General features: G+C 44.3%; 74 protein-coding genes. 50 read left to right on the forward strand and 24 right to left on the reverse strand.

Going from position 1 to position 102554, the window contains the following annotated elements; genetic code table 11:
• The 5 genes from HDC92_RS21590 to HDC92_RS21610 form a co-directional block, all read left to right on the forward strand.
• The coding region (locus tag HDC92_RS21590; protein WP_183877066.1) for a hypothetical protein at window positions 1-306 on the forward strand (306 nt) is incomplete at its 5' end.
• 17 nt (window positions 307-323) lie between these two features.
• Complete coding sequence (locus HDC92_RS21595; protein ID WP_183877067.1) at window positions 324-2078, forward strand: RagB/SusD family nutrient uptake outer membrane protein; 1755 nt, start codon at window positions 324-326, stop codon at window positions 2076-2078.
• 17 nt (window positions 2079-2095) lie between these two features.
• On the forward strand, window positions 2096-3328 hold the full coding sequence (locus HDC92_RS21600) for a DUF2264 domain-containing protein (protein ID WP_255484628.1): 1233 nt from the start codon (window positions 2096-2098) through the stop codon (window positions 3326-3328).
• A 38-nt stretch (window positions 3329-3366) separates the two neighbouring features.
• The gene (locus HDC92_RS21605) at window positions 3367-4578 is read left to right on the forward strand and encodes a glycoside hydrolase family 88 protein (RefSeq protein ID WP_183877069.1); all 1212 of its coding nucleotides are present in this window, start codon (window positions 3367-3369) and stop codon (window positions 4576-4578) included.
• Complete coding sequence (locus tag HDC92_RS21610; protein WP_255484629.1) at window positions 4578-5675, forward strand: family 43 glycosylhydrolase; 1098 nt, start codon at window positions 4578-4580, stop codon at window positions 5673-5675. Before HDC92_RS21605 ends, HDC92_RS21610 begins: the two co-directional genes overlap by 1 nt.
• Before the next feature lie 169 nt (window positions 5676-5844).
• On the opposite strand, the gene HDC92_RS21615 is transcribed toward HDC92_RS21610, so the two are convergent.
• On the reverse strand, window positions 5845-6156 hold the full coding sequence (locus tag HDC92_RS21615) for a hypothetical protein (RefSeq protein WP_015808053.1): 312 nt from the start codon (window positions 6154-6156) through the stop codon (window positions 5845-5847).
• 245 nt (window positions 6157-6401) lie between these two features.
• Entirely contained in the window at window positions 6402-6983 is a 582-nt protein-coding gene (locus HDC92_RS21620) for a hypothetical protein (protein WP_036674026.1), read from the reverse strand.
• Window positions 6984-7173: 190 nt separating this feature from the next.
• Here HDC92_RS21620 and HDC92_RS21625 point away from each other — a divergent pair, with 190 nt between their 5' ends.
• The 5 genes from HDC92_RS21625 to HDC92_RS21645 all read left to right on the forward strand — a co-directional run bounded on the left by HDC92_RS21625 (window position 7174) and on the right by HDC92_RS21645 (window position 15201).
• Window positions 7174-8238: a Gfo/Idh/MocA family protein gene (locus tag HDC92_RS21625; RefSeq protein ID WP_183877070.1), complete on the forward strand. Its 1065-nt coding sequence runs from the start codon at window positions 7174-7176 to the stop codon at window positions 8236-8238.
• Window positions 8222-9961: an ABC transporter ATP-binding protein gene (locus tag HDC92_RS21630; protein WP_183877071.1), complete on the forward strand. Its 1740-nt coding sequence runs from the start codon at window positions 8222-8224 to the stop codon at window positions 9959-9961. The genes HDC92_RS21625 and HDC92_RS21630 overlap by 17 nt, the downstream gene beginning before the upstream one ends.
• Window positions 9945-11705, forward strand: a complete 1761-nt coding sequence (locus tag HDC92_RS21635; RefSeq protein WP_183877072.1) for an ABC transporter ATP-binding protein — start codon at window positions 9945-9947, stop codon at window positions 11703-11705. Before HDC92_RS21630 ends, HDC92_RS21635 begins: the two co-directional genes overlap by 17 nt.
• A gap of 458 nt (window positions 11706-12163) precedes the next feature.
• Entirely contained in the window at window positions 12164-13318 is a 1155-nt protein-coding gene (locus HDC92_RS21640; RefSeq protein ID WP_183877073.1) for a serine hydrolase domain-containing protein, read from the forward strand.
• 98 nt (window positions 13319-13416) lie between these two features.
• Window positions 13417-15201 (forward strand): glycoside hydrolase family 15 protein, encoded by a 1785-nt coding sequence (locus HDC92_RS21645; RefSeq protein WP_183877074.1) that lies wholly within the window; start codon window positions 13417-13419, stop codon window positions 15199-15201.
• Here HDC92_RS21645 and HDC92_RS21650 read toward each other — a convergent pair.
• The gene (locus HDC92_RS21650; RefSeq protein ID WP_183877075.1) at window positions 15198-17375 is read right to left on the reverse strand and encodes a bifunctional alpha,alpha-trehalose-phosphate synthase (UDP-forming)/trehalose-phosphatase; all 2178 of its coding nucleotides are present in this window, start codon (window positions 17373-17375) and stop codon (window positions 15198-15200) included. The genes HDC92_RS21645 and HDC92_RS21650 overlap by 4 nt on opposite strands.
• Before the next feature lie 167 nt (window positions 17376-17542).
• Here HDC92_RS21650 and HDC92_RS21655 point away from each other — a divergent pair, with 167 nt between their 5' ends.
• The 20 genes from HDC92_RS21655 (at window position 17543) to HDC92_RS21750 (ending at window position 49570) form a co-directional block, all read left to right on the forward strand.
• Window positions 17543-18229, forward strand: a complete 687-nt coding sequence (locus tag HDC92_RS21655; protein ID WP_015808045.1) for a FadR/GntR family transcriptional regulator — start codon at window positions 17543-17545, stop codon at window positions 18227-18229.
• Window positions 18230-18478: 249 nt separating this feature from the next.
• Entirely contained in the window at window positions 18479-19669 is a 1191-nt protein-coding gene (locus tag HDC92_RS21660) for a sialidase family protein (RefSeq protein WP_255484630.1), read from the forward strand.
• Between the two features lie 59 nt (window positions 19670-19728).
• The gene (locus tag HDC92_RS21665; protein WP_183877077.1) at window positions 19729-23082 is read left to right on the forward strand and encodes a SusC/RagA family TonB-linked outer membrane protein; all 3354 of its coding nucleotides are present in this window, start codon (window positions 19729-19731) and stop codon (window positions 23080-23082) included.
• Window positions 23083-23119: 37 nt separating this feature from the next.
• Complete coding sequence (locus HDC92_RS21670) at window positions 23120-24595, forward strand: RagB/SusD family nutrient uptake outer membrane protein (protein ID WP_183877078.1); 1476 nt, start codon at window positions 23120-23122, stop codon at window positions 24593-24595.
• Between the two features lies 1 nt (window position 24596).
• Window positions 24597-25526, forward strand: a complete 930-nt coding sequence (locus tag HDC92_RS21675) for a dihydrodipicolinate synthase family protein (protein WP_183877079.1) — start codon at window positions 24597-24599, stop codon at window positions 25524-25526.
• Between the two features lie 104 nt (window positions 25527-25630).
• Window positions 25631-26752, forward strand: coding sequence for a sialidase family protein (locus tag HDC92_RS21680; protein WP_255484631.1), 1122 nt, complete (start codon window positions 25631-25633; stop codon window positions 26750-26752).
• A 212-nt stretch (window positions 26753-26964) separates the two neighbouring features.
• Entirely contained in the window at window positions 26965-28896 is a 1932-nt protein-coding gene (locus tag HDC92_RS21685) for a fasciclin domain-containing protein (RefSeq protein WP_015808039.1), read from the forward strand.
• A 17-nt stretch (window positions 28897-28913) separates the two neighbouring features.
• A complete protein-coding gene (locus HDC92_RS21690) occupies window positions 28914-32153 on the forward strand; it encodes a SusC/RagA family TonB-linked outer membrane protein (protein WP_183877081.1) in 3240 nt (1079 codons plus the stop codon).
• Between the two features lie 15 nt (window positions 32154-32168).
• Entirely contained in the window at window positions 32169-33701 is a 1533-nt protein-coding gene (locus HDC92_RS21695; RefSeq protein WP_015808037.1) for a RagB/SusD family nutrient uptake outer membrane protein, read from the forward strand.
• Window positions 33702-33729: 28 nt separating this feature from the next.
• Window positions 33730-35166, forward strand: coding sequence for a fasciclin domain-containing protein (locus HDC92_RS21700; protein WP_255484632.1), 1437 nt, complete (start codon window positions 33730-33732; stop codon window positions 35164-35166).
• Between the two features lie 9 nt (window positions 35167-35175).
• Complete coding sequence (locus HDC92_RS21705; protein WP_183877083.1) at window positions 35176-37941, forward strand: SusC/RagA family TonB-linked outer membrane protein; 2766 nt, start codon at window positions 35176-35178, stop codon at window positions 37939-37941.
• Between the two features lie 11 nt (window positions 37942-37952).
• Window positions 37953-39506, forward strand: a complete 1554-nt coding sequence (locus HDC92_RS21710) for a RagB/SusD family nutrient uptake outer membrane protein (protein ID WP_255484634.1) — start codon at window positions 37953-37955, stop codon at window positions 39504-39506.
• 41 nt (window positions 39507-39547) lie between these two features.
• A complete protein-coding gene (locus HDC92_RS21715) occupies window positions 39548-41461 on the forward strand; it encodes a sialidase family protein (RefSeq protein WP_255484635.1) in 1914 nt (637 codons plus the stop codon).
• A 48-nt stretch (window positions 41462-41509) separates the two neighbouring features.
• Window positions 41510-42196 (forward strand): FadR/GntR family transcriptional regulator, encoded by a 687-nt coding sequence (locus tag HDC92_RS21720; protein ID WP_015808032.1) that lies wholly within the window; start codon window positions 41510-41512, stop codon window positions 42194-42196.
• Window positions 42197-42314: 118 nt separating this feature from the next.
• On the forward strand, window positions 42315-43964 hold the full coding sequence (locus HDC92_RS21725; RefSeq protein ID WP_015808031.1) for a sialidase family protein: 1650 nt from the start codon (window positions 42315-42317) through the stop codon (window positions 43962-43964).
• A gap of 42 nt (window positions 43965-44006) precedes the next feature.
• Window positions 44007-44933, forward strand: a complete 927-nt coding sequence (locus HDC92_RS21730) for a dihydrodipicolinate synthase family protein (RefSeq protein WP_183877086.1) — start codon at window positions 44007-44009, stop codon at window positions 44931-44933.
• A complete protein-coding gene (locus HDC92_RS21735) occupies window positions 44926-45987 on the forward strand; it encodes a galactose oxidase (RefSeq protein ID WP_183877087.1) in 1062 nt (353 codons plus the stop codon). The genes HDC92_RS21730 and HDC92_RS21735 overlap by 8 nt, the downstream gene beginning before the upstream one ends.
• Before the next feature lie 18 nt (window positions 45988-46005).
• Complete coding sequence (locus HDC92_RS21740) at window positions 46006-47238, forward strand: MFS transporter (protein ID WP_183877088.1); 1233 nt, start codon at window positions 46006-46008, stop codon at window positions 47236-47238.
• Window positions 47239-47349: 111 nt separating this feature from the next.
• A complete protein-coding gene (locus tag HDC92_RS21745; protein ID WP_183877089.1) occupies window positions 47350-48750 on the forward strand; it encodes a sialate O-acetylesterase in 1401 nt (466 codons plus the stop codon).
• A gap of 76 nt (window positions 48751-48826) precedes the next feature.
• Window positions 48827-49570, forward strand: a complete 744-nt coding sequence (locus HDC92_RS21750; RefSeq protein WP_183877090.1) for a hypothetical protein — start codon at window positions 48827-48829, stop codon at window positions 49568-49570.
• Window positions 49571-49978: 408 nt separating this feature from the next.
• Here HDC92_RS21750 and HDC92_RS21755 read toward each other — a convergent pair whose 3' ends face one another.
• The gene (locus tag HDC92_RS21755; RefSeq protein ID WP_183877091.1) at window positions 49979-52705 is read right to left on the reverse strand and encodes a PQQ-dependent sugar dehydrogenase; all 2727 of its coding nucleotides are present in this window, start codon (window positions 52703-52705) and stop codon (window positions 49979-49981) included.
• 105 nt (window positions 52706-52810) lie between these two features.
• On the opposite strand from HDC92_RS21755, the gene HDC92_RS21760 reads away from it, so the two are divergent.
• From HDC92_RS21760 to HDC92_RS21775, 4 genes are all read left to right on the forward strand, one after another.
• Window positions 52811-54001: an MFS transporter gene (locus tag HDC92_RS21760; RefSeq protein ID WP_183877092.1), complete on the forward strand. Its 1191-nt coding sequence runs from the start codon at window positions 52811-52813 to the stop codon at window positions 53999-54001.
• A 175-nt stretch (window positions 54002-54176) separates the two neighbouring features.
• The gene (locus tag HDC92_RS21765) at window positions 54177-55613 is read left to right on the forward strand and encodes a DUF1080 domain-containing protein (RefSeq protein ID WP_183877093.1); all 1437 of its coding nucleotides are present in this window, start codon (window positions 54177-54179) and stop codon (window positions 55611-55613) included.
• Window positions 55614-55629: 16 nt separating this feature from the next.
• Complete coding sequence (locus HDC92_RS21770) at window positions 55630-57600, forward strand: hypothetical protein (RefSeq protein ID WP_183877094.1); 1971 nt, start codon at window positions 55630-55632, stop codon at window positions 57598-57600.
• A gap of 106 nt (window positions 57601-57706) precedes the next feature.
• Complete coding sequence (locus tag HDC92_RS21775) at window positions 57707-59392, forward strand: sodium/sugar symporter (RefSeq protein ID WP_015808021.1); 1686 nt, start codon at window positions 57707-57709, stop codon at window positions 59390-59392.
• A 184-nt stretch (window positions 59393-59576) separates the two neighbouring features.
• Here the strand turns inward: HDC92_RS21775 and HDC92_RS21780 are convergent, their stop codons facing one another.
• From HDC92_RS21780 to HDC92_RS21790, 3 genes are read right to left on the reverse strand one after another with little or no spacing between them, the layout of a single operon-like run.
• On the reverse strand, window positions 59577-60935 hold the full coding sequence (locus HDC92_RS21780) for a Gfo/Idh/MocA family protein (RefSeq protein ID WP_015808020.1): 1359 nt from the start codon (window positions 60933-60935) through the stop codon (window positions 59577-59579).
• A 13-nt stretch (window positions 60936-60948) separates the two neighbouring features.
• Complete coding sequence (locus HDC92_RS21785) at window positions 60949-62310, reverse strand: DUF1080 domain-containing protein (protein ID WP_183877095.1); 1362 nt, start codon at window positions 62308-62310, stop codon at window positions 60949-60951.
• Window positions 62311-62345: 35 nt separating this feature from the next.
• Window positions 62346-63392 carry a PmoA family protein gene (locus tag HDC92_RS21790; protein ID WP_183877096.1) on the reverse strand — a complete coding sequence of 349 codons (1047 nt, stop codon included), beginning with the start codon at window positions 63390-63392 and terminating at the stop codon, window positions 62346-62348.
• 201 nt (window positions 63393-63593) lie between these two features.
• Between HDC92_RS21790 and HDC92_RS21795 the strand changes: the two genes are divergently transcribed.
• From HDC92_RS21795 to xseB, 3 genes are read left to right on the forward strand one after another with little or no spacing between them, the layout of a single operon-like run.
• The gene (locus HDC92_RS21795; protein WP_183877097.1) at window positions 63594-64613 is read left to right on the forward strand and encodes an LD-carboxypeptidase; all 1020 of its coding nucleotides are present in this window, start codon (window positions 63594-63596) and stop codon (window positions 64611-64613) included.
• Window positions 64588-65982 (forward strand): exodeoxyribonuclease VII large subunit, encoded by a 1395-nt coding sequence (xseA, locus tag HDC92_RS21800; RefSeq protein WP_183877098.1) that lies wholly within the window; start codon window positions 64588-64590, stop codon window positions 65980-65982. Before HDC92_RS21795 ends, xseA begins: the two co-directional genes overlap by 26 nt.
• Window positions 65957-66166 (forward strand): exodeoxyribonuclease VII small subunit, encoded by a 210-nt coding sequence (xseB, locus tag HDC92_RS21805; protein WP_015808015.1) that lies wholly within the window; start codon window positions 65957-65959, stop codon window positions 66164-66166. The genes xseA and xseB overlap by 26 nt, the downstream gene beginning before the upstream one ends.
• A gap of 9 nt (window positions 66167-66175) precedes the next feature.
• Here xseB and HDC92_RS21810 read toward each other — a convergent pair whose 3' ends face one another.
• The 3 genes from HDC92_RS21810 to spt form a co-directional block, all read right to left on the reverse strand.
• Entirely contained in the window at window positions 66176-67168 is a 993-nt protein-coding gene (locus HDC92_RS21810; protein WP_183877099.1) for an NAD-dependent epimerase/dehydratase family protein, read from the reverse strand.
• Window positions 67165-68283 (reverse strand): hypothetical protein, encoded by a 1119-nt coding sequence (locus HDC92_RS21815; protein ID WP_015808013.1) that lies wholly within the window; start codon window positions 68281-68283, stop codon window positions 67165-67167. The genes HDC92_RS21810 and HDC92_RS21815 overlap by 4 nt, the downstream gene beginning before the upstream one ends.
• Window positions 68284-68360: 77 nt before the next feature.
• Window positions 68361-69566, reverse strand: coding sequence for a serine palmitoyltransferase (gene spt, locus HDC92_RS21820; RefSeq protein WP_015808012.1), 1206 nt, complete (start codon window positions 69564-69566; stop codon window positions 68361-68363).
• A 490-nt stretch (window positions 69567-70056) separates the two neighbouring features.
• On the opposite strand from spt, the gene HDC92_RS21825 reads away from it, so the two are divergent.
• Window positions 70057-70362, forward strand: coding sequence for an RNA recognition motif domain-containing protein (locus HDC92_RS21825; protein ID WP_015808011.1), 306 nt, complete (start codon window positions 70057-70059; stop codon window positions 70360-70362).
• A gap of 125 nt (window positions 70363-70487) precedes the next feature.
• On the forward strand, window positions 70488-71192 hold the full coding sequence (locus HDC92_RS21830; RefSeq protein ID WP_183877100.1) for a lysoplasmalogenase: 705 nt from the start codon (window positions 70488-70490) through the stop codon (window positions 71190-71192).
• On the opposite strand, the gene pbpC is transcribed toward HDC92_RS21830, so the two are convergent.
• The 4 genes from pbpC to topA form a co-directional block, all read right to left on the reverse strand.
• Window positions 71189-73573, reverse strand: a complete 2385-nt coding sequence (gene pbpC, locus HDC92_RS21835; RefSeq protein ID WP_183877101.1) for a penicillin-binding protein 1C — start codon at window positions 73571-73573, stop codon at window positions 71189-71191. The two genes, HDC92_RS21830 and pbpC, sit on opposite strands and share 4 nt — an antisense overlap.
• A gap of 150 nt (window positions 73574-73723) precedes the next feature.
• Entirely contained in the window at window positions 73724-79288 is a 5565-nt protein-coding gene (locus HDC92_RS21840) for an alpha-2-macroglobulin family protein (RefSeq protein ID WP_183877102.1), read from the reverse strand.
• A gap of 81 nt (window positions 79289-79369) precedes the next feature.
• Window positions 79370-79774, reverse strand: a complete 405-nt coding sequence (locus tag HDC92_RS21845; protein WP_183877103.1) for a hypothetical protein — start codon at window positions 79772-79774, stop codon at window positions 79370-79372.
• A 26-nt stretch (window positions 79775-79800) separates the two neighbouring features.
• Window positions 79801-82374 (reverse strand): type I DNA topoisomerase, encoded by a 2574-nt coding sequence (gene topA / locus HDC92_RS21850; RefSeq protein WP_183877104.1) that lies wholly within the window; start codon window positions 82372-82374, stop codon window positions 79801-79803.
• A gap of 446 nt (window positions 82375-82820) precedes the next feature.
• Between topA and HDC92_RS21855 the strand changes: the two genes are divergently transcribed.
• The 4 genes from HDC92_RS21855 to HDC92_RS21870 are packed head-to-tail and all read left to right on the forward strand — an operon-like array spanning window position 82821 to window position 85867.
• A complete protein-coding gene (locus tag HDC92_RS21855; RefSeq protein WP_183877105.1) occupies window positions 82821-83630 on the forward strand; it encodes a hypothetical protein in 810 nt (269 codons plus the stop codon).
• A 42-nt stretch (window positions 83631-83672) separates the two neighbouring features.
• Window positions 83673-84185, forward strand: a complete 513-nt coding sequence (locus HDC92_RS21860; protein WP_015808004.1) for a glutathione peroxidase — start codon at window positions 83673-83675, stop codon at window positions 84183-84185.
• Window positions 84160-84942 (forward strand): 5'-nucleotidase C-terminal domain-containing protein, encoded by a 783-nt coding sequence (locus HDC92_RS21865; RefSeq protein ID WP_183877106.1) that lies wholly within the window; start codon window positions 84160-84162, stop codon window positions 84940-84942. Before HDC92_RS21860 ends, HDC92_RS21865 begins: the two co-directional genes overlap by 26 nt.
• Window positions 84920-85867, forward strand: coding sequence for a bifunctional metallophosphatase/5'-nucleotidase (locus tag HDC92_RS21870; RefSeq protein ID WP_183877107.1), 948 nt, complete (start codon window positions 84920-84922; stop codon window positions 85865-85867). Before HDC92_RS21865 ends, HDC92_RS21870 begins: the two co-directional genes overlap by 23 nt.
• Before the next feature lie 6 nt (window positions 85868-85873).
• On the opposite strand, the gene mnmA is transcribed toward HDC92_RS21870, so the two are convergent.
• Window positions 85874-86965 (reverse strand): tRNA 2-thiouridine(34) synthase MnmA, encoded by a 1092-nt coding sequence (gene mnmA, locus HDC92_RS21875; protein ID WP_015808001.1) that lies wholly within the window; start codon window positions 86963-86965, stop codon window positions 85874-85876.
• Window positions 86966-87285: 320 nt separating this feature from the next.
• Between mnmA and HDC92_RS21880 the strand changes: the two genes are divergently transcribed.
• The gene (locus HDC92_RS21880) at window positions 87286-89613 is read left to right on the forward strand and encodes a GH92 family glycosyl hydrolase (protein ID WP_221270999.1); all 2328 of its coding nucleotides are present in this window, start codon (window positions 87286-87288) and stop codon (window positions 89611-89613) included.
• A 114-nt stretch (window positions 89614-89727) separates the two neighbouring features.
• Here the strand turns inward: HDC92_RS21880 and HDC92_RS21885 are convergent, their stop codons facing one another.
• The 5 genes from HDC92_RS21885 to ribD all read right to left on the reverse strand — a co-directional run bounded on the left by HDC92_RS21885 (window position 89728) and on the right by ribD (window position 93590).
• Window positions 89728-90045, reverse strand: coding sequence for a hypothetical protein (locus HDC92_RS21885; protein WP_015807998.1), 318 nt, complete (start codon window positions 90043-90045; stop codon window positions 89728-89730).
• A gap of 75 nt (window positions 90046-90120) precedes the next feature.
• Window positions 90121-90987, reverse strand: a complete 867-nt coding sequence (locus HDC92_RS21890) for a nucleoside phosphorylase (protein ID WP_183877108.1) — start codon at window positions 90985-90987, stop codon at window positions 90121-90123.
• A gap of 21 nt (window positions 90988-91008) precedes the next feature.
• Entirely contained in the window at window positions 91009-91623 is a 615-nt protein-coding gene (locus tag HDC92_RS21895; RefSeq protein WP_183877109.1) for an IMPACT family protein, read from the reverse strand.
• 18 nt (window positions 91624-91641) lie between these two features.
• Window positions 91642-92532 carry an EamA/RhaT family transporter gene (locus HDC92_RS21900; RefSeq protein ID WP_183877110.1) on the reverse strand — a complete coding sequence of 297 codons (891 nt, stop codon included), beginning with the start codon at window positions 92530-92532 and terminating at the stop codon, window positions 91642-91644.
• Window positions 92529-93590: a bifunctional diaminohydroxyphosphoribosylaminopyrimidine deaminase/5-amino-6-(5-phosphoribosylamino)uracil reductase RibD gene (ribD, locus tag HDC92_RS21905; protein WP_183877111.1), complete on the reverse strand. Its 1062-nt coding sequence runs from the start codon at window positions 93588-93590 to the stop codon at window positions 92529-92531. Before ribD ends, HDC92_RS21900 begins: the two co-directional genes overlap by 4 nt.
• Before the next feature lie 59 nt (window positions 93591-93649).
• Here ribD and prmC point away from each other — a divergent pair, with 59 nt between their 5' ends.
• Complete coding sequence (gene prmC / locus HDC92_RS21910) at window positions 93650-94516, forward strand: peptide chain release factor N(5)-glutamine methyltransferase (protein ID WP_183877112.1); 867 nt, start codon at window positions 93650-93652, stop codon at window positions 94514-94516.
• A 3-nt stretch (window positions 94517-94519) separates the two neighbouring features.
• On the opposite strand, the gene xerD is transcribed toward prmC, so the two are convergent.
• The gene (gene xerD / locus HDC92_RS21915; protein WP_015807992.1) at window positions 94520-95419 is read right to left on the reverse strand and encodes a site-specific tyrosine recombinase XerD; all 900 of its coding nucleotides are present in this window, start codon (window positions 95417-95419) and stop codon (window positions 94520-94522) included.
• A gap of 45 nt (window positions 95420-95464) precedes the next feature.
• Between xerD and aroQ the strand changes: the two genes are divergently transcribed.
• Entirely contained in the window at window positions 95465-95884 is a 420-nt protein-coding gene (aroQ, locus tag HDC92_RS21920; RefSeq protein ID WP_221271000.1) for a type II 3-dehydroquinate dehydratase, read from the forward strand.
• A gap of 11 nt (window positions 95885-95895) precedes the next feature.
• Here the strand turns inward: aroQ and HDC92_RS21925 are convergent, their stop codons facing one another.
• Both HDC92_RS21925 and HDC92_RS21930 read right to left on the reverse strand, forming a co-directional pair.
• Window positions 95896-96909: a glycosyltransferase family 2 protein gene (locus HDC92_RS21925; RefSeq protein ID WP_183877114.1), complete on the reverse strand. Its 1014-nt coding sequence runs from the start codon at window positions 96907-96909 to the stop codon at window positions 95896-95898.
• A complete protein-coding gene (locus HDC92_RS21930; protein ID WP_238326467.1) occupies window positions 96909-97751 on the reverse strand; it encodes a lysophospholipid acyltransferase family protein in 843 nt (280 codons plus the stop codon). Before HDC92_RS21930 ends, HDC92_RS21925 begins: the two co-directional genes overlap by 1 nt.
• 77 nt (window positions 97752-97828) lie before the next feature.
• On the opposite strand from HDC92_RS21930, the gene HDC92_RS21935 reads away from it, so the two are divergent.
• The 4 genes from HDC92_RS21935 to bioB are packed head-to-tail and all read left to right on the forward strand — an operon-like array spanning window position 97829 to window position 101972.
• Window positions 97829-98440, forward strand: coding sequence for a WbqC family protein (locus tag HDC92_RS21935; protein WP_183877115.1), 612 nt, complete (start codon window positions 97829-97831; stop codon window positions 98438-98440).
• A gap of 7 nt (window positions 98441-98447) precedes the next feature.
• Window positions 98448-99566 carry a magnesium/cobalt transporter CorA gene (corA, locus tag HDC92_RS21940; protein WP_015807987.1) on the forward strand — a complete coding sequence of 373 codons (1119 nt, stop codon included), beginning with the start codon at window positions 98448-98450 and terminating at the stop codon, window positions 99564-99566.
• A 28-nt stretch (window positions 99567-99594) separates the two neighbouring features.
• Window positions 99595-100944, forward strand: coding sequence for a magnesium transporter (gene mgtE / locus HDC92_RS21945; protein WP_015807986.1), 1350 nt, complete (start codon window positions 99595-99597; stop codon window positions 100942-100944).
• Window positions 100945-100964: 20 nt separating this feature from the next.
• Window positions 100965-101972, forward strand: coding sequence for a biotin synthase BioB (bioB, locus tag HDC92_RS21950; protein WP_183877116.1), 1008 nt, complete (start codon window positions 100965-100967; stop codon window positions 101970-101972).
• On the opposite strand, the gene HDC92_RS21955 is transcribed toward bioB, so the two are convergent.
• The gene (locus tag HDC92_RS21955) at window positions 101969-102379 is read right to left on the reverse strand and encodes an organic hydroperoxide resistance protein (protein WP_015807984.1); all 411 of its coding nucleotides are present in this window, start codon (window positions 102377-102379) and stop codon (window positions 101969-101971) included. The genes bioB and HDC92_RS21955 overlap by 4 nt on opposite strands.
• Between the last annotated feature and the right edge of the window lie 175 nt (window positions 102380-102554).

Consider the following 102554-nt stretch of genomic DNA (forward strand, 5'->3'; position numbering starts at 1 on the left):
TACCCGAGGTTGTCCTCCATCATTGGCGGCCTGAACAGCTCTACCGATTATCCTTCTACCTACTGGCTGGTACCGGGTGATTACCTCAGGTTAAGATCGGCCGAACTCAGTTACAGTTTGCCCCAGGGTATGGTCAAAAGGTTAAGGATGCAGTCGGCCAGGATCTATACCAATGGCTACAACCTGATCACCTGGTCGAAGATCGATAAACGCTACCAGCTAGACCCCGAAGCCTCTTCCGGTGGAGACAAATACCCTTATCCGCCGCAAAGAATATACAATATTGGATTAATGCTCTCCTTTTAAATTATAAAATCAGAATCATGAAAAAGATATGCTATTTACTGACCCTTCTTCTGGCCATATCGGCCTGTAAAAAATCGGGTGATTTTCTGGATAACAAAGATGATTCGGCATTTACAGAAGAAAGTGTATTTGCCGATAGTGCGCGTACCATGGATTTTCTGGCAAGGATTTATTCAGATATCCATGCCAGTTATTCCAAAAGCCGCTGGGACAGCAAGGGAAACCTGGAACAGACCTGCGATGAGGCGGAATACCGCAATATTGGTGGCACGGAAAAAACCATTGTTGTAGTTTATGCCACCTTTAATGCCAATAATGTTCCTTTTGCAGATGTATGGACTACCGGTTATGCCAACATCAGGCGGGCCAACATTTACCTGCAAAAAGCAGAGGGATCACCTTTGTCGGCCGCCCTTAAGGCAAGGACCAAGGCCGAAGCCCGCTTTTTAAGGGCCTGGTATTACTTTATGATGGTGAAAACTTTTGGTGGTGTGCCCATTATAGGTGATAAAATATTTGAAGCCAACGACGAAGTAAATGTACCTAGAAATACCTACGCAGAATCGGTAGACTACCTGGTTAAGGAGCTAGACCAGATTGCAGCTGCCTTGCCACTGGTTGATGATTACCCGGAAAGGGATTATGGCAGGGTAACACGAGGTGCGGCATTGTCCTTAAAATCGAGGATACTGTTATATGCCGCCAGTCCGCTTTTTAATGGTGGGGCCATCACTTCAGACCCGGTAAAAGCAGCCCTGGTAAGTTATCCTGCGGCCAGCCTGAGTCGCTGGGCGGATGCTGCAAAAGCTGCAGAAGATGTGATCAACCTGAACCAATATGCGCTGATGAAAGACAACAGTACACCAGGTTTAGGTTTCAGCAAGGTATTTTTAACACGTGCCCCCAATCCCGAGTTCATCTTTGCCCAGCTAAAGCCGAACAATAAAGACCTTGAAAATTTCTACAATCCACCATCAAGAGGTGGCAACTGGTATTCATCGCCTACTCAGAACCTGGTGAACGATTTTGGGACGATCAATGGGAAACCGATTGCGACCGACCTGAAATCGCCATCCAACCCACAGGGTTATGATGCAGCAAACCCATACAGCAACCGTGACCCCCGCATGGGTTATACCGTTATTTACAATGGGGCCCTTTGGTTTAACAAGACTACCAACCGGAAAGACCCGGTATATACTTTTATAGGTGCGGGCGGTACCATGGACAGCATCTCTATCAAAACGCCGTATTCCGGTTCATCCACAGGATATTATTGCCGTAAAATGTGTGATGAAAATGTAAGCGCAAATGGTACAGCTACTACACAGAGAGGCTATGCCATGATCCGTTATGCAGAGATACTGCTGAATTATGCAGAGGCCATTAATGAAAGCGGGCAAACCAGTAAGGCTTATCCTAAACTTATTGAGATCCGAGACAGGGCAGGGATAAAAGCGGGTACTGATGGCTTGTACGGCTTAAAAGCGAACATGAGCCAGGAAGAGATGCGCGCGGTGATACAGAATGAGAGAAGGGTAGAGCTGGCTTTTGAAGAACACCGTTTCTGGGATGTGCGCCGCTGGAAGATTGCGGAGCAAACTGATAATGTGACCACCCAGGGCATAAAGATCACCAAATCGGGCAGTACTTATACCTATGCGCTTACACCTGTACGCAAGCACAATTTCAGGCCTGCCATGTATGTATTGCCTATCCCCCAGACAGAAATTTCGAAAATGCCCGCACTGATCCAAAATCCGGGATGGTAAAATTAAAAGATACACAGATGAAGAAAAATTGGAGCCTGACCGTAGCACTGTTCCTGATGATGGGCGTAGCAAAGCCCGATGCTTTTGCCGCCCGGCTAGCTGCTCCGGACGCGGGGCAGCAACAAAGAAAATACCTGGTAAATACCTTAAGTAAAATTGCAGATCCGGTATTGAAGGCATTGAGCCAGAATAAATTAAAAGAGCTAATGCCTGTTGAGGCAAAAACAGAGGGCAGAAAAAATTATACTTACCTGGAGGCTTTTGGGCGTTTACTGGCGGGCATGGCCCCCTGGCTGGAACTGGGACCCGATAAAACAGAAGAGGGCCTGCTGCGAAAAAAATACATAGAACTGGCCAGAAAAGGAATCCACAATGCGACAGATCCCGAAGGGCCGGATTTTATGAATTTCAATAAAGGCGGGCAGCCGCTGGTTGATGCTGCTTTTTTTGCCCAGGCATTGCTGAGAGCACCCGGGCAGTTGTGGGAACCGCTGGACGAAAAAACCAGGGCCAATGTAATTGCTGCCTTAAAATCGTCTAGAGCCATTATCCCATCCTACAGCAACTGGCTGATGTTTAGTGCAACAATTGAAGCAGCCTTGTTAAAATTTGACAACTCGGGTGACAGGATGCGCATTGATTATGCACTGAAATCGCATATGCTGTGGTATAAGGGTGATGGTGCTTATGGTGACGGGCCTAATTTCCATTGGGATTATTACAACAGCTTTGTGATCCAGCCTATGCTGGTTGATGTATGCGCTGTTTTGGCCGGGCGAAAAAGTATAGATAAAAGAACATTTGACCTGGTAAACAACAGGGCAAACCGCTACGCAGAAGTGCAGGAAAGGTTGATTTCTCCGGAAGGGACTTATCCGCCCATCGGGCGTTCCCTGGCCTACAGGTTTGGCGCTTTCCAGAGCCTGGCACAGGCCGTATTGCGGAAAAACCTGCCAAAAGAGCTGTTGCCCCAGCAGATAAGAGCTGCCTTGTATACCCTGATCAGGAGGCAGGTAGAAGCACCAGGCACCTTTGACGAGGCCGGATGGCTACGTATAGGGCTATATGGATATCAGCCCGGCGTTGGTGAAGAATATATTTCGACAGGAAGCTTATATTTATGCTCGCAAGCCTTTTTGATGTTGGGCTTACCGGCTGATGACCCTTTCTGGAAGGGGCCTGATGCCGACTGGACGGCAAAAAAGATCTGGAAAGGTTTGGATGTAACAACAGACCATGCCCGAGAGTAGTATTTTAGTAAATAATAAACACACAAATAAAAATTTCAATGAAAAGAAACCTGATTTTAAAAAGCCTGCTTGTACTGACCACAGTTTCCTTTGCGATAGGGGGATGTGGTGTCCGTAAAGCGAACCAAAACAGCAATGACCTTGCGCAAATTGTTGATAAAGACATTAAAGCTGCAGAAGAACAGTATAAATACTTTATGAAGCAGATCCCTGCAGATAAACTGCCACGTAGCCTGGATAAAAACGGGAAACTGGTGACCAGCAATTCTGACTGGTGGTGCAGCGGATTTTATCCGGGTACGCTCTTGTACCTGTATGAACTGGGCAAAGACCCGGTACTGTATACCGAGGCCCTAAACCGATTAAAGCTTTTGGAAAAAGAACAGTTTAACAAAAGCACGCATGACCTGGGCTTTATGATGTACTGCAGTTTTGGAAATGCCAACCGTTTGAAACCATCAGCGGCCTATAAGCAGATCCTGATTAACAGTGCCCGTTCCCTGGCCAGTCGTTTTAACCCCAAAGTGGGCTGTATCCGTTCCTGGAACTCTAAAGACCCATCCGAATTTAAGGTGATCATTGACAATATGATGAACCTGGAACTGTTGTTCTGGGCAGCTAAAGAAACAGGTGACAAATCTTTTTACGACATAGCAGTTACGCATGCCAATACTACGATGAAAAATCATTTCAGGCCCGACTTCAGTTCCTATCACCTGGTGATATACGACGGCAATACCGGTGCCGTACGTAAAAAACAAACGGTGCAGGGCTATGCAGATGATTCTGCCTGGGCAAGGGGACAGGGCTGGGGCCTATATGGTTATACAGTGATGTACCGGGAAACTAAAGACACCAGGTACCTGGAACTGGCCAAAAAGATAGCTGGCTTTATACTTGACAACCCTAAGCTGCCTGCAGATAAAATTCCATACTGGGATTTCAATGCACCGAATATTCCGGATGCTTCGAGAGATGCCTCTGCCGGTTCGCTGATTGCATCGGCTTTGCTGGAACTGGCCGGCTATACTGATAAGGTACTGGCTGATCAATACGTTTCGGCCGCTGAACTCATGATCCGTTCACTGTCAAAACCTCCTTATCAGTCTTTATACGGAGAAAACAGCGGTTTCCTGCTAACCAAAAGTGTAGGTCACCTGCCTGGGAAATCTGAAGTGGATGTGCCACTTACCTATGCAGATTATTATTATGCGGAGGCCTTACTGCGTTATAAAAAAATACAGAAGTAATGAAAAGAAGAATAGGAAGCTGGTTGTTTATGGCTACATCCTGCTGCATGCTGGCCACCTTAAGCGGATATACCGCTGCAGATGAGGGTAAAAATGAATTACCGGATACCTTAAAAGGGATGTTTAAAAACCCGATAGCAGCGGGGGCAGATCCCTGGGTAATTAAATCGGGAAAATATTATTATACCTGCCTGAGCAACGGGAACGTGGACAGTAAAGGGATTTCGGTTTGCAGATCACTGAAACTTACGGAGCCCGGCAGCAAAATAACAGTATGGACAGCCCCGGATACCGGCTGGAATTCGACCCAGATCTGGGCTCCTGAATTGCATCACATGAACAACAGGTGGTATATTTATTATGCCGCGGGCAGAAAAAAGGGAGCGCCGTATATCCATCAGCGCTCTGGTGTACTGGAATCGGTTTCTGATGATCCGCAGGGACAATATATAGACCGGGGATTATTACAGACAGGTGTAGATAAGAATGATCCGAGTGGTACGATATGGGCAATTGATGTAAATGTAGCCAGTATAAAGGGCAAACTCTATGCAGTATGGTCAGGATGGGAAAAAAATATGGATACAGATAAAACATCGCAGCAGCTTTATATTGCAGAGATGAGCAATCCCTGGACGATCAGTTCAAAACGGGTTAAACTATCGGGCCCCGAACAGCCATGGGAACAGGGAGGCCCTTTGAACCTGAACGAAGGCCCCGAGTTTTTACTGCATAAGGGACAGGTTTTTATCATTTACTCTACCCGTGAATCCTGGACACCTGAATACAGACTTGGACAGCTCCGTTTAAAGGATCCGGCCAGATCACTCCTGGATGCTGCCAACTGGCTGAAATCCGGTCCTGTATTTCAGGGTACCCATACAGTTCATGGCACGGGGCATGCGAGTTTTACCACTTCGCCAGACGGGAAGGAATGGTGGATGATTTACCATACCAAGCGTAGCACAAAGCCGGGCTGGGAACGTGATATCATGATGCAAAAGTTTAAATGGAACAAAGATGGCAACCCGGATTTTGGAAAACCGGAGCCAGCAGGTAAACTGTTGAAAAAGCCTTCGGGAGAAGAGGGGGGATAAAAAGAAACGGGGATAGGTCCTAAGACTTACCCCCGTTAAATTAACGCTCTCAGGACAAATGTACGTATTAATTTGAATAATGCAAATAAATATGAATTTTTATGCAAAAAGCCGGATTGCTCCGGCTTTTTGTACTGATTGTATTCATAGGGATCTAACATCCTTCAGGTTATTGAACAACCTTACCGTCTTTATCTATTTTAAGAGAACCGGTTTCGGCTTCTTTTTTAACGTTGATCAGATAGTATGAGGTTTTATCGGCATTGGTTACTAAAAATGCTTCCGTTGGTGTCCATGCTTTAACCGGCTCAGACTGCAGTGTTTTTTGAACTGCTTCCGGAAGGTCTTTCAGCTCAACCGGGGTTTTGGTAGTACTGTCCTGATAAGCCACAACCGGTACGTTGTTTTTTACTTCAGTTGCTTTTACTGTGGTTAATCCTGCTAATGCTAAAAAGGCTGCTGATAAAATGATCTTTTTCATAACTTATTTTTTCAATTAATAATTCTTGTTAATTATATCTGGTATAGGTTTCATAATGATGCCAGAAATGAGAAAAAACATTTAACTATCTAATTAATAATATATTATGAATTTCATATAGATTTTTAATTGTAGACTTCTTCTACACTTTGCTGCCTATAACCGCTAATTCAGAAGGGATATAACTTGCCAAAAAAAAACGGGGACCAACCGGACCCCGTTTTTTTATTTTACACTAAACCTGTTTATTGGTTCATGTCACGCTGCACTTTTCTTGCAGTGCTTTTTCCGGGTAAATAAATCTGGAAACCAACACCAACACCCAGGTTATGGGCATAAACACTTGAACCAAAACCAACAACACCATTGTATTTGAGCAAAGCTTCCAACCCGATAGTAGGAGTTACGAAATAAGTAAAACCGGGGCCAAAACTAAAGCCCAATCCATTAGTACTGCCACCGCCGGAAGGATTATATCCTTGTATCCCTACAGTAGCTTCGCCAAAAAACCTTGAGCTTTTAACCAATTCGTTGGCACCTGTTTCACCATAATATCTACCCAGGGCACTTACTCCATAGCTAAAATCTGTTCCCGATCCTTTTTGTGTGGCCAGTCCGAGGTTTACCTCACCACCAAATGCAAGTCCGTCCTGCACAAACCAGGCTGCTTTGGGGCTAACATTAAAGGTGAAGGCATTCGGTTTATCTAAACCAAAACTGATGTTGGAGAGATTGGCCCCCATCATTACATTTCCTTTTTGTATCTGTGCATTTGCTCCAAATGCTACAGTACCTCCAAGAATAAGTGTAAAAAATAACTTTTTCATAAGATGTTGATTTAACATTTTTTATAGATGATGAAACTACGATCAGTTTCTGATACATAAATTAACAATTTTCTTTCCTTTTTTGTTTATAAGAATTTATTTCGAGACATTTACGATCGTAAATTACATTGTTTATCAAAGTCTTAAATAGACGGTTGTACGCCTTTAAATTGGAAAAGCAGTAGTTGGAATGGAGATATCATTAAGTGATCAAATGAACGATAAGCCTAACTACTTCATAGAAAAAATATGGAATATGTTGGGAATAAATGCAACTGACGAGATTAAATGGGGGATCATTGGCTGTGGTGACGTTACTGAAGTCAAAAGCGGGCCTGCATTTAACAAGGTGGTCCATTCCTCACTGGTAGCAGTGATGCGCAGAGATGGCACAAAAGCCATGGATTATGCAAAAAGGCATGGAGTGCCCAGGTGGTACAACGATGCAGCTGCACTCATTAACGATCCTGAAGTAAATGCTGTTTATATAGCTACACCCCCTTTGCAACATGAAGAATATACTTTAATGGCATTGGCAGCAGGAAAACCGGTTTATGTAGAAAAGCCGATGACCATGAATGCTGAAGCTGCACTGAGAATGAAAGCTGCTGCCGAGCAGCATCAGGTTAAACTGAGCGTAGCACATTACCGGCGCGAGCAATCCATGTTTTTAAAGATCAAATCGCTGATAGATGAAAAAGTTATCGGCGACGTGAGTATTGTTCAGCTCCAGTTGTTCCAGCCGCATCAATCAGACCTGATTGCAAGTTCTGCTACCAACTGGCGGCTTGATCCTGCCGTTTCGGGAGGTGGCCTGTTCCATGACCTGGCCCCGCACCAGCTGGACCTGATGGTTTATTTTTTTGGTGAAGTATTGAAATCTTCAGGGATTTCTTTAAACCAGGCCGGCTTATATGCTGCTGACGATGTTGTTAGCGGACAGATCCTGTTTAAAAATGGGGTATTGTTTAACGGTACATGGTGTTTCACAGCCGCTGAAAAACTGGATGTATGCGAAATTATTGGCAGCAAAGGAAAAATAAGTTTCCCGATGTTTGGCCATAAGGTAACTTTAAGCAAACAGGGTGAGGAAGAGGATTTTATATTTGATCCTTTGGCCCATGTACAGCAACCCATGATAGAACAGGTAGTGAAATACTTCCTGGGCAGAACCGATAATCCCTGTTCGGCCGATGAGGCATTGTTATCGATGCAATTAATTGATAGCTTTACCAGTCATGAAAAAATCTCCTAGCGGACAAAAAAAACCAGGTATTTTCAGTTTGCTAAAACCCTATAAAGGGCTGATCGTTTTATTGCTTCTTTTTGCATTACTGAGCAATGGGGTAAACCTTTTGCTGCCTAAAATTGTGGCCAATGGAATAGATGCTTATACGAATGGAACTTTTGATCTCAATTCCATTCTGATTAAATTTTCTGTAGCGATCCTGTTTGTTTTTCTTTTTACCTTCCTGCAGAGCATTATTCAAACTTATGCTTCAGAAAAAGTAGCCAGAGACCTCCGGACAAAGCTTGCCGATCAGATTTCCAGACAAAGCAATATTTATATAGAACAGGCCAATCCTTCAAAACTGCTTACCAACCTAACTGCTGATGTGGATTCTATCAAAATGTTTATATCACAGGCCATTGTTTCCATCACTTCATCCATTTTTATCATAATAGGGGCAACGATCTTATTGCTGACCATTAACTGGAAGCTTGCCCTGGCCATTATCGCTATCATACCCATCATTGGGGTCACTTTTTTTCTTGTCATCAAAAAAGTAAGTGTACTTTTTAAACAAAGCAGGGAAGTGATAGACTGGCTGAATAAGGTGATTAATGAGAGTATACTGGGGGCTGCCCTGATCCGTGTGATCAACTCACAGCAGCTGGAGTATGTTAAATTTCTATCTGCAAATACCAGGGCCCGGGATTTGGGCCTTTCTATATTAAACCTTTTTGCTGGTTTGATACCCCTGATCATATTTGTTGCCAATTTAGCAGGATTAACCATTTTGTTATTGGGTGGCCATTATGTTATCAACAACAGCATGACATTGGGCGATTTTGCTGCATTTAACAGTTATCTGGCCCTGCTTATTTTCCCGATTATTGTAATTGGCTTTATGAGTAATGTAATTGCACAGGCTACTGCGTCATACGGTCGCATTGCCCATGTGCTGAACCAGGCTAATACAGCGGATACCGGTAAACTTACCCATACTTTAAAGGGTAATGTGGAAATGAAGGGAATCCATGTATTTTACGGGCAAAAGCCTGTATTGAAGGACATTTCCTTTCAGTTGCAGGCAGGATCAAAAACTGCAATTATTGGACCTACCGCTGCCGGAAAAACACAATTACTTTATTTGCTTACAGGGCTGATTAAACCGGATAGTGGTGAAATTTTATTTGACGGCCATGCGGTTAACCAATATATTAGGGAATCTTTTCACAACCAGATCGGGTTTGTTTTTCAGGACAGCATTATTTTTAACATGAGCATTCGTGAAAACATAGCATTTAACGATATGGTTACTGACGCAGCGCTGGAAAAAGCTATAGAAACTGCTGAACTGAAGGATTTTATAGATGCCCTGCCGGAAAAACTAAGTACAGTAATAGCCGAAAGGGGCAGCAACCTTTCAGGTGGCCAGAAACAAAGGATCATGCTGGCCAGGGCACTTGCCTTAAACCCCAAAGTATTGCTGCTGGACGATTTTACAGCCAGGGTAGATACCCATACAGAGCAGCGTATTTTAGCAAATGTACAGCGCAATTATCCCGGATTGACCTTACTCTCAGTTACACAAAAAATAGCAGCTGTAGAAAATTATGATCAGGTTATATTGTTGATGCAGGGTGAAATTATTGCTCAGGGTAGCCATGCCGCACTTATGAAAAGCAGTCCCGAATACGTTCAGATTTATAACTCACAACAAAGCACCAGCAATTATGAACTACAATCTTAACCAGATTAGCGGTAAGGAAGAAAAGAAATCTACATTTGCAGTGCTCAAAAAGTTGTTACAGCTGATTTCGGATGAGCGCCGCAATCTTTTGTTTGCTTTTGTAGCGATAGTGATCAATTCGACACTGTTGTTGTTGTCTCCACTGATTATTGGCCATACCATAGATACATATATCAGTACCAAACAATATGAGGGGGTGCTGCTGTACTCGGGTTTGCTGTTTGTTATGTTCCTGGTTACCCTGGCAACGGGCTATCTGCAAACCAAATTGATGGGGGGAGTGGGACAGCGGACGCTTTATGCGCTTAGAAATGCAATTTTCAGTAAGCTACAGGAGTTACCGGTATCTTTCTTCAGTCAGAATAAAGCAGGAGATCTGATCTCGAGGGTGAATAACGATACAGATAAACTTAACCAGTTCTTTTCACAGTCCCTGATGCAGTTTCTGAGCAGCATCTTTACCATGCTGGGCTCGGGCATTTTTTTGTTGCTGATTAATTTTAAGCTGGGGGCGGCTACACTTACACCAGCTATGTTTATATTGCTATTTACCGCATTGGTATCTGCCTGGGTAAAAAGTAAAAATGCGCTGAACCTGAAAAGTGTAGGTAATTTAAGTGCAGGCATACAGGAAAGTTTAAACAATTTTAAAGTGATCATTGCATTTAACCGCCGGGATTACTTCAGAAAACGTTTTGATGAGACCAATCAGCAAAATTACAGGACAGCCATTGGGGCGGGGATAGCAAATACCATTTTTATACCCGTATTTGGGTTGTTTTCCAGCCTTGCGCAATTGGTGGTATTGATATATGGCATCCATCTGATTGCAATAGGTGAATTTACTATCGGTCTGCTGATCAGCTATCTGTCTTATGCCGTTAATTTCTATAACCCGCTACGTCAGCTGGCCGCATTATGGAGCAGTTTCCAGGTGGCTTTGGCGGCCTGGGACAGGATTTCCCAGATCTTATCGCTTGAAAATGACCTGCAGGTAATTACGGACAGCACTGAAAAAACTTCGGATGCACTGTTGAGCTTCAGAAATGTTCATTTTTCGTATGCCGGTAGTCAGGAAATACTGCACAATATCAGTTTCGAGCTTCAAAAAGGTAAGACCTATGCTTTTATCGGGCCAACCGGTGGTGGTAAAACCACTACAGCGTCATTGATGGCCCGTTTGTACGATACCACTAAAGGGACAGTGCTGTTAAACGGAAAGGACATCCGATCATATACTGCCGCAGAACGCAGCAATAAGATCGGCTTCATTTTACAGGAACCATTTCTTTTTACGGGCACGGTAAAAGATAATATCTTATATAGCAACAAAGCTTATGCGGATTATAGCAATGCGCAGCTTGAACAGGTGATCAAGGAAGCTCATCTGGAGGGTATCCTTGCTTTATTTGACAAAGGGCTGGAAACAGAAATTGCTTCCAATTCTGACAGCATTAGTCTGGGCCAAAAACAGCTGATTGCTTTTATGAGAGCAGTATTGCGAAACCCGGAATTACTTATTCTTGATGAAGCCACTGCAAACATAGATACGGTTACGGAGCAATTGCTAAGTGATATTCTGAAGAAACTACCAAAAGAAACCACCCTGGTGATCATTGCACACCGCTTAAACACTATAGAAAATGCAGATGAAATCTATTTTGTGAATTCAGGTGAGGTGATTAAAGCAGGTACGCTTGCCCATGCCATAGACATGCTGTTGAAAGGCAAACGAAGTAGTTAACAGCGGGGGTATTAATGTCCGCTGGTTTCTTTCTTTTTCCTGAATGTAAGATAAAATGCGGTTACAATGATGATTGCCGATAAAGTGACTAAGCTGATTAAAGTTGCCATATAATTAGGTTTTAATGATTACCTCGCTACAAATATAACTTATATCAGATAAATTTTATAGAAGGGCCTGTTTTATTAAATTATTCATTATGAAACAGATATATAAAAAAGACAGCGAATTGTTAATTTGTTAATAAAATTATCACAAATCCAAACTACATATTTGCTAAATTGTTATAGGTAATAGTTGCAAGACATCCTGACAAAAAAGTCCTGTGAGTGGGTGATCCGCGTAGGGCAGGCACAGCATACAACAACCCAAAAAAAGCCCTATGTTAAGCATAGGGCTTTTGTATGCATAAGCATTTGTTCAAAATATGTATCTTCATGGCTTAACACCATTAAGCCATGACTACAATAACCTCTTTAAAATATTACCTGATAGTTGTTCTGACGATATGCACTACTTTTTCTGGCCTTGCCCAGGTAAAAACTGCTGAAGCAGAAGCTGAATTAAAAAGCATCATGAAAAAGCTGGAAGTTGTAGGACTTTCTGTAGCAGTGGTAAAAAAAGGGGAACTGATATACAGCAACTCCTTTGGGCTAAAAGATATAGAGAAAAATACACTGCTTGAAAACAGGGATATCTTCAGGATCGCTTCGATCTCAAAATCATTTTCTGCAACTTCTATTCTACAGTTTGTGGATGCCGGAAAGGTATCATTAGATGATGACTTTAGTGACCTTGTAGGTTTTAAAGTCAGAAACCCAAAATATCCGAATACGGTAATTACCCTGAAAATGGTCATGTCCCATACCTCGAGCATCAACGACAGCGAAGGTTATTTTAACCTGGATGCGATTAACCCAGAAAAAAATGTGAACTGGGCAAAATGTTATAACAACTATGAACCCGGAAAAGGATACAGATATTGTAACCTGAACTACAACATGGTTGGGGCTGTAATAGAAAAACTTTCTGGTGAGCGTTTCGATCAGTATGTGAAACACCATATTTTAGACCGCCTGGGTTTATATGGCGGGTATTGTGTAGACTCGCTGGATGCCAGCCGTTTTGCCACCTTGTATGAATATGATGCTGCAGCCCGGAAATTCAATGCAGCACCTTTGGCTTATGCCCCGAGGAGTGAGGACATCAGGAATTATATAATGGGGTACAGTACCCCCATATTTTCTCCGACAGGAGGAATGAAAATTTCGGCGACGGACCTGGCAAAATACATGACCATGCACATGAACCTTGGAAAATATAAAGGAGGCAGGATCATCTCAAAAAAGAGTGCTAAAATTATGCAGACCAAAGTATCTGATGAGGAAGGTTATGGTTTGGCCATATTGACTACAGCAGATATGATACCCGGCAAAGTCATGAAGGGGCATACAGGTTCTGCTTATGGCCTGTATAGTGCTATGTTTTTTCAGCCTGATGAAAAATTTGGAATTGTGGTGATTACCAATGGCTGTAATCCTACCTATACCAGGGGTTTTAACGATGTATTAAGGGCAACAGTGAACAGCTTGTATAACAGTTTTATCAAATAATTTTATTTTCAAAATAAATTACCCAGCCTGGTAAAATTGCATTTTGCTCAACAAATCATTATAAATGCTGTTGATATAAGAAACAATAGCTATAATGTATGACTGAGAGACACACCTACCAAACGGGAATTATTGGAAATTGCGCTTATCTTGCCCACATCAATAAAAATACAAATGTAGACTGGCTTTGCTGGCCAAGGTTTGACAGCAGCTTTGTATTTGGGGGCTTGCTGGATAAAGAAAAAGGCGGGGAATTTTCCGTATTACCAGCTGGTGAGTATATATCGCGGCAGTATTATCTGGAAAATACCAATGTCATTTGTACCGAAATAAGCAATCCGGAAGGAAAATACAGGGTGATGGACTTTGCCCCCCGTTTTTATCAGTTTGAACGGTATTATAAACCCCTGATGCTGATCAGAAAAATAGAGCCCCTGGAAGGTAACCCCAGGATAAGGGTGAGATGTAAGCCGGTATATGAATATGGGCGTAAAAAACAAAAGGGCAGCAGAGGCAGCAACCACATTGAATTTAATGGGGATGATGAGGATATGCAACTGAGCACCAATATCTCATTAAGCTATATTGAAGATGAGAAATATTTTGCTTTGAATGAGCCCAAATACCTGATACTGACTTACGGGCATGAACTGGATGCACCCATTATCAGCACTGCAGAGCGCTTTTTAAGGGAAACCATTAAATACTGGCGGACCTGGATCAAACATTCTACGATTGCCGGTTTTTACCAGTCGTATGTCATCCGTTCAGCTTTGACCTTAAAAATTCATCAGTATGAGGATACAGGGGCCATCATTGCAGCAAGTACAACCAGCTTACCGGAATCGGATGGGAGCGGCAGGAACTGGGACTACCGCTATTGCTGGATGCGCGACACTTATTATGTGATCACTTCATTAAATCACATTGGCCACTTTGAAGAGATGGAACGGTATTTCAATTACATTACAGATATTTCTTTCAGGGACGATGAACGATACCAGCCTTTGTTTGGCATTGCCGGAGAAAGGGAACTTACCGAACGAAAACTGGGGCATCTGAAGGGCTATATGGGCAACAAGCCAATCCGCGTAGGTAACCAGGCTTATGAACATATACAAAATGATATTTATGGACAGGTTCTGGTTTCTATGCTGCCTTTGTACACAGATCACCGTTTTATTTATTCTGAAAGAAAGGATTCTGAAAAATGGCTGGATTACCTGCTGAAAAAGATAGAACGTACAATTGATGAGAAAGATGCAGGGATATGGGAATTCAGAAACATTGCCAATACCCATTGTTATACCAATCTGTTTCAATGGGCTGGTGCCAATGCAGCCTTAAAAATGGCCAGAACAATAGGGAATAAATTGTATGAAGAACGTGCACAGATATTAATTGATAAAGCCGCCAGGCACATAGAGGACTGTTATGATCCGGTACGTAAGGTTTACAACCATGCTGTAGGCAGTCCGTATCTGGATGCCAGTACCCTGCAACTCATATTAATGAATTATTTAGATCCTTCATCACAAAAAGCCAAAGATCATCTGATTGCCCTGGAGCAGGAACTAAAGGCCGAAAACGGGCTGTTCTACAGGTATTTACATAAGGATGATTTTGGCCGGCCTAAAACCACCTTTCTAATCTGTGCGTTCTGGTATGTGGAGGCCCTGGCCTGTGTTGGGCGCCTGGATGATGCCATCAGGGAGTTTGAATCTATCATTAAATATGCCAACCACCTGTTGTTGTTTAGTGAGGATGTTGATGAAAATGACGGCAGTCAGTGGGGCAATTTTCCGCAGGCTTACAGTCATGTTGGCCTGATGAATGCCGCGCACAGGATTGCGATAAAACTGGACAGACCTGTGTTTCTTTAACACAGGTCTTTAAGCAGTTCTCTTACTTCTTTATAATCTTTGAGGTAATACCGGGCCGCTGAAATGTTACTGCCCACTTTAATGGTATATGCTTCGGGTGTTAAAGCTTTAAAGATATCTTCGTCCGTATGGTCATCACCAAGTGCCAGTATAAAATCGGGATCGTTATCATAAAGCCAGTTTTGTGCTGCTTTACCTTTGTTTACTTCAATATTTTTAAATTCTATAACCTTGTTTCCGGGCATCATCTGCAGTCCTTTATCGGCAATAACCATCCGCAAATGATTGATGATCTCATTGGCCCTTAATTCGCCCAAACCTTCCTCGGCCTTACGGTAATGCCAAACCAGCGAATAACTTTTTTCTTCGATAAAAGAACCAGGGGTGCGGTCGGTATAGATATCCAGTACAGTTCTGATCTCCTGTTTCCATTTATCGGTAAGCAGGGGCAGGGCCTTCCATTCTGCATCCCTGTATTTCTGCCATGCGCCGTGTTCGGCAATCATATCCAGATTTAAATGTCCGAACCATTGCTGTAAGGTCTGATAACGGCGTCCACTGATCAGTATTACGCGGTTTGCAGGGTCAAGGATCAGTTTGTTTAAAATTGAATACAATTCCTCATCAGGTGAGGCCTGGTCAATATCACCTTTAAAACCCACCAGGGTACCATCATAATCCAGAAAAATATACCGATCTTTTGCCTTTTTATAGTCTGCCGCAATTTGTGCCCTTACTGCTGCCACTGCATGTTTGGTATGTAAAGATTCCTGCATCGATTTTACTTCATTAAGTTTATCCATAAAGTTTTTGACCCAAAGATGGATGTTAAACTTGTTTACAATGGCACGCATACTTTTTATTCTTTTATGCTGCTCTTCAGGCGACATGTTTATGGCCTGCACAATAGCCTCCATAATGTTGCCAATGTCATTTGGGTTTACAATTAGGGCCTCATTTAGTTCTTTTGAGGCCCCGGCCATTTCACTTAATATCAGTACGCCATCTCCGTTGCTTCTTGAAGCCACATATTCTTTACTAACCAGGTTCATCCCGTCGCGCATGGGTGTTACGAGGCAGATATCAGCCGTACTGTAAATGGCCGAAAGAAATTCGACAGAGAATGACCTGTAAAAATAATGTACGGGTACCCAGTTGATGGTCCGGAAACGGGCATTTATATTTCCTACAAGCTGATCTATCTGATCTTTTAGTTCCTTATACCTGGGTACTGTATCCCTTGAAGGCACAACAATCATGTAAAGTGCAAGTTTACCGATATATTCAGGATGTAGTTGTAACAGCAGTTCAAAAGCCTGTAAACGTTGCAATATACCCTTACTGTAATCCAGTCTGTCAATAGTAAGTATGGTCTTTACATTTTTCAGACTGGCTTTAAATGAGCTGGTATACCGGGCTACTTTTTCCGTTCTGGTCAGCTTATCAAATTTTTCTGCATCTATACCCATTGGAAAAGCCTCTACTACTACCTGTCGGTTCTTATAGATAAGTATATTGTCCGACAGGTTACTGGAAGAAAGTCTGGATGCCGCACTTAAAAAGTGTCTGGCATCATCAAAAGTATGAAAGCCCAGCAGATCAGCGCCCAGCATTCCCGCAATCAATTGTTCCCTCCAGGGGATGAGCCGGAAAATTTCAAACGAAGGAAAAGGAATGTGCTGAAAAAAGCCTATGGTAACTTCCTGCTGCTCCGACCTTATGAGACAAGGCAGCAGGAGCAGCTGGTAATCGTGAATCCATATGATATCGTCGCTGTTAAGGTGATTTAAAGTAACCGCCTTAAATTTCTCATTTACAGTTTTGTAGGAATCCCAATAAGCCTGTTCAAAATTTGCGTAAGTAACCAGATAATGGAATACCGGCCAGAGTACTTCATTTGAAAAGCCTTCGTAATAGAGACTGATCTCTTCATTACTTAAGAAAACAGGTATAAGATTTAAACCGGCTAGTTTCTCGGTGACTTCAGCCTGCCGGTGCTCAGGGATTTCTATGCCCGGCCAACCAATCCAGATGTTGTTATTTCTTTTATACACAGAACCTAAACCAGTGGCCAGGCCGCCTTCACTCGGGCTAAGTATATATTCCCCGTTTTCTTCTGTAATTTTAACCGGTAAGCGATTGGATACAATTATTGTTTTACTATTTGTTATCATTATTACTTAAAACAACGATCAAATGCGTAATTTGTTTGAATTTATCGGTTTTTGAGTTAAAACCAGTGAGTCTTAGGGGCTTTCAATCCTCAAAGGGTTTTTAGTTTTTTTTAATATTGTAGTACATGTTAACAAAAAATATCTCATTTTTGAATTACAATTAAACTATGGCAATAAATAACTTAAGTAAAGACCTGGCTCCAATTACCTCAAATACGATGGCTGATATTGTTGAGGTCAGGCTAAGAGAATACCTGAAAAAGAAATCTTTTCGTCCCGGTGATGCCTTACCCAAAGAACTGGAATTAGCTGAGGCCCTGGATGTAAGCAGAAATGTGCTTCGTGAAGCATTGAGCAGATTGAGGATGCTGGGCATGATAGAGACCAAGAAAAAGCGGGGGATGATACTGGCAAGGCCAGATATACTGGGTACCTTTGAACGTGTACTGGATCCGCTGATTATTGATACAGAGACCTTACAGGATATTTTTGAACTGAGACTGGTTTTGGAAATCGGGCTGGCAGATCTGATCTATATCAGAAAAACAGATAAAGATATTGCAGAATTGGAAAGCATTGCAAAGAAAGAGGTAAACCATGATAATTCTTTCCGGATTAAGAATGAGATTGCTTTTCATGGAAAGCTTTACGAAATGTCGGGCAATGACACGCTTAAAAGGTTCCAGATCATGCTGCTTCCGATTTTTGATTATGTAGTTACACTTGAAAAGAAACCTACGATGGGAAAAGTAAACCATCTTGACCTGGTACAGATTTTAAAAACAGGAACAAAAGATGATTTCAAAAAAGGGATGGAAGCACATCTTAAACCTCACTTTGACAGGCTGAAATAAATTTATAATATTTAATAGCTTTAAAAAAAGCCTGTAGTTGTTAGCTACGGGCTTTTTTATTGCCTTCTTTTTTTAAACGTTTTTTACAAGATAAAAATATTTGGATATATAGAAAATACTTCCCACATTTGATATGTACTACATAACTACTATTTAGTAACCAAATATAATCCTATGTATCACTTCAAGAAATTAAGTGTTAGCAGAAACAAGGTTTCAATTCTTTGCTATCTGAGTTTTATTTTATGTATGGTAACTGGCTGTGCTAAAAGTCCGGAAGCCTTGTCTTCTTTTGAAAATCAAAATATCAGAAAAGAAGAACAGGTAACTGTTGCCGCCCTGGCAGCCCCGGTATATTCCAGCATAGTACTATTTAACGGCGGCAATGAAAGTATCTACCATTCTTTCCGCATTCCATCTATTATCAAGACCAATAACGGTACGCTCGTAGCCTTTGCAGAGGGTAGAAGATGGAGCCCCAGCGACTACGGTGACATTAATATTGTCTTTAAAAGGTCTACAAATAATGGCAGCAGCTGGTCGGCACTGGGTGAAGTTGTGGGAAGTGGGGCTGGTACCTGGGGTAATCCTACAGCTGTTTACGATGCGGGGCAGGGCACAAATGGCCGGATATGGTTGTTTATGGAATGGAATGACCAATATAAAATGCAATGGTCGGATTTCCAGGCCTGGGGAGACCGCAGGATACATACTTCATATAGTGACGACCATGGGGCTACCTGGTCTGTACCGGTAGACCGGACAGCAACACTTACGCCTCCCGGCTATAAATGGGACTGTGTGGGTCCTGGTATTGGCATACAAACCAACTACAATACCCCGGGCCGGCTGGTAGTTCCGGCATTGGGCAGAAACATTTACAGCGATAACCATGGTGCTACCTGGCAATATCAGCTCATTCCCGGAGGCACCGATGAAAGTACAATAGTAGAACTGATGGACGGGACTTTGATGCGCAACGACAGGCCGGGTACTACAGAATGGAATGCATCCAAAACAAGAAGAAAATCTGTAGGCTCAATCGGTGCTGGATTTCCGGCATTTACAACAGTTGCAGCCTTGCCCGACCCCAAGTGTGAAGGTTCTGTTTTACGCTATAATACCGATTTGCCGAATAGAAGAATCATATTTCTTAATCCCAATGGTACAGGTCAACGCTGCAACATGACAGCCAGGATCAGCTATGATGACGGACTTACCTGGCCAAAGAGCAGGGCGCTTTACAGTGCCGCCAATTGTAATTACCAAACTACAACAGTGGTACATGGTGGATATTCCAGCATGGTAAAAACCGCAGATTATTGCGTGGGTGCTTTAATTGAATACAATGAGAATGTAAGTGACAGCGAAAGTAATAAATCCATAGAATTCAACAAGTTCAATCTGGCCTGGATATTAAACGGCAGTACAGAACCATAAGCTGTTTGTACATATTACAGCAATATAACCATAAACCAAATATTAAAATTAAACCTGTTATGAAGAAAAAGACCTTTATTTTTCTGTCCATGCTGTGCTGTCTTTTTGTTGCGACAAAGGTTACAGGCCAAAACGCTGGCCTGCTGATCTCGGGAAAGGTAAGCTCCGGAACGGACAAAGAAACACTACCGGGTGTGAGTATAAAGCTGAAGGGAACTACCACGGGTACTTCTACTGATGTAAATGGCAAATATTCCATCAAACTGCCATCCGGTGATGGCGTACTGATATTTTCTTATATCGGCCACAGAACAAAAGAAATAGCTGTAAATGGCCAGGCCAGGCTTGACGTGGTACTGGAACCGGATGTGAGTACAATGGATGAGGTTTTGATTGTGGGTTATACACAACAGTCGAGGAGCAAGACCACTGCAGCCATTTCCAAACTCTCGCCGGATGAACTTAAAAATACGGCAAATCCTAATCCTGTCCAGGCTTTACAGGGCAAAATTGCAGGTGTTTCAGTACCGGTTACCACCGGGCAGCCGGGTGTTGGGGCTACGAACATCATCATCAGGGGTGGAACCAAACCCAATGCTTACGGATCCGGACTGGGCAACAATAACGGCAGCTCTACAGGTGCTTCTGACGCCAATAGTCCGTTAGTAGTAGTAGACGGGGTATTCAGATCAATGAATGATGTGAACCCCGATAATATAGAATCCATGCAGGTAATGAAAGATGCCGCATCTACGGCTATTTATGGGGCCAGGGGTGCAAACGGTGTCATCGTTATTAAAACAAAAAGTGGAAATGCCAATGGTAAGATGAGCATTTCGCTTAACCACCGTACCACCTGGGAAACACAGGCCCGTGATTATGACTACCTGAACGCAGAAGAATACCTTCGGCTGGCACGTACCACGGTCAAAAATACAGCCGATGCACTGGACAAAAATAATCTGCTCAACAATGGTGGTTTTTCGGCCGGAACAAAGGTTTACACCGCCAAAGGACAGTATGGAAAGAACATCAACCTGACTGCCTTATATGACAACATTGTCTCGGTTGAAGGACAGGCGTATGTAGACAACCTATTGTCTAAAGGCTGGAAAGTAATGGACGATCCCATCAATCCGGGTACAAGGTTATTGTATGCCGATAACAACTACCAGGACATGCTATGGAATACCGGTTTGAGCAACAATGAAAATCTGGGTATTAGTGGGGGGAGTGAAAAATCTGACTATAATTTATCGATGGGCTATACCAATCAGGCAGGGGTATTTGTAGGCACCAAATATAAACGCTATGATGCCCTTGGAAATTTCGGTTTTAAAGCAGCAGATAATTTCAGGCTGGATGTGATGCTCAATTATCAGAACGTGATGCCTAATTATGTTGATGCCTATCAGAATGACCTGGTAAGGGCAGTAAGGATAACTCCATTGATCCGTACTTTTAAAGATGACGGCAACCCGATGCCCGGTGAATTGTATACCGTTCGTAACCGCTTTCACACTTTAAAATATGACGATACGCGAACCTCAACCGAACGGCTGGTATCGAGGGTTGCGGGCGACCTGACCATTATAAAAGGGTTGCATTTTAAACCGTCATTTTCTTATCTGATAGATGATTACAAGGAACTGTTTATGAGAAAAGGTACTCCTGCCGATGAGATACAGCCTGCTACCCAACGTCAGAAAACGGATTATACAAGAAACTCCAGACAACTGATGATCGATCAGGTATTACAGTATGATTTCAGTTTGCAAAATGCGCATAATTTTATGGTACTGGCGGGTGTTAACTATACCAGAAATACCAATCATATTGCCAGTCTTGGTTCTCAAAGAGGTTCCAATGATTATATCTATACCATAGACGAACCCTCTACAACCATTGTTAATGGCGTAGTAGTTACCAATGTGACCAATTTTGGTACTTCGATAGGCGAAACAAGGTCTGCCAGTGCATTCGGACAATTCAATTACGATTATAAAGCCAAATATTTACTGACCGGCTCTTTAAGGTATGACGGCTTTTCTAACTTCACGCCCGAAAATAAATATGCCTTTTTTCCTTCTGTTTCTGTAGGATGGAACATTCATAAAGAAGAGTTCTGGAATTTAAAAGCAGTAAATGCCTTAAAACTAAGGGCCAGCTGGGGTACAGCAGGACTTAGCGACCTGAGTATCACGGATACTTATGGCGGATATACTACATCAAGCTATGCCTTAGGTTCTGGTATTTTAAGAGCCAATCTGGCCAATCCCAACCTGAAATGGGAATCCACTGCAACAACAGACCTGGCTTTTGACGCTTCTTTCTTTAACAGCCGCATTAACCTGACAGTAGATTATTATAATAAACTGACCAAAGACAGGCTAGACTCTAAACCATTACCTTCTGAATCTCCTTTTGCCTCTATTACATTTAACAATGGTGAACTACGGAACCGTGGTGTTGAGATAGAACTGGGCGCTGCAATTGTTAAAACCAGGGATTTTAACTGGAATACCAATTTATCCTTTTCTTACAACCAGCAGTTGATCACCAAACTACCCGCAAACGGCCGTTTGAAGAACAGACAGGGAGGAGACCTGGTGTTCGATCCGGCATCAAATGCATTGGTAGAGAGGGGTGGTTTTGCAGAGGGGGAAAGACCCTTTCCGATTTATGCTTACCGGGTGACAGGGGTTTTTGCCACTGATGCTGAGGCTGCAGCCTGGAATGCCAAAGTGAAAGACAACCTGGCTTCACCGCAAGGTATAGCTGTAGGAAAACGTGGTGGAGATTTCATTTTTGATGATGTAAACGGCGATGGTGTAATCGACACCAAAGACCAGGTGTTTATGGGCTACAGAAACCCCAATAAAATGGGTGGGATGCAAAATACATTTACGTACAAAAACCTGAGTCTCAGATTTACCATGGATTATGCATTGGGACATCTGATCAGTAATGGTGCCCTGGCACGCTCACTGGGACAGGGAAGGGCTTTTAATGAAGGAGCTCCTGCTATTGCAATCGGCCCCGATATCTGGCAGAACCAGGGCGACACAGATAAAAAATACGCACGTTTTTCTTTTGCAGACTTCGATTTTGGACAACGCAATTATCTGCGCAACGGAACACTTGGAAATAACAACGGTTACAATTCCGATGTATCGGCCATGTTTTCAAAGGGCAACTTTCTCGCTTTCAGGGAAATTTCAATTGCTTATGATATCCCTAAAAAAATACTCAATAAAATACGCGCATCCGGCTTAAATATTTTTGCAACGATATATAATGTGGGTTATTTAACCGCTTATGAAGGCTTAAACCCTGAAGTATATACAGGTTTTGATCCGGGTGGGTATCCAAGACCAAGACAATTTTTATTGGGTGCCACATTAAAGTTCTGATCAAACTTGCAAATCAGTTTTTAAACAAATTTCAATTATGAAAAAGACAGCAATAACCATCATATCAGCTATTTTTTTATCTGCTTTAAGTCCGGCTTGTAAAAAAATACTGGAAGTAACCCCTCAATCCAGCATTACTGATGCCGTTTTCTTTAAAAATGAAAACGATTTTGAGCCTTATGTTACCGGTATATATACCTCTATGCGTACATTTTCCAACGATATTGTATATGGTACAGAAAGGAGTGAAGAGCTTGTAGCCGCCTTAAATTCCAGGTTCGGGGTAGCCTGGACACAGATCATTACACCCACCTCTGGGGCAATTAATTACAACAACTGGTACAAGGCCATTGGAAACTGCAATTTATTGCTGGCCAAAATTGAGGCCTTTCCTTTTGCAGCTAATCCTGACCTTAAAAAAAGGATACTGGCAGAAACCTATTGCCTTCGGGCCTATTTCTACTTCCATTTAACCAGAATCATTGGCGATGCCCCCATTATGCTGGATGCGGTAGTAGACGAAAATGTGCCCTTGCTATCCAGGGCAAAAGCCAGCGATGTAATGAAGCAGATCCAGTCAGACCTTGACCTGGCCATCCAGAATTTTACCAGTATCGGGGGTTTTTCTAAAGGTGTTTATCCATCAAAGTACCGCTTTGCTTACGGATCGGCTATGGCCCTGAAAGCTGATGCCTATCTTTGGAGCGCAAAAGTACTGGGTGGTGCCGATCCGGATTTTAACAGTGCCATAGCAGCCATAACTGAAGTAGAAGCTTCCGGTTTAATCCTGAACCAGGACTATAAAAACGTAACTGGCATCAGAGCAGCAGGCAACACAGAAGTAGCCCTGGCCGCTTATTTTCAGAGGGATGAGATTTCCAATAATTACGGGCTTAACGCATTGCCTTATTTAGCTGGTGTACAGGGCGCATTAAACCTAAGCCAGATACCTTATGCACAAACTACCGTAAACGGCCAAGGCGCTTACCAGATCAGCCCCAAATCCAGGGCCTTATTTACCAATGTTGCCGACAAACGGATCCCTTATACCTGGATCACTGAAATTCAGGCCTCTGGACCAAAGATCTCCTGGATCACAAAATATCCTGGTAACGTGTATCCGGACAGCCGTGTTTCAGATAATGACATCATCATTTACAGGTTATCTGATATTTTTCTGATGAAAGCAGAAGCTTATGCAGCGTTGAACAATATTCCGAAAGCATTGGAATACCTGAATAAGGTAAGGTTCAGGGCGGGTACTGGCGACTATACCGCTTCTGTTTTGAAGACTGATGTAGAAAAGGAAATTCTTGATGAACGCGGCAGGGAGCTGTTTTTTGAAAATAAACGCTGGTATGATTTGGTCCGGTTCCATAAAGGCGGTACCATCAATGTATATACCTATGTGCCCAATCTGGCTGGAAAAACCACACCACTGTTCTGGCCATTAAATACCACAGTATTCGCAAATAACCCAAACATCAAACAAACAGAAGGCTACATTCAATAAAATGACCCCACTTAAGGCAACAGAAATATACGGCAACTGGGCGACATTATTATTGCCCCTTAATACTGATGACAGCATCAATTACAGCCAGCTGGAAGAAGAAATAGATACGCTGATCGGTTTTAAGGTAGATGGTATTTACTCCAACGGAACAGCCGGTGAATTTTATAACCAGACTGAAGAGGAGTTTGATCTGATCAATGCGCTCCTTGCAAAAAAGTGCAATGCGGCAGGTATGCCTTTCCAGATCGGGGCTTCCCACATGAGCCCCGAAATATCCCTGCAACGGGTACAGCGTGCCAGATCATTGAAACCCTCGGCCATCCAGGTGATCCTGCCTGACTGGTTTGTACCTACCATTGAAGAAATCATCGTATTTCTGAAGGTGATGGCCAAAGCAGCTGATCCAATAGGCTTAATCCTGTACAATCCCCCACATGCAAAAAAGAAGCTTTCACCTGCAGATTTTTTAGATATTCTGCAAGCAGGAGTTCCCCTTGCAGGATGCAAAGTTGCAGGAGGTGATGTGCAATGGTACCAGGACATGCAAGAGCTACCAGTACCATTTTCGGTTTTTATTCCCGGACACCATTTGGCAACAGGCATTTCAAGGGGCGCACATGGAGCCTATTCCAATGTAGCCTGTTTAAACCCCGCCTTTGCGCAAAAATGGTATAACGATATACACATTGGGGATAAAACAGCATTTGAACTCGAGACCAGAATTCAACGGTTTATGAACGAATGTATAGTCCCCTACATTACAGATCAGGGTTATGCCAACCAGGCGGTCGATAAATTTATGGCAGCAGTGGGCGGCTGGACACCTATAAGTCCGCGGCTGCGCTGGCCTTACCGCTGGATACCGGAGGAAGATGTGCCCGCTATCAGAAAAAAATGCAAAGAGATCCTGCCCGAAGTTTTCAATTAAAAATTTTCAATACTTAAACCAAACCCATGCTAATTTTTACCAGAGCACACCACAAACTGTTTGCACTCGAAACCGCTCTATTTTTCATCACTATTTGTTTTTTTTTGACATTTATAACAACAGGATGCAAAACAACAAAACAGAACATTTCAAGGTCAGGATTAGACAGTACCTTGGTTTTTACACCCGATAAAACTTATGCTTCTATGCGGATACCGGCTTTGGTGATTACCCAAAAAGGCACTTTACTGGCATTTTGTGAAGGCAGGATAGGAACGGCAAGCGACTGGGCAGATATGGATCTGCTGATGCGCAGGAGTACAAATGGTGGAAAAACCTGGGAACCCCATGTCATTATTGCCGCAAAAAAAACCGGAGAACCTACAAGTAATGCCACTCCAATAGTAGATAAAGATGGAACCATCCATTTGCTATACCAGCGGGATTATGCGAGGGCCTACTATACCTTTTCAAAAGATGACGGAAAAACATGGAGCAAGGCTGCAGACATTACCTATGCCTTTGATGCTTTTAAACCGGAGTATGACTGGAAAGTACTTGCACCAGGACCAGGACATAGTATCCAGTTAAAAAATGGCCGTTTGCTGGTTCCTGTATGGTTAAGTAATCCGGCTAAAATGCTGCCCAGAAGAAGTCACGCGCCATCTTGTATTGCTACCATTTATAGTGACGACCTGGGCCACACCTGGAAAAGGGGGGCAATTATAGCAGACAACAATCCCGATTTTAAGAACCCCAGCGAAACTATGGCCATCCAACTTAAAGATGGACGTGTGATGGTCAATATCAGAAACGTAACAGAAAAGCACCGCAGGGGCCTTAGCTATAGTAAAGACGGGATCAGCGGGTGGAGCAAACCTGTTTTCGACGAAGAATTGTTTGAACCTGTATGCATGGCTACCATTACCCGCCTGCCGGAAAAGCTGGGAGGAGGGATGCTGTTTATCAATCCCGACAGCAGGGACATTCCTAAATATCCGCGCAAAAACCTCACTGCCAGGATCAGCAATGATGAAGGGCAAAGCTGGCCGGTTAAAAAAGTAATCGATACAGGAACCTCAGGCTATTCTGATGTAGCTGTTGGAGCAGACGGAACCATATATTGTTTATACGAGACCAACTCAAACCCCGGCAGAAATTTTAATTACAGCCTGGTTTTGAAACGTTTCAGTTTAAACTGGCTAACCGGCACATCTAAGAAATAAATTCAATTATTTGGAATACCCGATTTAATATTTCATATTTGATATTGTAAATATGTTCTACATAACAACTAATAAGTGTAGTTCATTACAAACCAAACCAAAATAAACTGTATAACCTTTTAATCAATGCTTTTTGATTTAATTATAAACGGGCTTTACCCTTGCAGGTAGCGTTTATTATTAAAACAATCAGCAAAATTAATGAGCCTGCAATGAAACAAACTAAAAAATATTTCATACTGCTGTATGTCATATTAACTGTATTTGGACTATCCTGTTCTAAAGAGTTCCAAGAGCATTATAACCCCGAAAGAAGAATCGACAAAAACATTATCCAGGTATTAAGTGAAGATCCTGACCTGACTGATTTTGTAAAGATCATAGACAAGCTGGACCTTAGAAAAACCCTGGGGGAAGCAGCCATTTATACCTGTTTTGCACCTACAAACGAACAGGTAAATGCGTACTTTAAATCTAAGGGGTTTACATCCATAGCCGATGTCCCGGTACTGGCGCTCCGTCAATATGTAAACAACCATTTCATCAATGGAATGTATTATAAATATGACATTGAAAAAAGGTATAAAGACGCTATAAATGGATTAAACCCCACAAAGGCCACCTTTTATAAAACGCGAAGCGAAACTGCACTGCCTTCCAAATCAATCAGGATTTTCACACCTTCTTTTTTTACCGCCCAGCAGGACGATTACAAAACGCTGTACAACATCGCGGGTAGTGGTTTTATGATCGGCACGGCAAAGATCTCCGATACCAAATTTGATATTGATGCCAGCAATGGCGTTATCCACGTGCTGCAATCGCCTTTGGAGGTGATGCCCAGAACGGATGCCGCAATAGCAGCCGATCCGGAGGTATCTATGTACAATAAATGGCTTGAAACTACAGTGACCTATTCTCTGGGTGAAAAAGATGAATTCGGCTGGGTGGATACCACACTGATCAAATCTTATTCTATAGGCAGGAACCTTGCAGATGAAAATGTGCTGACTACTGTATTTGTACCTACCAATGAAGCTTTAATGAATTATTTTAAGCCTTATCTGGCCGACCTTTACAACAATATAGACTCGGTTCCAAAACTCATCATATCCGAAGTGCTCAGGAGCAGTATCCTGGCCGATACCTGGTTCAAAAGTGACATTATAAGAAATAACCCTGAACTGAGAACAAACAATTATCCGCAGATCATTCAAAAAATAGCACCAACAATTGTCGGCTCCATCGTATCCAGTAACAGCATCATTTATAAGGTAAATAAAATGCTGGAACCACCTAAGCTCAATAGTGTTGAAGGTGGGGTATATATGAAAAAGAGAATTTACGGTCAGTGGGACTGGATGTTCCAGCATACCAACCTGGAATCTGGCTTAACGGACGGACTATATTTTCAACACGGATCCAGGACCATATTGTTGCAACCGGATGAAAAATGGGGCTTTCCACTGGCTGAAGATATGGATGCGGCAACCCTGCTGATCAGACAGAATGCCTGCCGGACCGGGATACTCAATATTGATGTAAGGGCTGACGGTGGTTTCAGAAAACGCTTTTATCCAACAGAATTTGGATACATATTATACGACAACAGCAAATTTATAGATTATACAGGCAATACCGTTTCTTTGATCAAATCTAATCCCACCTGGGAACGCGGCAATGGTGCCATCTATGAAATTGATGGTTTCCTGACACCAATGGACAAGGCCGACCTGACCAGAACGGTTTACGCTTTGGTACAGAAAGATCCTGAACTCTCCTTATTTACAACAGCCTGCACAAAATCAGGCCTGGTCACAGAGCTGAACCTGACCGGATTTTTTAGTTATACCGTACTGGCCCCAACCAACGCAGCCATACAGGCTGCCGGCCTGCAGGTCAACACCATGACGGTTGATGCGCTCAAAAATTTTGTAAATGCGCACATCATTCCCAACCGCTATGTATTCAGTGATGGGGTATCGCAGGGAAGTATGCCCAATAAGGCGGGGAATTATTTGACAGTTAACGGTCAATGGGAAAGTTTCTCCATAACCAACAGTACAGGTAAATCTATAAAACCGGTTGCAGCCAATCTTCAGGGCTGTAATGGGGTTGTACACAAAATTAATCAGGTTTTTTAAGCGGTAACGATTTTAAAATGAATAGAATATTACAAAAGATTTGCATTCTTATAGGTTTACTATACTTAAATATCGATGCTTTCGCGCAAACCGATATCATTACCGGAGTGGTTTACGATGAATCTAAAAATGTAACCTTTCCGGGGGTAACCGTAATGCTTGTTAACCGCAATAACCTGGTATTAACAGGTATAACGACAGATAACGATGGTAAATTCCGGTTAAAAAAGACAGACAATGCCGAAAAGATCATCTTCTCTTATGTGGGCTATAAAAAACAGGAATTTGTGATCGGTACGCGAAAAAGTTTTGAGGTGGTTCTGATCAACGGCTACAATACCATGGATGAACTAAAGATTGTTGGACAGAAGAACCCTAAGGCCGATATGGGCTTTCTTTCTATCGATAAAAAGGAACTCAGCAGTGCCGTCGCATCCGTAAACCTGGAAGATCTGAAAAACCTTCCTGTAACATCTGTAGAACAGCTGATACAAGGTGCTGCGCCAGGTCTGCAGGTTGTTGCCGCCAGTGGCGATCCGGGTGCCGCAGCTACCATAAGGATCAGGGGTATTTCCAGTATCTCCGGCATAAACGATCCGCTTTGGGTAGTGGATGGAACTGAGGTTATCGGCAACGATTATAAAGTACAGAGTATAACCGACTTCGGGTTTAGCCCTATAGGCGACATAGACCCGTCCGACATTGAATCTATTGATATTTTAAAGGACGCTTCTGCTACTGCACTTTACGGATCCAAGGGTGCAAACGGAGTAATCGTCATCAAAACCAAAAGGGGTAAACAGGGCAAGCCCGAATTCAGTTTTACCTCTAAATTTACCTTTACAGAGGTACCCAGAACAATTCCCATGATGTCTGGTGATGAACACCGTATTTTCTCCATAGAAAGTTATGGCAACGGAACAGATGATGGAAGTTTCCTCAAAGAGCTGCGTGGAGACCTGACCAGGGCTGATGCCTGGAAATACAATAACAATACCGACTGGATAGCTGCCATTACCCGTAAGGGTTATTACCAGCAATACAACACTTCCTTAAGCGGTGGTGGAGAGCGGGTTACCTATTATTGGGGAGTGGGTTATACCAACCAGTATGGCACTACCAAAGGTACCGGATATGACCGTTTCAACAACCGCTTTAACCTAAATTATAAGGTTTCTGATAGGTTAAAAATTTCGGCCGATCTGTCCTTCATCAATTCCATAACTGATAAAAGAGGGCAAACGCATCCGATCAATGAAAAAGGACTTACAGATTTTACAGCCGATGAGATTTCCCCCATGGCTTATGCCAGGGAGATCAGCGCCTATTATCCAATCTATTCCAGGAACGGACTGGATTATTTTGTAGACCGCGCAGACCCGGTTTCGGTCACTTCAAGGTATAATCCTCTGGCCATTATTGATTATTCAACTTATCTGACCAAGTCGAACCGCTTTATGGCCTCTACGGTAATAGAATATAAAATTCTTAAAAACCTGGAGTTCCGGTCACAGATCGGCGTCGATTTCCGCGAGTCTGCCGATGAATATTTCCTTCCGGGATATGCTACTGCAGCCATTGCCGGAGAGGCACTTTTCAATGCAGGTATGCAAACAGAAGGTCATCAGCTGATGATCAACAACAGCAACCGCCTTACCTGGTCGGCCTTTAGTAAAAAGAACCACCGGCTTACAGTTACAGGAGTATTGAACCTGACCATGGACAAGGACAACTCTACTTCCGTAAGCTATAGCAACGGCGCATCGCCGCAATTAAGGGCATCCGATGCATCTGCGGTAGTTGCCTCAGCAGGTGGGTCATTTGGTGAGCGGAGAAACATAGGCACCTTTCTGCAGGGACATTATGTATTTAAAGACAGGTATTTCTTAACGGCCACTGCAAAAATGGAAGGCGATTCCAGATATGGAAAAGACAATCTTTATACTGTTTATCCCGCAATTGGTGCAGGCTGGGAAATGTCTAAAGAGAAATTTCTTTCTGATGTAAAATGGATTACAAATATCAAACCGCGCTTTGCTTTTGGAATTACAGGCAACCTGCCAAATGTGCTCAATTTATATGATGTTGCCTATGCTACCGGTACAGGTTACCTGGGCCAGACCTATACCTACCCTTCAAAATTTGCGTACGACAACATTAAACAGGAAAGCACTACTGAATACAATACTGGGGTAGACTGGAGCTTATTCGACAATGCAGTATCCGGACAAATTGATTATTACACCCGTACCACCACCAATTTATTGCTGCAGGAAACACTTTCCTCAACTTTAGGTTATGCCAGTCAGTATATCAATTTCGGTTCTGTACGCAACAGCGGACTTGAGCTTGGCATTTCGGCACTTATTTTAAAGGGTGACAAAAAATCACTACGCTGGAGAACGTTCTTCAATATCTCCAGAAACCGGAATAAATTATTGAGTCTGCCTGAAAAATTTGATGCTGCTGCCTTTACCCAGACCAAAGATGGTTTCACCTCCAAACTTCAGGCAGGTGATGTGATCGGAGGGTTTTATGGTTACCGGGCTTTGGGCGTATACCCAACAGATCAGGATGCCATATTGAAGGATAAAGATGGGGCCATCATTTACGAAGCAGATGGTCTTACACCTAAACGTATGCGCTTTGGATCGAACACCGGACATCAGTTTAGCGGGGGAGAAATGCAATACGACGACATTAACGGAGATGGGATCATCAATGAGCTCGACAGGGTACAGATAGGTGATGCAAACCCGATGTTTTACGGTGGCTGGAACAATTCCTTTAACCTGGCCAACTGGTCCTTACAGGTAAATTTCCAATATCAGTATGGCAACGATGTGATCAACCTGACCAGAAAATCTTTAGAAAAAATGGCCGATTCGAAGAACCAGGCAAAATCAGTAACCGACCGATGGAGAAAACAGGGCGATATCAGCAATATCCCGCGGGCCGACAGACTGGCAGAATGGAATTATGCAGCGTCAACACGGTGGGTAGAAGATGCTTCCTATCTGCGTTTGAAAACCGTATCGCTCTCCTACGATTTTGATAAGAAAACCGTAGGCAGGTTAAAAATAGGCATCAGAAGCATGAGTGCCTTCTTAACTGCCTATAACCTTTATACCTGGACCAGGTATTTGGGTATCGACCCGGAAGTACCTATTACTGGCAGTGTAAATATGTTTGGAATAGACAACAATACAACTGCACCTGCAAAGCAGTATACACTCGGGCTAAGGGTCTCACTTTAATTTAGAAACAAAGAAATGAAAGCATTAAATAACATAAAATACGGATTGCTGCTCCTGATCTTCCTGGGCACTGGCTGTACTAAATTTTTAGATGTGGAAAGACCGGATAACCTGATCAAAGATAATTTCTGGCAAAACAGGGACCAGGTATATTCTTCTTTAATCGGGCTGTATACAGCCATGAACAGCTGTGTAAGTTCATTCCAGGTATGGGGGGATAGCCGGTCTAGTCTATATGCGCCCGGAATAGGTACCGAATTTACCAGTAACCATGCGCAATTCCTTTCGCACGATATTTATACCACAAATAGTCTTACCTCATGGGCCTCTGTATATAAAGCAATTGGCTGGACCAATGCTTTTATCAAAAATGCCCCTGAAGGCCCTAAAAATGACCCCACTTTTAAAGTAGAAGAGTTACAACAAATGATGGGCGAAGCTTATGCCCTTCGTGGTTTATTCTACTTTTACCTGGTCCGTACTTTTAAAGAAGTACCTGTGATCAAAGAACCTTATGAATCAGATGCACAAACCTTCAATACAGCCGCTTCATCTGAAAACGAGGTGCTTGATTTTATAGAGGAAGACCTTGGCAATGCCCTGAAAATTGCGCCTGAAACATTTACCGATGCAAAGGAACGCCATGGCAGGATCACTAAAAATGCCATCAGGGCAATACTGGCCGATGTCAAACTCTGGAGAAATCAATATGCAGCCTGTATCGATCTGTGCAAAACCATTGATGTAGCATACGCAAATTCTTTGGTAAGGCCGCTCGACTGGTATACCATTTTTTATCCCGGCAATTCTACTGAATCCATCTTCGAATTCCAGTATGGCCTTCAGGGGCCATCCTCACCATTGTACAACTGGTTCTCTTTTCATGATCAGGGCAAGGAGATCTACCTGGCCAATTCAAAGAACATCACTGCAAATTCTGGTGAATTTCTGTATCCAAGTACAGTACCCGAACATATCACTTCTGATACCATACGGTTAAAACCCTATAGTGCCTTTAGCATGACATCCGCAGCAAATGGCTATGCCTCAGCAACTGAGGTATATAAATTTTTAGGGCAGGCACCTTACCAGGTGGCTTACAGGAGACAAAACGACCGTACCTCCAATTACATTTTTTACCGCTACCGCGAAATCCTGCTGATGAAGGCCGAAGCTTATGCCATGCTCGGCCAGTACGGCGAGGCCGAAAAGAACATCAATATCATCCGTAAGCATTGCGATATACCGGAACTTACGCCTGGTGAAGGCGGTGAGGGGGCTGAATTTTTTACCAGGCTTTTGCTGGAAAGGGAATTTGAGCTCGGGTTTGAAGGGAAAGAATGGTTTGCCGCTGTAAGGGTAGCCAGAAGAACAGGATATGCTGATGTATTGCTGGAAAAAGCAGCAAACAACCATTCTATGAAACTGGCTTACCAGGTAGTAAGGGCCAGGTTACTGAACCCGGAAAGCTGGTTTTTGCCCTATTACAGAACAGAAGTTGAAAACAACCCCTTACTGGTACAAAAAGAATTTTACAGGAACAAATAATATGAATGGCCAAATTAAACCAAAGCAAATGAAACAGTATTTAAATTACCTGCTTACCGCAACCTTGCTGCTATTTGTACTTCAGGGTTGTAAAAGAGATTTCTCGGGAGCCAGATATGACAGTAACGATGAACTTCAGATCATTGATTATATAGACAACAGGCCCGACCTGAGCACTTACCGCGAACTGGTAGACTATGTAAAAAAACGGAATCTGTTAAAAACAGCCGGGGCATATACCGTATTCGCACCAACAAATGCAGCTTTCACCAATTTATTTGCCCGCTTATCTTCAAACGGAGAAAAGGTAAGTGCCATAAAGGACAAAACACCGGAATTCTGGTTGAACTATTTCAGCTATCACCTGTTAGACAAAAAAATAAATACCAATGCCCTGGAGCAGGGACCACTATCGGCCCCAACGGCACTAAACAAGAAGTTTTTAATTGCGGATATCCGGGATTCTTACAGCGCTATCAAACTGAATAATTTTGCCACCATCCAGGAGTCTAATATCGAAATGAGCAATGGCTATGTTAATATTCTTGATGAAGTCCTCTCACCACCTGTAGAAAGTATACTGACTACCCTTCAAAAAACAGGAAAGTATAATATTATGCTGGGCATTTTTGAAGAAACTGGCCTAACCAGATACCTTAAAGACAGTACCATCACCCTGATTATTGAACGTGACGAGGTATTGCAAAAAAACAATTTCAATAAAGCTTCCATCAGTAACCTGCCCCAATGGGCAGCTTATCATATTGTCCCCGATTCGGGCTACTTCCTCAACCAGCTAACCAAACAGCGGATCTATCCTGTATATAAAAAGGAAGCCCTCAGTTTTAGTGTAAACGACCGTGGCCAGTATTTTATGAATGAGAAATATAAGTTCGACCAGTCTATCGAGTTCGGTATAGACCGCATCTGTTCCAATGGGGTATACCATTCCATGGACAATGTAGTAGCCATCGAAACCGCGCTGCCTGCAACCATACGGTTAAACCTGTTTCCGCCGGGCAGCCCTTATGGCGAACAGAATGTATTTACAGTGGCACCGGCACAGATCGTTTTAAATACCGGAACACAAAGTTATCACCAGAACAAAGAATTGAAAATTGTCGCATTCGATGCACAACAGGTTGGCGATTACTTTTATTTCACCGTTCCCGACGTTCCGGTGGGAAAATACAATATCCGCGTGGTACACCGTGCCGGAACACGTGGTAAATTCCTCACCATCTATAATGATGTAATTGTTAAAAATGATATCGACCTGTCTAAAACCGACGGCACCTGGGCCGAATACAACTATTACATCTATAACAACTGCGGGATAATTAATGTCGAAAACCGTTCTGATGTGAAATTAACTTTTGCACTCACCGCTTTTGCGGCAGGAAAGAATGGAAGCTATTGCTGCGATGTACTGATGGACATCATTGAACTGATCCCTGTACCCTAATCAACGCAGATGAAAAAGGAATTAAAAATTATGATAAGAAAAGTTTTACTGTTTGCCTTAAACATAGCATGCCTCTCTGCCTTGGGGCAGGAAAATAAAAAAGTGTCCGACTCTCTGCTGAAAAGTGTAAACATCAAAGCCGGGGCCCTTACTTTTACTGAACTGATGGCAGACAAGCCAGGCATCCAGGTTATCCAGTCGGGTACCATTGGCGCCGCCTCGCAACTGATGATCCGCGGATTGGGCTCCATCAACCTCAACAGTTCACCGTATATATATGTAGATGGGATCCCGGTAAGGTACTCCCGTGCATTACCTTCATTTCTATCTGTTTACCAGCCTTCACGTTTCAGCTTCATAAATCCAAATGATATCAAAAGTGTAAAACTGGCAAAAGAGGGCATAGATGTATCCGCCAACGGCGGTCGTGGCGCAAACGGGGCCATCTATATAGAAACAGACCGGGGCGAATTGGGTGGCACAAAAATAGATTTTTCAGCTAAGTTTGGTCTTTTAACAGCAAATTATAATGTAAACCGTATGGGTGCCGGCCAGTTTAAAAACTACCTGCGCAATTACTTTCTAGAAAATGGCAGCACAGCTACCGAAGTAAACCAGCACCCTGTTTTTGACCCGGCCAATCCAATGTATAATGGCAATACCAACTGGATGCGTTTAATTGCTAAAAATGGTATGTTAAGTGATTATCACTTAAAACTAAAAGGTGGGGATGGCGATGCCTATTACATGTTTAGTGTAGGCTATGCGGATAAGAACGGTACCCTGAAAGGATCTGACCAGAACCAGGTGAACCTTCGTTTTAACCTCGATTATAAACTTTCACCTAAAATAGAGATCTCCAATAACCTGGCTTATACCCACGCAGCCACAAATTATGCAGAGCAGGGGGCAGATTACAGCATCCACCCCGTATTTGTTGCGGCCACTAAAGCTCCCTTTTTAAGTCCCTACTTGTTTTCCCCGTCGGGCCAGCTTACCAAACAGCTTGCTGACGCAGATACTTTAGGGAAAAGCAATCCCCTGGCACTGGTAGACAATATGTACAACAGCAACGAAGACAACCGTGTAGATGGCAGCATCAGCATCCATTGGCTGTTGGCACCACAAACTTTTCTGCACTCTTCATTTGTATTTAATTATATGAGCCTTACAGAAAAACAATACCGTCCAAAACTGGGTATTGTCCAGGACCTGAACAGGATCAGGCAAAACTTAAAAAGAAACTCCAGTGAATCTATGCTCCTATGGAGCAGTTGGCTGGATAAAACAGGAAAATTTGGTGCCAACAACCGCTATTCGGCCAAGGCAGGTTTATCTATAGAGTCTTATGAAGAGAAATCTATATTTGTCCGAAAAATCAATGCCGGTTCTGACGACTATGAAACACTTGCACAAGGTACTGTAGATTCCTCTTCGAATTTAAAATATAGATCAAAGCTGCTTAGCCTGTACATGAGGGGCGATGTTGACTTCTTGAACAGGATCAACCTGGCCGCCAACCTGAATATTGAAGGTTCCAGTAATTTCGGCAGTAAGGGCAGATGGGGCATTTATCCAGGTGTAAAAGCAGTGGCAGATCTTTTTGAAAGGAAAAATGATACACAACTGGCCTTCCGTGCGGGCTGGGGCAGAAGTGGTAATAACGACTTGCGTGGCTATTATCAGTACAATCTTTATTATGCGGCCAATTATTTTGGCTATGGCGGAACTTATCTCGGTAATGTGGCCAATAAGTCGGTCAAACCAGAGGTCACTGATACTTATGACGGAGGTTTAACACTCAACTTATTTAAAAACAGGCTGACTGTAGATGCGGGATACTATTATAAAGCCACATCAGACCTGATTACCCGACGTGCTGTACCGATTGAACTTGGCCTTGACCAGCAATTTGAAAATAGCGGAAAAATGACTTCACAAGGGGTCGAAATCAGTTTGGATGCTAAACTGATCGATAAAAAAGAGCTTTCATGGTTAATATATGGCAACATCTCTACTTTAAAAAACAAAGTAAAGGCACTCCATAACGGAAGCATCATCAGATCCATAGGTGGTATCCATACGGTAGCCAAAGTAAATGAGCCCCTGGGTGCATTTTATGGCTATAAAGTACTGGGTGTTTTTGCTAACCAAGCCGATGTAAACCTGCAAAAAGCCGATGGTACCAGTTTTAAGGCTGGCGATTACATCATTGATGATGTCAACAAAGATTCAAGGATCAACGAACAGGACCGTCAGGTAATCGGGTCTGCACTTCCAAAGGCTTTCGGAAATTTCGGTACTGCCCTGAGCTATAAAAAACTGTCTTTCAACGCCTTGTTTACTTATACTCTTGGCAATGATATTTACAATAGTTTTAATCAGCAAATGCATGTAATGAAAGATTATTCCAACCAGTCGCCCGATGTAGAGGGCCGCTGGATGTCGGCTTCAAACCCCGGAAACGGACTAAGCCGCGCAGCCTTTGATGATCCTTCTATGAATGGCGCCCCCTCTGATCTTTGGCTGGAAAAAGGAACTTTTCTTAGGTTAAAAAATATTACTGTCAGCTATGAAATTCCATTGCCGGCAAAAATGAGGTTTTTCCGTGCCCTTAATGTATACGTCACAGGCGAAAACCTGGCCACTTTTACAAAGTACAGCGGATTTGATCCTGAAGTAGTCAGCACACCCGATCCCATGTTAAGGGGAATTGATTTTGGGGCATCTCCGCTTCCCAGAACATACATTATGGGTTTTAAGGTATCATTTTAGTCAATATGAAAATGAAGACAATCAAAATAATAAAATCAATAAGCACAACTTCAGTAATGTTACTACTGGGCATGTGTATCCTTTCCTGTAAAGACTTTTTTAATGAAGCCCCAACGGACACCATTAAAGAAGAAAACTTTTACAAGAACAGGGAAGATTTAAATGCCGCTGCAATTGGTATGTATGAATCACTGGCACAGGAAACGCACAAATTCCTGCTATGGGGTGATGCCAGGGCCGACATGATTACTACCGGTCAGCCCGAACCTGATCCTTACATCAATGAGTTTGTGGTAAATAATGTTACCTCAAATAATCCTTATACCAATTATGCAGGCATCTACCGCACCATTGCACGCTGTAACCGTCAGATGGAAAAAGTGTATAACGTGCAGAAACTGGATTCCAAAATTGATGCCCGGGATGCAGGTGCATTTTATGGCGAAGCATTGTTACTGCGTGCCATCTGTTATTATGAGCTGGTACGTACTTATGAAAAATTTCCCATTATCCTTTCCGATTACGCGGAAACCATAACCTACGTAAATACAGAAGGGGAAACTGTAACCAAGCCAACGCTCAGCCTGACTTCCGAACAGATCAGCGCCATTTACAGGATGCCTAAAGATCAGCAGGAAGTATGGAAACTGATTTACAATGATGTACTTACCGCATTGGGCATGTTGCCCGTAAACTACAAATGGAATGCGCAAAGCCTGAGTGCCAAGGAAAGATATGGAAGGGTCTCACAACCTTTGGCTGCTACGCTGGCGGCCGAAATAGCCTTATGGCTGGGCGAATACCAGACCGCATCTTCTCTTTGCGATCTGTCCATCAAAAATTCAAACCAAAGTCTGGGAACAGCAGGTACCTGGTTCAATCAGTTTTCAAGTGCCTATGCAACTGGCCACTCCATGTTCTTACTGGGCTATCAGTACGACAATAGCTTTGAAACCAATAGGCTGCAGGAGTTTACTTCCCCGGTACGTAAGGATGGCGGAAAGTATTACCTGAAACCGGTTTCAGCCCTCATGAACCGCCTGTTTAAAGACGATGTTTCTTTAACTGATGCCGACATCAGGGCCCAGGCCAGCTTTAAAGTGCTTAATGGCGATACCGTAATCTGGAAATACATCGGACTCGACAATGTATTGTCCATGCGTCCCGCTTATCAGAGCAATGCCAGCTGGTCAGTTATGCGCAGTGCGGATGCCTGGCTGCTCAAAGCTACAGCAGATCTGATGCTAAACAATTACGCATCTGCCTTTAATTTTATCAATATGGTAAGAACGGCAAGGGGCCTGGTCATTTTGGATAAGGCTACATTTAATTATACCGACAAGGTGGTCATGGATAAACTGATTTTTGACGAAAGGGCAAGGGAGTTCGCTTTTGAGGGAAGGCGCTGGTACGATTTAATGCTGCAGTCAAAACTCAACGGCAAAAACATGCTGGCCGATGCAGTTACCGCAAAATACCCTGCAAAAGACAAAGCCGCAATTAAGGCCCGTCTGATGGATGAGAAAAACTGGTATATCCCTGTCAATCCAAAGTTATGGGAGTAATGATCAAATTAAATAAGGACATCATATTAAAATATATACGCATGAAAACATACAGACCAACAGCATATTTCTGCTTTGTGCTATGCATCAGTCTGCTGATCACCAGCTGCTATAAGGAAGAACATTTTGATTTCCCCGGACCTTATGAAGAAGCAAATACCGTTAACCCCGATTCTCTTCCCTTTCCATTTGATGTAAACAAGCAGGCAGGGGTATGGCTGGTAAAAAATGGAGTGCCCGATTACGGAAAAGTACTGTTTAAAGGCTATACAGATTATTACCCAAAAGGGGATACCCTTTCCTGGGTGAAGGAAAACGACGGGTTACACATGCTTCCGCATTTTAGCTTTTATCCTTTGTCCAATGCAGATCATTTTGCGGGTGATCCCAACAGCTATAAGTTCAATTGGGTATATTCCAAATACTTTGTTCCTGTAGGCTCCGGAAAAAGTTTCTATATGTACGCTAAAGTTACATTTGGCACATTTAACAGTACGGCTGCAGGTTTGTCTTTAGGAAAAAACTGGGATACAGGTGGTCCTTTTACTTTTGGCCTTGATGGAAATACCTCAACCGGCGAACCTGGCTTTTTCCTCGACCTTTATGGTAAAAACGGAATAACAGTTAACCCTGCCCTGGGCTGGCCAACCGTAACCCAGGTAATGACACCCGGTGTCCCTGCCAATATGGAAGTGGTCATCACCAATGGGATTTTTTATGTAAAGGTAAATGGCACGCTTGTATTCACCTTTAAAATGGCAGCCGAACGGGCCTATTTTTATACTCCGCAAATCCGCCCATGGCGCAACTTTGTTGCTGTACACGACATGTACATAGAAAGCCGCGAAATGTATACGCTTGATTATGCCATGCATGAATACGAAGGAAGCTATAACAAGATCCAGGCGCCCGCCCTGGCCAAAGCCCCTAACGGAGAATTGCTGCTCTTTGCAGAAGGACGCTCTACACCCACATCCGCCAAAGAAAGGGTAGCGCAAAATACCATGCCGGTAGGCAATACCGATATCATCATGAAAAGATCTGCTGATGGGGGCAATACCTGGAGCAACCAGCTCACTGTACTTGCAGGTAATGGCAGCAATTTAACATATTGCTTTCCACAGGTGGTTACAACAGATAATGGCAAGATCATTTTACAATACAGTACCATAGGCGGTGCTTTCCCGGCCAATAGCAATGCCTTCACTTATGATGTCAACTCACAGCGGATCTACCAGATTGAATCGAATGATAACGGCCTAAGCTGGACAACACCGGTAGAAATCACAGCTTTTAAAAATACTGCAGCAGGATATATTCAGGGTGGTGCCGTACATGGTATTGCACTTAAATCTGCCACCTACAATAAACGCCTGGTTATGCCCCTTACTTACAGTACCAATGTGGTCAGAATGGCCCTTTCTGATGACGGCGGGATTACCTGGCGTCTCGGCAAGGCAATCAGTGGCAGCCGTTTAACGAAGGCCACTGTAGTCGAATTGTCGGATGGCAGGTTAATGATGGTAGCGGGACATACCAATACCAGCCCTAAAAACAAACTGGTTTCCTATAGCAGTGATGGTGGCGACAACTGGACTGCAGCAGCCAATATTTCCGCTGATGTAAAAACAGGAGATTATGGACATCTGTTCGGAGGAATCATCCTGAAAGGTAAAGACGGAGAAATACTTTTGGTAAACCCGATCAACAGAGAAACAGATACAGAAGTTAAAAACAGTCCTACTTATGCCGTGGCACCTGTTGTTTTTAAAAGCACCAACAATGGGCAGGCCTATACTACAGTAGGGCCGCTTTTCTCAAGAGAGGCTTATTTTGGTTACAACGCCCCGATTGGAAACATGGATGGCATCATATTGGACGATGGCAGGATTGTGATCGCCGGAGAAGGAGGGGTAGAAAGTCCCGCCGAAGGGATTGTGATCTATAAGAAGTAGCATAAACATTCTTTATATTGTAAATAAAAGCAGTTCAATCTGATAAGTATGGCCACAAATGATTTAAGTAAAGACCTGGCACCAATAGCTTCAAATACGATTGTAGATGTGGTAGAGGTCAGGCTCAGGGAATTTTTGAAGAAGAAATCATTCCGTCCGGGTGATGCTCTCCCAAAAGAACTGGAACTGGCAGAAGCACTGGACGTGAGCAGAAATGTACTGCGCGAAGCCCTGAGCCGGTTACGCATGCTGGGCATGGTGGAAACAAAGAAAAAGCGGGGAATGATACTCAGCAGGCCAGATATCCTGGGCACGTTTGAACGTGTACTCGACCCGCTCATTATCGATAAAGAAACACTCCAGGATATTTTTGAACTCCGGCTGGTACTGGAAATGGGACTGGCCGATCTGCTCTATATCAGAAAAACAGATAAAGACATTGATGAACTTGAAAATATCGCCAAAAAGGAAGTAAATCACGACAACTCATTCCGCATTAAAAATGAAATTGCCTTTCATGGAAAGCTCTATGAAATGTCAGGAAATGCTACGCTCAAACGGTTTCAGATCATGTTACTGCCCATTTTTGATTATGTGCTGACCCTCGAAAAAAAACCAACAAGAGGTAAGGTTACCCACAAAGACCTGATCGAATTGCTCAGAACAGGATCTAAAGATGATTTTAAAAAAGGAATGGAAGCACACTTAAAACCACATTTCGACAGATTGAAATGAATATTTTATATCATAAATTATTTGGATATGCCGAAAATACTTAACACTTTTGATATGTACTACATAAGTACTATAAACTACCCAATGACCAGATATTTCAAGCACTGATGTTTACCTTATGAAAGCGATAAAGAGAATTTTAAACATTAGTATTTTATGTTGTTTGCTGCCGGTAATCACTGTGGCGCAGGCCAGTCAGGCCACACAAAAAAAATATAAGATCCCTGTATTGAAGGGAAGAGCTAACAATCCGGTATTGCGCATTAAAATTGAACTTAACGAAGCAGCTGAATTGCAGCAAATTGATATCCTTACAAAAGGAACGCTCCGTCTAAATGATATCCAGGATGTCAAATTACTGGCCAGTGGAACGGACTCAGCGCTTTTTAAAGCTGAAAAGGCAGGAATGCTGAGGCTTTTTGCAGCAGCAAATGCTCCGCTAAAAGAAAAAACCTCATTAACTGGTAACCTGCCCTTACAAAAAGGGATCAATTACCTCTGGTTAACCCTCAGCTTAAAAGCCACAGCAAATGCGGCCTCATTCTTAAACATCAATGCCACCCTTGTCAGGCTCAACAAGGACAGTTTAAAAATAACACCCGACAATTATGCAAACCGCCTGGGCATCGCACTGCGACAACACAATCAGGATCAGGTACATACTTACCGCATCCCCGGGCTTGCTACGGCCAATGACGGTACTTTACTGGGCATTTATGATGTACGCCGCGATAGCGGAAGGGATTTACAGGGCAATATCGACATTGGCCTGTCCCGCAGTCTGGATAAAGGTAAGACCTGGCAGCCCATGCAAATTGTAATGGATATGGGTACCTGGGGCAATCTCCCTGAAAAATTTAATGGGGTATCGGATGCCAATATCCTGGTCGATAAAAAAACAGGCCATATTTTCATCGCAGGGTTATGGATGTATGGCGTGATCAATGAACAGGGAAAATGGCTGGAAGGACTTACCGAACAGAGTAAGGACTGGAACCACCAGTGGAAAACCAAAGGTTCACAGCCTGGTTTTGAGCCGAAACAGACCGCCCAGTTCCTGATCGTAAAAAGCACTGATCATGGCAAAACCTGGAGTAAACCGGTCAATCTTACAAAAATGTGTAAACAGGAAGACTGGTGGCTTTGGGCACCGGCACCCGGTCAGGGCATTACCATGAAGAATGGGACACTCGTATTTCCAACCCAGGGTAGAAATGCAAGCGGTAAAGCTTTTTCTAACCTCACCTACAGCAGCGATGGTGGCCATACCTGGAAAACAAGCAGGGCAGCAACCCAGGAGTCCACTACAGAAAATATGGTTGTAGAACTTACAGATGGCACATTGATGCTAAACATGCGGTCCAATGCCAACAGTAAAGATACCAGCAGTACCAATGGAAGGGCCATTGCCATAACCAATAATATGGGACAGGACTGGACATTACACCCTACATCACATCAGGCCTTGCCAGAGCCAACCTGTATGGCCAGTATCATCCGGCACGACTTTGTACAAAATGGAAAGAAAAGGTCTGTATTGCTCTTTTCTAATCCGGATGCTAAAACAGCCCGTAAAAATATGACCATCAAAGTAAGTTACGATGATGGCAAAACCTGGTCCTCAGATAAAAAGATCCTGCTGGATGAAGAAAAGAGCAGGGGATACTCCTGCCTGACCAGTATCGACAACAATACCATCGGAATTCTGTATGAAGGCAGTCAGGCCGACATGGTATTCCAGACCATAAAACTGGACGAACTACTTTAAACCCATTTTAACAACTCAGCTACTAGCATAAAAACAAATAATATGAATAAAATTACAGGATTAATAGCAGCAACTTTTGCTGCTTATCGTGAAGATGGAACTATAAATCTAGACATTATACCTTCCCTGGTCGACAAAATGATAAATGATGGCTTATCAGGCGTATTTATATGCGGCACCAATGGGGAAGGCCCCAACCTCACCATTGAAGAGCGGATGGCCATTGCCGAGGCTTATGTTAAAGCCGCCAATAAGCGTATCCTCGTGCTGGTACATGTAGGTCACAGCTCTATAGCCGAATGTCGCAAATTGGCTGCCCATGCCGAAAAAATAGGTGCCGATGCCATTTCTTCTGTTGCGGCTTTCTATTTTAAGCCAACTTCCGTAAGTAACCTGGTCAACAGCATGGCCCAAATTGCGTCTGCAGCACCCAATACACCTTTTTATTATTACAGTATCCCTACGCTTACAGGAGTGGGTATGGACATGATCTCTTTCCTTGAACTGGCCGAAAACGCAATCCCTAACCTTGCAGGAATTAAATATACAGCCTCAACTTTACATGAATACCAGGCCTGTCTGAACTATAAGAACGGTAAATTCGATATCCTGTTTGGCTACGATGAAATGCTGCTCCCTGCACTGGCTGTTGGTGCAAAAGGAGCCATAGGCAGTACCTATACCTTTGCAGCACCCCTGTATTTAAAAGTAATGAAAATGTACGAAGATGGCCTGAACGAAGAAGCCGCAGCAGTCCATATGAATGCAGTAAACATGGTACGCGAACTGGTAAAATTCCCGCCAATCCCTGCGCAGCGGGCATTGATGAAAATGGAAGGCTTTGATTTAGGTAAATGCCGCCTGCCCCTTGAACCACTGTCAGATAAAGATGCTGACAGTTTCAGATCGGCACTTGAAGGTATCGGCTTTTTTAAAGTGGTAAAAGAGGCCTTGCAATGCCATGAATAAACCGGTCTATCTATTTCTATTGCTGATCCTGATGTCTACAATGCTAAGCAGAGGTGTAGCGCAAACTGCCAAATCTGATTCCGGCTGGTCTGAACTTCCCCCCATTCCCGATCCCATTGGCTTTGCCGGCTCTTTTGCCGGGGTTTCAAATGGTACGTTACTGGTGGCTGGTGGTGCAAACTTCCCCGATGGTGGTGCACCATGGACAGGCTCTAAAAAAGCATGGCACGATCATATATTTGCCCTTCAAAAACCTGATGGCAAATGGAAACTGGTCGGAAAGCTACCTCATTCATTGGGCTATGGCCTTTCCATCACCTGGAAAGATAGCTTTATCATCATTGGCGGTAGTAATGAAAAAGGTCATTATGCCGACGTATCCATGTTAAAATTCAATAAGGACAAACTCAGCATAACAACCCTGCCCGTATTGCCTAAACCCATCGCCAATACCTCGGGGGTACTCCTCGGCAATACCATTTACATCGCCGGCGGCATCGAAAGCCCCGATGCCCAAAATGCCGGAGATAACTTCTGGGCAATGGATCTTTCCGCCAAAAACATGGCATGGAAAAAACTTGAAACCTGGCCAGGCCCGGCCCGCATGTTTGCAGTTGCCGGTGCCCTGGACGGTAAATTTTACCTGTTCAGCGGTGCCGAACTGGTACACGGGGTAAGAAATTACCTTAAAGATGCTTATCAGTACAGCCCTAAAACCGGCTGGAAAAAGATTGCCGACCTTCCTTCGGCCGTAACTGCGGCCCCGGGTACGGCTTATGCCACCGAAAACAGCCTCCGCATATTTGGTGGCGATGATGGTAAGGCCGCCGCCGATGCCGCTCTACCAAGAGAAAAACACCCCGGCTTTTCAAAACAGGTGCTGAGCTATAGTCCGCTTACCAATACCTGGTCAGTAGCAGATCAGATTCCGGCACCAGCGCCGGTAACCACTACCTTAACCATTTGGAACGGAAATGTGGTCATTCCCGGAGGTGAAGTAAAACCTGCAGTACGTACACCTAAAGTATTGATGTATAAAACCATTAAACACTAACCAAATTAAAACCTGATCATGAAGAATTCCGGACAAACCGTTTCCTTTTACGCATGGCTCATTGTCGCCCTGCTATGGATTGTGGCCTTTTTAAATTACCTCGACCGCATCCTGATCACTTCTATGCGCGATCCGATTGTTGCCGATTTCAATTTATCTGATGCGCAATTTGGCTTACTTACATCGGTATTCCTCTGGTCTTACGGTATACTGAGCCCTTTTGGTGGTTTTTTCGCCGACAGGTACAGCAGAAAAAAAGTTATCGTGTTCAGCGTAATGGTCTGGTCGGCCGTAACCATCTGGACAGGCTATGCCACTTCATTTCATGAAATGCTGGCAGCCCGTTTCTTAATGGGGGTAAGTGAAGCCTGTTATATACCGGCAGCCCTTGCCCTGATCACTGATTACCATAAAGGTCGCACACGTTCACTGGCAACCGGATTACACATGAGCGGTTTATATGCCGGCCTTGCCCTGGGCGGTCTTGGCGGTTACATCGCAGAACTATGGGGCTGGCGTTCTGGCTTCCATATTTTTGGAGCAGTAGGGATTGTGTATTCTTTGATACTTTTATACATTTTAAAAGACCAGAAAGCTTCCGCAGAAACAGCAGAAACAAGTACCCAAACCACTGGCATTAGTCTTACCGGTGCCTTGAAAGTCTTGTTCAGCGAAGCCTCTTTCCTCATCCTCCTCATCTATTTTGCCGTTCTTGGTATCGTAAACTGGCTGGTTTACGGCTGGCTGCCAACCTTTCTCAAAGATCATTTCAACCTTAACCTCGGCGAAGCCGGCATTTCTGCAACGGGTTATATCCAGATCGGTTCTTTTATAGGTGTAATTGTGGGGGGCATACTGGCCGACAGGTGGACAAGGAAAAACAACCGCGGCCGACTCTACATCCTCATTATTGGGTTTACCTTGGGTGCACCATTCTTATTTCTAATGGCCTCAACCAGCATTTTTAGCATCGCAATCCTGGCCATGCTCATCTTCGGCCTGGCCAGGGGATTTAATGATGCCAATATGATGCCCATATTACGGCAGATAGCCGATGGACGGTATATTGCAACGGGCTATGGCTTTCTTAACTTTTTAAGCACAATTGTAGGCGGACTGATGGTTTACGCTGGCGGAGCATTAAAAGATGCCCAGGTAGACCTTTCCATTGTTTACCAAATCTCAGCTGTAGTTATGCTATTAGCCACCTGGCTATTATTTGCAATAAAGCTCAAAAACAGCAATTCCTGACCCGTTCCGGTTAGTGGATTTAATTATTTGTTTACGCACCCGTAATATTTGGCAAATTCCATATATTGTACAACATTAAAATTTTAACCAGATAACAACCTGATCACACACATGAAACCATCAAAATTTTTGCTGTTACTGTGTACAGCTTTACTTTTTTCTTTAAACACTTTTTCAAAAGTTACCCTGCCGGCCATCATATCCAGCGGAATGGTACTTCAGCAACAAAGCAATGTAGCACTTTGGGGCAAGGCAAAAGCTGGCTCAAAGGTCACCATAACCACTTCATGGAACCAGAAAGCATACCTCGCCACAACCACAAAAGATGGTTCCTGGAAACTTTCTGTTCCAACACCAAAAGCAGGCGGCCCGTATACCATTACATTTAATGACGGAGAAAAACTGGTCCTGAATGATATCCTGATCGGTGAAGTATGGCTTTGTTCGGGACAATCCAATATGGAAATGCCTGTAAAAGGCTTTGGCAATCAACCCATCACCAATTCTAACGAATTGTTAACTGATGCCGATGAACCGGGAGTAAGGTTGTTCAGAATTGAAAAAAATATGTCCAGAACCCCGCTAACGGAGTTAAATGCCAAATGGGAGCACAGCAATTCCGAAACCACCGGACAATTCAGCGCAGTGGGTTACCAGTTTGCACGCATGTTACAGCAAAAGTTAAAGGTTCCGGTAGGCATTATCCAGTCTGCTTATGGGGGTACCATCATCGAAGCCTGGATGGACAAAAAGAGCTTTGCCGGTTTTACAGATGTTAAAATCCCGGCTGATACAGTTAAAATGATCAAGAATGAACCTTTTGTATTGTTCAATGCCATGATCAATCCAATTGTTGGCTTCAATATCAAAGGTGCCCTTTGGTACCAGGGTGAAAACAACTGGTTTACGCCCGATACCTATGACAAAAAAATGGAAGCCATGGTAAAGGAGTGGCGTTCGATATGGGGATGTGGCGATTTTTCATTTTATTACGTGCAACTGGCGCCAAACGCTTATCCGAATGGCAAGGATAAACTTCCGGTAATCTATGAAAAGCAGGCAAAAGCGATGCAGCTGATCCCCAATTCAGGAATGGCAGTGAGTGTAGATGCAGGCAGCCAGACCACCATTCATCCGCCCGATAAAACAATTATTAGCAAACGACTGCTTTACTGGGCATTGAATAAAACTTATGGAAAAAAAGGAGTGGCGTATTCAGGCCCGGTATATCAATCTTTAAAGATCAGCGACAATAAGGCCATTGTAAGTTTCAGCGAAATCCCTATTGGCCTTACAGCCTATAACAAGCCGCTCATTTCCTTTGAAATTGCAGGTGCAGATCAAGTATTTCATCCGGCCGCAGCAACCATTTCCGGGAAAACCGTAGTGGTACAAAGTGATGAAGTAAAAAGCCCCGTAGCAGTAAGATATGCTTTTAAAGACAGAGCTGAGGGTAATTTATACAATGCAGAAGGTTTACCTGCTGCACCGTTCAGAACCGACAGCTGGTAGCAGATCCATAAAAAAATAATACCTTGCAGCACCAAAAACAGACGACAAACGTTAATGTAAGCAAAGTATTCCATTTATGATTAAAAACTTCAGACTGCCTCTTTTTATAGCTGTAATCTTTATGAGTTCCTGTTCTTCCATGTATATGCCCAATGTGCCCAATACACCAATGCTTAGTCAGAAAGGTGAATTTAGTGGCGGCTTACATATATCATCCCGACTAAACACCAGCATCAATGGGGCGTATGCAGTATCAAATCATATCGGTGTACTGTTCAGCGGCTCTTATATGAACAGAGAAAGGGAAAGTAAAGATTACAGACATAAACTGGTAGAGATCGGAGGGGGCTGGTTTGATACTTTTGGTCCGGATGACAACAGGATCATAGAAGTATATGTAGGTTACGGCGGCGGGCGTACAGACCGTACCTTCAGAACTTTTGATGATAACGGTGCACTCAGCCATACCGATATAGAAGAAGTTACTTATAACAAGACCTTTCTTCAGGTCAACTACAGCTCCAAAAAGAACAACAACCTGCGTCTTTTTGGAAAGAACTACCCCCTTAATTATGGAACCGCATTGCGAATCAGCAGCCTGGACATGAAGACATTTATGCGCAACTCCATGGGTCAACCCAGGGAAAGCAATACCTTCATAGAACCTATCTTTTTTACCAGGATGCGCTTAAGTGATATCGTACAGTTACAATACACCACAAGCGGTACTTTTGGCCTCAACAGCAGGAAGTACATGAACGCTGGTAATTCTATATTTACATTGGGGGCGGTGATCAATCTGAATGGGAAGTCAAAATAAGGGTCAAAATAAGCCATTCTGTTCAGCGTCTGGCATCTCTTAGGCTCCTGAAGGGGAGCAAAGAGCACCTAGGTCGCTTCACAGAAGGCATATTTTGTTTGAATGGCAAGTGTATCACTTAAGAAATAGTAGAGATATTACCATCCGCCATGCTTGAAACAAAAGGCATATTTTGTTTGAATAGCGAGTGTATCACTTAAGAAATAGTAGAGATATTACCATCCGCCATGCTTGAAACAAAAGGCATATTTTGTTTGAATAGCGAGTGTATCACTTAAGAAATAATAGAGATATTCCTATCCGCCATGCTTGAAACAAAATATGCCTTCTGTGAAGCGACCTAGGAATAATTGGCGCCCTTCAGCGCCACTTGTTCCAGACGCTGAACAGAATGGCTTATTTTGACCCTTATTTCGACCCTTTTCCTTTTAAAACAACCTCTTGCAGCAACGGCCTCTCCTTTATATCCTTCGTTGTTCCTTTAAAAGTGATAAAAACATCATGCAACTTTCCATCGGCAACCGCATCAACAGCAATACTTTTTCCAGAGAGCAGGCCCTTACCTACCGATACCCCATTCTGGTTATCCAGTTTCATCTCTACTTCATAATCTACTTCCTGCGCCATGGTTTTAACCTGTGGTAAAAAAGAAGTAATCCCCTTAAGATCAATTTGTTTCAACTTAATCCAGCCCGTATTTTTTGGCAAAAGCAATTCTATCTCACCAGAAATGTCACGGCGCGAAAACTGTGAAATATCAGTAATATCCTTTACATCAATGACATTACTGCGCAGGTTAACTACACTGGTGCTGCTCAACGACCTTACGCCGGCCATGCCCATATCTGCATAAGTAGCCTTTAGGCTCAGCACCGGTTTATTGGTATTTACCGTAGCCGGAGGTACAATTTTACCCTGCATAGGCAGGGAAGGGGCCCCACTGGCTTTTGCGGCCAGCGACATGATCCATTCTACAATCTGTCTTACTTCTGTTTCCTTCATGGTAGCGTGTGCAGGCATAGGCACTTCACCCCATACACCACTGCTTCCCTTCATCACTTTACCGCTAAGGTAAGTTACCGCTTTATTGTTCTGCTGGTATTTAGCCGAAACCCTGGTAAACGCAGGGCCTATGGAGGTTGCCGCAATTTTATGGCAGGTACTGCAATCTGCTTTCAGCATTAAAGATTTGCCCACCAGGGTTTGTGCGGCTTCCTGGTGCCCAAGCTGGGCACCGGCCAGGTCCAGCCCTTCTGTATACGTACTGGAGATGTATACCCTGTTTTTATGAACTGCTGCCCCCTTATCCGAAACCAATACCTTATAGTCAACAGGTATGCCGGGAAAATAAAAACTTTTGTTTCCGGAAAGCTGAATGTCAATCTTTGGTTGTTCATTCCCCGCAAAAACAGGGACAACATTACTGGAAACAGCAGCACCTGAGGCATCAACCACCTTCACACTAACCGGATATTCCCCGGCCTTTGTAAAAGTATATTCCAGCTCCGGCTTATTGGTTGTTTTTTTAACCCCTTTGCCCAGGCTCCATACATAAGTAAGGGCATCGCCATCCGGATCGTTGGCTTTTACGCTCGCCAGCAGCTTATAAGGCAACAAACCGCTCGTTTGCAGCACTTCAAATTTTTCCATCACCGGAGGACGGTTCCCCTTAAGGTAATCAATCCTCGAAATACCTGCATCCGGGTTTTTGGTAAACCAGCCCTTACCATACTCCAGAACATATAATTTACCATCCGGGCCTAATTCCATGTCAATAGGGGCAGAAAGGGAGATATTGCTCAGAAAGGGTTCCATACCCAGGTAATCACCTTCGGGCGACATACTTACGGCTTTTACCCAACCCCTTACCCAATCATAAATGATCAGCTTGCCATTGTAATAAGCCGGATAAGGGTTCAGTCCAGTCTTGGTATGGTACACCGGGCCCGCCATAGCTGTCCGCCCACCTGCGCCTACCTGTGGAAATTCGGATGAAGCCCCGTAGGCATACCAGATATAAGCTGGCTCTGCTTTTGGCAGTTGGGTTAAACCGGTATTGTTAGGCGAGTTGTTCACCGGCGCCAAAGCATCAAAAGCCGCCCCGCTTTGTCCATTCGTATAATCAAAGGCCCTATAAGGATAATTGTTCGCAATAAATAAAGGCCAGCCAAAATTCCCGGCCTTCCGGGCCTGGTTAATTTCATCATAACCCCTTGGGCCCCTCAGTTCATTATCTGCAGAGGCATCCGGCCCAACCTCGCCCCAGTATAAAAAGCCTGTTTTCTGGTCTACCGATATCCTGTAAGGATTCCTGTCACCCATTACATAAATCTCAGGCTTGGTTTTAGGTTCATTTTTTGGAAACAGATTACCATCAGGAATACTATAAGTACCATCAGCATTTACCCTAATCCTCAATATTTTACCCCTAAGGTCATTGGTATTCCCTGCCGATCTGCGGGCATCATATTGATGTAATCCGGGACGGTTGTCCAAAGGCGCATAGCCCTTATTCACATAGGTTTGTTTAGGCACATCGAAAGGAGTGGAATTGTCGCCCGTAGATACATACAACAGGCCATCCGGCCCAAAAGCAATAGAGCCACCAGTATGGCAGCAGATCTCTCTCTGCGAATAAAACTCCAGGACCTTCTTTTCTGAAGCCGGGTTGATCCGGTCGTTAACCAGTTTAAAACGCGACAAACGGTTTACTGAAGTTTTAAAGGGACTGTAAAAAACATATATGTACTGGTTTGCGGCAAAGTTCGGATCAGGGGCAATGCCCAGCAAACCTTCTTCAGCATTTACATTCGATACCGTGGTTTTAAAGTAAACATCCAGCTTAAGTACTTCTTTTAAAGTCCTGCTCTGCTGCTTATAAAGCATAATTTCGCCCCTGCGCTGTGCTACAAGGATATCCAGATTGGGCAGTACCGCCATTTCCGTAGGCTCGGTAAACTTTCCTTTTACCAGGTCAACCTTCACAAATCTGCGCTGGTCCGGTGTATCTATATTCAATGGATGCTGTACAATCCCGGGTTGTTCAAAACGTTTTTCAGCTGTAGGAGCAGGTCCAAACAGGAACAGCAGCAGGAAGGTAATCCCTGAAAGTGTCAATGTAAATAATGTCTTCATCAATTAATGTTTGCGTATATATTGGTCTCTACTAAGATATCAATAATCACTTAGCCACAAGTAACAAATTAAAGCTTTATCTTTGGCCCGATATTTATCCCTTTCATGCAGCCATCTTCCCATTCAATTTATACCCTTCAGTTCGGTCTCGTTTGTTTAAGCTCTTTCCTTTTTTCTGCCAGCTTTAATATGCTCATCCCCGAACTTCCTGCTTATTTAACCGCAATGGGGGGCGCAGCGTACAAAGGGCTCATTATTGCACTGTTTACACTCACTGCCGGAATATCCAGACCTTTCAGTGGTAAACTCACGGATACCATTGGCCGTGTACCGGTAATGGCAGTGGGCTCACTGGTTTGTTTTTTATGCGGTTTTCTTTATCCGCTCCTCACTACCATTGCCGGATTTCTGTTCCTCAGGTTAATCCATGGTTTCTCTACAGGCTTTAAGCCTACCGCTACGGCCGCCTATGTGGCCGATCTGGTTCCTCCCGGAAAATGGGGCGAGGCGATGGGGGTACATGGTGTATGTTTTAGCACCGGCCTGGCCATTGGTCCCGCAATTGGCAGTACCATCACCGATCATTACAGCATCAATGTGCTGTTTTACTGTTCTTCTTTATTTGCCCTGCTTTCCATTGTTATCCTGGCCAACATGAAAGAAACCCTGCCAGGCAAACAAAAATTCCGCGCAGCACATTTAAAGATCAATAAAAAAGACATCATTGAGTGGCGGGTGATCCCGGCCGTGGTGATCATCTTTTTAAGTTACATCAGCTATGGCGCCATACTCACGGTCATATCCGATTGGAGTGCACACCTGGGCACCAGTAACAAAGGTCTGTTCTTTATGGTTTTTACGCTCACTTCTTTATTGATCCGCTTTGTGGCCGGTAAGGCATCCGACAGGTATGGCCGTACACTCATTTTAAGAATATCCCTCGGCCTGCTGGCTGTATCCCTGATGCTGATCGCCATAGCCAGTTCTTCTTTTACCCTGATGATGGCATCTGCTTTATATGGGGTGGCTACAGGTATGCTCTCGCCAACAGCAACGGCCTGGACGGTAGACCTGAGCGAACCCACACAAAGGGGTAAGGCCATGGCCACCATGTACATTGCCCTCGAAGCTGGTATTGGTTTGGGTGCACTCCTTGCCGGCTGGTTGTTTATAGACAATATCCGCATGATCCCTGTAACTTTTTACTGCTGTACAGGCATTACACTGATTGCCCTGGTTTACCTTCAGTTTTTTTACCGGACAAAGCAGCACATTTCTCCTAAAAATGGCAGTTAGTGTAAAAAGTACAATATTATTTTCCACATTTCATAGCACAAAAAACAGCTTTAAAAACACTTTAAACCAGCTTTTATTCGGTTTAACTAAAAACGTATAACAAAATCATTTTTCAAAAATTTGTCTCGCAAGAGAGGATTTTGTTACATTTATTTAATAAACCATACACACCAATATGAACCTAAACGTTTTAAAGTTTGGAACAACTGCATTTTTGTGGCTGTTTGGAACCACTTTAACCTTCGGACAGGAACTCACCGATCTGCCCGAAATCAGCCTCAATGAGCTGTCTGCGTTTAATGCCCCAGCCAAAAGCTGGACAACGGCCAGTAAAGTTACAGCCGACCTGAAGGCCGACAATTCCTTAAAAATCACACCAGGAACCGGTATCCTTGTCAACAACCCCGAAAAGAAAGCTCAGGGAGCTGATCTGTTTACCAAAGCCCAGCATGGCAACATCGTACTGGAACTGGATTACCTCATGGCCAGGGGTTCCAACTCCGGCATCTATTTACAGGGAAATTACGAAATCCAGCTTAGGGATTCCTGGGCGGTAACCAACCCAACATCTGCCGATAATGGCGGCATTTACGAACGCTGGGATGAAAGCAAACCTGAAGGTCAGAAAGGTTATGGGGGATATGCCCCCCGTCAGAATGTAGCCAGGGCCCCCGGCTTATGGCAGCACCTTAAAATTGCCTTTCAGGCAGCTCAGTTCAATCCATCGGGCATAAAGACAGCAAATGCCAGAATACTCGGTATCACTTTAAACGGAGTGCTTATTCAGGACAATGTGGAACTGTTTGGTCCTACAAGAGGTGCCATGGGGCAGGAAAAAGCAACAGGCCCCCTTCGTTTTCAGGGTGATCATGGTCCGGTCGCTTTTAAGAACATTAAAATATCAAAGCTGCCCGGCAATCAGTCCAATGCCGTTCAAAAAGGTAAGCCCGCGCCCGACCCCATCTTTATAGATGCAGCTGTCAATACCATGATCCGCAGTTTTGTAGATGTCCTTCCCGGACTCAGGGTGGTACATGCCATATCTGTTGGCAGCCCTAAACAGGTACATTACAGTTACGATCTCGACAATGGCCTGCTGGTATACGGATGGCGTGGCAATTTTGTAGACGCCACTCCAATGTGGGATGGCAGGGGCAACGGCACCTCCAAGCCCCGTGGGGCAGTAACCTTGTTCAGCACTAAGCTGATCCCTGCGGTAGCTCAGCTGAACAGTACGAAAGATACCTGGCCGGCAGACAGTACCGGAACAGGTTTCCGTACCAAAGGTTATGTGATGGACGCGGAAGACCGGCCCGAATTCAAATACAACATTTACGGCGCACAGGTTACAGATGCCATTAAAGTAAGCCAGGATGGCCAGGGCCTCATCAGAACCTTAAGCATAGATAAACCATTAGCAAACCTCTATGTTTTACTGGCCAGTGCAGCCGATATCCAGGAACTTTCAAATGGGCTTTACCTGGTAGACGGGCAGTCTTTTTACCTTGATCTTAACGAAACAACGGCCAAACCCATCATCAGGGATGCGGATGGCAAAAAAGAAATGATCATCTTACTGGGTAGCAAATTAAAATATTCCATCTCATTCTAATGCGGCTTAACAAATTATGAAACGTACTTATAAAATGCTGGCCATGCTGGCTTTGAGCTTCAGTTTTACAACAGCAGGAGCCCAGGAAACACCAAAAGAAGAAGATTTTTTTAAAATAATGAAAGTAAGGGTACCGGAAGGTACCATATTGGAAGTAGGGGGACTGGTTACCCTGCCCAATGGCGACCTGGGCATATCCACCCGCAGGGGCGATGTATTCATAGTAGAAAATCCAACCGGCAGCCAGCCTTATTTCCGCAAATTCGCAACCGGTTTGCATGAAATCCTTGGGCTTGCCTATAAAGACGGGGCTTTTTATGTAGCCCAAAGGGGAGAACTGACCAAACTCATAGATAAAAATATGGACGGCAAAGCCGATGTATATGAAACCATTTATGCCTGGCCCTTAAGCGGACATTACCATGAATATAGCTTCGGCCCCAAAATAGCACCCGATGGCTCTTTCTTCGTTACGGGCAATGTTGCCTTTGGCAGTCAGGAATGGTGGCGTGCAGAAAGCAGGGTACCCATGCGCGGATGGGCCATGAACATCACCGAAGATGGTAAAATGAGGCCCTGGGCTGCAGGTATGCGCTCTCCGGCAGGCTTAAATGTGATTGACGGACAATTGTATTATACAGAGAACCAGGGCGACTGGGTAGGCTCCGGTGGCATCTGGAAAGTAAATGAAGGAGATTTTATGGGCCATCCCGCCAGTCTGATCTGGACCAAAAGGAACGATTCTCCTTTAAAGCTCTCTTCCGAATTTTTCTATTCCAAAATGGATGAAAGAAGGATAAAAGACGACAATGGTAAATACCTTAAACCTGAGAACAGGGTAAACGAAAACTTTAAAACACTCTTCGACATGAAGAAAGTTTTTCCTGATCTGCGTTTACCCGCAGTATGGTTGCCTTACGGCATCCTGGGCATATCCACATCCGAACCGGTAAAAATCCCTAAAGGCAATTTTGGCCCCTTTGAAGGACAATTGTTAATTGGCGACCAGGGCATGAGCATTATCTCAAGGGTCTTTATGGAAAAAGTTAACGGAGAAGAGCAGGGAGCAGCATTTCTGTTCAGGGCAGGCTTCCGTTCCGGTGTGCTAAGAATGGCCTGGGGCCAGGATGGCTCTTTGTTTGTTGGCGAAACCAACCGTGGATGGGGCTCCGCTGGCGATGCCAACGAAGGCCTCGAACGTCTGGTATACAACAACAAAATACCTTTTGAAATGAAGGCCGTAAGGGCCATGCCCGATGGTTTTGAAATAGAGTTCACCAGCCCGGTCGATCTGAAATCAGCACAGGACATTGCCTCATACAACGTAGAAAGCTTTATCTACAAATACCAGCCGGTATATGGTTCACCACCTGTAAATAAAGAAACCTTAAAAATAAAAGGCGTTAAAGTCTCGGCCGACGGTTTAAAGGCCCGGATTGTGGTCGACAACCTCCGCCAGTACTATATCCATACCATTTATGTAAACGGTATCCGCGAAAAGCAAAACTTCTATTCTGTGGTGCATCCTGTAGCATACTATACCTTAAACAACATTCCTTCCGGAGAAAAACTGGCAATCAGTGAGCTCAGTACCAAAAATTCGGCAAATGATCCTGTAGCCAGTGTCGCACCTGCTGCAAAGACAAAAAAAGGAACTGCAGACAGCAAAGCAAAACCCGAAACAGCCGCCAAAAAAACAGTTGAAACAAAAGCTGTGGCCAGTGCCAGGGCACCTACCTATAATGAGGTAAAAGGCCTGCTCGCCAGCTATACCTGTCTGGCCTGCCACAACCCTGTAAAAAAGCAGGTCGGACCAGCCTTTGCTGATGTGGCAAAACGAAACTATTCCAATGAAAAGATCCTGCAGCTCATCCATAACCCTAAGCCAGAGAACTGGCCGGGCTATGCCACAGAAATGCCGCCAATGCCCCAGGTTTCCAAAGCAGACGGGCTAAAAATTGCAGCTTATATCAATTCATTAAAATAATTAAAGAATTTGGCATTGTTGTTTACCATATTGGCTTAATCTCCTTATGCAAAACCAAAATCCAATAAATATTTACATTTTAACCATATAATCAATATAAACGACCATGAACACACTCCACAAATACGATTACATCGTATTTCTAGTTTATTTTTTAATAGTATCCAGCTACGGTTTCTGGATCTATTATAAAAAGAAATCAGCTGCTGCCGATTCAAAAGATTATTTTCTTGCCGAGGGTTCGCTCACCTGGTGGGCCATTGGCGCCTCGCTGATTGCCTCAAATATCTCTGCCGAACAGATGATCGGGATGAGTGGCTCCGGATTTAAACTCGGACTGGCCATTTCGGCCTACGAATGGATGGCTGCAGCAACATTGATCATTGTGGCCGTGTTCTTTATGCCGGTTTACCTGAAGAACAAGATCTTTACCATGCCCCAGTTTTTAAGTCAGCGTTACAACGAAAAAGTAGCCATGATCATGGCTGTATTCTGGCTCATGCTGTATATAGTGGTTAACCTGATGTCTATCCTGTACCTCGGTGCACTGGCCATCAGTGGTATATCCGGGTTAAACATCACCGCATGTATCCTTGGCCTGGCGGTTTTTGCCATCATCATTACCCTGGGGGGGATGAAGGTCATCGGCTATACCGATGTGATCCAGGTATTCTTCCTGGTACTGGGCGGTCTGGTAGCCACTTATATTGCCCTCAACCTGATCTCAGGTCAGCAGGGTATCGTAAAAGGCTTTGCCATCCTCACCGATGGGGCCTCCGAGCATTTCCACCTCATCTTTAAAAAGGACGATCCCAATTATATGGACCTTCCGGGACTCAGCGTATTGATTGGAGGTATGTGGATTGCCAACCTGAGCTATTGGGGCTGTAACCAGTACATTACCCAAAGGGCACTGGGTGCATCCCTGCCCGTTGCCAGATCAGGCCTTTTGTTTGCCGCCTTCCTTAAAATGCTGATGCCGGTTATTGTTGTTATCCCAGGTATAGCAGTATATTATATCATTAAAGAGAAAATCCCGGGTATCAGCGGCAGCGATCTGCTTACCTCTTCAGGTGTACAGGATCCCAACAAAGCGTATCCGGCCTTACTGGGCTTATTGCCCATCGGTTTAAAAGGTTTGTCATTTGCCGCCTTAACCGCTGCCATCGTTGCTTCCCTTGCCGGAAAAGCCAACAGCATTGCCACCATATTTACATTAGATATCTATAAAAAAGCCTTCAACACCAATGCTGGGGAAGGTACATTGGTCAACGTAGGGAAAATTACGGTAATCGTATCCATGCTGCTGGCCGTAGTGCTTTCATTAATTGTTGGTGATGCCTTAATGGGCGAGGGTAAACAGGGCTTCCAGTACATTCAGGAATATACAGGTTTTGTGTCTCCGGGTATTTTTGCCATGTTCATCCTGGGCTTTTTCTGGAAAAAGACCACTTCAAACGCAGCCTTATTTGCCACGGTAGGCGGCTTTATTGTTTCCGTGCTCCTTAAGTTCCTGCCGGGATGGGTAGATCTTTCCTTCTTACATGAATACGGATGGGCAGTAGCCAATTCTGCAGGTGTATTTGAAATGCCATTTATGGACAGGATGCTGATCGTATTTGCCGTATGTGTAATCGGTATGTATTTCATCAGTATCTATGAAAACAGAAACGGCATCATCCCTAACGGACTGGAAGTAGATCCGAAAATGTTTCGCGTTTCCACTTCATTTGCAGTAGGGGCATTGATTATTGTGGCCATGCTGGTGGCACTTTATTCTGCCTTCTGGTAAGGTTTTAAAATTAGATAAGCAATATAAATAAAGCGGGCTGTTCAAATGAACAGCCCGCTTTATTTATATACTTCTTTTTGTTTAAACACTACCTGAAATTTTCTAATGCTCAGAAGCAGCCTGGCATCTTTGCGCTTCTTCAGCGCAATTATGCAGCTGATGAAGAGTCATTAAAAATTTCAAATTAGTACTTAAACACCTTCCCATCTACCATTACTTCCTGCGTTTTCTCATCAAACACTGCTTTCTTACCCGTCCTCACTGCAGCATTAGTCATAATGTTCGCAATAGAATGATAATATCCAGCCTCAACAGGCGCATTGGTCTGCTTTCTGCTCCTCACACATTCCATCCAGTTGCGCATATGTGCAGAGGTCAGCTTATCGCCGCCGGTATCGGCCGATGCAGCAACTTTCTCCGTCATGTCACTCAGCTTCAACTCAGGCAACAGGTTTGGCTTCATGTTCATGGCTGCAGCAGCTTTTGCAGTTAAACCACCTTTAGGTGAAACCATATTCGTGTTCAGGTTCAGTTCACCGCCGTTCGAGTAATAGATTTCTGCCGGGTTCTCATCGCCATTGTGCATCCTTGAAGTAAATATCACCTGGAAACCATTGTTAGGATCATTCGGCTTACCATAATCAAATACAGCTGTGGTGGTGTCCCAGTTCCTGCGGCCATCTTTCCACTGGTAAATACCCCCGTTGGCCACCACACTTCTTGGGTGCTTCAGGTCGGTAAACCAGTGCACAGTATCAATCTGGTGCGACATCCACTGTCCGGGCATACCCGAAGAATACGGCCAGAAAAGACGATATTCCAGATATTTACGCGGATCCCATTCTTCAAAAGGGCGGTTAATCAAAAAGCGCTTCCAGTCGGTATCCTCCTGTTTCAGCATGGCCACAAGCTCCGGCCTGCGCCAGCGTCCCGGCTGGTTCACATTCCAGCTCAGCTCCACCATGGTAATGTCGCCAAACTTGCCATCCTTAATAAAGCGCTCGGCAGCCTTGTAATTGTTGCCGCTCCTGCGCTGAGAACCAATCTGGACAATCTGTTTAGAAGCTTTAACGGCCTTCAATGCCATACGTGCATCTTCCATCGTCTCCGCAAAAGGCTTTTCGCAATACACATCACATTTGTTGTTTACGCCTTCGGCACAGTGGGTAGCATGCTGAAAATCTGCAGTACTCACAATCACCGCATCAATATCCTTTAAACCATACAGTTCATCATTGTTGCGGCAGGCCGTAATGTCATGGCCAAATTTCGATTTCAAATGCTCTACACCCAAACCCCTGCGGTAATTCCAAAGGTCAGAAACCGCTACAATGTCAAAATTCAGTTCTTTGTTGTGGTTTAAAAAAGAGGGAAGGAGGGAACTCTTAAAGCGGTCAGAAAAACCGACCACACCAACCCTTACCCGGTCGTTGGCCCCAATAATATTTCCATAACTCTTCGCGCTCAAACCCATTGTTCCCAAATAAGTTCCTGCCGCGGCTATGGCAGATTGTTTGATAAATTTTCTTCTTGAATCTAACATGATCGCTAATATTTTATAGTTCTTTTAATTTAATACTTCTGAAGGATACACTGTCGCCATGGTCCTGGAGCAGGATATGGCCTTTAGGCGCCATACCAAAATTTTTCCAGTTCTTATATTTGCTTTCTGCAACCAATGCCTCAAACTCGGCCGATCCCCGTACATATTCAAGGATCTTAAATCCGTTTAAATAATATTCAACCTTATTGTTGGGATATACCTTAATTACCCCTTTGTTCCATTCGCCGATTTTCCTTTGTGCATTGGGTATTTTTTTGCTGGTGATCAGGTCATACAAAGAACCCAGTGTACGGTTACCGTTTTTGCCCAGTTTGGCATCCGGATGTCTCTCATCATCCAGTATCTGATACTCCAGCCCAATCGCCGAACCTTTATTGCCTTCAGTAAGGGTAACAAAATACTTAACCCCGCTATTTGCACCTTCAGTAAGTTTAAAATCAAACTTCATTTCAAAAGCACCGTATTGTTTAACCGTTACAATGTCTCCGCCATTGGTCGATTCCGCACCATTGGACTTCAGTACACTCAGCACCCCATCTTTAATCTCCCATCCCTTTTCAGGAAAACCAGGCTTATAGGCACCTTTCCAGCCATTACTGGTCTTACCATCCCATAACAGGCTGTATCCGTTTACTTTTTCGGCAGGCGACAGGTTATTGGGGATCATGTTCACCACAAATATATGGTCTGCTTTTGCAGGCTTCAGGTTTTCTGTCTGGATACGGATGTTCCTCCACCTGATCTGTTTACCCGGCTCATCATTTTTACCAATAGCATGTACCTGCAGGGCAATAAAACCTGAGGAGGTCATATCGTCAACTACATTAGCCGTAGGCACACCATTTACCCAGGTCCTGATCGAATTGCCAATGCATTCGATGTGGTATTTGTTCCATTCCCCCTTTTTAAAAGCTGTTTTACCTGCAGGGTTAATGTCCATCGGATACAGCCAGCCACGACGGGCCTCATCATAAATGCCTCCACTGTAGGCCCTGTCAGAAGGGTCTACCTCCATCTGATAACCATGCACCCTGCCTTCTTTATAGTCGGCCTTACTTTCACTCCTGAACTGTATGCCCGAGTTCATGGAATTGTCTACCAGCAATTCTACTTCAAAAATAAAATCACCATAGTTCTTCTCTGTAGCCAGGAAAGAATTAGGCGTATCGCGCACCGTAGTACCTACGATTTCCCCGTTTACAACTTCGTATTTTGCCTTTCCATTTAACTGTTTCCAGCCCTTCAGGTCTTTGCCGTTAAAAAGGTTTTGCCATTTCCCGCCTTGTGCCTGTAAAGTACCTGCGGTGCTGCCAAACAGCAAACCTGTTAAAATTAATAATTGTGAGGTTTTCATTAATGTTTATTGTTCTTGGTTAATTGTTTACGCTGTTAAAATTTAAAAGACTTTTGACTGCTGAAATCAGCCGCCTGTTTGTCCAGTTCCGCCGCAGTTTGTTGCTGACCAGAGCTAATCAGCACCCGGTACCGGAAAGTAACCGATTCACCCGGTTTCAAAGTCAGGTTCAGACTTTCCTTACCATTGCTAAAAATAGCCTGTCCAAGCGGATTGGCGGCAAACAGGCCATAATCACGGGCATGCCAATAGGTAGGGTAACCCGGGTTCTTAGGGTGGTCAATTATCGTGATCGATACCGGCTGACCGTCTTTCCGGCCATATAGCATACACCATTTACCCCTTGTTCCCCAGGCATCATTTCCTTTTTTCCCTTCACTGGTCAGGTAAGTACCGTTTGCCCCATTTTTGGCAGGCGATATTTTGGTCACAATCCCATTGTTGTCCGTATAGCTCTCTTCTTTATCCGATGGCAGCTCCAGCTCCTTGGTTACCCTTAAACCCAGCATGCCATCTTTAATGTCTTTAAAATATACAGTATCCTGCTGGGCGGTCAGGGTAGTGGTCCGGTCTATTGTCCGTGTACCAGCTGTGCCGCTAAATTCAAAAACAGTGGCTTCTTTCAGCAAAACCCGCTTATCCTGTCTTTCCCAATTGGCCGAATACACTAAATATCCATTATTTTTATTTTCCTGCAGCTTTTCTACCTTCACATTTCTGATCCAGCCATACTTCGATTTTTTGTCTGCAGGGATGTTATAGGAATTGTTCCAGAAATCCAGGCCGTTCACACTCTCGTAGTTCAGCCACAAGCCTACATGATGGGGGTGGTCAGTACGTTCATTGCCACGCTTTTCCAAAGGAAAACCACGCGTTACCGTAAATCCGCTGGCTGTAATTAAAGGATAAAGAATGGGTTTTTCAAGGTTATCCGGGTATAAAAAACTGGTAAAAGGCTTGCCGTCTACCAACACATCCACTTTTTGATGTGCTGCATCAGCTATAAAGTTCACTTTTTTTGTTTGTGCAATCGAATGTGCGCTAAGTATACAACAACAAACAGCAATCAGGTTCTTCTTCATTATATCTGGTTAAAATTGGTTAGCAATAGCACAAATAAATAACCTGTACAAGGCTAAGTTCGTAGCTAAATATACCCTTCTTAAAATACAATCAGGTCACAAATCTCGCCCTGTCACTAAAAAAATTACGAAAACGATTGAGTAAATTTCCCAAAATTATCACCAATAAGCCTTATAATTGTCTGTCCAAACCGCTTTTACATGAACCGTAAACATTTCCTCTCTTTCCTGGCCACAGCCGGCGTAACCATGACCACCTTTAAAGCATGGGCCAAGCCAGCTGAACTGGCAAAAGAAATAAAAATACCACCTTTTCTGCAGCCAGGTGATACCATCGGCATCACTTCCCCGGCAGGTTATATCACCACCGAACAGGTACAGCCAGCCGTACAGCTGATGGAAAGCTGGGGTTTTAAAGTCCAGATCGGAAATACCATAGGCAAACGCGATTTCAGCCTCGGCGGAACGGATGACGAACGTACGGCCGATTTACAGCAAATGCTGGATGATCCTAATGTAAAGGCCATTATGTGTGCCAGGGGCGGATATGGGGCAGTGAGGATCATTGACCGGATCAACTTTAGCAGGTTTAAGCAACAGCCCAAATGGGTCATCGGTTTTAGCGACATTACCGTGTTCCATTGCCACCTCAACAGGCAGCTCAATATAGCTTCCATACATTCAAAAATGTGCAACAGCTTTCCGTCCGACTGGTCGCTGGCCGAGCCCGTACAGATTGAGACCATTCTTTCGATCAGACAGGTGCTCAGCGGGCAGGATGTAAAATATACCGCCCCGCCGGTTAGTGGCAACAGGAACGGCAGGGCAGAGGGCAGCCTCATCGGCGGCAACCTCAGCATCATAGAAACACTTGCCGGCAGTGCATCCGACATTAACACAGATGGTAAAATACTTTTTGTAGAAGATACAGGCGAGTACCTGTACAGCATAGACCGGATGTTCTGGAACCTGAAACGCAGTGGCAAACTCGACAAGCTAAAGGGCCTTATTGTAGGCGGCTTTAAAATTAAGCCTGAAGATCCGGGCGATGAATTTGGCAGAACGGCCTACGAGATCGTCAGCGAAAAAATAAAAGAATATGATTATCCGGTATGTTTTGATTTCCCTGTAGGCCATCAAAAGAATAACTTTGCACTGAAGTGTGGTACAAAACACCTACTGAATGTTGATGCCAATGGAAGTTCACTCGTATCCATCTAACCCTGCAGCCATCAGGCTCTCTGAACTGGCCACACAGATCAGACAGGCCATAGATGGGGTATTCGGCAACCGTACCTTCTGGGTTATTGCCGATATAAGCAGCCATACCTATAAATCCCAAACCAATTACCATTATTTTGAACTGGTAGAGAAAGACAAAGGTTCTGCAAAGATCCTCAGCAAAATAGCCGGCAGGGCCTGGGGAAATGCATCGGTTAACATTTCCAATTTTGAACAGGCAACCGGACAAAAGTTCCAGAACGACATCAATGTGCTGGTACAGGTAGCTGTGCAGTACAACCCGGCATTCGGCCTGCAGTTAAACCTGCTCGATATAGATACCAGCTTTACCCTGGGCCTTTTTGAACAGCAGCGCAAAGAAACCCTGGCCCGCCTGCTCCGGGAAAATCCGGATTTTATACAAAAAGCAGGTGAACAGTATTTCACCCGCAATGGCAGCCTGGCCCTAAACCGGGTACTCCAGCGTATAGCTGTCATTTCTTCGGCCACTTCTGCGGGTTATCAGGATTTTAAACATACACTGGAAAACAATACTTTTGGCTACCATTTTATAATAGATGATTATTTTACGCCGGTGCAGGGCGAAGCCAATGCCAGACAGTTCCTGGCTAAAATTGTAGAGGTATTCCAGTCGGGCAAACCTTATGATACCCTGGTCATCATCAGGGGCGGAGGGGCACAGACCGACTTCCTCATCTTCGACAATTACGAGCTCAGCCGGGCCATCGCCAAATTCCCTGTACCGGTAATTACAGGTATCGGGCACCAGAAAAATGAGACCATTGCCGATTTAATGGCACATACGGCAACAAAAACGCCCACAAAAGCAGCCGAACTGATCATTGCACACAACAGGGCCTTTGAAGAAAACCTGCTGGGCATGCAAAAAATGATGCTCATTAAAACCTATCAGCTCATCAATTACCATAAGGACCGGCTCGCACAACTCAACCAAACCACCATCAGTACCAGCAGGGGCCTGCTGCATGAGCAGCAGCTCCACATCATCAGCCTCTCGCGGATGGTACTTGGCAACCCCAGGATCATCCTTTCCAACCGGCAAAAAGACCTCAGCAACCTCATCGGCAATATACAATCCTACAACCGGATGTATTTTGCTAATAAAAGAGGGTATATCGGTCATTTTCAGTCGGTAGTGCGACTCATGAGTCCCCAGAACATCTTAAACAAGGGTTTTGCCATCCTTAAAGTAAAGGGCAAAATTGCCGGCAATGCCGAAGATATTGAGGCAGGCACCGAACTTACCGTACGCCTGGCGGCTACAGAAATTAAAACTACAGTAATTACCAAATCAGCAATAGATGGAAACGACGAATTTAACCTATGAAAGCGCTTATAAAGAGCTGACAGAGATCGCACTGGAAATAGAAACAGAATCGGTATCGGTAGATGTGCTGGCCGAAAAAGTGAAACGGGCCTCAGACCTGATCGGCTTTTGCCAGGGCAAACTGCGCGCTACAGAAACAGAGGTAAACAAGATCATCAAACAAATGGAAAACCCGGCACCTTAGTCCGGCACCTTACAGCCAGTTGTTCAGTTTATACCATTTAAGGGTCTGCATTATCCCTTTTTCCAGGTTGTACTCGGGTACATAAGCCAGGTCGGCCTCGGCATTCTTTATGCTGCAGGCCCAGTTAACAGCGGTCAGTTCCGCCATCTTCTCTTTATTTAAAGTGGGTGTATCTTTACTGCCTGCATAAATAAGGTCCATCACAGCTGCCATAAAGGCTACCAGGGGCACAGGTAAATGGAACTTAAAGGTTTTTTTGTTTAAGGCCTTTTTGGTGTAATTGGCCAGGGCGTATCTGTTATAAATTTTCCCATCAGAAATGTTATAGGCTTTGTGGACCAAAGGAAGCTGCAGGGCTTTAATAATCACCCTGGCCAGGTCTTTTACATACACAAAACTCAGCTGCTGCTCAAAACGGCCAATATGTGGCTCAAGCCCTTTATTGATGCTGTCAAACAAAATAAACAGGTCTTTTTCCCTGGGCCCGTAAACGGCTGTAGGCCGGATGGTCACTAAAGGCAAGGTACTAAAGCCTGCCAGGTACTGTTCGGCCAGCAGCTTACTGGCGCCATAATTGGTTACCGGATGTCCTGCACTGTCGTCCTGGATTTCGCCCGATAGTTGTTTTAGCGGCCCCAGTGCAGCCAGGCTGCTTACAAAAACAAATTTCTCTAAACTGATATTGGCCGTACTTGCCGCAATGGCCAGGTTCCTGGTATAACCTGCATTGATCTCCTCGTATACCGCTTTGGTCTTGGCCTTGGTGGTACCCGCCGCATGGATAATGTAATGGTATTGTTTTTCTTCCAGCTCTGCTTTCAAAGCCTCCACATCTCTATAATCCAGGTCTGTATACCTGATGTCAAAATCCTTCAGGTGTGCCACATCACTGCTGTTGCGTACAGCCGCATAAACTTCAAGATCTGCTTTTAAAGCTTCTTTAATCAAATGATAACCCACAAATCCGCTCGCACCGGTAATCAATACCTTTTTTTTACTCATATCTCCCGTTCGTAGATCCTGTATTTCTTATAAGGGTCGCCTTTAATGGCAATAATAGCATTGTTCACCAGGTCGTTATGCTCCAGGGTCCAGGAAGCCTCGGCATATTCCATGCCTTTTGCACGGTAAGCCTTAATGATGCGGCCATAAATACAGGCCTCAATGCCCATTTTACGGTAACCATCAATTACCCCCAGCAGCAAGATCCTGATGCCCTTCACCTTTTTCTTGCCAAACAGCAATTTAAAGATCCCGGTAGGCAGTAACCGGCCTTTTTTAATTTTGATCTGGATCTGGTTCATATCCGGAATAGCGGCACCAAAACCTACCAGCTTGCCATCCTGCTCGGCCACTAGGCAAAAATCAGGGTCCAGCACCAGCTTCAGGTCTTTCGCCTGGTAATCAAACTCTTCGTCATTTAAAGGTACAAAGCCCATGTTCTTGTCCCATGCCTTATTGTAAACCTCGCGCAAAGCAGCAGCTTCCTGTTTAAAATTTTTCAGGTTAATTTTACGGATCACAATGTTACTGCGCTTTAAACGTTCTTCCAGCCGGTCTATCAGCTTTACAGAGCGGTCGTCATAATTGTCGCCGTTAAACCGCCATGCAATCAGGTCAACCTGTTTTTTCAGTCCCCAGCCCGCCAATAAGTCGGGATAGTAGCTGGCATTATAAGGCATCATCACCACGGGTGGCGAGTCAAACCCTTCAATCAGTAAACCACAGGACTCATTGGTAGAAAAGTTAACCGGGCCCATGATCTTATTTTTCACCCCTTTATCCTTCAGCCATTTCGCTGCAGTATCCAGTAACATACCGGCCGCTTCCTGGTCATTGATGCAATCAAAAAAACCAAAAAAACCGTCACTGGCATTGTTCATGGTATTGTGGCTGTTGTTTAAGATGGCTGCAATCCTGCCGATCACTTTTTCGCCATCAAAAAGCAAAAAACACTGCAAGGAAGAGTGTTTATGAAAAGGATGGGTAGTTAAAAGGTCGCGCTGCGCAATAAACAGTTCCGGAACATAGTTCGGATCAGCTTTATACAGCTCATGTGGAAAATCTATAAATGTTGCTAACTGTTTCTTGGTGCTAACGGCAACAATTTCTTTCATTGGTTTAAGATTTGGTTTAGAGGGATATGTTTATAAAAAACAAAGGCTTAATCTGTAAATTAAGCCTCTGGTCATTTTTATATAGTTTCCTGGAATGATTTTACCTGCACTTCTTTTGCAGCGGCCGACAATTTTTCTACGGCTTCTTCAATCTGTTCAAAAGTATGCGTAGCCATCAGCGAGAACCTGATCAGCGAAGAATCGGAAGGAACAGCAGGGGATACCACAGGGTTCACAAAAATCCCGTTGTTACTCAGGATATTTGTTACCATAAAGGTTTTGTCATTGTCCCTGATGTAAACCGGAATGATCGGGCTGTCGGTATGACCAATGTCAAAGCCTGCCTCAACCAGTAGTTTTTTGGCATAATTGGTATTTGCCCAAAGCTTGTCTATACGCTCCGGCTCCGATTCAATGATGTCCAAAGCAGCAATTACACTTGCAACAGCACCCGGAGGCATACTGGCACTAAACATTAAAGAGCGTGCCCGGTGTTTTACAAATTCTATGGTTTCTTCTGTACCGGCAATAAAACCACCCAGCGAAGCCAGTGACTTGCTAAAAGTACCCATAATCAGGTCAACCTCATCCGTTAAGCCAAAATGTGAAGCCGTACCCGCACCGTTAAAGCCAATCACACCCAGGCTATGGGCATCATCCATCATAATATTGGCGCCATATTCATTGGCTATTTTTACAATTTCCGGCAGGTTTACCAGGTCGCCCTCCATACTGAAAATACCATCCGCAACAATCAGCTTGGCTGCGTCTTCAGGTAAACGGCTCAGTTTCTTGCGCAGGTCGTCCATATCGTTGTGGGCATATTTGATAGACCTCGAAAAGGATAAACGACTGCCGTCAATGATCGAGGCATGGTCATATTCATCCAAAATCAGGTAATCATTTCTATCCAGTAAACAGGAGATCACACCCAGGTTTACCTGAAAACCTGTACTGAACAATACAGCGGCTTCCTTGCCCACATAAGCAGCAAGCCTTTTTTCCAGTTCAATATGGATATCCAGTGTCCCGTTTAAAAACCTCGAACCCGCACATCCGGTACCATACTTGTCTATTGCAGCTTTAGAGGCTTCTTTAATCTTAGGGTGATTAGTTAAACCGAGATAGGAATTAGAGCCAAACATCAGCACCTTCTTCCCATCTATCACCACTTCTGTATCCTGGCCTGATTCTATTGCACGGAAATAAGGATATAGACCCTTTTCCTTAATTGCGTTAGCGTCTTTAAAAGCTGCTATCCTATCGTATAATTTTTTGCGCATGCTGGTACTTGTATGTTTAGATCACAGAACTTTTTAGTTGATATTGTTTTGTTATGTAACATGAGGAATTATCTGTCCTGTATTTAATAAATACCCCATCATTTTTTATCTGACTAAATTAACAATTTTGTCAATTTGTAAAACTTCCCAAAGCTAAGATCATAAACACAGAAAACAAAACTTGAAGTCAACCAAGTTTCAATATATTACTTTTTAAAATAAAATTTACAATTTTCTTATAATTAAATTCAAATCTGCCTCGTGTTAATAGCCTAAAAATACAAACTTTTACACAATGACACCCAAAATGCCTGCCACATTTTTTTAACACCCTGATATTTACTTAAAATAATTTCTCATCCCAGTAACAAACCAGCCAAACAAAATCTGTAATTAATTGTTGATACCGCAACAATTATACTTATAACTGACACTTACATTGAATTTTAAGCGAAAAAATGCTTATTTTTGTACAAATTTTTAAACATTAATGAAGATATTTATTACAGGCCTTCCTTTAGAAGTAGGGGAAGATGAATTAACAGCCGTATTTGGTGATTTCGGTCAAGTAAAATCACTTAGGATAATCAAAGATCGTGAGACTGGTCAAAGTCGTGGTTTTGGTTTTGTGGAAATGCCTGTTGAAGAAGAGGCAAAAGAAGCAATCAAACGCATGAACGGCGGCGATTACAACGGTAACCGCATCAAAGTTGCTGAAGCACAGGAAAAACCAAACACTGGTGGTGCTGCAGGTGGTGGCTTCAGACGCAACAACCGTACAGAAAAAAGCTATTAAGCTTTTTAATAACAGATTTCTATAGTATCCATCTATATCAAACAGCAGTTATAACCTGGTTGTAACTGCTGTTTTTAGTTATAGTTTTTATAGCTTTGACCAAAATCACAAAAGAAGAGGTCACAATGCTAAAAAAACACCCCTGGTTTCATCTCCTGTTTGTCTTCGTCTTTATCCTGCAGCTCCTGTCAGTATGGAACAGCGCAACAGCACTTGCCGCTTTCAGCAAACCCCTTATTGTTATCTCCCTGCTCATCATGCTCAGTGTCAGCACCCGCTTAAAGGGCCGCTTTCACAAACGGATATTCACCGGCTTGGTTTTTGCCCTGGCAGGCGATGTATTGCTGATGTATGCCGCAGGCAACGAAAACTTTTTTATAGGGGGACTGGCCGCATTTCTGCTCTGTCACCTCTTTTATATCCGTGCTTTTTATCTCGATTTTAAATCTGCCCCCGAACTGGACAAAAAAGGGGCAAGGATAGCTATTTTTTGCTGCGCAATACTGGCCATCAGCTTTTATTTTTACCTCAGGCCGCAGCTCGGCATCATGAAACTCCCGGTCATGGTCTATATCCTGGTCATCAGCATGATGATGATGATGGCCTGTTTCCGCAACCAGCGGGTAAACAGCAGCAGCTTTAAGCTCATCCTTTTTGGCGCGCTGTTTTTCGTGTTTTCTGATGGTATTTTAGCGTATAACAAATTTGTAAGCCCCATCAGCCATTCAGGAGTATGGATCATGGCCAGCTATATGATTGCTCAGTACCTCATCACCATGGGTGCCGTGGAACGCACACTGCTGCACAATCAGCCCATACCGGAAGCTTAGTTTTTCTCCTTATCCAGAATGGTAAAAGTCTGCACCAGCCTTTCCCCGTTTTCATCTACCAGGGTCAGGGTATGTTTTCCGGGCGCCGGACTCACTGCCAGCTGGTGATAGTTTTTTGTAGTGGCCACATATGCCCCGTCTATATGCCAGTAAATCTTTATGTCCGCATCCCGGTGGGTCGCATTCAGCACCACTTTACCGCGGCTCCCATCCAGCTCCAGCGGTACATAAATGCTGGCATTGTTCTTCGGATAGATCATCTCCATCACATAATTGCTGCCCACATCCCCGCAACCCGGCTTAAAGGGGGGCAGCACTTTATAATCGCTGTTCTTGATCTTATAATAGTATTCCATTGCCGGTGGCAATATAAACCAGGCCCTGTGTTGCATCTCAGCAGGTGCTTCACATGCATCTGTTACCCTGTAGGTACCTGTCCTGTCCAGGTGTACCAGCTTATGGTAGGGGCAAAGCACTGTTTTTTCTCCCGCCGGGGAAACCAGTTCTTCCAGTACATCCCCACAATATTCGCCGGCCTTATAACCGCTTTGCCGGCATACACGCATCTTTTTTAATTTGTTTTTAGGTGTCCGGAACCATTTTCCTGCCGGCAGCTGCTTAAAAATATCAAACAGTACCGGTGCTGCCGCATCAATCCCTGTAAGGCCCGGGCGGCCTTCACCATCGGCATTGCCCACCCATACACACACCACATAATCCGGGTTTAGCCCAACCGCCCAGGCATCCCTGAAACCAAAACTTGTCCCGGTTTTCCAGGCCAGCCGCTGCGAAGACGAAAACTGTTCCCATAAACCTTCTTCACCAGGGCGCATCAGTTCTTCCATGGCATTAAAGGCATTCCAGATCGAACCATGGTCGAACACCGAGTTTACCTGCGTTTCATCACCATCATACCGCGTATCCCGCCTGGCATTTATATAAAGCGGTTCATCGTAATCATGGGGGTTATACCGGCCTTTATAATCGTTAAAATGGTTTAAGGTACGGGCCATGCCCATATATGTCCTGGCCAGGTCCCACATCGTTACCTCACTGCCCCCCAGGATCAGCGAAAGGCCATAATGGTCGGCCGGCCGGTTCAAGGTACTGAAACCCAGTTTTTTCAGCTTATCGTAAAAACGCTGGTATTTATAGGTCTGCAGCATTTTCACCGGAGGGATATTTAAAGAACGGCTCAGGGCCCTGTCGGCCGGAATAGCTCCGTCATAACCCAAATCGTAATTCTGGGGCGAATAGCCCCCAATCTGGGTGGGCACATCCGGTATCAGGGTACGCGGTAAAATGAACCCATCGTTCAGCATACTGGCATACAGCAGGGGTTTTAAGGTGCTACCCGGACTCCTTGCCGCCCTGATCATGTCCACATGGCTTTCCAGTTCCTTATTTTCAGGCTGATAGATATTCCCCACATAACTCAGTACGGTACCTTTTTTCACATCCAGCACCAGGGCAGCAATGTTATTGATGTCGTTGGCCCGGTAACGGTTGTTGTAGCGCTTAAGCAGGGCGTTTAACTTCAGCTGCAAATCGTAATCCAGCGTAGAGCTGATCCTTGTTCCTTTATTTTTTAAGGATGCCTGCTCGCTTTTAAAGCGGTTCAGCAGGTGAGGGGCATATTGCGGCAGGGCCTGTGGCTTACCAGGAATAGGCTCAAGCTTGGATAAATTGGCCGTAGCCTGGTCTATGGTCCCCAATACAGCCAGCTTATCCAGCAGATCGTTCCGTTTTTTGATGAGCCTGGCCGAATTTTTACCGGGATGGACCAGCGCCGGGCTGTTTGGCAATACCGCCAGCGTAGCCATTTCTCCCCATGACAAAGCCTCCGGCCCACGCCCAAAGTAACGCCATGAAGCCGCTTCCAGCCCTACAACATTGCTCCCAAAGGGTGCATTGGCCGCATATAGTTTTAAAATGTCATTTTTAGAATGTCCCAGTTCCAATCTCAGGGCCAGCACCATTTCAATCAGCTTCTGGCCTATGGTACGGCTTTCCCGCCGCGACAGGCGGATCACCTGCATAGTCAGCGTACTGCCTCCACTTACCACAGTACGGGCCTTAAAATTCTGGCGCATGGCCCTGCCCATCGCTAAAATATCGATCCCCGGATGCTGATAAAAACGCTTGTCCTCAAAAGCGACAATACATTGTGCAAACTTCTCCGGAACACTATCCGCTACCGGAAAACGCCATTGCCCGTCCCTGGCAATAGCTGCACTCAGCAGTTCCCCGTTCGAAGCTTCCAGTACATAGGAGCTGGGCGACCGGAACAGCTTTGAAGGTAGCGACAACAGAAATACCAGCAGCAGTACCAGGCAGCATACATCTGTAAAAAGGATGATTTTTTGTTCCTTTAATAACATTCCATTTTTTCAAAACACACAGGTAACAATTTCCCGCAACAATTGATCTCTAATAAATCAATCGTCATGGAAAAAATTGTTACCTTCTTAAAATTATCAGCTGGCTTTATCAAATACCTCTTAATCAATGTATGGCCAAGATTATAGTCCTTATTTAATCACCTGCACCCATTTGCCTGCCTCAGTTGCGCTGATACTGTTGTTATACATGGCCTCACATTGTACGGCCGACAAATAATAACGTCCTATATAAGACGCATTTAACAGCACTTTATAGGTTACAGTCTCATTTTCCCTCAGGTTAAAATAGGTAAATACCCGGTCGTCCCTGATGTCCCTGTACGTATAAGGGGAGGCCGCAAGGATACTTTCATTGTCGTTAACCCTGGTATTGATGATCTCCCAGCCCGAAGGGAAGATCTGTGTCAGTGCCATCTGTTCGTAATAACCCATTTTACCTGGGTTCTTAACCACCACTTCTGCATAAAAATCAGTTCCCTGTTTCAATACGGAAGGGTCCAGCGCTTTACCATTTAACAGCTTATAGCTCACGCTCATGTCCAGCATATCCGGATTGTTGGGCAGAAAATCATTTTGCCCCGCTGCCGGCTGTCCTTCCAGTACCAGGCCCACAAACAGTACCCTGCTGCCCGAATTGCTGATGCTTACGCCATTGCCGCCTTTAAAGCTCAGCGCCGTACTGTTCAGGAACTGGTTTGAATTTACATTGCCCTTTTTACCATCAATGGTATAGCTGAACTGCAGGTTATTAGCTGCCGAATTTGCTCCGCAAAATTTGGCAATGGCCAGCAGGCTGTATGCCGTGGTCTGCGTGCTGTACCAGTCGTCTTTACCCATTTTTACGGCTAGCGACTGCACCAGCCGTCCTGCTTCAGCCTTGCGGCCCAGTAAGGTCAGTGTCTCCAGGATCATGGCCTCATCCCTGATGTCCGATCCGTAAGTACCACCAAGCTGGTTGTAAGGCTTAACTTCTATCGCTAATCCTTTGATCAGGTTATTTGCTGCATCCGACTGGCCTGCAAGCTTATAAGCTGCTGCCAAACGCCATTTGGCGCTTACCGACAAATATTGAAAGGCCCTTAAGCGGTTCATGGCAGCCATATCCGGCCTTTTGGCCAAAGCCAGTACATATAAACGATAGGACTGTGAAAGGTCGCCTCCATAAAAATTGGTACTGTTGGGCGACCAGTTGGCGGCCTTTGTTTTCAAATAGCGCGCCAGCTCATCCAGCATCCCCACAGGTATGGTATAACCTGCGTTCTGGGCCTCTACCAGGAAATGCCCTGCATAATTGCTGCCCCATTCGTCGGCAGTGCTGGCACCAGGCCAGTAGCCCAGTCCCCCTTCAGTAGTCTGAAAGCTGCGCAACCTTGCAATACCTGCCTTCAGGTTCCTGTCGGCACCGGCTTTCTGCTGTTCCGTTAACGGGCTCAGTTTACTCAAAAACAACTGCGGAAATACTCCGGAAGTGGTTTGCTCTACACAGCCATGCGGATATTGCATCAGATAGCTTAATCGTTTTTTAAGGTTAATGGGAGGGATGGACGATACTTCCACACTGCCCGAATTGGTACCTGCCATACCTATAGGTACATATTGGGTACCCCAGTTGCGGCCAGGTTCTATTACGGCCGACAGCACATTGGTAACAAAAGGGTTAGGGTTACGGATATCCAGCTCTACATCATAAGCGGTTTTTTCTGTTCCACCTGGCGTAACGCTCTGAGCTACCAGCCGTATTTTAGCGATGCCGGTCATTTCCGGGGCCTTCACCTCAAAATAGGCCATTTGTTCGCCCGGTTGCTTAAAGCTCATCTCTATGGTCCTTAGCCCCTGTACCTGCAAATTCTGGGGCTGCAGTTGCAGGGTTACCTTTTTAAGGTTGGCTTCAGTTGCAAATACCGTGGCCGGAAGCGTAAAGCTTTCGCCAGGGCCTATCACTCTTGGTACTGTAGCCAGCAGCATGAGCGGCTTTTTCACCTGCACACTTTTTTCGGCCTTGCCATAGGCACCATCCTGGCCGGCAACTACCATGGCCCTTACCGCGCCAATGTATTGTGGCAGTTTAAATTTATGCGTTTGCGAAGCGCCTTTGCCCAAAGCAAAAGGCCCCATGTATTTTACTACCGGCACAAACCTGTTGGCCTTGGCCGGGTTCAGGTTTTTATTGATGCTGCCATCCCCGCCAATACTCAGGATGCGTTCCAGATTGCCACCCCAGGCACCCAAAACATAGTCAAACAGGTCCCATGTTTTTACACCCAGGCCTTCACGGGCATAAAATACACCATGCGGATCCGGCGTTTTAAACCTGGTCAGGTCAAGCAAACCTTCATCTACAATGGCAATGGTATAGGTAATGGCCTTGCCATTCTGCTCGCTTACTGTAATGCTGCTTTCGGTTTCGGGTCTTATTTTATCGGCCATCCTGATTACCGGTTTCAGTATGGTCTGCGGGTCTTCCACCAGCAGGGGAATGGCCCCGTACATCCTGATCGGCAAATCGTTTACCGTTTGTGCATGTGGCTGTAACAGCGTTACATTGGCAAATACATTAGGTGCCATTTCCTTTTCGGCTTTAAACTTAAACTGCGTTTGCCCGGCTTTGGTATCCGTCCAGAAAGTCTTTAATACCTTACTGCCGTTTTCTATCGAGATCAGGGCCCTGCCACCGGCACCCGAAGGGATGGTCAGCACCACTTCTTCGCCTACATTAAATTTCGTTTTATTGGCCGTAAAAGAAAGCATGGAAGCCTCGGTAGGGTTGTTGCCCTGTTCGCGCTGGGCCCAGCCCGGCCAGTCGATATACACCGATTTACCTGTAACATGTCCGCCATTTACATCCCGTACCAGCACCAGGTAACGGCCCCATTCCGGTTCATCGATCCTGATTTTCCAGCTGCCTTTACCGTCCTGCAGTGTAATGTTTTCCTTTTTGACCAGTTTGTTATAAGAATTCTGGGTAAAATTGGCAAAGGAGTTCTCGTTGTCCTGTTCCCACCACCAGCGCCATTGCACTTTATACAATTCTACATCTACCGTTTTACCGCCCTGTACAAGTTTCCCGTTCCGGTCTACATTCACAATGTCAATCTTATGGTCCTGGCCGGTCAGCAGCATGCCACTCATTTTATCGCCCTCAGGTGTTTTGATGCCATAATAATTGCTGTATACATGATAGGGGATGCTGAAATTGTCGATACTGAAATTACCGCCTGCCTCAAATACCTTGGTGGTAAAATTGGCCTTCAGCATACCCGGAGCTGTATTGTTCTCGTTTAAATTGGTATTTACCGTAGCTGTTCCGGTTTCGCGTAAGGTACCTTCAAATATGGTTTTGACCTGCGACTGGAACACGACCGTCGGGTTGTCAAAAGTATAGGCTTCAAAGCCCTTAAAGGTAGTCTGCATGGTATTCAGGTTCACATCCACCTTGGCTTTCAGGTGCTTGCCCGGCGCACCAAACAGCCAGTTGGCCGAAAGGGTAGCGGTAGAAGGCCCGCCAGAACCCAGATAGGTACGGTTGCCAATGTCGAAACTGATCTTCAGACGGTTTGGCATTACCGTTTCAATCTTAATGGTTTTAGAAAAGGTAGCACCACCGGCCTTCACTTTGGCCAGCCAGTTTCCTGTGGGTGCCGTGCTTTCTGTAGCCGTCCTGAATGCATAAAACCCGTTTAAAGGCTTGCCATTGATCATCCTTTTGATCAGCTGTCCCTGAGGGTTATACAGTTCAAAAGTAACCGGATAGCCACCCGGCAGCTTTTTGAGCTTGTCTTCCAGTACAAAGGACAGGAATACAGAATCTCCGGGACGCCAAACCCCGCGTTCACCATAAATAAAGCCTTTAAGACCGTTCTGCACCACATCACCACCTACATCAAACCTGCTCAGTGGCAGCGAATTTCCATCATCCAGCTTCAGGTAACCCCGCTCATCACCATTTTTGGCCACCAGTAAGAAGGGTTTTCTTTTCAGGTCAAACGAAGCCATACCGTCCCCATCCGTTTTTACGGTATGGATCAGCTGGCGCTGGTAATCCAGCAGTTCCAGGGTTACCCCGCTCAAAGTTTTGGCCGTCAGCAGGTCAGTCGCAATGATCAGCATGCTGTTGTCATTTCCACGTTTCGCTATCAGGCCAATGTTCGAGGCCATTAAATTCCGGCTTGCCCAGCGTTCATTGGTATAATAGGATGGGGTGCAAGGGTTATCGCGGTCTTCCCAGCGGTAATTGTTCGGATAATAGCTGTTATAGCGCTCCCAGAACTCATCATCTTCGTCAATTTTCTCGCCATAGCGCTCATAATCCCCATCAGCAGCCCCAGCTTCGGCCTCTGCACATTTATACACATTGTAGGCCTGCCTGAAACCAATGGTAATGCGGTACATGGCACCTGGCTCTGTACGGATGACCTTATCCAGGTCTAAGGTAAAACGATGTTTTTTATGCAGGTCAAGCGCTTTATCTTCATCCAGCCGTATGGTTTTCTGCACCACCGGTTTACCCACACGGCGCAGCTCGCCGCCATCTTTATAATTATTGGTCTGAAAAAACTGCGGGATATTGTTCTCATAGATCTTGATCACTGTCACATCCACAGCTCTCAGGTTTACCGCTTCAAAAGGCAATACCAGCTTTCCCGAATTCGGGATAATGGTGCCACTGCCCGCAATCACTACCGAAGGCAGCTTGTTTTCAAATACGATGTTTGCTGTTTTGCCGGCCTGTAATTTTTTACCGTTGATGTTCTCTACACCTTCATTAACGGCAACAGAAAAGTTGCCCTCCAGCGTAGTAGGAGAATAGATCTTAACCTGGCTGCCATCTATCGTGAATCGGAGGTCCGACTGTCCGGCCAGCGAGATCAGTCCGTTCAGGTCCTGGCCCACACCTACAGGCTCCGAAAACTGTACCAGTGCAAAGTCTTCCAGGTCCTGCACCGACCGGATGTCCAATACCTTAAACACTCCATTAGCAGGCACTAAAACCGTTTCTTCCCCCTTGCTTTCGGCACCAATAGGGCTGCCCGACCATTTCAATACCAGCTTATTTTCAGCACCGGTCTTTTTAATGCTGTCTACCGTAAATACAGAAGTGTTTTTTGCCGGGTTATGCTGCCATTTTACTTTAAGTGATGGTGTAAATTCGACCGACAAAGCCTTTTCAATCAGCTTGGTATCTTCCTGATCGGAAGTACTGATCTCACCGCTCAGCTTCATGTAGTCCAGCGAAGTATTGTTCTGCGACACCAGTCCGTTCTGTACCAGGTTCATGCCCGGCTTAATTACCCTGAAATCAAATTCAAATTCTTCAAGGCCTTTTTCGGTATCCATCAGCTTTTCCAGTTTAAAGGTAGCTTCATAAGTTTCACCCGGCTTAAGGCTCTCCTCAGGCCTGAATTCCAGGGTCTGCGCATCAATCCAGTAAGTTTTACCCTTAATGCCCGGAGAAAAGCTGAACAGCTCCCGGCTATCTGCCACACCAATATCAGCCATGGTTTTCACCTGGTTGGCCAGGTGTACCCTGATGAAGCTCTTTTTAGAGACTGTACCCGAAGTATAGGCTTCTATGTATTTGGAATATTGCTGGTTATAATCTTTGGGTCTTTCCTTTTTAAAAAAGAAAACAGAACCTATACCAAGCAGTACAAGCGCAACAGCGCCAATAAGGAAGTATTTTTTATTCTTCTTCATGCACGAATGTTTAACAATAAGATGTGTAGGAAAAATAACAAAAAGGTTTGGCTTTAAAGCACAATTGTTATCAACAGGCCTTTATTTGATCATTACGCCTGGCATGTTGACCAGGGGAACGTGGATCAGGTTTTCATCTACAATACTTTCCGGAAGGAAGATGAATTTCTTATCGTAAATCACGCCATCTATGTAATAGCTGAGCCAGTATTCGTTGGTAAGGCCAAAAACCTCAGGGTCTATGGCTTCTACGCCAGAAAAAGATTTGGCTTTCAGGTCGCCAATAAAATGGCGCAAAACGGAGGTTTTTACCATTTTACCATCTTTTTCGCCATAACCTTTAGAGCTGATCAGCGCATTATCCAGTGCCACATCCTTCAGGTTTACAATATATACTGTCCAGTTTTTCACTTCTGGTGTTTCACCGATCAGCACTACGGCCATCGCCACATCTTCAACTATATTTTCAGGAAGATCTTTCTTCATAGGTTATGCGTCTTGTGTGCCCAGGCTTACTTCTTTGCTACTGCTTTCTTTTTTGCAGGTGCTTTCTTCGCAGCTCCCGGTTTTTTTGCAGCGGCTTTCTTTTTAGGTTCAAATGCATTTGGCACCTGCTCTACAATCAGCTTCTTCACTTCATCCAAAGCAATTGATGCCAGTTCCTCAGGGGTATACTTATCATTCGTGGCCGGGTTTTTACGCAATTTCAGCATTTCCTTGCCAAAACGGATAAAGGGTCCCCATCTGCCATTTTCGATCGCGATCTTTTCGGCAGGCCATTGCTGGATAAACCTGTTGGCCTCTTTTTCGATCTTTTTACCGATCAGCTCCTCAATATCCTGCTGCGAAAGCCTGTCGAAATTATAGGCCTTTGGCACATTGATAAACAGGTCGTTCCATTTGATAAAAGGCCCAAACCTGCCTGTACCCTTGGTAACCGGCATGCCCTGGTAATGTGCCACCGGTGCATCGGCCGTAATTTTCTCGCCAATGATCTCTATGGCACGCGCCTGGTCTATCGACAATGGGTCTTCATTCTTTGGTACAGAAATAAAGGCATCGCCCCATTTCACATAAGCCCCAAAACGGCCAACTCCAACAGAAACTTCTTTACCCTGATAATCTTCTAAAGAAAAAGGAAGTTTAAACTGCTCTAAAGCCTCTTCCAGTGTAACTGTACCTACCGATTGCGATTTGGACAAACTGGCATAACGTGGTTTTTCTTCATCGTCATTTTCACCGATCTGTACCAGCGGGCCAAAGCGGCCAACCTTGGTGTAAACATTTTTACCAGTTGCCGGGTCCAGTCCCAGCAAGCGCTCTCCATTGGCCCTGTCGGCCGTTTCCAGCGTATTTTCTACTTCCAGGTGAAAGGGCGTATAAAAGGAGTGGAGCATTTTTGTCCATTCCTGCAGGCCCTGCGCAATCTCGTCAAACTCCTTCTCTACATTCGCTGTAAAGTTAAAATCAACAATACCTTTAAAATGTTCTACAAGGAAATCGTTCACCACCTCGCCAATATCCGTAGGGAAGAGCTTGCCTTTTTCAGCACCCGTAATTTCTGTTTTTGTCTTTTTGGTTACCGAACCATTGCTCAGTTCTATGGCTGCAAAGCTACGCTGGCGGCCATCACGGTCTTCCTTAACCACATATCCGCGGTTCTGGATGGTAGAGATGGTTGGCGCATAAGTAGAAGGCCTGCCTATACCCAGCTCTTCCAGCTTCTTAACCAATGAAGCCTCTGTATATCTTGCCGGCGGTCTCGAAAACCTTTCCGTTGCATTCATCACTTTTAAAGTCAGCGCCTGTCCCCTCGAAAGTGCTGGAAGCATATTGTTGCCCTCCGAGTCTTCCGCATCCTCTTCATCGGAAGATTCCAGGTATACTTTTAAAAAGCCGTCAAATTTCAATACTTCACCTTCTGCAATCAGCTGTTCCTTACGGGTGCTGATACCGATCTGTGCAGTAGTTTTTTCAAACAGCGCTTCACTCATCTGTGAGGCAATGGCTCTTTTCCAGATCAGCTCATACAGGCGTTGCTCCGAACTGTCGCCCGGCACGGTATGCTGGTTGAAATAAGTAGGGCGGATGGCCTCGTGTGCCTCCTGTGCACCAGCAGATTTTGTTTTATAAGTTCTTGGCTGATGGTATTTATCGCCCCAGGCCGACCTGATTTCGCTGGCCGCAGCCTGTAAAGCGGTTTCCGACAAATTCACCGAATCTGTCCTCATATAGGTTATTCTTCCACTTTCGTATAGCCTTTGAGCAATCTGCATCGTCCTGCTTACCGAATAGCCCAGCTTCCGCGAAGCTTCCTGCTGTAGGGTAGAGGTGGTGAAAGGCGCTGCAGGATTACGTTTGGCGGGCTTTGTTTCCAGGCTGTCGACCGAAAACCCGGCCCCTGCACAATCGTTCAAAAACTTTTCTGCATCAGCTTCTTTTTCAAAACGCTGTGGCAGCTCTGCTTTAACCAGCTCTTTTCCATTACCGGTAACAAATTCGGCAGTAATTTTAAATGCTGCAGCAGCATTGAATTTATTGACTTCACGTTCCCTGTCGACAATGAGGCGAACGGCGACAGACTGTACACGCCCGGCCGACAAAGAAGGCTTAATTTTTTTCCATAATACCGGCGAAAGTTCAAAACCTACCAGCCTGTCCAGCACCCTGCGAGCCTGCTGGGCATTAACCAGGTTGTAATCTATGCTGCGCGGGGTTTCTATTGCTTTTAATATGGCGGGCTTGGTGATCTCATGAAAAACAATCCTTTTGGTCTTATTTTCCTTCAGTCCCAGGGTTTCATACAAATGCCAGGATATGGCTTCTCCTTCGCGGTCCTCATCGGATGCGAGCCATACCATTTCTGCGTCTTTGGCCAATTTCTTAAGTTCTGCTACCACCTGCTTCTTATCGGACGGCACTTCATAGGTCTGGGCAAAATTATTGGCAGTATCAATCGCCATATCCCCTTTAACCAAATCACGGATGTGCCCGTAACTCGATTTAACTAAAAAATCCTTACCTAAATACCCTTCGATGGTTTTTGCTTTTGCAGGTGACTCTACTATTAATAAATTTTTCGCCATTCAGACCGTTTTTCTGCAAATAAAGCTATAAATACCGCTAATATCAAAATCGAAGCTAAAATTTATGATAAAATAATTCAGGACGAATCAATTTCGCCCGCCATTTCTAACAATTTACCTGGCAGAATTACACGGCCGGTGTACATTAGCAATAGGGTAGAATTATTAATTAATATATTCTTTTATTCAAACAAAATTTCTTATCTTAAGTTAATAAGCTTAGCCAAAGCTTTGCGTGTGTTTCGTCTGCGTTTCAACATCGCTTTAGATGCGTTCGTACTGCACCCACAGTGAGGCCACAGTCAGCCCACAGTGAGCCCACGTTTTTTCTGAAAAAAGGTGGGCTTAGCCTGGGTTAACTGTAAATTAACAATAGGAGCAGCACAAATGCATGTAAAACCAGGCATGTGCACTCCTGAACTTATTTATAACTTAAAAAAACTGAAATGGGAAAATTTGATGGAAAACAAATCATTGGCCTGATCGGCAACCTGGTCTTTAAAAAAGGCCGAAATGGGATCACAATTGTACAAAAAGGGCCACACCCGGGTAAACAAACCGAGGCTTCAAAAACCACAGCAAACATATTTGCTAAAGCCAGTACCTTATCTAAGGCCATCCGGACCGATCTGTCTTTGTTGTTTGGTGGTTTTTACGACGGTGCTATGGTTAACCGCCTCACTACACAGAACCGAGAAATACTGGAACAGTGTTACAACAAAGCTACAAAACAATATACTTTTAATGAAGACAGTTTTTCGAGGCTTGCAGGTTTTGAATTTAATGCCAAATCACCCCTGGCCAAAAGCCTCTGGGTAGAACCGCAGCTTACTTTAGCCGGCAACCAGCTCAGCCTAAGCCTTCCGGCAATGGAAATCAATGAACAACTTAAATTCCCCGCAGCCTGCAACTTCTGCGAAATTACAGTAGCCCTGGCCTTTTATAATCTGGAACAGGGCGTACATAAGTCGAGGGTTTTTCAGGTGCTGGAAGTAAATACAGACCAGCCGCAGGTACCAGCGCACAATTTTACCTTCGAAGTTCCTGATGGCTGCTTATGTGTGATGGGGATGAAACTGGGATATTCCACTTTAAAAGACAACATTAGCGTGATTAAGAACAACAAAGAATTTAACCCGGCCGGCTTATGCGGAGCCATAATTACGCCTGGTGAATTTATCCGCAGCCCGGGCGTCATTGTGCCTCATGGTAAGCTGGCCTCAGTATGGAGAGATGTAGATAAATTAAAATTATAGTTTAATTCTATTTATCTTCGTATATAATTAAAATATACAATTATGAACTTATTACTAATAATACTGAACCTCTTTTTTACGCCTCCGGCCAAAAGTGTATACGATTTTTCTTTTAAGACCATTGATGGCAAGGAAGTAAAACTTTCGAAATTTAAGGGTAAAAAGATCCTTATTGTAAACACAGCTTCAAAATGTGGGTATACCCCGCAATATGAGGACCTGGAAAAGCTGCACAAGCAATACGGCAACAAAGTGGTGCTGATCGGTTTCCCGGCAGGCAATTTTGGTGGACAGGAACTGGCTACCAATAGCGAGATCAAGGAGTTTTGTACCGGAAAGTACAATGTCGACTTTTTGCTGGCTGAAAAGAGCAGTGTAAAAGGAAATGACATTACACCTTTGTTTAAGTACCTTACAACAGCTGAAAATCCTGATTTTACAGGCGATATCAACTGGAACTTTGAAAAATTCCTGATCAATGAAAAGGGGCAGCTGGTACACCGTTTCCGTTCTAAAGTGAAACCACTGGATGAAAATATTACCAAAAACCTGTAAACATTACACCTGGCATTTCACTGCTCATTTCGTTTTACTGCTGGGCTTAAGCCTGGCTTCCTGCTCTTCCGGTTATAAACTGGTAAAGGCCAACCGCGCTGATTATGCGATTGACAAAGCCGTTTTGCCCGATAGTAGCGTTATTAAAACCTACCAGCCCTATAAGCAGCAGCTGGATGATGAGATGAACCAGGTTCTGGGCTATTCGGAAATGGCCATGAACAAAAACAATGACCAGCCGGAAACGGTACTGGGTAATTTTTTCTCGGACGCAGTGATGCAGCAGGCTTTAAAATATGACCCCTCAATTGATTTTTCTATGCCTTCAACAAAAGGGGGTATAAGGGTAGATTTACCCAAAGGTGCCATTAAGTTATCAAATATGTTTGAACTGATGCCTTTTGAAAATGAACTGGTAGCCTTTACTTTAAAAGGTACAGATGTGCAGCAACTGATCAACTTTATTGCCGCTACAAACGGACAGCCAGTTGCAGGTATACGCCTGAAAATAGCAGACAAAAAGCCTGTAGAAGTATTTATTCAGGGAAAAGCCTTTGATCCGGAAAAAACTTACCGGGTGCTGACCTCTGATTACATTGCTGGTGGTGGCGACAATGCCCTGGGATTTAAAAACCCGCTGGAGAAAAAAGTATTGGGGCTGAAGGTGAGGGATGCCCTGATCAATTATGTGAAGGAACAAGGTGCCGCAGGCAAAACAATTAATGCGAAACTGGATGGAAGAATTACTAAAGATTAACCGCAGGAATTTTATCAGGACTGCTGGAGTGGCTGCCACCGCTTTTGCGTTAAATTTTAAGGCCTATGATGCTTTTGCAGCAGGGGACCTGGTTAAGCTGTGCATTTTACATACCAACGATGTACACAGCCGGATAGAGCCTTTTCCGATGGATGGTTCGCGGAACCAGGGTTTAGGGGGCACAGCAAGACGTGCTGGCCTGATCAGTAGCATAAGGGCAAAGGAAAAAAATGTGCTGTTGCTGGATGCCGGTGATATTTTTCAGGGCACACCTTATTTTAACAAATTTGGCGGGGAACTGGAAATGAAACTGATGACCGCCATGGGCTATGATGCTGCTACAATGGGCAACCACGATTTTGACAACGGACTGGCGGGCTTTCATAAGCAATTGCCCCATGCTAATTTTCCAATATTGTGTAGCAATTACGATTTCTCCAATACCCTGCTTAAGGGTAGTACGCAACCTTATAAGCTCTTTAAAAAAGAAGGACTAAAGATTGGGGTATTTGGAATTGGTATTGAACTGAAAGGTTTGGTTGAGGGTAAAAACTACGGTGATACTGTTTTTATTGATCCTATTGCAAAAGCCAATGAAATGGCTGATTTGCTAAAGCAAGATTTGAAATGTGATTTGATAATATGCTTATCTCATTTGGGTTATAAATATGCTGCTAACAAAGTATCGGATCAGGTATTGGCAAAAAACAATAAGAACATAGATCTGATTATTGGTGGGCATACGCATACTTTTATGGATCAGCCTGAAGATGTACAAAACTTAAGCGGTCGGATTACTACCATTAACCAGGTTGGCTTTGCGGGTATCAATCTGGGTAGAATAGATTATTATTTTGAACGATATAAAGGCAAGCGGATTAAAACCGCTTCACCTTATATTATTTCAAATGAATTAGATAGCTAATTATCCTTAGCAAAGGAAACCGCCGCCTAACAGGTCGTTCCCCTCATAGAAAACTGCGGATTGTCCGGGTGCTATAGCAGAGACATTGTGATCGAAGACCACACGCATCTTGTCTTTTTCCTGTACAATGGTACTCAGCATACCTGCATCTTTATAACGGATTTTGGTAACCACGTTATCCATTGGTTCATGTATACTTTCGTATTTCACCAGATTGAGGTTCCTGACCATTGCTTCTTTACGTTCCAGTTCATCGGCCCTGCCCAATACTACAGTATTGCTTTCGGGCAGGATCTGGGTCACAAACATGGGTTCGCCAAAGGCGATACCAAGACCTTTTCTTTGCCCGATTGTATAAAAAGGATAACCTTTATGCTGACCAACCACCATTCCGTTGCTGGTAATGAAATTGCCACCGGCAACGCGCTGCTCCAGGTCTTCCACTTTGTGTTTTAAAAAGGCCCGGTAATCGTTATCGGGTACAAAGCAGATCTCGTAGCTTTCGCTTTTTTTAGCCAGTTCTTCCTGTCCCATATCCAGGGCCATTTGTCTGATCTCTGATTTGGCAAAGGAACCTAATGGGAACTGGGTTCTTGACAGGTTTTCCTGGGATACACCCCAGAGTACGTAAGACTGGTCTTTATTTTCGTCTTTTCCTTTGGAAATGACATACCTTCCGCTGTCCTGCTGACGGATATTGGCATAATGCCCGGTCGCGATAAATTCGCAATCGAGCTTGTTGGCACGTTTTAACAGGGCTTCCCATTTGATATGGGTATTACACAATACACATGGGTTAGGGGTACGGCCGGCAAGGTATTCGTCGACAAAGTTATCGATCACGAAATCGCCAAACTCGTCCCTGATGTCTAATATATAATGGGGGAAGCCGTAGTTTACCGCAAGGGTACGGGCATCGTTGATGCTGTCGAGACTGCAGCAGCCGGTTTCTTTGCTACTGCTTCCTGAGGTGGCATAATCCCAGGTTTTCATGGTTAAACCAATGACTTCATAACCTTGTTCATGGAGCATTACTGCTGCTACCGAACTGTCGACCCCGCCACTCATGGCTACCAATATTCTGCCTTTTTTACTCATTGTTTTTAATATAGGCCGGGTTCAAGGCCCGGTAATTAAATGTAAGGCGCAAAAATAAGGGATTTTATGGGGAAAAATCTAATGGTGCTGTCAAATTAATATTTGGTGATCTATCTTCGAACTGGAAACCTTTGCCCTGAAGGAAGGGCAAAATTTTCCTATGTTCTCTTAAAGACACCAAATTTTATGGAAAGCGAGGGGGATAGGCTGAGAAACAGAGACTGGTTTTATAGCGATTTTTATAACATAATTACAATTGTGTGCGAAAACAGTAAAGATTTTTATACATTAGGCTTTTTGTTTTTAGCTATAATTTTGATATGAAGAAAGCTGTATTGAGCCGTTCATTGTTGTTTTCCGGGGGAATATTATTTCTGCTGGATTTGCTTTTACCGGTTAGGGGTTTTGCCCAGCAAAACCTGGTTAAATATGTGAAGCCGATTATCGGCACACAGAAAATGGGGCATACGTATCCGGGGGCAACGGTGCCTTTTGGGGCGGTACAATTGAGTCCGGATACAGATACACTTTCTTATGAACTGAATGGAAAGTACAATGGGGATGTATATAAATATTGTGCCGGTTATAAATATGAGGATAAAACGATAGTAGGCTTTAGCCATACGCATTTCAGTGGAACAGGACATTCAGATTTGGGTGATTTTCTGATCATGCCTACACAGGGCAGGCTGAAGCTGAACCCTGGAACTGCAGATCAGCCAGGCAGTGGTTTCCGCTCTGCTTTTTCGCATGCCAATGAGCGTGCTGAAGCTGGTTATTACAGGGTAAAACTGGATGATCATGGAATTTTAGCTGAACTGACAGCTACGGAACGGGTAGGGATGCACCGCTATACTTTCCCGAAATCTGCTGCCGGAACGCCGGATTCGCATATAATTTTAGACCTGATGTCGGGCATTTACAATTATGATGACAAAAACGTATGGACTTTTGTAAGGGTGGTAAATGATACGCTGGTTACCGGGTACCGGCAAACCAATGGCTGGGCACGGACGCGTACGGTGTATTTTGCCATGTCGTTTTCCAAGCCTTTTAAGGGCTACGGACAAAAGAATTTCGATGCGCCACAGGTGTATAAGGGTTTCTGGAGAAAATTTGACCAGACCAGGAATTTTCCTGAAATAGCAGGCAAAAGGATCAGGATGTATTTTGATTTTGAGACGGCTGAAGGGGAGCAGGTGCAGGTAAAGTTTGCGCTTTCGCCGGTGAGTCAGGCTAACGCACTGGAAAACATGAAGGCCGAAGCCCCGGGTTGGGATTTTGACAAGCTGAAGCAGCAGGCCCAGAATAAATGGAACAAAGAACTGAACAAAATTGCCCTTGATGCGGCTGAGGATGATAAGGCCAATTTTTATACGGCCATGTACCATGCTTTCATCAATCCTACCAATTATACGGATGTGAACGGGGAATATAAGGGCCTGGACCAGAATGTGCACCGGGCAGATGGGTTTGTAAACTATACGACCTTTTCCCTTTGGGATACTTACAGGGCGCTGCATCCTTTTCTGAACATCATGCAGCCATCGCGCAACAATGATATTGTAAAGTCTATGCTGGCCCATTACGACCAGAGTACTTTAAAAATGCTGCCAATATGGTCGCACTACGCCAACGACAACTGGTGCATGAGCGGCTACCATAGCGTGTCGGTTATTGCTGATGCAGTGGTTAAGGGTGTTTATAACGGCGACGCTGGCAAAGCCCTGGAGGCTTGTATCACTACTGCAAACCACCGCAGTTACGAAGGTATCGGGGATTATATTGATAAGGGCTATATCCCCGCAGAAAATAACCGGACTTCGGTTTCGAATACCCTGGAATACGCTTATGACGATTGGTGTATCGCCCAGATGGCTAAAAAACTTGGCAGGGAAGATGTTTATGCTACTTTTATAAAAAGGGCAGGCAACTGGAAGAATGTATTTGACGCCCGCATCGGTTTTATGCGCCCAAGATTGGCAGATGGTTCTTTTAAAAAGGATTTTGATGCGCTGAGTACACACGATCAGGGTTTTATTGAGGGCAATACCTGGAACTATAGCTTCTTTGTACCACATGACCCTGCAGCAATGATTGAGCTGATGGGTGGTGCAAAACGGGTAGCCTCACGCCTGGATTCGCTCTTTACGATGCACCTGCCGGACGAGTTTTTTGCTGAAACGGAGGACATTACCCGTGAGGGCATTATTGGGGGTTATGTACATGGCAATGAACCGGCACATCATGTGGCATACCTGTACAACTGGGTAGGACAACCCTGGAAAACGCAGGAAAGGGTAAGGATGATTTTGAAAATGCAGTATAAACCTACACCCGATGGATTGGGTGGAAACGACGATTGCGGACAGATGAGCGCCTGGTATATGTTCTCGGCCCTGGGCTTTTACCCGGTATCGCCAGGTTCGGATGTTTATTCATTGGGAAGTCCGGCAATAAAATCGGCAGTACTTACTTTGGAGAACGGAAAAACGTTTAAGGTGGAAACGCAGAACCAGAGTGATAAGAATGTGTATGTGAAGGAAGTATATTTGAACGGGAAACTGCTTAAAGGACATAGCATTACGCACAGCGATATTGTGAATGGGGGAGTGCTGAGGTTTGTCATGACGGGCAAAATTAAGTGATCTTTCTTCGAACCGGAAACCTTTGCCCTGAAGAAGGGCAAAATTTTCCTATGTTCTCTTAAAGACACTGAATTTTATGGGAAGCGAGGGGCTTAGTATAAATAGGCTTGACAGTTAAACGAAGGCAGGGACCTCGGAGCGGGGATCGTTTCCCTGGATTTGGTTTTTACGCATTTCGGCAGGTATTGTAGGTTTTTTAATGATCTTTTTGTTGAGGCCACTGGCGGCGCTGTAAAGCAGGATGCTGCCGAGCGTTATTTCTTCAATTCCACGTAGACTGTGCTTGCGGACCGTTCTGATCCCTCTTTGCAGGATGTATATGCCGGCTACAGCGGCAATGATTCTTTTGCCGGTATTGAGTTCGCCGGTTTCGTAATTGGTTAATGAATTTATGATGGATAGGGTAAATCTCTCTTTTGCTTTTTCTAACATAAAATTTGTATTATATATAGACTAAAACAGCTGAGGGGACTGTTTTGTTTGATGCTTTAAGGATTTTTTAATGGCTTAAAGCTGGTCGAGCACCATTTTTATGGCTTTATTAACCACTTTTTGGGGATCTGGACTAAACTGAAAATTTACCCTGCTGGCCAGTATGGCATTTACCGACAGGGCTTTATGTCCCAATACCCTGGCCAGGGCATAGATACCTGCGGTCTCCATTTCAAGATTGGTAATGCGGTATTGGTTATGCCGGAAGCTTTGGAGTTGACTGATGAGGTCGGGAACCGCATTTTTTGCCCTTACCTGTCGCCCCTGAGGGGCATAAAAGCCTGGGGCAGTAAGGGTTATTCCCTGTTGCATCTGACCGCCAATGGTATTCAACAGCTCCTTATCGGCTGCCGTGATATAAGGGCTGATGCCTTTGTAATGGGAAAAATGTGTTTTTATACCGTCGAGCAGACTGTGCTCATCGCCTGACAGCTCATGGATATAATAATTCATCAGGGCATCCATTCCGATACCAAAGGATGAAGCCAGTATGGTACCCATCGGGATATCGGCTTGTATGGCCCCGGATGTACCGATGCGGATGAGTTTGAGTGAACTCAGCTTTTCTTTAACCTTCCGGCTCTGGAAATCAATGTTCACCAGGGCATCCAGCTCATTGAATACGATGTCGATGTTATCTGTCCCTATGCCGGTAGACACTACAGTAAGGCGTTTTTTGCCCAGATAACCGGTATGGGTAATGAATTCCCGTTTACCTTTTTTGAGTTCTATACTGTCAAAGTACCTGGAAATTTCTGATACACGGTCGGGATCGCCCACGGTTATGATGGTTTCCGCAATATCGCCGGGCAGGAGGTTCAGGTGATAAATGCTGCCATCGGGGTTGATGATCAAATCTGCTGCTGATATTTCTTGTGCCATATGGAATAAAGCTATAAAATCTTATGCAGTAAAGAGGTATTTTATTTTAACGCCTTCAATCTGCTCTATCTTAGCAAGTATGGCATTGAGGCCTGACTTTCTGATTTCAAGCTGAATGCTGCAGGAATTGTCGAAGTTCTGGGAAAGGACATTCAATTTTTCTTCTTTCACCAGTTTCATGATGTCGTTCATTTGCAGGTAACTGAAACTGACCTCGTAAATGTCATTTACTGTTTTCTCGACAATGTTTGCGGCCTGTATGGCTTCCTGAGCGGCCGTTTTATAGGCATTGATCAGTCCGGGTACCCCGAGCAGGGTACCGCCAAAATACCTGACCACCACGATGAACACATTGGTGATATCGGCAGAGAGCAGGGTATTCAGGATGGGCCTGCCCGCCGTGCCTGAAGGTTCGCCATCGTCCTGAATGCGAAATATGCTGCGATCCGGACTTAAGCGCAGCGCCCAGCAGAAATGTCTGGCTTTGGCATGTTCGGCACGCAGGCCGGCCAGCAGGGGCTTTATTTCCTCTTCTGAGCGGATGGGCCAGGCATAGCCGATAAATTTGCTGCCACGGTCGCGAAACACCCCTTCAGAAGGAGCTGCAATGGTTTTATAGGTATCGTCGAATAACATAAATGAACAGATGGGCTGCTATTTGACCAGCAGCATTAGGGCATGCCAGGCATTGCCGATCAGATTGGTAATGAGTACAATGGCCATCAGTGCCAGAAACAGTCCCCAGTAATTCAGCTTATTCAGTTTCTCTTTAAAAATAAAGATACCCACCAGACTACCGGCAATGATGACCCCCATATTCATGGCGGCAAACACAATGGATGGGTTATCGGCCATTGCCCGATGGGCCTTAAGGTAAAAAAGGATATTAAAGAAATTGAAAAAGCCCAGGATACAGCCACATACAAAGTTAATGAATTCCAGTTTTTGCTTTTTAACCACCGAAAGGTAAAAGATGGAGGCCAGCGACAGGATAAATGCCAGGATAAATACGACAATGAGGGAGCTGGTGTAAGGGATGACCGTGATTTGGGCGATCTTTTTAAAGAGGATATCGATCACACCAAAACCCAGAAATACCAGAATAGGATATAACCAGTTTAAACCCTGGTTCTTTTGTGCAGTTTTTTTATAGAGTGTAAAAAATATGGCCACAAAACCAACCGCAAGTCCCGCTATTTTCATGGTATTGAACTGCTCTTTAAAGATAAAATAGGAGGCCAGGATGGGAATGAAAAGGGACAATCGCTGGGCAATGTCGGTCTTTACGATTCCGATGCCCCTTATGGAGCCCGCCAGGAACCAGAATACGACAGGCAGCAAAATGCCCAGGGCAATGTAAACCGAGTTTATAGGCGCCGATATCAGCTCGCTGAAGCTGGGTTTGTAAAAGATAAGACTAAGCACAATGGCAAACAGGTAATTCCAGGTAACGGCCTGTACAATTTTAATTTTATACCTTCTGGCAAGTTTGAGCAGGACGGCGACTGTAACGCTACAGCAAATACTGAAGAATAAGAATATCATGAAGGATTGTTTTTATAGATCGTTAACTGATCTTTTCCGATGGGGAACTGATCTGTGATGGCACAGGACTGCAAATTTAATTCCGGAGAAGGGATACCTGCCGGCCATGATACTGCCGACCTGAAGACCCTTGCTTCATCCCATAAGCGGGCCTGGATAAACTGGTTGAGTACCTGGGCGCCACCTTCTATAATTACGGAGGCGATGTCCATCAGGTACAGCTGAAAGGCTATTTTTTGCGGCAGGTAATGTTGCATATCTTCCATTTGTATGAAATGGATGTTTTCCTGTACATCGGTTTTTTGTTCATTGAAAATGATTGTTTTTGCCTCTTTATTGTAAACATGGTGGCTTGAAGGAACCTGCAGGTGCCTGTCGACCACTATTCTTACCGGGTTTCTGCCGTACCATTCGCGGACGGTCAGCCTTGGGTTATCGGCCATGGCCGTAAGCCGTCCAACCAGGACAGCATCTTCCTCTGTCCGCCATTTGTGGACCAGCTTTTTAGCTTCTGGCCCGCTGATCCATTGCTGTGTGGTGTTTTCAGGTGCGAAATAACCATTTGCGGATGTTGCCCATTTTAAAATGATGTAGGGGCGCTGCTGCCCGATGCGGGTAAAAAAACGACGGTTAAGCTGGCTGCATTCGGCTTCAAGCACACCGGATACGACTTCAATACCTGCATTTTTAAGCTTTTCGATGCCCTTGCCGTTTACCCCGTCGAATGGATCGGTATTGCCTATCACTACTTTTTTAATGCGGTGTTTGATGAGCAGATCGGCACAGGGTGGGGTTTTACCGAAATGTGCGCAGGGTTCCAGACTAACATAAGCTGTAGCAGCTGCCAGTAAGGTTTCTGCCGTATTTCCATAATTGTGTACAACTGAATTTATGGCATTGACTTCGGCATGTGCCTCGCCAAAGCGGGCATGGTAACCCTCGCCAATGATTTTTCCGTTGCTTACGATCACGCAGCCTACCATAGGGTTAGGGCTTACATTTCCCATCCCCATAGCGGCCAGCTCAAGGCAACGCTGCATATATAATTCGTTAGTCATTAAGGCAAAAATAGAATAAATTACGGTTACAGGTTAGGAATTATCGCTAATTTTACCCAATGAGATTACAGGACCTATCGGCACATTTTAATGCCGCTTTAAGCGGGGCTTACGGAGAAGAGGAGGCAGATGCTATTTTTTTAATGGCCATTGGGCATGTACTTCAATATAAAAGAACGGATTATATACTCAGAAAAACAGAAGAACTGGACAGCAAGGAACTGTTTATACTGCAAAATATACTGACTGAGCTGCAAAGCGGCAAGCCTTTACAATATGTGCTGGGGGAAACGGTTTTTTATGGCCTTCCTTTTAAACTGGGGCCATCGGTACTGATACCCAGGCCGGAGACAGAGGAACTGGTAGCATGGGTGCTGGAAAGTACCGCACTGGAGGCCGTTACGGGCGCTGCTTTACGCCTGATAGACATTGGGACCGGGAGTGGCTGTATTGCCGTTTCTTTAAAAAAGAACTTTCCGGAAGCTGAAGTTTCTGCCCTTGATGTATCTGAAGCAGCAATTGACATTGCAGGCAGTAATGCTCTTTTAAATGAGGTAGATATAAAATTCATACAGGCCGATATCCGTGAATTTACGACAAAACAAAAGTTTGATGTGGTGGTCAGCAATCCGCCATACATTACCTTAAAGGAGAAGGAGCAGATGCAGGACCATGTACTGAACCATGAACCGCACCTGGCTTTGTTCGTATCCAATGAAGCACCACTTGTATTTTATGAGGCTATAGCAGATTTTGCGTGGACAACACTGAGTGGCAGGGGCCTTTTATTTTTTGAAATAAACGAACATCTGGGTAAAGAAACAGTTGAGCTAATGGAAGCTAAATCATTTACAGACATCATATTAAAAAAAGACATGCAGGGAAAAGACCGGATGATCAGGTGCCGGCGGGCAGCGGTGGTATAGCCCTTAACTTCTTGGATGAAATTCCGTAATTATACCCCTTAAATAATCCCTGTCGAGATGGGTATAGATTTCTGTAGTGGTGATGCTGGAATGGCCAAGCATTTCCTGAACAGCCCTTAAATCGGCCCCGCCTTCTATTAAATGTGTGGCAAAGGAGTGGCGAAAGGTATGGGGACTGATGCTCTTTTTTATGCCTGATTTAAGGGCGAGGGCTTTAATGATACTGAAAACAGAGATGCGGGACAAACGGGTTCCGCTACGGTTAAGGAAAATATAATCTTCATGTCCTTTTTTAATGGGGACATGCACCCTGCTTTCCCTGAGGTATATGTTGATGTATTTTAAGGCCGTCTGACCGATGGGTACCAGGCGCTCTTTATTTCCCTTTCCGAAGATGCGGATAAATTCATTTTCCTCAAATACATCGGAGATTTTGAGGTTGCTGAGCTCTGAAACCCTTAATCCGCATCCGTACAGGGTTTCTAAAATGGCCTTGTTGCGCATGCCCTCTGGCTTTGAGGCATCGATAGCCCCGATCATTCCGTTGATTTCCTGAATGGACAGTGTATCCGGCAGGTGTTTGACCTGCCTTGGGCTTTCGAGCAGGGCAGAAGGATCGGTGGTAATGATTTCTTCGAGCATTAAAAAACTAAAGAAAGCTTTTAAGCCCGACACCACACGCGCCTGCGTACTGGGCAGCATACCCAGCTCATTTATCCAACTGACAAAGTGCTTCAGGTCATCACCAGTAATCTCCTTTACCTGAGGTGTTTGGTCAACAGATTCAAAATACTGGGACAGTTTATTCAGGTCGCCCAGATAGGCCTCAATAGAATTACCGGAGAGCGAACGCTCCAGTTTAAGGTAGTTTTTAAAGGAACTGAGATAGGGATTACTGATCACAAAATAAATTTTATACTCTTAATTTTTAAGGCTAAGTTTGAAATGATGAAGATACAAATTATTAATGGCCCAAACTTAAACCTTTTAGGGCTTAGGGAACCTGGTATTTATGGGAACCAGGGTTTTGAAGAATACCTGGCTGAACTGCGCAATATATACAGCATTATTGAAATAGACTATTTTCAGAGCAATGTAGAGGGGGAACTGATCAATAAACTGCATGAGGTGGGTTTTAGCTATGATGGTATTGTGATTAACGGGGGTGCTTATACCCATACTTCTGTTGCCATTGCTGATGCCATTGCAGCCATTAAAACACCTGTGGTAGAGGTACATATCTCTAACATTTATGCCAGGGAAGAATTCAGGCATGTATCGCTGACCGGCAAAAACTGTAAGGGCGTATTGACAGGCTTTGGCATGGACGGCTACAGGCTGGCTATTGAAAGCTTGCTGAAACCCTAAACAATTGTTGTTTACAACTGCGTAAAAAACCTTATTTTTTTGATAAAATAAGCCCATATAATACTATAGGGGTATAGGCCGGTATGTTGTTGAAAGCTGATTTGCCTGTTTGTCCTTTTGGCACCATTTTTTGAGAGGTTGAGCAGAAAATGGTAATGTGCTTTATTTATTGCCCAGGCAAACTGTGTTTTGCCTTGCAGCAGAAAATGCAGCCAGGCTATAAAATCGAGAGACATCCGGATGAAAATCCTGAAGTATGCATCGTTTAAGGGCAGGTTTTTTTGCATGATAACCAGGTTATTTCTAAAGTTCAGATAGGTTTTATAAGGGCTATTTGAATTTAAGGTACCACCGCCCAGGTGATAAACTTCGGCATCGGGGCAATAGATCACTTTGTAACCCAGGTTTTTTAAGCGCCAGCAAAGGTCTATTTCTTCCATGTGTGCAAAAAAATCAGCATCAAACCCTCCGGCTGCTCTCCAGCATTTGCTTTTAATGAATAAGGCTGCACCACTGGCCCAGAAAATTTCCTGCTGATTGTTATACTGGCCGGTGTCGCTTTCTACCGTATCAAATAACCGCCCCCTGCAAAAAGGATAACCATACAGGTCCAGGTATCCGCCAGCCGCACCAGCATATTCAAATTGTGTTTTATCCTTTTGCCATTTGATTTTAGGCTGGGCAGCAGCAATGCCGGCGTCGGCTTCCATAGCATCAATAACAGGCTGGATCCAGTTGGCAGGTACCTCTACATCAGAATTGAGCAATACATAATAATCTGCTTCAATCTGTTCCAGCAGTTTATCATAGCCTTCTGCAAAGCCATAATTATGGGCGTTAACGATTACTTTTACCTGAGGGTAACTGGCCTTTACAAAGGCTACGGAATCGTCGGTAGAGGCATTATCGCCCAGGATTAACTGAAGATTGGGGTATTGCGACTGAACTATACCTGGTAAAAACTGCTGAAGCAGGGCTTTTCCGTTCCAGTTTAAAATGACTACTGCTACACTTGGTACTGACATTATCCTGCGTTATCTGGTTTATGTTTCCATCGCCTGTGGCTCCAAAGCCAGTAGGCGGGTTCTTCTTTAATGATCTTTTCTAAAAGGCTGAATTGCATATCGGTAAGCTCATGTCCTTTGGTTGCCTGGGGATTGAGGCAAAGCGGGACACAATCGATCTCATAATATCCTCTTTTTATCCGCTTTGTTTTAAAATAAAATATGGGTCTGTTGGTTTGCAGGGCTATTTTTTCGATCCCCAAAAGAACTGCTGTCGGCTGGTTCAGGAAGTTGATCCAGTAATGTGCTTCGTCTTTTACAGGGGTTTGGTCGCCCGCAAAACAGAACATGGTCTGTTCATTCCTGGTACTGGCCAATGCCCTTAATGTTTGCCGCATGACCACAAATGAATTGCCAAATCGGGTACGGATGTTATAAAACCACTTGTCGTATACTTTATTGTTGAGCGGTTTATAGATCACGTATCCGGAACCCGGCAGTGCGATACCCAATGCCATCATTCCGAGTTCCCAATTGCCATAATGGCCGGTGCAGGCCAGCACACTTTGCCCGGATTGAAAAACGGATCCGATCTGGTCGAGGTTGCTGAACTTGACCCGTCTTTTAATTTCAGCCTTCGAAATAGACCTCATTTTAACCACTTCTACAACAAGCTCCATCAGGTGACGGTAAAACTCCTTTTCTATGGCCAGCAGTTCTGCTGCCGGTTTTTCTGGAAAAGCATTACGGAGGTTTTCACGCACCACATTTTTGCGGTAAGGAATGATATAATATACGACATAATAAGCCAGGTCCGCAAAAATATATAAGAGGGAGAGGGGCAGCAGTGATAAAAAGTTCAAAAAAAATATTCCTATATAAGAAAAGCTTTTTTTTATCATTAATTTGGCGAATTGAGAATGCAAACATAAAATATCAGATGCAAAGTTCAGCTATATTCCCGCTTTTTTATCTTCCGCCTGTAGGTTATTTCTCTGGTTTAAAAGCGTTTGATTACTGTTTTTCAATCGAAAGGGAAGAGCATTTCCCTAAACAAACGTACAGGAACCGCGCAAGGATATATTCGCCAAATGGCAATCTGGACCTGATTATCCCGGTTGTGAAAGGTTCAAAGGTACATACCAAAGTGAAAGATGTTAAAATCAGTAATGATTTTAACTGGCAGCGCTTACACTGGAAAAGTTTTGAAAGCTGCTACAGGAATTCGGCCTATTTTGAATATTATGAAGATGAGTTTGCGGTTTTTTATCAGCAAAAGTTCGAATTTCTGTTTGATTTTAACCTTCAGCTGCTGGACTGGCTGTTTAAACAATTGAAAATAACGCCTGCATATGCCTTTACAAATGAGTACCATAAGGAAACTGATGTGGTGCAGGATTACAGGACCAAGCTTCATTTTAAACAGGAGGTTGCTGCCGGTGATTTTAAACCATATTTCCAGGTTTTTGACGACCGGCAAGGCTTTAAGCCAAACTTAAGTATCGTTGATCTGTTGTTTAACCAGGGTCCGCAATCCAAAAACTATCTCTGATCTGATTATGGGTAAACCAGCTAAACATAAACGCAAGCGCAAACGCTATTCCTTACCGGTAGCTGGCTCCAGTCCGGGTGTTGTATATATAGATGAACATGCTTTACAGCCGCTGATCAGGTTTCACAGTTATAACGACCATTATTATGCTGTTAAAGAGCTGGACAATATTGAAAACCTGTCGAGGATACTGGCCAACCAGGAATTCAATTACTGGATAGAAATTAAGGGCTTTGGTTCGGCAGCGATGTTTGATACTTTGAACAATGATTTCGGGATCAGCAAGCTTGTGCTGGAAGACATTACCAGGACTTATCAGCGCCCGAAGCTGGAAGAATATGGCAAGTACGATTTTGCCATAAGCAGGATGCTCCATTTTGATGAGAATAAGAACCTGGACAATGAACAGGTTTCTTTTATTTTAATGGAAAATGCCCTTTTTACTTTCCAGGAAGGCTATGAAGATTGTCTGGAACCCATCCGTACAAGGTTAAACGCTGGAAAAGGCAATATCCGCATTGCGGGCAGCAGCTATCTGATGTATGCCCTGATGGACATTATTATTGACACCTATTTTGAGATTCTGGGCTCATGGGGGGACGAGCTGGACCTGATAGAAGACCGGCTTTTTGACAAACCGGACAAAACAGTTATGTTTGACACCCAGCTGGTTAAGCGCAACCTGATCAATGTAAGGCGGGTGGTATGGCCGGAAAGGGACAAGCTGAACGATATGCTGAGAAGTGACAGCAGGCTGATCACCGATCAGACCAAAATGTTTATCAGGGATGCTTATGACCATTGTATACAGATCATCGATATTGTTGAATCTTTAAAAGAGATCTCGGCCAGTAATATAGATATGTATCTATCCATCATCAGCAACAGGATGAACGAGATCATGAAGGTGCTGACCATCATTTCATCCATATTTATCCCCTTAACTTTTATTGCGGGTATATATGGGATGAACTTTGCCATACAGGATCCTGTTACGGGGAAAGTAATGCCACAGAACATGCCTGAGCTGTACCAGGAACATGGCTATTTATATACCGTGATTGTAATGGGGGCCATTGCTTTGTTACAAATCCTATATTTCTGGCGTAAAGGATGGTTTAAATAGAACTGATTATGCTTACCTTTATGTCCTCATGCAATCTTTTGATCTAGACAAGACAGATGTATCTAAGATTAAGGTAGCCTTAAATGGTGACGATGAACAGCTGAAAGCTATTCTGGGGGAATATCATGCTTCTGAAATTGCGATCTTATTTGAAAATCTGAACAAGGAGGACAAGCAGAGGATCATCAATTTACTGGATGTAGAAACAGCTTCGGAGGTGATCTCGGAGATGCATGAAGAATCGCATCCTGAAGAACTGCTGCTGCAGCTCCATCCCGATAAGCGTACCGAAATTGTTGAAGAGCTGGATTATGACGATGCGACAGACATCATTTCACAGCTGGAAGAACATGAGCAGAAAGAAATTCTGGCCGACCTGAGTGAGGATGATGCCTCGAACATCAGGAATTTACTGAGCTACCACGAAGAAACAGCTGGTGGTTTGATGAATACGGAATTTATCCGTATTAACCTGAACCTGACCAAGAAGGACGCCATTGAGGAAATCATCAGGCAAAGTGAGGAGATTGAAGAATTCTATACCATTTTTGTGGTAAATGACGACAATGTTTTTCAGGGCATCGTTTCCTTAAAGGACATCATTAAAGCCAAGGGAAATGTAAAAATAACCGAACTGGTAAAATCGGAAGTGGCCTGGGTATATCCGGATACGGACCAGGAAGAGGTAGCCAGGTTGATTTCCCAATATAACATTACCAGTATTCCGGTACTGGACAAGGACATGAAACTTTTGGGACGCGTTACATTTGATGATGTGATTGACGTACTGGAGGATGAAAATACGGAAGACATTTTAAAAATATCCGGGGTATCGGAAGATGAGGAACTGAGCGGTAACTGGGTTGAAGCGGTTAAATCTCGCTTACCCTGGCTGATCCTGAACCTGGGTACTGCTTTTCTGGCTTCGGCTGTTATCCGCCACTTTGAACCCACTATAAAACTGATACCGGTATTGCCTGCTTACATGACCATTATTGCCGGTATGGGCGGAAATACGGCTACACAAGCCCTTGCGGTAACGATAAGAAGGATCTCTTTGTATGACCTGACCGATAACCAGGCTTACAGAACGGTGCTGAAAGAGCTTACGGTTGGATTGATCAACGGGGCCTGCACGGGTATCATCGTATTTATGTTTGCTTTGTTTTTTGATACCAATCCAATGCTTGGCCTGGTTATTTTTTTGGCCATGACCGGCAATTTACTGATTGCAGGGATTACAGGAGCGGGAATTCCGCTGGTATTAAAACGTGTAGGCATAGACCCGGCCATTGCATCTTCAATAATTATTACAACATTTACAGACGTTTTCGGATTTTTGCTCTTGCTGGGACTGGCAAGTAAACTTTTACTTTAACTAAAGCTATTATATACTATATGCAACCTACTAAACACAACTGGACCAAAGAAGAAATATCAGCGATTTACCATAAGCCGTTTTTAGATTTAGTTTATGAAGCTGCAACCATACACCGTGAAAATGCAGCCTATAATGAAGTACAGGTAAGCTCTCTGATCTCTATAAAAACCGGTGGCTGTGCGGAAGACTGCTCTTATTGTCCGCAAGCCGCACGTTACCATACAGACCTGGAAGTTCAACCTTTAATGCAGCTGGGGCAGGTGGTAAGCGCAGCGGTTAAAGCGAAGGAGGGAGGGGCATCACGCTTGTGCATGGGTGCAGCCTGGCGCGAAGTACGTGATAACCGTGATTTTGACAGGGTCATTGAAATGGTCAAAGCGGTAAATGAAATGGATATGGAAGTTTGCTGTACCCTTGGCATGCTTACCGAAAACCAGGCACAGCGACTTGCTGATGCAGGTTTATATGCTTACAACCACAACATTGACACGTCGGAGGAAGATTATAAGCGTATCATTACTACACGTACTTATGACGACCGTTTAAATACGATTAAGAATGTACGCAAAGCAAAATTAACGGTATGCAGCGGAGGCATTATCGGTTTAGGGGAAACTACTGAAGATCGCGTTGCGATGTTACAAACCCTGGCCAATATGGAGGTACATCCGGAATCTGTTCCTGTGAATGCTTTGGTACCTGTAAAAGGCACGCCTTTGGCAGATCAGCCGCGTGTACCAATCTGGGATATGGTAAGAATGATTGCTACGGCAAGGATTGTAATGCCAAATTCAGTTGTCCGTTTATCGGCAGGAAGAAATGAAATGAGTACACTGGAACAGGCTTTTTGCTTTATGGCGGGTGCGAGCTCCATTTTTGCAGGTGATAAATTACTGACCACACCGAACCCGGCTTTTATTGATGACATGGCTATGTTTGAACTGCTGGGATTAAAAACAAGGGATGCATTTAAAAATGGCAGACCTGCAAATACACTTAAAGATGAAGTGGTAACAGCTATTTAAATAGCTGTTACACGGGCTTCAATATTACCTTTGGTAGCTTTGGAATAAGGGCATACCCGATGCGCCTTATCAGCCAGCTTTTGTGCTTCATCGGGCGCAATACCCGGAATATGAACGTCAAGATCGGCAGACAATACAAAGGAATTGCCATCCTGATTGAAGGATATATGAACCTCAACAGTTGCTTCAGACACATCAATCCCATCATGCTCGGCCACAGCTGCCAGTGCACCTAAATAGCAAGGCCCCCAGGCAGCTGCAAATAATTGTTCAGGATTTGTGGCGCCGCCCTGGCCACCCATTTCTCTGGGTTTTCTTACATCAAATTCTATTGTTCCGTCGCTGGATTTAATATGACCATTCCGGCCGCCTTTGGCCGTAACCGAGGCTGTATATAACTTTTCCATAATTTCTATTGGTTTTTTTAACTAGGGATATAACGCAAAATATAGCCGAAAGTTTCATCTATTTGTTTTTATTGTTGAGCGTTGTAAGTAGCAACTTTGAATCTTCAATTTTTAGCAATTAAAAAACACCAGTGAATTTGGTTCAATTAAAAAAGTCGGCTAACATTTGTATGTG

Origin of the sequence: Pedobacter sp. AK017 (assembly GCF_014200825.1) — a bacterium.
GTDB classification, from domain to species: Bacteria; Bacteroidota; Bacteroidia; order Sphingobacteriales; family Sphingobacteriaceae; genus Pedobacter; species Pedobacter heparinus.

Coding starts and splice junctions, on each gene's coding strand:
- HDC92_RS21595 (WP_183877067.1), top strand. CDS start 324: ATGAAAAAGATATGCTATTTACTGACCCTTCTTCTGGCCATATCGGCC.
- HDC92_RS21600 (WP_255484628.1), top strand. CDS start 2,096: ATGAAGAAAAATTGGAGCCTGACCGTAGCACTGTTCCTGATGATGGGC.
- HDC92_RS21605 (WP_183877069.1), top strand. CDS start 3,367: ATGAAAAGAAACCTGATTTTAAAAAGCCTGCTTGTACTGACCACAGTT.
- HDC92_RS21610 (WP_255484629.1), top strand. CDS start 4,578: ATGAAAAGAAGAATAGGAAGCTGGTTGTTTATGGCTACATCCTGCTGC.
- HDC92_RS21615 (WP_015808053.1), bottom strand. CDS start 6,156: ATGAAAAAGATCATTTTATCAGCAGCCTTTTTAGCATTAGCAGGATTA.
- HDC92_RS21620 (WP_036674026.1), bottom strand. CDS start 6,983: ATGAAAAAGTTATTTTTTACACTTATTCTTGGAGGTACTGTAGCATTT.
- HDC92_RS21625 (WP_183877070.1), top strand. CDS start 7,174: ATGGAGATATCATTAAGTGATCAAATGAACGATAAGCCTAACTACTTC.
- HDC92_RS21630 (WP_183877071.1), top strand. CDS start 8,222: ATGAAAAAATCTCCTAGCGGACAAAAAAAACCAGGTATTTTCAGTTTG.
- HDC92_RS21635 (WP_183877072.1), top strand. CDS start 9,945: ATGAACTACAATCTTAACCAGATTAGCGGTAAGGAAGAAAAGAAATCT.
- HDC92_RS21640 (WP_183877073.1), top strand. CDS start 12,164: ATGACTACAATAACCTCTTTAAAATATTACCTGATAGTTGTTCTGACG.
- HDC92_RS21645 (WP_183877074.1), top strand. CDS start 13,417: ATGACTGAGAGACACACCTACCAAACGGGAATTATTGGAAATTGCGCT.
- HDC92_RS21650 (WP_183877075.1), bottom strand. CDS start 17,375: ATGATAACAAATAGTAAAACAATAATTGTATCCAATCGCTTACCGGTT.
- HDC92_RS21655 (WP_015808045.1), top strand. CDS start 17,543: ATGGCAATAAATAACTTAAGTAAAGACCTGGCTCCAATTACCTCAAAT.
- HDC92_RS21660 (WP_255484630.1), top strand. CDS start 18,479: ATGGTAACTGGCTGTGCTAAAAGTCCGGAAGCCTTGTCTTCTTTTGAA.
- HDC92_RS21665 (WP_183877077.1), top strand. CDS start 19,729: ATGAAGAAAAAGACCTTTATTTTTCTGTCCATGCTGTGCTGTCTTTTT.
- HDC92_RS21670 (WP_183877078.1), top strand. CDS start 23,120: ATGAAAAAGACAGCAATAACCATCATATCAGCTATTTTTTTATCTGCT.
- HDC92_RS21675 (WP_183877079.1), top strand. CDS start 24,597: ATGACCCCACTTAAGGCAACAGAAATATACGGCAACTGGGCGACATTA.
- HDC92_RS21685 (WP_015808039.1), top strand. CDS start 26,965: ATGAAACAAACTAAAAAATATTTCATACTGCTGTATGTCATATTAACT.
- HDC92_RS21690 (WP_183877081.1), top strand. CDS start 28,914: ATGAATAGAATATTACAAAAGATTTGCATTCTTATAGGTTTACTATAC.
- HDC92_RS21695 (WP_015808037.1), top strand. CDS start 32,169: ATGAAAGCATTAAATAACATAAAATACGGATTGCTGCTCCTGATCTTC.
- HDC92_RS21700 (WP_255484632.1), top strand. CDS start 33,730: ATGAAACAGTATTTAAATTACCTGCTTACCGCAACCTTGCTGCTATTT.
- HDC92_RS21705 (WP_183877083.1), top strand. CDS start 35,176: ATGAAAAAGGAATTAAAAATTATGATAAGAAAAGTTTTACTGTTTGCC.
- HDC92_RS21710 (WP_255484634.1), top strand. CDS start 37,953: ATGAAGACAATCAAAATAATAAAATCAATAAGCACAACTTCAGTAATG.
- HDC92_RS21715 (WP_255484635.1), top strand. CDS start 39,548: ATGAAAACATACAGACCAACAGCATATTTCTGCTTTGTGCTATGCATC.
- HDC92_RS21720 (WP_015808032.1), top strand. CDS start 41,510: ATGGCCACAAATGATTTAAGTAAAGACCTGGCACCAATAGCTTCAAAT.
- HDC92_RS21725 (WP_015808031.1), top strand. CDS start 42,315: ATGAAAGCGATAAAGAGAATTTTAAACATTAGTATTTTATGTTGTTTG.
- HDC92_RS21730 (WP_183877086.1), top strand. CDS start 44,007: ATGAATAAAATTACAGGATTAATAGCAGCAACTTTTGCTGCTTATCGT.
- HDC92_RS21735 (WP_183877087.1), top strand. CDS start 44,926: ATGAATAAACCGGTCTATCTATTTCTATTGCTGATCCTGATGTCTACA.
- HDC92_RS21740 (WP_183877088.1), top strand. CDS start 46,006: ATGAAGAATTCCGGACAAACCGTTTCCTTTTACGCATGGCTCATTGTC.
- HDC92_RS21745 (WP_183877089.1), top strand. CDS start 47,350: ATGAAACCATCAAAATTTTTGCTGTTACTGTGTACAGCTTTACTTTTT.
- HDC92_RS21750 (WP_183877090.1), top strand. CDS start 48,827: ATGATTAAAAACTTCAGACTGCCTCTTTTTATAGCTGTAATCTTTATG.
- HDC92_RS21755 (WP_183877091.1), bottom strand. CDS start 52,705: ATGAAGACATTATTTACATTGACACTTTCAGGGATTACCTTCCTGCTG.
- HDC92_RS21760 (WP_183877092.1), top strand. CDS start 52,811: ATGCAGCCATCTTCCCATTCAATTTATACCCTTCAGTTCGGTCTCGTT.
- HDC92_RS21765 (WP_183877093.1), top strand. CDS start 54,177: ATGAACCTAAACGTTTTAAAGTTTGGAACAACTGCATTTTTGTGGCTG.
- HDC92_RS21770 (WP_183877094.1), top strand. CDS start 55,630: ATGAAACGTACTTATAAAATGCTGGCCATGCTGGCTTTGAGCTTCAGT.
- HDC92_RS21775 (WP_015808021.1), top strand. CDS start 57,707: ATGAACACACTCCACAAATACGATTACATCGTATTTCTAGTTTATTTT.
- HDC92_RS21780 (WP_015808020.1), bottom strand. CDS start 60,935: ATGTTAGATTCAAGAAGAAAATTTATCAAACAATCTGCCATAGCCGCG.
- HDC92_RS21785 (WP_183877095.1), bottom strand. CDS start 62,310: ATGAAAACCTCACAATTATTAATTTTAACAGGTTTGCTGTTTGGCAGC.
- HDC92_RS21790 (WP_183877096.1), bottom strand. CDS start 63,392: ATGAAGAAGAACCTGATTGCTGTTTGTTGTTGTATACTTAGCGCACAT.
- HDC92_RS21795 (WP_183877097.1), top strand. CDS start 63,594: ATGAACCGTAAACATTTCCTCTCTTTCCTGGCCACAGCCGGCGTAACC.
- xseA (WP_183877098.1), top strand. CDS start 64,588: ATGGAAGTTCACTCGTATCCATCTAACCCTGCAGCCATCAGGCTCTCT.
- xseB (WP_015808015.1), top strand. CDS start 65,957: ATGGAAACGACGAATTTAACCTATGAAAGCGCTTATAAAGAGCTGACA.
- HDC92_RS21810 (WP_183877099.1), bottom strand. CDS start 67,168: ATGAGTAAAAAAAAGGTATTGATTACCGGTGCGAGCGGATTTGTGGGT.
- HDC92_RS21815 (WP_015808013.1), bottom strand. CDS start 68,283: ATGAAAGAAATTGTTGCCGTTAGCACCAAGAAACAGTTAGCAACATTT.
- spt (WP_015808012.1), bottom strand. CDS start 69,566: ATGCGCAAAAAATTATACGATAGGATAGCAGCTTTTAAAGACGCTAAC.
- HDC92_RS21825 (WP_015808011.1), top strand. CDS start 70,057: ATGAAGATATTTATTACAGGCCTTCCTTTAGAAGTAGGGGAAGATGAA.
- HDC92_RS21830 (WP_183877100.1), top strand. CDS start 70,488: ATGCTAAAAAAACACCCCTGGTTTCATCTCCTGTTTGTCTTCGTCTTT.
- pbpC (WP_183877101.1), bottom strand. CDS start 73,573: ATGTTATTAAAGGAACAAAAAATCATCCTTTTTACAGATGTATGCTGC.
- HDC92_RS21840 (WP_183877102.1), bottom strand. CDS start 79,288: ATGAAGAAGAATAAAAAATACTTCCTTATTGGCGCTGTTGCGCTTGTA.
- HDC92_RS21845 (WP_183877103.1), bottom strand. CDS start 79,774: ATGAAGAAAGATCTTCCTGAAAATATAGTTGAAGATGTGGCGATGGCC.
- topA (WP_183877104.1), bottom strand. CDS start 82,374: ATGGCGAAAAATTTATTAATAGTAGAGTCACCTGCAAAAGCAAAAACC.
- HDC92_RS21855 (WP_183877105.1), top strand. CDS start 82,821: ATGGGAAAATTTGATGGAAAACAAATCATTGGCCTGATCGGCAACCTG.
- HDC92_RS21860 (WP_015808004.1), top strand. CDS start 83,673: ATGAACTTATTACTAATAATACTGAACCTCTTTTTTACGCCTCCGGCC.
- HDC92_RS21865 (WP_183877106.1), top strand. CDS start 84,160: ATGAAAATATTACCAAAAACCTGTAAACATTACACCTGGCATTTCACT.
- HDC92_RS21870 (WP_183877107.1), top strand. CDS start 84,920: ATGGAAGAATTACTAAAGATTAACCGCAGGAATTTTATCAGGACTGCT.
- mnmA (WP_015808001.1), bottom strand. CDS start 86,965: ATGAGTAAAAAAGGCAGAATATTGGTAGCCATGAGTGGCGGGGTCGAC.
- HDC92_RS21880 (WP_221270999.1), top strand. CDS start 87,286: ATGAAGAAAGCTGTATTGAGCCGTTCATTGTTGTTTTCCGGGGGAATA.
- HDC92_RS21885 (WP_015807998.1), bottom strand. CDS start 90,045: ATGTTAGAAAAAGCAAAAGAGAGATTTACCCTATCCATCATAAATTCA.
- HDC92_RS21890 (WP_183877108.1), bottom strand. CDS start 90,987: ATGGCACAAGAAATATCAGCAGCAGATTTGATCATCAACCCCGATGGC.
- HDC92_RS21895 (WP_183877109.1), bottom strand. CDS start 91,623: ATGTTATTCGACGATACCTATAAAACCATTGCAGCTCCTTCTGAAGGG.
- HDC92_RS21900 (WP_183877110.1), bottom strand. CDS start 92,532: ATGATATTCTTATTCTTCAGTATTTGCTGTAGCGTTACAGTCGCCGTC.
- ribD (WP_183877111.1), bottom strand. CDS start 93,590: ATGACTAACGAATTATATATGCAGCGTTGCCTTGAGCTGGCCGCTATG.
- prmC (WP_183877112.1), top strand. CDS start 93,650: ATGAGATTACAGGACCTATCGGCACATTTTAATGCCGCTTTAAGCGGG.
- aroQ (WP_221271000.1), top strand. CDS start 95,465: ATGAAGATACAAATTATTAATGGCCCAAACTTAAACCTTTTAGGGCTT.
- HDC92_RS21925 (WP_183877114.1), bottom strand. CDS start 96,909: ATGTCAGTACCAAGTGTAGCAGTAGTCATTTTAAACTGGAACGGAAAA.
- HDC92_RS21935 (WP_183877115.1), top strand. CDS start 97,829: ATGCAAAGTTCAGCTATATTCCCGCTTTTTTATCTTCCGCCTGTAGGT.
- corA (WP_015807987.1), top strand. CDS start 98,448: ATGGGTAAACCAGCTAAACATAAACGCAAGCGCAAACGCTATTCCTTA.
- mgtE (WP_015807986.1), top strand. CDS start 99,595: ATGCAATCTTTTGATCTAGACAAGACAGATGTATCTAAGATTAAGGTA.
- bioB (WP_183877116.1), top strand. CDS start 100,965: ATGCAACCTACTAAACACAACTGGACCAAAGAAGAAATATCAGCGATT.
- HDC92_RS21955 (WP_015807984.1), bottom strand. CDS start 102,379: ATGGAAAAGTTATATACAGCCTCGGTTACGGCCAAAGGCGGCCGGAAT.